The sequence below is a fragment of the Spiroplasma phoeniceum P40 genome (assembly GCF_003339775.1).
Classification (GTDB): Bacteria; Bacillota_I; Bacilli_A; order Mycoplasmatales; family Mycoplasmataceae; genus Spiroplasma; species Spiroplasma phoeniceum.
Window position 1 is genome coordinate 1,095,759 of record NZ_CP031088.1, and the last position, 115,343, is coordinate 1,211,101.

Annotated in this window: 129 protein-coding genes, 2 tRNA genes, 6 pseudogenes and 1 riboswitch; of the genes and pseudogenes, 44 read left to right on the top strand and 93 right to left on the bottom strand. The window is 26.1% G+C overall.

Going from position 1 to position 115,343, the window contains the following annotated elements; all coding sequences use genetic code 4:
• Positions 1-186: 186 nt before the first annotated feature.
• A complete protein-coding gene (locus SDAV_RS12070) occupies positions 187-330 on the bottom strand; it encodes a hypothetical protein (RefSeq protein ID WP_186823341.1) in 144 nt (47 codons plus the stop codon).
• A 272-nt stretch (positions 331-602) separates the two neighbouring features.
• Here SDAV_RS12070 and SDAV_RS06830 point away from each other — a divergent pair, with 272 nt between their 5' ends.
• From SDAV_RS06830 to SDAV_RS06840, 3 genes and pseudogenes are all read left to right on the top strand, one after another.
• Positions 603-752 (top strand): hypothetical protein, encoded by a 150-nt coding sequence (locus tag SDAV_RS06830; protein ID WP_083436084.1) that lies wholly within the window; start codon positions 603-605, stop codon positions 750-752.
• Positions 753-873: 121 nt separating this feature from the next.
• Complete coding sequence (locus SDAV_RS14085) at positions 874-1,002, top strand: hypothetical protein (protein WP_281268779.1); 129 nt, start codon at positions 874-876, stop codon at positions 1,000-1,002.
• 312 nt (positions 1,003-1,314) lie between these two features.
• A pseudogene (locus SDAV_RS06840) lies at positions 1,315-1,772 on the top strand (DUF3627 domain-containing protein).
• A 146-nt stretch (positions 1,773-1,918) separates the two neighbouring features.
• On the opposite strand, the gene SDAV_RS06850 reads toward SDAV_RS06840, so the two are convergent.
• Positions 1,919-2,008 (bottom strand): DUF2649 family protein, encoded by a 90-nt coding sequence (locus SDAV_RS06850; RefSeq protein WP_245938318.1) that lies wholly within the window; start codon positions 2,006-2,008, stop codon positions 1,919-1,921.
• 119 nt (positions 2,009-2,127) lie between these two features.
• On the opposite strand from SDAV_RS06850, the pseudogene SDAV_RS06855 reads away from it, so the two are divergent.
• Positions 2,128-2,712 (top strand): annotated as a pseudogene (locus SDAV_RS06855) (hypothetical protein); the annotation flags it as partial.
• Positions 2,713-3,485: 773 nt separating this feature from the next.
• Positions 3,486-4,025 (top strand): hypothetical protein, encoded by a 540-nt coding sequence (locus SDAV_RS06865; RefSeq protein ID WP_245938320.1) that lies wholly within the window; start codon positions 3,486-3,488, stop codon positions 4,023-4,025.
• 113 nt (positions 4,026-4,138) lie between these two features.
• Here the strand turns inward: SDAV_RS06865 and SDAV_RS06870 are convergent, their stop codons facing one another.
• A complete protein-coding gene (locus SDAV_RS06870; protein ID WP_114565012.1) occupies positions 4,139-5,635 on the bottom strand; it encodes a hypothetical protein in 1,497 nt (498 codons plus the stop codon).
• Positions 5,636-5,643: 8 nt separating this feature from the next.
• Entirely contained in the window at positions 5,644-9,306 is a 3,663-nt protein-coding gene (locus SDAV_RS06875; protein WP_114565013.1) for an AAA domain-containing protein, read from the bottom strand.
• A 207-nt stretch (positions 9,307-9,513) separates the two neighbouring features.
• Here SDAV_RS06875 and SDAV_RS06880 point away from each other — a divergent pair, with 207 nt between their 5' ends.
• Positions 9,514-10,038: a hypothetical protein gene (locus SDAV_RS06880; RefSeq protein ID WP_114565014.1), complete on the top strand. Its 525-nt coding sequence runs from the start codon at positions 9,514-9,516 to the stop codon at positions 10,036-10,038.
• A gap of 71 nt (positions 10,039-10,109) precedes the next feature.
• Here the strand turns inward: SDAV_RS06880 and SDAV_RS06885 are convergent, their stop codons facing one another.
• Both SDAV_RS06885 and SDAV_RS06890 read right to left on the bottom strand, forming a co-directional pair.
• On the bottom strand, positions 10,110-10,709 hold the full coding sequence (locus SDAV_RS06885) for a hypothetical protein (protein WP_114565015.1): 600 nt from the start codon (positions 10,707-10,709) through the stop codon (positions 10,110-10,112).
• 222 nt (positions 10,710-10,931) lie between these two features.
• Entirely contained in the window at positions 10,932-11,309 is a 378-nt protein-coding gene (locus SDAV_RS06890) for a hypothetical protein (protein ID WP_151202514.1), read from the bottom strand.
• 311 nt (positions 11,310-11,620) lie between these two features.
• Here SDAV_RS06890 and SDAV_RS06895 point away from each other — a divergent pair, with 311 nt between their 5' ends.
• The 8 genes and pseudogenes from SDAV_RS06895 to SDAV_RS06930 all read left to right on the top strand — a co-directional run bounded on the left by SDAV_RS06895 (position 11,621) and on the right by SDAV_RS06930 (position 17,059).
• Positions 11,621-11,770 carry a hypothetical protein gene (locus SDAV_RS06895; RefSeq protein ID WP_083436084.1) on the top strand — a complete coding sequence of 50 codons (150 nt, stop codon included), beginning with the start codon at positions 11,621-11,623 and terminating at the stop codon, positions 11,768-11,770.
• Complete coding sequence (locus SDAV_RS06900) at positions 11,770-12,021, top strand: hypothetical protein (RefSeq protein WP_071937632.1); 252 nt, start codon at positions 11,770-11,772, stop codon at positions 12,019-12,021. Before SDAV_RS06895 ends, SDAV_RS06900 begins: the two co-directional genes overlap by 1 nt.
• Before the next feature lie 372 nt (positions 12,022-12,393).
• A complete protein-coding gene (locus SDAV_RS06905) occupies positions 12,394-12,843 on the top strand; it encodes a DUF3627 domain-containing protein (protein WP_114565017.1) in 450 nt (149 codons plus the stop codon).
• A 152-nt stretch (positions 12,844-12,995) separates the two neighbouring features.
• On the top strand, positions 12,996-13,199 hold the full coding sequence (locus SDAV_RS06910) for a DUF2649 family protein (protein ID WP_071937782.1): 204 nt from the start codon (positions 12,996-12,998) through the stop codon (positions 13,197-13,199).
• A gap of 194 nt (positions 13,200-13,393) precedes the next feature.
• Positions 13,394-14,407, top strand: a complete 1,014-nt coding sequence (locus SDAV_RS06915) for a hypothetical protein (protein ID WP_114565018.1) — start codon at positions 13,394-13,396, stop codon at positions 14,405-14,407.
• The gene (locus tag SDAV_RS06920; RefSeq protein ID WP_114565019.1) at positions 14,400-14,777 is read left to right on the top strand and encodes a hypothetical protein; all 378 of its coding nucleotides are present in this window, start codon (positions 14,400-14,402) and stop codon (positions 14,775-14,777) included. Before SDAV_RS06915 ends, SDAV_RS06920 begins: the two co-directional genes overlap by 8 nt.
• Positions 14,777-15,013 carry a hypothetical protein gene (locus tag SDAV_RS06925; RefSeq protein ID WP_015967964.1) on the top strand — a complete coding sequence of 79 codons (237 nt, stop codon included), beginning with the start codon at positions 14,777-14,779 and terminating at the stop codon, positions 15,011-15,013. The genes SDAV_RS06920 and SDAV_RS06925 overlap by 1 nt, the downstream gene beginning before the upstream one ends.
• Before the next feature lie 11 nt (positions 15,014-15,024).
• A pseudogene (locus tag SDAV_RS06930) lies at positions 15,025-17,059 on the top strand (spiroplasma phage ORF1-like family protein).
• Between the two features lie 14 nt (positions 17,060-17,073).
• Here SDAV_RS06930 and SDAV_RS06935 read toward each other — a convergent pair.
• A complete protein-coding gene (locus SDAV_RS06935; protein WP_114565020.1) occupies positions 17,074-17,469 on the bottom strand; it encodes a lipoprotein in 396 nt (131 codons plus the stop codon).
• A 116-nt stretch (positions 17,470-17,585) separates the two neighbouring features.
• On the opposite strand from SDAV_RS06935, the gene SDAV_RS06940 reads away from it, so the two are divergent.
• On the top strand, positions 17,586-18,674 hold the full coding sequence (locus SDAV_RS06940) for a DDE-type integrase/transposase/recombinase (protein ID WP_114565021.1): 1,089 nt from the start codon (positions 17,586-17,588) through the stop codon (positions 18,672-18,674).
• A 447-nt stretch (positions 18,675-19,121) separates the two neighbouring features.
• On the opposite strand, the gene SDAV_RS12075 is transcribed toward SDAV_RS06940, so the two are convergent.
• The 11 genes from SDAV_RS12075 to parE form a co-directional block, all read right to left on the bottom strand.
• The gene (locus SDAV_RS12075) at positions 19,122-19,271 is read right to left on the bottom strand and encodes a hypothetical protein (protein WP_186823342.1); all 150 of its coding nucleotides are present in this window, start codon (positions 19,269-19,271) and stop codon (positions 19,122-19,124) included.
• Between the two features lie 176 nt (positions 19,272-19,447).
• The gene (locus SDAV_RS06945; protein WP_114565022.1) at positions 19,448-20,461 is read right to left on the bottom strand and encodes a hypothetical protein; all 1,014 of its coding nucleotides are present in this window, start codon (positions 20,459-20,461) and stop codon (positions 19,448-19,450) included.
• Positions 20,462-20,705: 244 nt separating this feature from the next.
• On the bottom strand, positions 20,706-23,528 hold the full coding sequence (locus SDAV_RS06950; RefSeq protein ID WP_114565023.1) for a cation-translocating P-type ATPase: 2,823 nt from the start codon (positions 23,526-23,528) through the stop codon (positions 20,706-20,708).
• Between the two features lie 404 nt (positions 23,529-23,932).
• Positions 23,933-24,217, bottom strand: coding sequence for a hypothetical protein (locus SDAV_RS13350; RefSeq protein WP_245938321.1), 285 nt, complete (start codon positions 24,215-24,217; stop codon positions 23,933-23,935).
• A gap of 82 nt (positions 24,218-24,299) precedes the next feature.
• Entirely contained in the window at positions 24,300-24,725 is a 426-nt protein-coding gene (locus SDAV_RS06960) for a GNAT family N-acetyltransferase (RefSeq protein ID WP_114565024.1), read from the bottom strand.
• 179 nt (positions 24,726-24,904) lie between these two features.
• Complete coding sequence (gene rpmG, locus SDAV_RS06965) at positions 24,905-25,054, bottom strand: 50S ribosomal protein L33 (protein ID WP_004028258.1); 150 nt, start codon at positions 25,052-25,054, stop codon at positions 24,905-24,907.
• Between the two features lie 113 nt (positions 25,055-25,167).
• Complete coding sequence (locus tag SDAV_RS06970) at positions 25,168-25,950, bottom strand: hypothetical protein (RefSeq protein WP_114565025.1); 783 nt, start codon at positions 25,948-25,950, stop codon at positions 25,168-25,170.
• Entirely contained in the window at positions 25,898-26,698 is an 801-nt protein-coding gene (locus SDAV_RS06975; protein WP_114565026.1) for an ATP-binding cassette domain-containing protein, read from the bottom strand. Before SDAV_RS06975 ends, SDAV_RS06970 begins: the two co-directional genes overlap by 53 nt.
• Positions 26,699-26,779: 81 nt before the next feature.
• Positions 26,780-30,202, bottom strand: a complete 3,423-nt coding sequence (parC, locus tag SDAV_RS06980; RefSeq protein ID WP_114565027.1) for a DNA topoisomerase IV subunit A — start codon at positions 30,200-30,202, stop codon at positions 26,780-26,782.
• A gap of 2 nt (positions 30,203-30,204) precedes the next feature.
• A complete protein-coding gene (locus tag SDAV_RS06985) occupies positions 30,205-31,110 on the bottom strand; it encodes a hypothetical protein (RefSeq protein ID WP_114565028.1) in 906 nt (301 codons plus the stop codon).
• Between the two features lie 11 nt (positions 31,111-31,121).
• Positions 31,122-33,059 (bottom strand): DNA topoisomerase IV subunit B, encoded by a 1,938-nt coding sequence (gene parE, locus SDAV_RS06990; protein ID WP_114565029.1) that lies wholly within the window; start codon positions 33,057-33,059, stop codon positions 31,122-31,124.
• Between the two features lie 135 nt (positions 33,060-33,194).
• On the opposite strand from parE, the gene SDAV_RS06995 reads away from it, so the two are divergent.
• Positions 33,195-33,986: a glycerol-3-phosphate acyltransferase gene (locus SDAV_RS06995; protein WP_114565030.1), complete on the top strand. Its 792-nt coding sequence runs from the start codon at positions 33,195-33,197 to the stop codon at positions 33,984-33,986.
• 667 nt (positions 33,987-34,653) lie between these two features.
• Here SDAV_RS06995 and SDAV_RS07000 read toward each other — a convergent pair.
• The 6 genes from SDAV_RS07000 to SDAV_RS07025 form a co-directional block, all read right to left on the bottom strand.
• Positions 34,654-35,376, bottom strand: a complete 723-nt coding sequence (locus SDAV_RS07000) for a hypothetical protein (RefSeq protein ID WP_114565031.1) — start codon at positions 35,374-35,376, stop codon at positions 34,654-34,656.
• 8 nt (positions 35,377-35,384) lie between these two features.
• Entirely contained in the window at positions 35,385-35,708 is a 324-nt protein-coding gene (locus SDAV_RS07005; RefSeq protein ID WP_151202515.1) for a hypothetical protein, read from the bottom strand.
• Between the two features lie 103 nt (positions 35,709-35,811).
• Positions 35,812-36,636 (bottom strand): Pr6Pr family membrane protein, encoded by an 825-nt coding sequence (locus SDAV_RS07010; protein ID WP_114565033.1) that lies wholly within the window; start codon positions 36,634-36,636, stop codon positions 35,812-35,814.
• 57 nt (positions 36,637-36,693) lie between these two features.
• Entirely contained in the window at positions 36,694-37,374 is a 681-nt protein-coding gene (gene mtnN, locus SDAV_RS07015; RefSeq protein ID WP_114565034.1) for a 5'-methylthioadenosine/S-adenosylhomocysteine nucleosidase, read from the bottom strand.
• A 4-nt stretch (positions 37,375-37,378) separates the two neighbouring features.
• Entirely contained in the window at positions 37,379-38,476 is a 1,098-nt protein-coding gene (locus SDAV_RS07020; protein WP_114565035.1) for a nicotinate-nucleotide adenylyltransferase, read from the bottom strand.
• A 240-nt stretch (positions 38,477-38,716) separates the two neighbouring features.
• Entirely contained in the window at positions 38,717-39,253 is a 537-nt protein-coding gene (locus tag SDAV_RS07025; protein WP_245938322.1) for a hypothetical protein, read from the bottom strand.
• An 86-nt stretch (positions 39,254-39,339) separates the two neighbouring features.
• Positions 39,340-39,438: riboswitch (TPP riboswitch) on the top strand.
• Between the two features lie 79 nt (positions 39,439-39,517).
• Between SDAV_RS07025 and SDAV_RS07030 the strand changes: the two genes are divergently transcribed.
• Positions 39,518-40,543: an energy-coupled thiamine transporter ThiT gene (locus SDAV_RS07030; protein ID WP_114565036.1), complete on the top strand. Its 1,026-nt coding sequence runs from the start codon at positions 39,518-39,520 to the stop codon at positions 40,541-40,543.
• Between the two features lie 40 nt (positions 40,544-40,583).
• Here SDAV_RS07030 and tkt read toward each other — a convergent pair whose 3' ends face one another.
• On the bottom strand, positions 40,584-42,548 hold the full coding sequence (gene tkt, locus SDAV_RS07035) for a transketolase (RefSeq protein ID WP_114565037.1): 1,965 nt from the start codon (positions 42,546-42,548) through the stop codon (positions 40,584-40,586).
• 326 nt (positions 42,549-42,874) lie between these two features.
• Here tkt and SDAV_RS07040 point away from each other — a divergent pair, with 326 nt between their 5' ends.
• Positions 42,875-44,098 carry a hypothetical protein gene (locus SDAV_RS07040; RefSeq protein WP_114565038.1) on the top strand — a complete coding sequence of 408 codons (1,224 nt, stop codon included), beginning with the start codon at positions 42,875-42,877 and terminating at the stop codon, positions 44,096-44,098.
• 503 nt (positions 44,099-44,601) lie between these two features.
• Here SDAV_RS07040 and SDAV_RS07045 read toward each other — a convergent pair.
• The 6 genes from SDAV_RS07045 to SDAV_RS12080 form a co-directional block, all read right to left on the bottom strand.
• Positions 44,602-45,027 carry a DDE-type integrase/transposase/recombinase gene (locus SDAV_RS07045; protein WP_222611538.1) on the bottom strand — a complete coding sequence of 142 codons (426 nt, stop codon included), beginning with the start codon at positions 45,025-45,027 and terminating at the stop codon, positions 44,602-44,604.
• A gap of 31 nt (positions 45,028-45,058) precedes the next feature.
• The gene (locus SDAV_RS12665) at positions 45,059-45,241 is read right to left on the bottom strand and encodes a DUF3688 family protein (protein WP_222611539.1); all 183 of its coding nucleotides are present in this window, start codon (positions 45,239-45,241) and stop codon (positions 45,059-45,061) included.
• Positions 45,242-45,268: 27 nt separating this feature from the next.
• Positions 45,269-45,511 carry a spiroplasma phage ORF1-like family protein gene (locus SDAV_RS12670; protein ID WP_222611540.1) on the bottom strand — a complete coding sequence of 81 codons (243 nt, stop codon included), beginning with the start codon at positions 45,509-45,511 and terminating at the stop codon, positions 45,269-45,271.
• 8 nt (positions 45,512-45,519) lie between these two features.
• Entirely contained in the window at positions 45,520-45,735 is a 216-nt protein-coding gene (locus SDAV_RS07055) for a hypothetical protein (protein WP_114565039.1), read from the bottom strand.
• Between the two features lie 60 nt (positions 45,736-45,795).
• Positions 45,796-46,032 (bottom strand): hypothetical protein, encoded by a 237-nt coding sequence (locus SDAV_RS07060; protein WP_114565040.1) that lies wholly within the window; start codon positions 46,030-46,032, stop codon positions 45,796-45,798.
• A gap of 202 nt (positions 46,033-46,234) precedes the next feature.
• Positions 46,235-46,351 carry a lipoprotein gene (locus SDAV_RS12080; protein ID WP_245938585.1) on the bottom strand — a complete coding sequence of 39 codons (117 nt, stop codon included), beginning with the start codon at positions 46,349-46,351 and terminating at the stop codon, positions 46,235-46,237.
• Positions 46,352-46,737: 386 nt separating this feature from the next.
• Here SDAV_RS12080 and SDAV_RS07065 point away from each other — a divergent pair, with 386 nt between their 5' ends.
• Positions 46,738-47,556: a DDE-type integrase/transposase/recombinase gene (locus SDAV_RS07065; RefSeq protein ID WP_114565041.1), complete on the top strand. Its 819-nt coding sequence runs from the start codon at positions 46,738-46,740 to the stop codon at positions 47,554-47,556.
• 39 nt (positions 47,557-47,595) lie between these two features.
• Here SDAV_RS07065 and SDAV_RS07070 read toward each other — a convergent pair whose 3' ends face one another.
• The 9 genes from SDAV_RS07070 to SDAV_RS07110 form a co-directional block, all read right to left on the bottom strand.
• Complete coding sequence (locus SDAV_RS07070) at positions 47,596-48,717, bottom strand: hypothetical protein (protein WP_151202516.1); 1,122 nt, start codon at positions 48,715-48,717, stop codon at positions 47,596-47,598.
• A gap of 82 nt (positions 48,718-48,799) precedes the next feature.
• Positions 48,800-49,894, bottom strand: coding sequence for an aminopeptidase P family protein (locus SDAV_RS07075; RefSeq protein WP_114565043.1), 1,095 nt, complete (start codon positions 49,892-49,894; stop codon positions 48,800-48,802).
• A gap of 66 nt (positions 49,895-49,960) precedes the next feature.
• On the bottom strand, positions 49,961-51,739 hold the full coding sequence (locus SDAV_RS07080) for a 1-deoxy-D-xylulose-5-phosphate synthase (RefSeq protein WP_114565044.1): 1,779 nt from the start codon (positions 51,737-51,739) through the stop codon (positions 49,961-49,963).
• A 13-nt stretch (positions 51,740-51,752) separates the two neighbouring features.
• Positions 51,753-52,427, bottom strand: a complete 675-nt coding sequence (locus tag SDAV_RS07085) for a hypothetical protein (RefSeq protein ID WP_114565045.1) — start codon at positions 52,425-52,427, stop codon at positions 51,753-51,755.
• 6 nt (positions 52,428-52,433) lie between these two features.
• Complete coding sequence (xseB, locus tag SDAV_RS07090) at positions 52,434-52,655, bottom strand: exodeoxyribonuclease VII small subunit (protein WP_114565046.1); 222 nt, start codon at positions 52,653-52,655, stop codon at positions 52,434-52,436.
• Positions 52,645-53,937 carry an exodeoxyribonuclease VII large subunit gene (gene xseA / locus SDAV_RS07095; RefSeq protein WP_114565590.1) on the bottom strand — a complete coding sequence of 431 codons (1,293 nt, stop codon included), beginning with the start codon at positions 53,935-53,937 and terminating at the stop codon, positions 52,645-52,647. The genes xseB and xseA overlap by 11 nt, the downstream gene beginning before the upstream one ends.
• Positions 53,938-54,045: 108 nt before the next feature.
• Positions 54,046-54,906, bottom strand: coding sequence for a formate/nitrite transporter family protein (locus SDAV_RS07100; protein ID WP_114565047.1), 861 nt, complete (start codon positions 54,904-54,906; stop codon positions 54,046-54,048).
• 236 nt (positions 54,907-55,142) lie between these two features.
• Positions 55,143-55,436 (bottom strand): hypothetical protein, encoded by a 294-nt coding sequence (locus tag SDAV_RS07105; RefSeq protein ID WP_114565048.1) that lies wholly within the window; start codon positions 55,434-55,436, stop codon positions 55,143-55,145.
• A 93-nt stretch (positions 55,437-55,529) separates the two neighbouring features.
• The gene (locus SDAV_RS07110; RefSeq protein WP_114565049.1) at positions 55,530-55,913 is read right to left on the bottom strand and encodes a hypothetical protein; all 384 of its coding nucleotides are present in this window, start codon (positions 55,911-55,913) and stop codon (positions 55,530-55,532) included.
• Between the two features lie 226 nt (positions 55,914-56,139).
• On the opposite strand from SDAV_RS07110, the gene SDAV_RS07115 reads away from it, so the two are divergent.
• From SDAV_RS07115 to SDAV_RS07165, 15 genes are all read left to right on the top strand, one after another.
• Entirely contained in the window at positions 56,140-56,364 is a 225-nt protein-coding gene (locus SDAV_RS07115; protein WP_114564757.1) for a hypothetical protein, read from the top strand.
• 142 nt (positions 56,365-56,506) lie between these two features.
• Positions 56,507-56,597, top strand: a tRNA-Ser gene (locus SDAV_RS07120).
• Between the two features lie 530 nt (positions 56,598-57,127).
• Positions 57,128-57,361 carry a hypothetical protein gene (locus tag SDAV_RS07125; protein ID WP_114565050.1) on the top strand — a complete coding sequence of 78 codons (234 nt, stop codon included), beginning with the start codon at positions 57,128-57,130 and terminating at the stop codon, positions 57,359-57,361.
• 419 nt (positions 57,362-57,780) lie between these two features.
• Positions 57,781-57,909 (top strand): hypothetical protein, encoded by a 129-nt coding sequence (locus SDAV_RS14090; RefSeq protein WP_281268781.1) that lies wholly within the window; start codon positions 57,781-57,783, stop codon positions 57,907-57,909.
• A 13-nt stretch (positions 57,910-57,922) separates the two neighbouring features.
• Positions 57,923-58,147 carry a hypothetical protein gene (locus tag SDAV_RS07130; RefSeq protein ID WP_114565051.1) on the top strand — a complete coding sequence of 75 codons (225 nt, stop codon included), beginning with the start codon at positions 57,923-57,925 and terminating at the stop codon, positions 58,145-58,147.
• Complete coding sequence (locus SDAV_RS12085) at positions 58,116-58,283, top strand: hypothetical protein (protein ID WP_186823344.1); 168 nt, start codon at positions 58,116-58,118, stop codon at positions 58,281-58,283. Before SDAV_RS07130 ends, SDAV_RS12085 begins: the two co-directional genes overlap by 32 nt.
• A gap of 1 nt (position 58,284) precedes the next feature.
• Positions 58,285-58,620, top strand: a complete 336-nt coding sequence (locus tag SDAV_RS07135; RefSeq protein ID WP_114564119.1) for a hypothetical protein — start codon at positions 58,285-58,287, stop codon at positions 58,618-58,620.
• 1 nt (position 58,621) lies between these two features.
• Positions 58,622-58,759, top strand: coding sequence for a hypothetical protein (locus SDAV_RS12090; RefSeq protein WP_157092848.1), 138 nt, complete (start codon positions 58,622-58,624; stop codon positions 58,757-58,759).
• A 1-nt stretch (position 58,760) separates the two neighbouring features.
• Entirely contained in the window at positions 58,761-59,039 is a 279-nt protein-coding gene (locus SDAV_RS07140) for a pentapeptide repeat-containing protein (protein ID WP_114565052.1), read from the top strand.
• A complete protein-coding gene (locus tag SDAV_RS07145; protein WP_114565053.1) occupies positions 59,039-59,437 on the top strand; it encodes a hypothetical protein in 399 nt (132 codons plus the stop codon). The genes SDAV_RS07140 and SDAV_RS07145 overlap by 1 nt, the downstream gene beginning before the upstream one ends.
• Positions 59,437-60,219: a hypothetical protein gene (locus SDAV_RS07150; protein WP_114565054.1), complete on the top strand. Its 783-nt coding sequence runs from the start codon at positions 59,437-59,439 to the stop codon at positions 60,217-60,219. The genes SDAV_RS07145 and SDAV_RS07150 overlap by 1 nt, the downstream gene beginning before the upstream one ends.
• Position 60,220: 1 nt before the next feature.
• Positions 60,221-61,075, top strand: a complete 855-nt coding sequence (locus SDAV_RS07155) for a recombinase RecT (RefSeq protein ID WP_114565055.1) — start codon at positions 60,221-60,223, stop codon at positions 61,073-61,075.
• Positions 61,060-61,566, top strand: a complete 507-nt coding sequence (locus tag SDAV_RS07160) for a hypothetical protein (RefSeq protein WP_186823345.1) — start codon at positions 61,060-61,062, stop codon at positions 61,564-61,566. Before SDAV_RS07155 ends, SDAV_RS07160 begins: the two co-directional genes overlap by 16 nt.
• Before the next feature lie 4 nt (positions 61,567-61,570).
• Complete coding sequence (locus tag SDAV_RS12095; RefSeq protein WP_162475803.1) at positions 61,571-61,741, top strand: hypothetical protein; 171 nt, start codon at positions 61,571-61,573, stop codon at positions 61,739-61,741.
• The gene (locus SDAV_RS07165) at positions 61,734-61,919 is read left to right on the top strand and encodes a hypothetical protein (protein WP_114565057.1); all 186 of its coding nucleotides are present in this window, start codon (positions 61,734-61,736) and stop codon (positions 61,917-61,919) included. The genes SDAV_RS12095 and SDAV_RS07165 overlap by 8 nt, the downstream gene beginning before the upstream one ends.
• Before the next feature lie 18 nt (positions 61,920-61,937).
• On the opposite strand, the gene SDAV_RS07170 is transcribed toward SDAV_RS07165, so the two are convergent.
• The 8 genes from SDAV_RS07170 to SDAV_RS07205 form a co-directional block, all read right to left on the bottom strand.
• On the bottom strand, positions 61,938-62,234 hold the full coding sequence (locus tag SDAV_RS07170; RefSeq protein ID WP_114564600.1) for a hypothetical protein: 297 nt from the start codon (positions 62,232-62,234) through the stop codon (positions 61,938-61,940).
• 115 nt (positions 62,235-62,349) lie between these two features.
• Complete coding sequence (locus SDAV_RS07175) at positions 62,350-62,949, bottom strand: hypothetical protein (RefSeq protein ID WP_114565058.1); 600 nt, start codon at positions 62,947-62,949, stop codon at positions 62,350-62,352.
• 2 nt (positions 62,950-62,951) lie between these two features.
• Positions 62,952-64,280 (bottom strand): hypothetical protein, encoded by a 1,329-nt coding sequence (locus tag SDAV_RS07180; protein WP_114565059.1) that lies wholly within the window; start codon positions 64,278-64,280, stop codon positions 62,952-62,954.
• Positions 64,270-65,208 (bottom strand): hypothetical protein, encoded by a 939-nt coding sequence (locus SDAV_RS07185; protein ID WP_114565060.1) that lies wholly within the window; start codon positions 65,206-65,208, stop codon positions 64,270-64,272. Before SDAV_RS07185 ends, SDAV_RS07180 begins: the two co-directional genes overlap by 11 nt.
• Before the next feature lie 2 nt (positions 65,209-65,210).
• Positions 65,211-65,438, bottom strand: coding sequence for a hypothetical protein (locus SDAV_RS07190; protein ID WP_114565061.1), 228 nt, complete (start codon positions 65,436-65,438; stop codon positions 65,211-65,213).
• Positions 65,439-65,866: 428 nt separating this feature from the next.
• Positions 65,867-66,289, bottom strand: coding sequence for a hypothetical protein (locus SDAV_RS07195; RefSeq protein WP_114565062.1), 423 nt, complete (start codon positions 66,287-66,289; stop codon positions 65,867-65,869).
• 1 nt (position 66,290) lies between these two features.
• On the bottom strand, positions 66,291-67,163 hold the full coding sequence (locus SDAV_RS07200; RefSeq protein WP_114565063.1) for a hypothetical protein: 873 nt from the start codon (positions 67,161-67,163) through the stop codon (positions 66,291-66,293).
• A gap of 15 nt (positions 67,164-67,178) precedes the next feature.
• A complete protein-coding gene (locus SDAV_RS07205; protein WP_114565064.1) occupies positions 67,179-67,640 on the bottom strand; it encodes a hypothetical protein in 462 nt (153 codons plus the stop codon).
• Positions 67,641-67,883: 243 nt separating this feature from the next.
• Between SDAV_RS07205 and SDAV_RS07210 the strand changes: the two genes are divergently transcribed.
• The 4 genes from SDAV_RS07210 to SDAV_RS07220 all read left to right on the top strand — a co-directional run bounded on the left by SDAV_RS07210 (position 67,884) and on the right by SDAV_RS07220 (position 69,189).
• Positions 67,884-67,974 (top strand) — tRNA-Ser (locus tag SDAV_RS07210).
• 174 nt (positions 67,975-68,148) lie between these two features.
• Complete coding sequence (locus SDAV_RS12100; RefSeq protein WP_186823346.1) at positions 68,149-68,268, top strand: lipoprotein; 120 nt, start codon at positions 68,149-68,151, stop codon at positions 68,266-68,268.
• 313 nt (positions 68,269-68,581) lie between these two features.
• Complete coding sequence (locus SDAV_RS07215) at positions 68,582-68,827, top strand: hypothetical protein (protein WP_114565065.1); 246 nt, start codon at positions 68,582-68,584, stop codon at positions 68,825-68,827.
• A 2-nt stretch (positions 68,828-68,829) separates the two neighbouring features.
• Positions 68,830-69,189 carry a lipoprotein gene (locus SDAV_RS07220; protein ID WP_114565066.1) on the top strand — a complete coding sequence of 120 codons (360 nt, stop codon included), beginning with the start codon at positions 68,830-68,832 and terminating at the stop codon, positions 69,187-69,189.
• 45 nt (positions 69,190-69,234) lie between these two features.
• Here SDAV_RS07220 and SDAV_RS07225 read toward each other — a convergent pair whose 3' ends face one another.
• Positions 69,235-69,477: a hypothetical protein gene (locus tag SDAV_RS07225; RefSeq protein WP_114565067.1), complete on the bottom strand. Its 243-nt coding sequence runs from the start codon at positions 69,475-69,477 to the stop codon at positions 69,235-69,237.
• A gap of 20 nt (positions 69,478-69,497) precedes the next feature.
• Here SDAV_RS07225 and SDAV_RS12105 point away from each other — a divergent pair.
• Positions 69,498-69,665: pseudogene (locus SDAV_RS12105) on the top strand (IS30 family transposase); the annotation flags it as partial.
• 444 nt (positions 69,666-70,109) lie between these two features.
• Positions 70,110-70,370 carry a hypothetical protein gene (locus SDAV_RS07235; RefSeq protein WP_114565069.1) on the top strand — a complete coding sequence of 87 codons (261 nt, stop codon included), beginning with the start codon at positions 70,110-70,112 and terminating at the stop codon, positions 70,368-70,370.
• Positions 70,371-70,439: 69 nt separating this feature from the next.
• Here the strand turns inward: SDAV_RS07235 and groL are convergent, their stop codons facing one another.
• The 6 genes from groL to SDAV_RS07265 form a co-directional block, all read right to left on the bottom strand.
• The gene (gene groL / locus SDAV_RS07240) at positions 70,440-72,053 is read right to left on the bottom strand and encodes a chaperonin GroEL (RefSeq protein ID WP_114565070.1); all 1,614 of its coding nucleotides are present in this window, start codon (positions 72,051-72,053) and stop codon (positions 70,440-70,442) included.
• Positions 72,054-72,077: 24 nt separating this feature from the next.
• Positions 72,078-72,350 carry a co-chaperone GroES gene (locus SDAV_RS07245; protein ID WP_186823348.1) on the bottom strand — a complete coding sequence of 91 codons (273 nt, stop codon included), beginning with the start codon at positions 72,348-72,350 and terminating at the stop codon, positions 72,078-72,080.
• A 180-nt stretch (positions 72,351-72,530) separates the two neighbouring features.
• Complete coding sequence (locus SDAV_RS11540; RefSeq protein WP_151202517.1) at positions 72,531-72,824, bottom strand: hypothetical protein; 294 nt, start codon at positions 72,822-72,824, stop codon at positions 72,531-72,533.
• Positions 72,825-72,944: 120 nt separating this feature from the next.
• Entirely contained in the window at positions 72,945-73,220 is a 276-nt protein-coding gene (locus SDAV_RS07255; RefSeq protein WP_114565073.1) for a lipoprotein, read from the bottom strand.
• Between the two features lie 245 nt (positions 73,221-73,465).
• On the bottom strand, positions 73,466-74,038 hold the full coding sequence (locus SDAV_RS07260) for a PBSX family phage terminase large subunit (protein WP_186823349.1): 573 nt from the start codon (positions 74,036-74,038) through the stop codon (positions 73,466-73,468).
• Positions 74,031-74,369, bottom strand: a complete 339-nt coding sequence (locus SDAV_RS07265; protein ID WP_114565075.1) for a hypothetical protein — start codon at positions 74,367-74,369, stop codon at positions 74,031-74,033. Before SDAV_RS07265 ends, SDAV_RS07260 begins: the two co-directional genes overlap by 8 nt.
• 347 nt (positions 74,370-74,716) lie before the next feature.
• Between SDAV_RS07265 and SDAV_RS07270 the strand changes: the two are divergent.
• Positions 74,717-75,701, top strand: a pseudogene (locus SDAV_RS07270) (IS30 family transposase).
• A 233-nt stretch (positions 75,702-75,934) separates the two neighbouring features.
• Here SDAV_RS07270 and SDAV_RS07275 read toward each other — a convergent pair.
• The 29 genes and pseudogenes from SDAV_RS07275 to SDAV_RS12125 form a co-directional block, all read right to left on the bottom strand.
• Complete coding sequence (locus tag SDAV_RS07275; protein ID WP_114565076.1) at positions 75,935-76,315, bottom strand: transcription antitermination factor NusB; 381 nt, start codon at positions 76,313-76,315, stop codon at positions 75,935-75,937.
• 13 nt (positions 76,316-76,328) lie between these two features.
• Positions 76,329-76,994: a hypothetical protein gene (locus tag SDAV_RS07280; protein WP_114565077.1), complete on the bottom strand. Its 666-nt coding sequence runs from the start codon at positions 76,992-76,994 to the stop codon at positions 76,329-76,331.
• A gap of 107 nt (positions 76,995-77,101) precedes the next feature.
• A complete protein-coding gene (locus SDAV_RS12110) occupies positions 77,102-77,332 on the bottom strand; it encodes a hypothetical protein (protein ID WP_114565078.1) in 231 nt (76 codons plus the stop codon).
• Positions 77,283-77,483, bottom strand: a complete 201-nt coding sequence (locus SDAV_RS07290; protein WP_114565079.1) for a hypothetical protein — start codon at positions 77,481-77,483, stop codon at positions 77,283-77,285. Before SDAV_RS07290 ends, SDAV_RS12110 begins: the two co-directional genes overlap by 50 nt.
• Positions 77,484-77,562: 79 nt before the next feature.
• On the bottom strand, positions 77,563-79,209 hold the full coding sequence (locus SDAV_RS07295; RefSeq protein ID WP_114565080.1) for a hypothetical protein: 1,647 nt from the start codon (positions 79,207-79,209) through the stop codon (positions 77,563-77,565).
• A 122-nt stretch (positions 79,210-79,331) separates the two neighbouring features.
• On the bottom strand, positions 79,332-79,928 hold the full coding sequence (locus SDAV_RS07300) for a hypothetical protein (protein ID WP_114565081.1): 597 nt from the start codon (positions 79,926-79,928) through the stop codon (positions 79,332-79,334).
• A gap of 2 nt (positions 79,929-79,930) precedes the next feature.
• On the bottom strand, positions 79,931-81,952 hold the full coding sequence (locus SDAV_RS07305; protein ID WP_114565082.1) for a hypothetical protein: 2,022 nt from the start codon (positions 81,950-81,952) through the stop codon (positions 79,931-79,933).
• 130 nt (positions 81,953-82,082) lie between these two features.
• Positions 82,083-82,502, bottom strand: a complete 420-nt coding sequence (gene ruvX, locus SDAV_RS07310; protein WP_114565083.1) for a Holliday junction resolvase RuvX — start codon at positions 82,500-82,502, stop codon at positions 82,083-82,085.
• Positions 82,495-85,251, bottom strand: a complete 2,757-nt coding sequence (gene alaS, locus SDAV_RS07315; RefSeq protein ID WP_114565084.1) for an alanine--tRNA ligase — start codon at positions 85,249-85,251, stop codon at positions 82,495-82,497. The genes ruvX and alaS overlap by 8 nt, the downstream gene beginning before the upstream one ends.
• A gap of 95 nt (positions 85,252-85,346) precedes the next feature.
• Entirely contained in the window at positions 85,347-86,576 is a 1,230-nt protein-coding gene (scm1, locus tag SDAV_RS07320; protein ID WP_114565085.1) for a motility-associated protein Scm1, read from the bottom strand.
• A gap of 93 nt (positions 86,577-86,669) precedes the next feature.
• Complete coding sequence (locus tag SDAV_RS07325) at positions 86,670-88,919, bottom strand: RelA/SpoT family protein (protein WP_114565086.1); 2,250 nt, start codon at positions 88,917-88,919, stop codon at positions 86,670-86,672.
• A gap of 51 nt (positions 88,920-88,970) precedes the next feature.
• The gene (locus SDAV_RS07330) at positions 88,971-89,483 is read right to left on the bottom strand and encodes an adenine phosphoribosyltransferase (protein WP_114565087.1); all 513 of its coding nucleotides are present in this window, start codon (positions 89,481-89,483) and stop codon (positions 88,971-88,973) included.
• 25 nt (positions 89,484-89,508) lie between these two features.
• Positions 89,509-92,685: a protein translocase SecDF, variant type gene (locus tag SDAV_RS07335; RefSeq protein ID WP_245938323.1), complete on the bottom strand. Its 3,177-nt coding sequence runs from the start codon at positions 92,683-92,685 to the stop codon at positions 89,509-89,511.
• A gap of 65 nt (positions 92,686-92,750) precedes the next feature.
• The gene (locus SDAV_RS07340; protein ID WP_114565089.1) at positions 92,751-93,041 is read right to left on the bottom strand and encodes a hypothetical protein; all 291 of its coding nucleotides are present in this window, start codon (positions 93,039-93,041) and stop codon (positions 92,751-92,753) included.
• A gap of 65 nt (positions 93,042-93,106) precedes the next feature.
• On the bottom strand, positions 93,107-93,403 hold the full coding sequence (locus SDAV_RS07345) for a Holliday junction DNA helicase RuvB C-terminal domain-containing protein (protein ID WP_186823350.1): 297 nt from the start codon (positions 93,401-93,403) through the stop codon (positions 93,107-93,109).
• A 126-nt stretch (positions 93,404-93,529) separates the two neighbouring features.
• The gene (locus tag SDAV_RS07350) at positions 93,530-94,051 is read right to left on the bottom strand and encodes an AAA family ATPase (RefSeq protein WP_114565091.1); all 522 of its coding nucleotides are present in this window, start codon (positions 94,049-94,051) and stop codon (positions 93,530-93,532) included.
• Positions 94,038-94,325 carry a hypothetical protein gene (locus SDAV_RS07355; protein ID WP_114565092.1) on the bottom strand — a complete coding sequence of 96 codons (288 nt, stop codon included), beginning with the start codon at positions 94,323-94,325 and terminating at the stop codon, positions 94,038-94,040. Before SDAV_RS07355 ends, SDAV_RS07350 begins: the two co-directional genes overlap by 14 nt.
• A gap of 376 nt (positions 94,326-94,701) precedes the next feature.
• Positions 94,702-95,475, bottom strand: a complete 774-nt coding sequence (locus tag SDAV_RS07360) for a hypothetical protein (protein ID WP_186823351.1) — start codon at positions 95,473-95,475, stop codon at positions 94,702-94,704.
• Positions 95,468-95,620 carry a hypothetical protein gene (locus SDAV_RS12115; RefSeq protein WP_186823352.1) on the bottom strand — a complete coding sequence of 51 codons (153 nt, stop codon included), beginning with the start codon at positions 95,618-95,620 and terminating at the stop codon, positions 95,468-95,470. Before SDAV_RS12115 ends, SDAV_RS07360 begins: the two co-directional genes overlap by 8 nt.
• 56 nt (positions 95,621-95,676) lie before the next feature.
• Positions 95,677-95,904 (bottom strand): hypothetical protein, encoded by a 228-nt coding sequence (locus SDAV_RS07365; RefSeq protein ID WP_114565094.1) that lies wholly within the window; start codon positions 95,902-95,904, stop codon positions 95,677-95,679.
• Between the two features lie 360 nt (positions 95,905-96,264).
• Complete coding sequence (locus SDAV_RS07370; protein ID WP_186823353.1) at positions 96,265-96,852, bottom strand: hypothetical protein; 588 nt, start codon at positions 96,850-96,852, stop codon at positions 96,265-96,267.
• Positions 96,853-97,075: 223 nt separating this feature from the next.
• Complete coding sequence (locus tag SDAV_RS07375) at positions 97,076-97,537, bottom strand: hypothetical protein (RefSeq protein ID WP_114565096.1); 462 nt, start codon at positions 97,535-97,537, stop codon at positions 97,076-97,078.
• A 99-nt stretch (positions 97,538-97,636) separates the two neighbouring features.
• On the bottom strand, positions 97,637-97,801 hold the full coding sequence (locus SDAV_RS12120) for a hypothetical protein (RefSeq protein ID WP_186823488.1): 165 nt from the start codon (positions 97,799-97,801) through the stop codon (positions 97,637-97,639).
• A 77-nt stretch (positions 97,802-97,878) separates the two neighbouring features.
• Positions 97,879-98,058, bottom strand: coding sequence for a hypothetical protein (locus SDAV_RS07380; RefSeq protein ID WP_245938324.1), 180 nt, complete (start codon positions 98,056-98,058; stop codon positions 97,879-97,881).
• Positions 98,059-98,084: 26 nt separating this feature from the next.
• Positions 98,085-98,208: pseudogene (locus SDAV_RS14660) on the bottom strand (hypothetical protein).
• Between the two features lie 103 nt (positions 98,209-98,311).
• Positions 98,312-98,437, bottom strand: a complete 126-nt coding sequence (locus SDAV_RS14095; protein ID WP_281268784.1) for a hypothetical protein — start codon at positions 98,435-98,437, stop codon at positions 98,312-98,314.
• A gap of 110 nt (positions 98,438-98,547) precedes the next feature.
• Positions 98,548-101,844, bottom strand: coding sequence for a DEAD/DEAH box helicase (locus SDAV_RS07390; RefSeq protein WP_114565097.1), 3,297 nt, complete (start codon positions 101,842-101,844; stop codon positions 98,548-98,550).
• 121 nt (positions 101,845-101,965) lie between these two features.
• Positions 101,966-104,701 (bottom strand): DEAD/DEAH box helicase family protein, encoded by a 2,736-nt coding sequence (locus tag SDAV_RS07395; RefSeq protein ID WP_114565098.1) that lies wholly within the window; start codon positions 104,699-104,701, stop codon positions 101,966-101,968.
• A 59-nt stretch (positions 104,702-104,760) separates the two neighbouring features.
• Positions 104,761-104,898 carry a hypothetical protein gene (locus SDAV_RS12125; RefSeq protein WP_186823354.1) on the bottom strand — a complete coding sequence of 46 codons (138 nt, stop codon included), beginning with the start codon at positions 104,896-104,898 and terminating at the stop codon, positions 104,761-104,763.
• Between the two features lie 79 nt (positions 104,899-104,977).
• On the opposite strand from SDAV_RS12125, the gene SDAV_RS14100 reads away from it, so the two are divergent.
• A complete protein-coding gene (locus SDAV_RS14100) occupies positions 104,978-105,112 on the top strand; it encodes a hypothetical protein (RefSeq protein WP_281268785.1) in 135 nt (44 codons plus the stop codon).
• A gap of 1 nt (position 105,113) precedes the next feature.
• On the opposite strand, the gene SDAV_RS07400 is transcribed toward SDAV_RS14100, so the two are convergent.
• The 4 genes from SDAV_RS07400 to SDAV_RS07415 all read right to left on the bottom strand — a co-directional run bounded on the left by SDAV_RS07400 (position 105,114) and on the right by SDAV_RS07415 (position 109,673).
• Positions 105,114-105,782, bottom strand: coding sequence for a hypothetical protein (locus SDAV_RS07400; protein ID WP_114565099.1), 669 nt, complete (start codon positions 105,780-105,782; stop codon positions 105,114-105,116).
• Between the two features lie 56 nt (positions 105,783-105,838).
• Complete coding sequence (locus tag SDAV_RS07405; protein ID WP_114565100.1) at positions 105,839-107,128, bottom strand: spiralin repeat-containing protein; 1,290 nt, start codon at positions 107,126-107,128, stop codon at positions 105,839-105,841.
• 111 nt (positions 107,129-107,239) lie between these two features.
• On the bottom strand, positions 107,240-108,835 hold the full coding sequence (locus tag SDAV_RS07410) for a hypothetical protein (RefSeq protein WP_114565101.1): 1,596 nt from the start codon (positions 108,833-108,835) through the stop codon (positions 107,240-107,242).
• Between the two features lie 286 nt (positions 108,836-109,121).
• On the bottom strand, positions 109,122-109,673 hold the full coding sequence (locus SDAV_RS07415) for a DJ-1 family glyoxalase III (RefSeq protein ID WP_114565102.1): 552 nt from the start codon (positions 109,671-109,673) through the stop codon (positions 109,122-109,124).
• A 71-nt stretch (positions 109,674-109,744) separates the two neighbouring features.
• On the opposite strand from SDAV_RS07415, the gene SDAV_RS07420 reads away from it, so the two are divergent.
• Both SDAV_RS07420 and SDAV_RS07425 read left to right on the top strand, forming a co-directional pair.
• Positions 109,745-110,164 carry a DUF192 domain-containing protein gene (locus SDAV_RS07420; RefSeq protein WP_114565103.1) on the top strand — a complete coding sequence of 140 codons (420 nt, stop codon included), beginning with the start codon at positions 109,745-109,747 and terminating at the stop codon, positions 110,162-110,164.
• Between the two features lie 66 nt (positions 110,165-110,230).
• Positions 110,231-110,671, top strand: a complete 441-nt coding sequence (locus SDAV_RS07425; RefSeq protein ID WP_114565104.1) for a hypothetical protein — start codon at positions 110,231-110,233, stop codon at positions 110,669-110,671.
• A gap of 54 nt (positions 110,672-110,725) precedes the next feature.
• Here SDAV_RS07425 and hpf read toward each other — a convergent pair whose 3' ends face one another.
• The 5 genes from hpf to miaA form a co-directional block, all read right to left on the bottom strand.
• The gene (gene hpf, locus SDAV_RS07430; protein WP_114565105.1) at positions 110,726-111,103 is read right to left on the bottom strand and encodes a ribosome hibernation-promoting factor, HPF/YfiA family; all 378 of its coding nucleotides are present in this window, start codon (positions 111,101-111,103) and stop codon (positions 110,726-110,728) included.
• A 96-nt stretch (positions 111,104-111,199) separates the two neighbouring features.
• A complete protein-coding gene (locus tag SDAV_RS12130; RefSeq protein ID WP_186823355.1) occupies positions 111,200-111,376 on the bottom strand; it encodes a hypothetical protein in 177 nt (58 codons plus the stop codon).
• Between the two features lie 331 nt (positions 111,377-111,707).
• The gene (gene nadE / locus SDAV_RS07435) at positions 111,708-112,460 is read right to left on the bottom strand and encodes an NAD(+) synthase (RefSeq protein WP_408641546.1); all 753 of its coding nucleotides are present in this window, start codon (positions 112,458-112,460) and stop codon (positions 111,708-111,710) included.
• Entirely contained in the window at positions 112,460-113,764 is a 1,305-nt protein-coding gene (obgE, locus tag SDAV_RS07440) for a GTPase ObgE (RefSeq protein ID WP_114565107.1), read from the bottom strand. The genes nadE and obgE overlap by 1 nt, the downstream gene beginning before the upstream one ends.
• 452 nt (positions 113,765-114,216) lie before the next feature.
• The gene (gene miaA, locus SDAV_RS07445) at positions 114,217-115,152 is read right to left on the bottom strand and encodes a tRNA (adenosine(37)-N6)-dimethylallyltransferase MiaA (protein ID WP_114565108.1); all 936 of its coding nucleotides are present in this window, start codon (positions 115,150-115,152) and stop codon (positions 114,217-114,219) included.
• Positions 115,153-115,343: the final 191 nt, after the last annotated feature.

Genomic DNA, 115,343 nt, shown 5'->3' on the forward strand with positions numbered 1-115,343 from the left:
TTGCAAGTGTTTTTAGCAAAAATATTAATTTTTTTTATAAAAAAATAATTACTTAAAAAGACCTTATTTTAACCTCTTTTTCTTGAAATTATTGTTTTCCTTGCTATTAAATTTTAATTTATTTATATAAAAAGCCACTTCAAAAGAAATGGCTAATTGGTATTAAGTTAATAATATTAAGTAATGTTAGTTAAAACTGCTTAAATATGTAACACGGTCAGCAATTATATCGTTATAATAATTTTCCTCGTCAAAATTATTGGAACGAAATGATTGAATTCGCTCTTTAAAAGCAATAATTGCTTTATCACGTAAACTAATATTTTGCATTTTGTAATCGAAGTGCAACAAATCAACTTTGAAAGGAGTTGATTTTTTAATGGAAAGAAAACATTATTTTATTTTGCGGTCCTTAGTAATTAAGTATGGAAAAGATATTGTTATTAATACTGTAAATAAAATAGTAATTAATAATGTAAAAGAAAATGAATAAATTATCCGCGTAATTTATTAGCGGTAATTTATTCAATATAGTTTATTTTGAGCGTAGCGAACACGCAGAGCGTGACGCGATATTTAAAAATTTTGAAAGGAGATATATTATGCCAACTTGATTAACGACAATATTTAGTGTTGTTATTATATTAGGGATTTTTGCTTGAATTGGTTTATCAATTTATCAAAAAATTAAACAAATTCGAGGAAAGAAAAAAGAAAAAAAAGAAATTGAAAGAAAGGAGAGTAATAAATAATGTTAGGTATGTATTTAACAACAGCGTTTAATTTTTTAACAGCACCTACACCTAAAACTATGACTGAGGGTATGACTGGTATTTGAACTGGTTTATCTAGTGCATAATGAAAAGTTAAAGAATGTATAACAAATATTTTACCTGAGATAATGGTTTTTTAGGTGATGCGTGAATTATTTTAATTCCGTTTGCAGTTTTTTTGATTATTAAAGTATTAAACTTTTTCCGTGTTATGGTTAAAGGATTTTAATATTTATTATTTATCATGTATTTTAACTGTGGCACACTAGTTTTTATATGTAATTTGATTAAATAATATCAACTTAAAACTTATGATTTTATATTTTAATAACTATTGTTAAAAATTAAATAGTATTTTTCAGTGTACCAATTTTTATTATTTTATTTAACAATGTTTATTAACAGTGTTTATTAAGCATTAAATAAACAATATATTAGCATTATCTATAACATTGTTAATAATCATTTTTTATTACAATTAAAAAAAATTATATAAACATTAAATATAACAATGTTTATTAAACAAATATTTAGTTAGGAGATGATAAAATTGAGTAATTTTGTTAAGAAAAATCAGAATGTAGAAAATTATTTTATTAGTAAGGAATTTATCCCTTTTACAACAGATAAAGCAAGTTTTATTAATTTACCCAATCATAATCGTCATATTGGGTTTTGATTGAGTAATAAGTTTATTTATCCGAGTGAAAAACATTCGGATCAAGTAGGAATTGGTTTGATTTATGATAATTCTTATCCTATTATATAAAGTATGATGAAAATTTAAAGGGAAATATTTGAAAATATTTAACTGGAACAGCCTTAATCAATTTATATAATCAATATAAACAAAATTATTTTACTAAAATGAAAAAAGCTTTATTTTTAAGTGAACCTCAAAAAGTAAAAATAAATAATAATAATAATAATAATAATTTAATAAATTTAAGTTTTGAAAAAGAACAAGAATTAATTAATGATTTAGAAAGTTTAAATTAAATGATTTTATATGATTATTGAGTTCAATTTGTTATTTATATTATTGGTGCAAATGCCCCTGATTTTTTATATGTTATATCGTTTGTGTTATTTATCGTTTTGTTTTTTGGAATGTTTTTTAAACTTATTCAAAAAATGTGGAGTTTTTAAAAATGCAAAATGATTGAATTTAAATATTCATTTTGAGTTAAATTTCAAGTTGTAATAGTTTCAACATTTGTTTTATCTATAAACAAAAAGACATGAATAAAAAACTCTTTTAATTAACTTTAATGGTTGGTATTTGAATTGTTATTTTGTTCTTAACTTGATTTTTCTTGTGAATGGTTTTTAAGATAGTTGAGTATTTTAAATAATGAAAAAGTTTATTTTTTTTTTTTTTTTTAATAACTATTGTTATATTAGTGGTTCAATGCTTTTGTTTTGTTTGGTTAATTTATTATTTTGGATAATTTCTTTGTATTGTGTTGGTTTAGTATTTTGAATATTATTTGCTTTGCAATGTGTATATTTTGTGTGATGATTGTGAAAAAATATTTTTTATCAGTTAAACGCTTTTCTGTTAGTAAATTTTGTTTGAGATATGAAATTATTGACAGATAAAATTTATAGTAATTATCCGTTAGAAGATGATAAAGTTAAAGTTTTAACATTTAAAAATTTAGATTTTACCTATCGAACAAAACCAGCCCCACCCGATGATAGTGTTATTTTATTTGATGAAAGTTATTTGTATATTGATGGAACTAGTCCTCACGATGAGAAAAAAGTTCATAGTGGTAAAATACCGTGAATTGTTTTAGCGAGACATTTTGGACATCGTGCGTTGTTTACTGTTCAGCGTGAGGGTATGATTTGAAACAATATTCGCCAGTTAGCAAGTGGAATTATTATTCCAATTTCATTGAAAAAACCTGTTGCTAAGAAAGGATTTCATTTTTTAATTGCTCTAAAAACATTAGTTTCTTTATCATTTGGTAATATTCCTAAATTTTGTTTTATAATTACCTTTTCTAGTGGAATTTGTGGTTCAAGATGTGAACAATTACTAGGTCCTGGTTCAGATGAACTATCAGTTTGTTTTTGTAAAATTGAATTTAGTTCTTGTGGCTCATTAATTCCTGCTTTTTTATTAACAATAGATTCTATTTAATTACTTTCATCAAGTCTTTGTTCATTCTCATCTGATGTATTTGTTGTAACTGAATTAGCTGCCAAATTATTACAAAATTCAGAAAACTGTGTTGGAGAAAACTGCTCAGATGAAATTAATGATATTTCATCATCAGAAACATCATTATTGTTTTCATCTTGGTCCTCTTGTAATACATCATAATTGATAGTTGTTTATCTTTTTATAATGTTTTTCTCTAACAAATTCTTTGTTTGCAAAAAAGTCATATTATTATTTCTAAAATTCATAAATCTAATCATCCACAAAGTTTTTTCATCTTTTATGTTCAATTCCTTTCTTGATGTTGCCATTTTAAATTAAAATAGATATTTTAATAAACATAATAATTTCATATTTCCTCAATATTTTGTTTAAAAATTAATTTCATATCTATAATTGTACTAGATTTTTTAATCTAAATTTAAAAATATATTATTATTAAATTAATAGGTTTATTTCACTTGCATTTACAACTTACAATCATAAAAAACATTTTGAGCTTAAAATATTTATTAAAAAAATAAAATTTAACTATTTTATTGAACAAAAAAAATAATAAAAAAAATATTCTGGGAACATTATTAGGTATTTTAGGTTCGTTAGGATTTATAAGCAGCGGAGCAACTAGTGCAGCTGCAACAGTTATTCCAACTGGAAAATATATTATTCAAGCTAATGCATCATCGATGATTGATCTTGATACGAGAGAAGTATCAGGAATTCTTAATGATAATTCAACATGAATTGTAACAATTGATAAAGCAATTTATGCTGGTGAAAAATTAACTAGTGATGTAATTGCTGATGCAATAATTACTTTAGAAGAAGCAGCAAGTTCAACAGCTGAAATTTTATTAAGTAATGAAGCAATGACAGTAGCAGCTGAAGCGTTATCAGTACCAACCGCGATAGAGGGTGGAATTCTTGCTGGGTCATTAGGAACAGCTGCTGAAACTTTAGAAATCTCATTATCAATTGGAGCAGCTATTTATGGTGGTTATTATGCTTACTCACACTGAAATGATATTAAACATTTTACTAGTGAATCATTAAAAACAGTAGAAAGCTATATGACATAGGCCAATAATTACTTTAAAAAAGTATGACAATTTGTAGATAAAATGTTATAAAATAAGGTTTTTCTAAATATTTAATTAAAAAAGTGCTATTAAGATTAACTTAATAGCACTTTTTAACTAATTGTCTCTTCGAAAATAGTTTGAATATTATTTAATAAGTTTCCTTTAATATATGTTAATTCATTATCTAATAAATGACAACTAGTTTTAACATCATATCATAGGACATGGTCATTAATTGTTGTTTTTTTAAAGTTAATTTTATTAATATTTTCTTTTAATAATTCTAATAGTTTATCACTTTCCAAATGATCAATAATTAAATTAATTGCTTGTTGATTTGAAGTAAATTTATATCCTTCAAAAAAGTTAATAAAATTCATTGCATATTCTTCTTTTCATTTTGGGTTTGTTGAAAAAATATAATCTTTAAATTCAAATAAATGCATTTTTTGATTAAATGATCAATAAAAAGCTTTAATTTGACTAATAACTTCTGGAATAATTTGTAATTTTTTTTCATTAACATTAAAAATTGAACTTAAAAATTGCATAAATAAATTAAGAATAATTTTTTCAGCAGCTGTTTTAACTTCTTTATGATATTTATCAAGGTTCTTTTGAATTAAAGGAACATCATAAAATAAATTATAATCAATTAAAAAGGCATACTTAATCCGGTTTCGTAAATAATTATCATACAAAGCTTGATAAATTTTTTTATTCACAATTACATTACTATAATAATTTGTAATTAATTTATCATTAATTGGTAAAGCTAATAAATAATCAATAAAAAACTTATTCAACCCTTGGTACTGAAACGGCATAATTTGATGATATGATAAAAAATATTTTCGATATTGACTAATACTCATTTTTCGTCAAATTGCTTCAGAACTAGTTGGATTAGAAAAATCAAATGTTAACTTTTCTGATTTAACAGTTGTTCATTCCGAAGGTTCTTCGTCAATTGGTTCAGGGTCATCTTTTAAAATAATATTTCGTTTTGTTGGGTCAATATAATTATCGTCATCATTTGTCATAATATGTTGTTTGTTAAATTTAAAATATTTTTCTTCATTAGAAGAATTATTAACTATTAAATCAGGAATATCATGTAAAGCAATTACAGGTTTTTTCTTTTCATTTTTAATTGGATATAATAACTGAATAAAATTGAGATACCGGTCTGGGAAAGATAGACTACTAAAATCAATTGTTTTGCGTTGTGATGTTGCTTTTGCTGTTGGTTCAAATTTTTCTTTTTGTTCAAAATTAGAACTTAACTTCGCAATTGACTTTGTTGAAGGCGACACAGATGGTTCAACTATGTCTTCTTTTTCTTGTTCTTGTCGACTAAATGATTCTAATGTTTCATTACCAACATAATGATATCCGCGGAGAAAAATAACCCGGTTATCTTTTAATAATGTAATAAATTGATTTGCCTGGTCAGAAGTTACGGTTGGAAAATAAGTATGAATTAAATTTAATAATTCTGCTTTAATAATCCTATTACCATTTTTTGGTAAATATGTTTTAAATAAATATATTTCTAAATCCTTAAGATTTTTCATTTTTTTAATTTTAGTTAAATCAAATTTCATAAGGCCTCCTATTTACCAATAATTTTTTGGACAATCCTATTAATAATATCTGCTTGGTAATTTTTAAATAACCAATTACTATGTAAAATTGCTTCAATTTTTCATCCGCGGTCAACCAAATACTTTTGACGATAAAAATCATATTCTTTTTGTTCAACCCCAATTGGATATGTTAAATCATCACAAATAATGCCTAATACATAATGGTCCTTTTTCTGATCATATACTGTAACATCAATTTGATAAGTTCCTTGCACTGTATATGTTGCAATTTGATAACGTTCATAACCACTTAAGGCTGCTGTTAAAGCAGTGGCAACTTCTGTTGTAAATTGTCGGTTAATTTTAGAAATTTGCTGTTCTTGGTCATAGCTTTTTGCTGTTGTTAACTTTGCTAATACTTTGTCTTCTTGATCTTTACCACGGTTTAATTGTTCAACATATTCCAAATAATATTTAAAGTACCGCGGACCAGGATGTTTTGAATCTTCTGAAATTAATGCTGATGGAAATGACTTAACAATATAAATTTTTTCTTTAGCCCGCGTAATTGCTACATTTAAGCGATTCTCACCACCTGTTTGCGATAAAGGACCAAAAAATTGTGCAAATTTATTATTTTCATCTCGGGCAAAACCAATTGAAAAAATAATAATATCACGTTCATCACCTTGAATATTTTCAAGATTTTTAACAAATAATCCTTCATTACGGCCATTATGCATTCGATGTAATTCTTGTTCTAATGCTGGTGTTTTTTCAAATTCCTCAGTTAAATATTCTCAAATTAAGTTTTTTTGCACTTCATTAAAAGTAACAACCCCTATTGTTTCTTGTTGTTTTCGAGTTGTAATAATTTCTTTTAGTAACATAACAATTCGTTTTGCTTCAGGAATATTCCCGCGGTTTTTTCATACCCCATCGGGAACATCAATTAATTTTAATGGAAAATCTTTTTTTGTCTTATTTGAAATCATAATTAAATTATTATCATAGAAAGCAGCATTTGAAAAATTAATTAATTCACTATACTTTGACCGGTAATGGAATCGTAAAATACTAGAATTATATTGCTTACTAGCAAAATCAAGTAAACTCTTATCAGTTAAGGTTGTTTCAAGGGCTAATAATTCTTCGTTTTGTTCTAATCCATCATAATCAAACCGGGATGAAAAGAAATTTGTTGGTCCTAATTGTTTTTTATCCCCAGCAACTAAAATTCGTTCTGCCCGATAAATAATTGGAATTGCGCGCTCAACAAAAATTTGTGATGCTTCATCAAAAATTAATTGGTCAAATTCTTGATGATTTAATGGTAATAATTGCGAGGCAATATCTGGAGTTACCATAATAACAGGAAATAAAATTTTAATTAATTCATAATTATTTTTAAAAAAATAAGTAATTGACCGTTTTGTTTTCTTTCGACATTCGTCAATAATTTTAGGCAATGTTTCAATATAATTTGCTTTAATAACATCCCGAATTTGTTGATGGTATAAATAAGTTAAATATTCCGTTGTATTAACCATTGATTGATTGCTTAATTTAGTTAGTTCTTCTCGTCAATTTAAAGTTCCAACTTTTAATAACTCAGCATGTTCTGATTGAAAACAATGAACAAAATAATGTTGATAAATTAATGGCATATCTGCTTCAGTTTTAACAACAGTTCCTAAGTAAGCATATAAGTCATAATTTTTGTCTTCCCGACGAAGACGATCATTTTGGTCAATCAATTCTAAACGATTAACAAAATAATCAATATTTTTAAATTCCTTTGTTAATGCATCAATTAAAGCTGCTTCCTCAATTTTAAATAAATTAAATTTATTTTCATCAACACTATTAATCGTATAACTAACAATATTATTTTTTAATACATTAAATATTAAAGCTAAAAATTTATGTGGTTTTAAACCTTCTGCTTTTTTTAACATTTTTTTAAATTCTTTTGCTCGAAAACGATGATAAATTTCTGCAAAATGCGGAAAATCATTAAACAATGCTAAAAATTTTTGAACTATCATTATATTTTGATACATTCGATAACAATGACGATAATAATCTTCATATTCTAATTCAAAATAATAAAATTGACTTAATAATTCAAAATCTAATGATAATGGATGGTCCTTAACATTATTTAAAAATTGTAAATAATCTTGATAAGTATTTTGGAGCGCAAAAATTTTATATTTCTTAATATTATCAAATAACTGATCCATTTTAGTTAGATACATTGCACTTTCTACTTCTGGATATAATTGATTAATATTATTAATACTATCTAAAATTTTTTGATAAAAACTCTCTTTTTCTTCTAAGTTAGTAATCATTAAACAATAATTTTGAATTTTTTTCATATTATTATAAACAACTTTAATTGCATCTTGTTTTTCCGCACAAAATAGAACACGTTCCCCACGACATAAATTATTAACAATTAAATTACTAATTGTTTGAGATTTTCCTGTTCCAGGTGGTCCTTGAATAATTGTATTTTTTTCTAATGCTTTCTTAATGGCCACTTTTTGGGAAATATCATAATTGTTAATTGCCATTACTGTTCTTTCATTTAATTCTTCTTGATATCGCAGTTGGTTTTCTGCTCAATCCTCCTCAATATTATATTCATTTTGAAACATTTGACTAACAAAATGATCAGAAACTTTCTCTAAATCACAATAATCACGATATAACGTTGTTGATGAAATATTATACATTCCAAGATAACAATCAAAAACTAATCCTAAATTATTAACTTGATAATTATTAATTAAATATTTATCAAAGTTATCAACAATATTAGAAGATAATTGCTCATTTTGTTTGTAGTAATTTAAATTGTATAAATAATTTATTTTATCTTCATTTTTAATCTTAAATCCTAATGTTTTTAAATCAGTAATTGCTTTTTGAAAAATATCATCTGTTAAAGTTAGGGAATCAAAACTAAATTCTGCAACATTATAATTACTATCTTTAATTTGACTTAAGCGAATTGCTGAATTTAATAAAATTTCATCATGTTTTGTTGCTAAAACAATTTTAGTTTTTGTGCGACTAAGTTCATTAAGTGGTCACAATAATAATGGCGCACGAAAAACTTTTTGTGATTGTGTTAGTCCTTCAATGTATGGTCAACCAATATATAATGGATTAATGTTTCGTTCAAAGTAATATAATTTAGCATCTTGTAAAATTCGTGTAAATTTATTAAAAATTTTTGTTGTTTCTTCACTAATAATTTTTTCTAATTTTAATAAGCTTTCCTCACTAACTTTTTTTCCATCTTTCTTAACAAACAATGTAAAAATAAATTCAAGAATTTTTGAATAATGCAAAATGGGGTACTTATTAAATGCATGTTGCTTTAAGTGTGAAACAAATTCTGCATCATTTTTACTTTTATTAATAATTCCTCCAACGTAACCACAAATTTCCCTAATTGTTTCTCCAGATAATTTAGTAATAATAAGATTTTCTTTCTTATTAATATTTTTTCAAACTTTTTCTGGGTCTTGGTTTGATAAAAATAATAAGTCTAAGAAATTAATAATATTTTTACTTTTTGTGTTAATTTTGGTTAAAAAAATGTCTCCCACTGATTTATCATTTAATAGTCGTTTTTTATACTCACTTAAAATCGTTAGAATATTTTTTTTCATAGTCTTTCTCTTCCTATTAATATTAATTAATATTAGCACATTTGTTAAAAGTTGTAAATTATTGTAGAAAGGCAAATGTATTAAAAATAAAATTTTATGAAATAAATTTAGTTAAAAACTACAATAATTTTCAAAAATAGTATATGATTGAAGTAGTGTATGACTAATTTATTTAGTAGATAACATTACATTGATGAGGATAATAGTATGAACGCTATTAATCAATTATTAAATACATTAGAAAATTATGGCAGTATTACGGGAACTAATATTGTTAAAATTCAAACATTACAAAAAAATTACACCATTAAAGATAATTGTTATTTAGTTCAAAAGAAACAAAATTCAAATGAATATGTCTTTTTTGCTAACGCGAAAATATTACCTTGATGAAATTATGAATATGATAATGATCAAAACTTAAAAATTATGAAAAATAACAAGGAAATTATTGAAACAATTCCTAAAGAAAGATATTTATCATTCAAAAATGATAAAGATGCAATAACTAGTAGTCAAATAGTAATTCCGTTGCCGTTAGCAAAACCATTATCAGTACATGAACTAATTGATGATTATGCTTCAGAACGTATTATTCGAACTTTTATTACTGCTTCAGTTCCATTAGAAATTGCTGAAAAAATTACAATAAAAAATACTGAAGCAATTAAAACTAACAGTGAAAATGAACAAATTTGAAGTTTTTCACAAAATATTAATGAAGCAAAATAAAATGATATTAGAATTAATGCTAATATCATTTTATTGTCATTGTTTTTAAACAATCTATTTGTTATTGAACTTTATTTATCTAATTCAGATTCTTGTTCGTGTTGATTTGTTTGTTGTTGATCCAAATTGTTTAATTGCTCATTAATTGATTTTAATTGTGCTTTATTTAAATCTGTTAAATTTGGTTTTCGAGCAATTGGTGGTTTTCCTTGCCCATTAATGCCATTTACTTGTGGTTCTTTTGAATCTACTTTTCGTAAATTATTTTTCATTTTCATAATCTCTTGTTGAAAAAGACTTGGTGGCGCTGGTGGCGCTTCTTTTGGTCTTTGCATTTTATTTTGCATTCCATCAACTTTTGCTCGTGGTTCCACACGATAACTTTCTGTGCTCCCTGGGATTGGTGGCGCTGGACGATGTGGTTTTAATGGTTGCAAATTTTCATAAATTGGTTCAATATCTTTTGTGATAATTTCTTTTAAAACTTCCCGATATTGGTTATCTTTAATATGATTTCCAATTGTTTCACTCATTGCATTAGCAAATTCTGATGAAACTTGGGCTGCTTCTTTACTACTAAAACCAAGTTTTTTTAAAAATGAATTAAATGACTTTTTAACTGATTTATAAGCTGATTTTAATTTATTTTTTGCTTTTGAAGTAATTCCCATTTTATTTACTTCCTTTTTTTAGTTTTTAATTGGTTATGTTTTATAAACAATTAAAGTAATTTATTTTAAAAATATTATTAATATTTTTAAAACCATATACGATATTAAAAATAACATATTTAATTAAATTTAGCAAGGATTATTTTTAAATAAGCAAATAATAATTTAATAAAAATAAAATGATATAAGATTTAATTCTCATATCATTTTTAATATTGACAATTAATCATAAGATAAAATTATTTGATTTCCAACTGGTAACCACATTGCGCCACCAATTCAAGTTCCAAAACTACGACCATATTGATATAACAATAATTGTAAATATCATGTTCAGTCTTCCCCTATATAATATGTGAAACCAACTTTTTGCTTAATTTCAATCCCAGTGATACTACTTACTTTCTCATATTTATTAAAAAGATAGAAATTAGCATATTCTTTGACATCCTTTAACGTTGTCGCATGCTTATATTGAAAATTATAACGGGGGTTAACCTTATTATGCATTAAAAAGTTGTCAAAATTTTTACCATAATATCTTGTATTGCCTCAACTAGCTGAAGTGGGTTTTGTATATGGTGTAGAAACCACACACATTTTGTATTTTTGGTTTTTACAGTTTTGGAAAGTAAATTTTTTTATTTTTTTTAATTGAGGAGTTGAAATTATGTAAACAAAGCAATATTTTATTTTGCGGTCCCTAGTGAAAAAGTATGGTAAAGATAATGTTATTAATACTATTAATAAGATTGCAAAAGATATTGAAATTAAAAAGTAAAAGAATAAATTATTCCGCGTAATTTATTAGCGGATAATTTATTCAGTAGTGTTTTTAATGGAGCGAAGCGACAACGAGCGGAGCGAGTTTGCAAATTTCAATTTTTTAGTTTTTAGAAAGGAGATGTATTATGCCAACTTGATTAACGACAATATTTAGTGTTGTTATTATATTAGGGATTTTTGCTTGAATTGGTTTATCAATTTATCAAAAAATTAAACAAATTCGAGGAAAGAAAAAAGAAAAAAAAGAAATTGAAAGAAAGGAGAGTAATAAATAATGTTAGGTATGTATTTAACAACAGCGTTTAATTTTTTAACAGCACCTACACCTAAAACTATGACTGAGGGTATGACTGGGATTTGAACGGGTTTGACTAGTGCATTATGAAAAGTTAAAGAAGGTATAACAAATATTTTACCTGAGATAATGGTTTTCTTAGGTGAAGCGTGAATTATATTAATTCCATTTGCTATATTTTGTATTATTAAAATCTTAAACTTTTTCCGTGTTATGGTTAAAGGATTTTAATATTTATTATAATCGATTATATCTTAGTTAAGGCACACTAGGAAGTTTTAGTGAAATAATTGTTTTAATTGGTGATACCATTCATGATAATCAAAAAATAGATGGTATCACATTTGTAAAAAATGAATTTATTAAATAGAAAAATGAACTTATTATATTTACTATTAAAGTTCTTAATAGTTATTTTCAGTGTGCCAATTTTTATTATTTTTATATTTAACAATGTTTATTAACATTGTTTATTAAACATTAAATAAACAATATATTAGCATTATGTATAACATTGTTAATAATCAGTGTTTATTGCAATAAATAAACATTATATAAACATTATTTATAACATTGTTTATTAAACAAATATTTAGTTAGGAGATGATAAAATTGAGTAATTTTGTTAAGAAAAATCAGAATGTAGAAAATTATTTTATTAGTAAGGAATTTATCCCTTTTACAACAGATAAAGCAAGTTTTATTAATTTACCTAATCATAATCGTCATATTGGTTTTTGGTTGAGTAATAAGTTTATTTATTCGAGTGAAAAATATTCGGAACAAGTAGCAATCGGTTTGATTTATGATAATTCTTACCCTATTGTAAAATATGATGAAAATTTAAAGCGAAATATTTGAAAATATTTAACTGGAACAGAATTAATCAATTTATATAATCAATATAAACAAAATTATTTTACTAAAATGAAAAAAGCTTTATTTTTAAGTGAACCTAAAAAAGTAAAAGCAAATAATAACAATAATAATTTAACAAATTGAAGTATTGAAAAAGAACAAGAATTAATTAATGATTTGAAAGACTTAAATTAAATGAGTTTATATGATTATTGAGTTCAATTTGTTAGTTATATTATTGGTGCAAATGCCCCTGAGTTTTTATATGTTATATCCTTTGTGTTATTTGTTGTTTTATTTTTTGGAATGTTTTTTAAACTTATTCAAAAAATATGGAGTTTTTAAAAATGCAAAATGATTGAATTAAATTAAAAGAGTTTTTTATTCATATATTTTTGTTTATAGATAAAACGAATGTTGAAAGTATTACAATGTGGAATTTAACGCAAAATGAATATTTAACTTTGATGGTTGGTGTTTGAGTTGTGATTTTGTTTTTAACTTGGTTTTTCTTGTGAATGGTTTTTAAAATAGTTAGTTATTTTAAATAATTAAATTTTGTTATTATTATGGTTTTCTCTCCCCACAAAATTTTAAAATTTTTTTTGAATATAATATATATTTTCATTACGAATGCAGTAATTATTAATATAAATAATGTTGTAAAAAAATATTTCTTTTTGATTTGTGTGGAGAGAAAACCATAATAATACTAGTTTAATTATAAATAACTATTGGAGGTAAAATGAAAAAATTTATATTTTTCTTTAAAAACTATTGTTATATTAGTGGTTCAATGCTTTTGTTTAGTTTAATTGATTTATTACTTTGGATAATTTCTTTGTATTGTGTTGGTTTAGTATTTTGAATATTATTTGCTTTGCAGTGTGTTTATTTTGTGTGATGATTGTGAAAAAATATTTTTTATCAGTTAAATGCTTTTCGGTTAGTGAATTTTGTTTGAGATAATCCGTTATCGGTAATTATTGGTAAGTTAGGAACTGGTAAAACATTACTTTTAACTTATTTGTCGCAAACTATGAAATTATTGACAGATGAAATTTATAGTAATTATCCGTTAGAAGATGATAAAGTTAAAGTTTTAACATTTAAAAATTTAGATTTTACCGATCGAACAAAACCAGTCCCACCCGATGATAGTGTTATTTTATTTGATGAAAGTTATTTGTATATTGATGGAACTAGTCCTCACGATGAGAAAAAAGTTCATAGTGGTAAAATACCGTGAATTGTTTTAGCGAGACATTTTGGACATCGTGCGTTGTTTACTGCTCAGCGTGAGGGTATGATTTGAAATAATATTCGCCAGTTAGCAAGTGGGATTATTATTCCAATTTCATTGAGAAAACCCGTTGCTAAAAAAGGATTTAATTTTTTTAATCGTTTCTTTATTATGCGAATTGGGATTTTTCAAGATATAACGGATTATGAAATTTGAAAAACAAAATCAGTAGAGCGAACAGTAGAAGGTAAAAGAGCAAAACATAAGTCGGATGTTGGGTTAGGAATTCGGTTTTTTAAAATAATGATTCCCCTTGAATTCGCTAATAAGTATGATAGTGAATGGTTAAAGTTTGTGCGTGATTTAAAGAATGATGAAATTGTTAATGAAAAATTTTATTATTGATCGGAAACTACAAAATTAAGTGTTAAAGAACGATTGGAGTTATTTGATATTGATATTTTGAAAAAGAATTTAAAACCTAAAAAAGAGAAAGGAAATAGTAAAGATGATTAATTTATTAGTTGAAAATAATAATAGTAATTGAGACAAGATTTTTAGTTTTGTTTTTGATATATTTTTGTTTATTTTTGATGTAATTTGAAATACAAAATTACCGATGACAAATACGTCAATTGCTTATTTTTTAATCTTTTTTATGGTTATTAAGTTATCTATTTATGCAATTCACGGGACATCAGCACAATATAATAATTTAGGTTCGACAGTTAATAATGGTGTTTCGCAAGTATATTCGTCAACTGTACGAAAAGGTATTAATGTTGGTAAAAATGTTTATCAAAATAGTAATAAGCAGCAAGTTAAACGAGAAATTAAGCGTCAAAATGTTAGACAACAAGCAAAATTTAAAAGAGGTGTTAAGTAATGATTAAATTAGTTTTATTGGTAGCGGCAATCGCGATATTTGGTACTGGTTTTATTACAGTTATTATTAATCAATTTACATCAGCAAAAAATATTATTATGGATTTATATAATTCTGATACTTGGTTGATTTGATTATTTGGTAGAATGGCAGTTTTGTTTAGTCATCCGTTAATGTTAACAATATCGAGTTTATATATTGTTGGGTTTATTGTTTCAAAAACATTGTATAGTTAGGAGTTAAGTTTATGAAAAAATCGTTATCTTTATTTGCCATATTTATTTTAACTTTTTGTAAAGGTATTAATGAAACTGATTTTATTAATACAATGTTTTTACGCAGTAGTTTTTTTGAAAATTGGTCGGAAACAAATTATTTTATTAATCCAACTTTAAAAACATCAAAAAATTTATTGTTTAATGATAAATGGTATTTAGATTTTTTACAAGATAGTTATTCCACGGGAGTTGTTTATGATAAACCTAATGAAATATTTTTGAATTATTATCGACAATGACATAGTTTAAAAAATCAGTTTATGGTTGAAAAATTTTATGATGTTAAAAAAGAGAATTTTTTGAATGATTTAACTGATTTTATTTATGCCTTTGCTGTAAAATATAAGATGTTTGATGTATCGAAAAAAATTATGGAGAATGTTGATCGTTATAAAGAAAATCATTATCCAAGAGTTAAGTTAAACCAAGATAATTGAAAATTAGTCGATAATAAAGATGAAGAAAAAAATCGTAATAAAATTTATATTGGAATTTGAGAAAATGGATCAAATTATAAAATTATTAATTGAAAAGCAAATCCAGCACAACCTAAATGACCCTTATATCATTTTGAAATTGTTTATCGTTGAGATGGTGTGGGTGAACCGCAAATTCCAACTATTAATCCTAATACTGGTGAAATTATTGACTGAAATAGTTATCAACAAACTCGCGTAAAAGAATTTATTAGTTTATCTTTATATTCTGTTTTGCAAGAAAATATTAGAGTTCAGCAAGGTGGTAGTGCGGATTATAAAAATCCGAATAAGGTTGAAACAAAGCGGATAATTTTTGATTTTGAGACGGTTGATGAGTTTGATGTTAAAAATATTAAAAAAGCAATTTATCGGATGATTTTGACTGTTGATGAAGCAAATTTAATTATTTCTGGTAGTTTAGAGTTAAATAATATTAATAATGATGATTTAAGTTTTAATTTTAGTTTTATCCGAACGGGAATGGGTGAAGTTTTTAATTTTAATGGTTCAATTTATTCATCATTAAATAGTAAAGATTTAAAGTATTATCAACAGTTTAGCGGTCAGTTTTATTTATCTAAGTTTTTACAGTCTTTTTTTGCAAGTGCTTTGGTGCCAGTGTTTCAAAATCGTAGTTCGTTTATTGAAAATGGATATATTGATAATTTACAATATGATACTGTTTTAGTTAACTTTTTTGCGTTGAAATTACAAAATTTTAATAATATTTTGTTGAGTGAAAATATTAACGATAAATTACAATTTGATAAATTATTAAATAGTATGTTTAAGATTTCACAAAAATTTTATACTAATTATTTACGTACGATTTTTGATTTAGAGAATAACACTTATGTTCAAGGTTATAATAAAAAATATGGTTTGTTAGTAAATAATGGTTTTAAAATTTACCCACGATATTTTTATTTTTCGGATAAATATAAGCAATTAGATATTAAATTATATTCAGCATTTAAAAATCGGTTTTATACGATTAATAATTATGGTAGTGTTTTTAATTATGATTTTTCGGTTGCTAATAATTATGATATTAAGTTAAATTCGGGTTATGTTTTTGGCGGTAATTTACAAAATAAATATGGTTTGCAATATAAAAAAATTGAAGAACAAAAAATCGGTTATAATGTTTTTGAATTGCAAGCACAAAAAGAGAATGATATGTACCGATATTATGATTTTAATTTTGGGATTTATAATTGACAAGAAATTAATAATGGTGGGTTTGTTCCCCGATAAACAATGATTTCAAGTGCAATATATAACTCCTAAAGGTTGATGAGATTTTGGTGCTCATATTAAAAATGCGGTGATTTGAATTGTCAACACTATTCCTGGTGTTAAACAAGTTAATGAATTAGCGAGTGGTGTTGGTAAGGTTTTTGAAACAGTATATAGTTTTTTTAGTCAAATATTTGAGGTATGAAAATTTAATCCAGCATTGTATAGTACAATAACAAATATCTTTTTATTAATTATCTTTATGAAATTTGTGCGATTAATATAAAAAAGGAACTGTTATTAAGTTCCTTTTTGTTCTTTTCAATCAGTAATTTCACCAGTATTAGGATTAATAGTTGGAATTTGCGGTTCACCCACACCATCTCAACGATAAACAATTTCAAAATGATATAAGGGTCATTTAGGTTGTGCTGGATTTGCTTTTCAATTAATAATTTTATAATTTGATCCATTTTCTCAAATTCCAATATAAATTTTATTACGATTTTTTTCTTCATCTTTATTATCGACTAATTTTCAATTACTATCTTTTGGTGGTTGTTGTACTGGCGTTGGTGTTGTCGGTTTATTTTCTTCATTATTATTTGGTTTTTCAGATTTTTCACAACCGATTAATGTTGTTGTGCTTGTTGCGGTTAATCCGATTGCTCCTATTATGCTAAGTATTCTTTTCATATAGATTACTCCTTTTTATTTTTTTATATATAATTGATTTTATCTTATATCAATTATATATCAATTATTCGTATTAAATATTAATTTTATATATTTTTGATGGTAGGTGTAAATTAATGAAATATATTATTAATAATTTTAATTTGTTTGATTTACAAGCAAAATTAAAAAATTTTTTAAGTAAAAATTATAAAAATAAATATTATAAAAGAATAAAACAAAAAATATTTTCATATATTAATTTGTGTAATGATTATTATAATGGTAATTTTTTGTTGAAAGATTTAATTAAAAAATATTTTAAAAATAAGTTTTCAACTTTTTATTATTGAGCGAATAAAATTTTAATTGCATATAAAAATAATGATTTTGCTGAATTATTATTAAAGTCAACAATTCCTAATAATATTAATTATCAATATAGTGATGATATTCGCAAAATTATTTGTGATTTATATTTTGAATATTGTAATAAACATGCTGGTGGTGTTTTATCTTTGTTTTATAATTTAAAAAAAGGAATTCATGGAGAAGAATTAAAAAATAAAGCACCAAAAAATTTAAAAACATTTTTTCGTTGACTTAAAAAAGATGAAAGATGATTAAAAATAAAAAATAAAATTAAAGAAATTAAAAAACAACATCTAAGATATGAAGTTAAAGAAATAGGTTTGTTACAGATGGACGCTAAATATTTTGTACCAAGTAAATTTCCAGTTGATAAAAAGTATTATGTTTATGATTTTATTGATGAAAAAACAAGATTAGCATTAGGATATGTTTATGATAAATTAAGTATTGATAATGCTATTGCTGCTGTTAAAAAAGTAATTAGTGATTTTAAAAATATATTTGGTATTAAAATAACACTAATTAGAACTGATAACGGTTCTGAATTTATTAATAATTATCGGAATAATCAAAAAATTAGTGTTAAAAAGACTAATTTTACTCAATTTTTAACAGATAAAAATATTTTGCATCAAACAACACCAGTTCGCTCTCCACAGTCAAACGGTAAGATTGAAAGATTTCATCAAAATTATACTAAATTATTTGTATTTGAAGAAAAAATATTAAATGCAGTTAGGTTACAGAATAAATTAAATGATTATTATTATTTTTATAATTTTGAAAGAGTACATAAGTCTTTAAATTTTCAGACACCATTTAATTTTTTGAATAGTTTAAGTTTAATTAAATAATTTTAAATTATTAAGTTTTTGTGTTTAAACTAAATAAGTTTATCATATTTTAATTAATTAATAATATGTAAATTAACTCATAAAATATGTTATTAAAATAATAAAATATGTATTTATTAATTAAAATTTAATAAATTATTTTTTAGTGTGTTTAATTTTATATTTTTTATTTATTTATTTTATGATATTTTTTTATTATAAATAAATATTTTTATTATTTTTGTTATTTTCTTGTAATCTTTAAAATTTGTGTGGTATACTACAATTAATTTTAAAATATAATTAATTTTTTTAAATGATGATTAATAGTACAAAAAAATAATTTAATTAACTTATAATTCCGAAAAGAAACATAATAATTTTGACTTTTAACATTTTCTCCTTCATCATTTAAAATAAAAATTATTTTCGCACGAATATAACTTTTAAAAAAAATACTATCACTTTTTATTCCTGTGTTAAATTTTTTTGATAATTTTTCATTTGAACTCGAAAAGATATCATTCCTAAAGTAATAATTGCAATAAGCGATGAAATTGCAATAAAAGCTTCTCAATAATTTGCTAAAAATTTTCAAATATTTTCAAAAATAACCATTAATTTTCCTCACTTCTTAAATAATTAAGATAATAAGTTAATACTATTTTTATCTTATCATACTTCCTAAAAAAATAATGGTACTCTAATTTTATTTTTTAAGATTATTTTTTAATTCTTTAAGTTTTAAATACTTTTTCATGTTAATTAAAAAAATAAGTAGTAAACTATAAATACTACTTATTTCATCGTTTTGATTTATTAATTCATTTTGTGATTTTAAAAAAATCTAAAACTTTACTGCAAAAAGAAGAAAAACCTTTTTTAGTTGAATAATTTGTTTGATAATAATTTGGTAAATTAATATTTTCTTTTTTTTGATTTACTTCTAAGTCATGTAAAAATTTTTTTTTACTAAACTTTCGTTCGGATTTTTCTTTTTGTGAATTTTTACTTAAAGGCTTATTAACTTCTAATTTCTGCTTAAAAATTTCAGTTTCATCCGTTTGTTCTTGTATTTGACTTAAAAAATTTGGTTTTTTACTTGGATCAATACTATTTGTATCAGAAGAACCGCGTCTACGATTAGCGATTATCGTATGATCTTTTGTTATATCATTAGAAATATTTTCTTCAATTGCTTTCTTTTTACTAATATTTCCACTCTTACGAGAAATAGTTTGCTGTTTTAGTTTTCCAGCAAGACTTGTTTCAGAACTTGATGTTTCTTTTCGCTCTAATTTTGGTTCTTGCATCACATATATCTCTTTTACTGGATCATAAAGAATAATTGCTGGTTGTTTTTCATTATTATTTTCATCAAACAAATCAATTACCGGACGATTATCGTTTTCTTTTTTAATACCTATATTATTTTGCTTTGCTAAATATTGCGGTGAAAAACGATCAATTGGTAACACTTTTTCACTTTTAAGATTAGCAGTATGTAAATTATATTGTTTTGTTAATTCTTTATTTGTTGTATTAACTGTTTTAAAAATATTATCATATTTTGCCATACTAAAGTTATAAATTCCACCACGTTTAGCTTGTTCACGGCGAACTTTTGCTGCTTGCATTTCTTTATCACGACGAACATAATATTCAGCAATCATTTTATTTGCTGGTTCAACCTTACCTGTATTACTATGACAAATTAACTTTTCTAATGTGTAAGAATTTATTTTTTTATTTAATAATTGATTTTCTTTTTGATTTAAGTTTTTATCTTTTGTTTTTTCAATAGCCATATTTTCTCCTTATAGTCCTGTTTATTATATCAAATTTTATAAGTATTAACTTATAATAATTTCAAAAATCCATTATTTAATTTAGCAAACATTAGTAAATATTGTTCATTAACTTCATCTTTTGAAATATAAGATACCTATTATTATATTGAATAATAATAACAAAAAAGCACCCTAGTGCCTTTAACAACTTAATTGCTAAATATAATATTTCCTAAAAATTATTTGTAATACAATTATTCCTTTATAACTTTCTTATTTTAATTTTACCAAGTTTTCGTAAGTGTTGTTTTAACCCATGATGTCATCAAAAATGACAAGCGTCAGTTATCACAATAATTGTGACAGGAATCATTGCCATTGATAAACAAGAAGGAATAAAATATCAATTATTTAAATTATAAACTTCTAAATCATTTAAGTTTAGTACTTTATTATTAATTCAAGGAATAAACAAAATAACAATATTTAATAAAAGTGCTCCTATTGCGGCATAAATTAATGGTCGATTAATAATTGGAGTAAAACGTTGCTTTATTTTTCAATTTGTTAAAGTAATAGTATTAACAAACATACTTGGCGCACAAGTTAAAGCAATAAAAATTCCTGTTCGACCAAAATCAGAAATTTGCAATTTCATTTCAATTGTAATATTAGGATCACTACTTCGTAAAAAATCAAAAACTGTTTGATAACCATAAGCTTCGTATGCTTGATTTGGAACAAAACTCATTCCAAAATAATAAGCGCCAACACAAACACTTGTTGTTAAAATTGTAATGCGAATCATTGGTCCTCAAATATTTCGAAATAAGGGATTCTTCCCTTGCACCGGTTTAATTGTCATTAATGTATCATCATTATCAGCCATTCCAATACAAATTGCTAAAATTGATTCAATAACTAAATTCATTCATAAAATATCAGTTGCTTCAACTGGTGAAACATGGTTAATTAAGGATAAAATAAAAATTGATAAAACATTTGCTAAATTAACTCCAATCACAAACGTAATTGCTCGGCGAATTTTTTGATAAACATTACGGCCTTCATTAACCCCTTTAATAATTGTTTCAAAATTATCATCCGTTAAAATAACATCAGCTGCTTGTTTTGCAACATCTGTTCCAGTAATTCCCATTGCTACCCCAATATCAGCTTTTACTAAACTTGGAGCATCATTAACCCCATCTCCTGTCATTGACACAAGATAATCTTTCTGCTGTAAAATATTAACAATCCGAACTTTATGTTCAGGATTAACTCGTGCAAATACTTTAATATTATCAACAATTTGAATTAATTGCTTATCTGTCATTGCATTTAACTTCTCTGAAGAAATTACTTCATATTCTGAATAAGCTAAGTCTAATTCTTTGGCAATTGCTAGAGCAGTTGTTGCATGATCACCAGTAATCATAACAACTTTAATTCCAGCAGCATGTGCTTTTTTTAATGCTTCAATAGCAGATTGACGAACAGGGTCAATCATACCAACAGCTCCTAAAAAAATTAATTTTTTTTCTAACGCCTCGGGGTCTTGTTCATCATCAAAATTAGTATTATAAGCAAAAGCTAATACCCGTAATGCTTGCCCTGATAAATCATCTGCTAACTTTAACAACAATTCTTTATCTTTTTTTGTTAATGTTAAAATTTCATTCTGAATCATAATGCGATCACAACGTTCTAATAAACTATCCAATGCACCTTTTGTAAAAGTTGTACTAACCCCTTCAATCACATTTAAAGTTGACATTAATTTCCGTTCAGAATCAAAAGGAACTTCATCAATTCGTTCTCATTTATCACGTGAATCTTGCTCATCATAAGCAAATAATTCAGCATAATCAACTAATGCTAATTCTGTTGGATCACCAATCCGTTCTTTATCTTCAGTAACACTATCATTACATAAAACTAATGCTTTTAAAAATAAATCTTGGTGCTGATCCAGACTACTATTAACGTATTCGTCAGAATTAATTACAGCATTATTCATCATTACTTTTTTAACTGTCATTTTATTTTGTGTTAAAGTTCCTGTTTTATCAGTACAAATAACATTGACACTTCCTAATGTTTCCATACTAGCAAGTTTTTTGACAATCACATTTTGTTTTGCCATTCGTTTGGTTGAAAATGATAAAGTAATCGAAACAACTGCTGCTAATGATTCTGGAATCACCCCAATTGTTAAAGTAATTGCTACCATTAAATAATTAGTTCATCCACTTTTATTACCATTAAAATATAATGCTAAAAAAATAACAATAGCAATAATAAAACTTAAGCCTGCAATTCAATACGAAAACTTTGTTAGTTTTTTTTCTAAATTTGTAGCAGTTTCTTCTGTTTCATTAATTGTTGTTGCAATTTTTCCAATTTCTGTTTGTTGACCAACCTTAATAACTACACCAACTGCTCGCCCAGCTGTAATAAAAGTTGACATGAAAGCAATATTTTTCATTTCTGCCAAAATTGTTGTTGGCTCAATTGGGTAAGCTGTTTTATGAACAGGAACACTTTCCCCCGTTAAAATTGCTTCATCAATAAATACATCAGATTGTTCAATAATGCGTAGTTCCGCTGGAACATATTTTCCTGCTTCTAAAATAACAATATCACCAACTGTTAATTCATTGGCTGGAATTTCTTGCTGAGAATCATTTCGAATTACGACCGCTTTTGGTTTTGAAAAAGATTTTAAAGCGGCCATTGATTTCAGAGCTTTTACTGTTTGGATTGTTTCTAAAATTGCATCAAGGATAACAATTGCTGCAATTACTGAAAAATCAATAAAATATTCGCCCTGAATTTGTCAATTATTTCCAATCATTGGCGCAATTACTGAAATTACAGCTGCTGCAATTAAAATTAATTGGATTGGTTCAATTAAGGCTTTGCCAAAAATAACATATCATGGGGTTACTTTACTTTTTGGTAATTCATTTTTTCCATATTTTTTTTTCCGAGCAATTACTTCTTCTGAAGTTAAACCCGTTTCAAAATTAGTTTTTAAATTAGTTTCTAAGTTGCTATTATTCTGGGATATGTATTCTTCCATCACTAATGACCTTTCTATTTTACTGTTTTATTAATTATTATACCTTAAAAATTTTATTTTAAAAAAGTTATTTTTACTTCTTAATCATGAATTTTTTTGTAAATAAAATTATTTATTTTTATTTAAGATGTAAATAAAAAATTAAAATCAGAAATAATATTTCTGATTTTAATTTTACTTAAATTATAAATTTTTATGGCGCTTAACAAGATTCGTTTGGTTAACGCCAAACATTGAATAATAAGCATTTCGTCATTTTACAACACCTTGCCCCATTCGATTGTAATTGTTTGAAGCATTACGTAATAAATTAATCCTTTGCTTCGTTAATTCTAATAAATTACCTTGACTAAAAGAAGGTCGCTTTTGATAAATATTTGTTATCTCTTGTTGTTTTTTATTTTTTAATGTCCTTTGCTGAGAATGTTTTTTTGTATCTTTTTTAATTTTTTTAAACTAAGTGCTTGTTTTCGTTGATGGGTTTGACCTATTGGGCGTGCATTATAATTTGCTTTAATCTTAATATTAAATTGTTGGCGCATTAAATTTAAAATTGTTTCTTTTTGAGCAAAAGTTAATTCTGTTTTTGCTTTTAAAATTCGCTCAATTGAAAGAAAATTCAATTTTAGTGAATTTAAAAATTTAAAAGTTTTTAACGCTTTTGGACCTAAATTTAATTTGTTCAACATTACCCGTCATTCCTTTTATTGGATATATTATACATTTTTTTCTATTGAATTAAAAATATTTTTTCATAAAATAGGTTAAAACTTATTGTTGTGAATAAATATGAACATTTTTCTTCATTGCAATATAATGATGCTTTTGAAAAAAAGCAACAGCTGGTAAAAATCATCCACAGTAATGTCTAAAAAAACCGTTTGTTTGTGCTTCTAATTCTAACTGTTTCAGCAATTTTTTGCCAAAATATCACCCTTGATATTCAGGGTCAACATATAAATCAGTGATTTGATTTTGTTGGGAATGATAAGCACCATAACCTAAAATTTTATTTTCAAAACTAATTACATATCCTATTTCGGTTTCTAATTTTTTATAAAAATTATTATTTTGAAAATACTGTAAAATAGCTTCTTGTTCTAAAAGATTATAATCATCAAGACTAATTTTATTAATGATTTTTTGTTTTAACTGATTAATTTGGTCTTGATCAATAATTGTAGCTTTTCGAATCATTCGTGCTTCCTTCCTTTCACATTTTTCCTTTGCTATTTTAAAATAATCAAAAAAACACCGATATGAAAGTATTATTATCTACTTTACCTTAATCATAACATAAAACCTGTTAATCCAAACAGATGTTAACTCTAATCTTTGATAAAAATAATTTTAAAAAAATAACTCATTAAAATGAGTTATTTTTTTTCTTTATGTAAAGTATGTTGGTTACATTTTGAACAATATTTTTTCACTTCTAATTTGTCCTGTTGTTTCTTTTTGTCACGTTTTGCAATGTAGTTTTCTTCCTTACATTGTTCACAACGTAAAATTATTCCTTCACGCATTTGTTTACTCCTTTTTTCTGCTTAAATCTTATTCTTCCCGAATTTTACAACAAGAATATCATAGCAAAATAATTTAAATTTGCCAATTACTTTTGTTGCTTTCCTCATTTTTTTTAATTATCTCAACGAAAAATTCGAACAATTAACCATATTAAGAGACCAGTTAAAACAACTGAACACAACATAACAACACAGCCAATACTTAAGCCCTTGATTGATAAAATTGCTTCTTTATAGTGCGCACCAAATAAAGCCGGAATAAAAGCTACAAATAAGAATGAACCTCCGACAAATAAAATTGTTAAAATGGTAGTTAATATTGATTGCATTGTTCGTGAATTAATTAAGATAACAGCAATAATCATTAAAGCAATTGCAAAAGCAGTAATAAAAATTGAAATAATAAAAAACAAAAGAACAATTAAATTATACGCAACAGCAAAATTAATCTTTAACACCGCATTAATAATGAAACTAGTAATTAAAACTAGGACATCAGCAATTAGTACTAAGGTAAAACAATAAGCGTAAACAATTAAAACAAAACCTAATGGTTTAATTTCTAATAATCCAATGCGTTTATAGACAACTGACATTTTTAAATCAATTAAAAAACCCATTAACATATATACAGCAACACTTGCCCCCGTTGCAATAAAAGTAACTCCAATTGATAGTGCCATAACATTCGGTCCTTGGCGGTAGTTAACAAAAATTGCTTGGCAAAGAATTGCAATTGGAATTAGTACAACGGAAAGAATTAAAACCATTTTTTGGCGTCGCAAATAACTTAGAAAAAAACGATATAGGGCTGATAAATTAACTTTTTCATTAACTAATCAACTATTTTTTATTTTTATCGATGTATTTTGTTCAGTTTTTGGCTCATTTGTCATGTTCGATTGCTCCTGTTCTATAGCCCTTTTTATAAGCGCCAATTTGATATTCTTTAAATTGATCTTTGACAAAAGCTTCAACACTGCCATATTCGGCAACAACATCAACTACTTTTGTTACTTTTGTAATTTCTCCTGCAACCATAAAAATTAAAGTATCACAAAACTTCTCAATTTCTTCCATATTATGCGAAATTAATAATAATGCTTTATTTTCATTTGCTAAAAAAATACTTAAAATCTCATATATTTTATCTTTAATTTCTAAATCTAAGCCTGTTGCTAATTCATCAAGAATAATCAAATCTGGGCCAACAATTAATGCTAATAAAATATTAATCTTTTGTTGTTGTCCGCCAGATAATTTTGAAATATCCTTGTTCATAATTTTTTCAATTTGTAAATTTAATAAAAGTTGATAAATGTTTTCTGGTGGAATTAATAAATTATAAGCTTTTAAATACAAATTTAAAATATCATAACCAGTAATGCCACGAGGATATTTAGATTCTTGCAATTGCATCCCAATCCGAATTCCAACTTGTTTTTCACTGCTGCCATTGGAAACACGACGTAATTGGGCTAAAATCTCACATAGAGTTGTTTTCCCTGTTCCATTTGGTCCAACAACTCCAATTCGATCTCCTTTTTGTACAGTTAAACTGACATTTTTTAAGACATGTTGTTTTCGATAAAATTTATTAATATTAGTACATTTAACTAAAAAGTCTGTTCCCAAATTAGTCATTTTTTATTTACTCCTCGTGTTTTTATCTTTCATTACTAAGATTATATATTAAAAATCAGCCAATTTTGACTGATTTTTAATTTATTTTTTACTTTTATCTAAAATATCATGAATAGTTAATTGTAATTCTTTTGTTTCATCATTTGCTAAATCTTTTTTAAAGTTAGCTTTCGTTACTCTTTTATTTTTTATTTGTTTAAAATCAGCTTTTTGCATTGTTTGCTCATGATTATTTGAAGAAACATTTCTTAAGCCAACCTTAATTGTTCCAGCTGGAGCTTGTTCAATTGCTTTTAATCATTCTGTTCGTGATTTTGCTTTAATAATAGGTTTATCTTTTTCGCTATTATTAAACTCAAAATTAATTTGTTGTTGTCTATTTTTAAGCAGAGTTCCCACTGTTGTGACCACTTTTCCAAAAGATGGTTTTTCTTCGCCAAAAGACCGAACTGTCGGTTTTATATTTTTTTGTTGATTATTTTGTTGTGCCTGTGCTTTTACTAAAGCTACTTTAGCTTGCTCACGTGGTTTCTTTTCAATTAACATATCTGCTGTTGTTTTCACTTTTCCAAAAGTTTTGCGAACAAATAATGGCGATGGTTCTTGTTCAGGTGCAGATACGATTGTGCTAGTTTCCACATTTGTTGAGGTTTGTTCTAATTGTCGTTTACTTTGTTGTTCTTTTCGAACTTTCTTTTTTGTCTCTTTTATATTTTTATTTTTCTGGCGCATTTTTTCTCCGCGTGGTTTACCCAAAATGTTTTTGTTAATTTTTTTCTTACTATTTGCATGGTGGTCAAACGTTGTTATTGGTTCTGCTGTCGCAATAACTTGCTCAACTTGATAAATTTCTTCTGGTGGAATCATTAATGCTAATTTAACATTGGGATCACTTTCTTCATCGTTAGTATTTTCTGAGGTGATTGTTTCCTGATTATAACTTTTTTCATTTGGTTCTGTCTTATTAACAGCAGCATTATTCGTTGGTTTTGCTACTTCAATTAGGGGTTTGAGATTGTTTACATTATAATGTTTATTATGATGAAGCGGATGCTTTTTTGCAGCTGCACTACTACTTTCTAATCCTTTTTTTGATGGGATTAGTTTTAAATCATAATAATGGGGAATAACAATATCAACAATATTTTCAAAGCCTAATTTATGATTAGCAGTAACTAATTTATGAATAGGCATTTTATCAGTATTAAATATCTCAATTTCATCATTTTGATTTAACATATGTAAAATATCTTTCCCTTTTGTTAAAAACGTTCAGCGGACAAGTTCATTAATATCTTTATTTAACTTATATAATCGTGTTCCTTTTACTGGCCGTGTTGATGTAGGAATTTCTGTTAAATCAATTTTTTTCCCAGTATGAAGATTAGTAATTAATACTAAATTATCATATTCACAATAACCCGCATTAATAACTACATCATCACGTAGATTAATTGATTTTACCCCTGCTGTTCGTAACCCTAATGTGGGAATTTGCTTTTTAGGATATTTAACAATAAAACCGTTTGCTGTTGTTATGACAACATATGGATGATGATTAACTAATTGGCTAGCAACAACTTCATCATCATTTTTTAAATTAATAGCTTTAAGAGCCTTGCTAATTCGTGTTGCTTCAAAATCTTTAACAGCTGTCTTTTTAATCATTCCATTTTTAGTTGCCAACATAATGTATTGTTCTTTTTTATTAAAATCATTTAATAAGAAAGCACTAATAATTTTTTCTTCTCCTGGTAACTCAGAAATAGTATTAACATGTTCACCAATATCACGTAACCGAACAGTTTTAATTTTATAAACTGGAATAATAACATAATTTCCTTTTGAAGTAATTAATAAAATTTTATCAGAAGTATTAGCTTGAAAATTAGCAATTCATAAATCCCCTGGTTTTCGTTTAAATTCTTCAGTTGCTAACCGTGCTAATTGATTATTTTCTAACGCTTTTAAATACCCATCTCGTGAAATTCAAATGTTCAAATCTTTTTCAATAATTGTTTCTGTTTTTTGAATTTCAATTGCTTCAATTTCATTCTCAATCACACTACGACGACGTGAAACAAACTTTTTCTTAATTAATTCTAATTGGTGAATAATAACACTATTTAATTTATTAATATCACGTAAAATTGCTTTTAATTCAGCAATTGTTGCAATTAATTCTTTTTGTTCTGCTTTTAATTGTAAAATATCTGTTGAAGTTAACCGGTATAATCTTAACTGGACAATTGCTTCGGCTTGAATTTGAGTAAAACCGAATTTTTTCCCTAAATTATGAATTGCATCACTGCGATCTTTTGAATGGCGAATAACTGCAATTACTTCATCTAAAATACTAATTGTTTTGATTAACCCAGCAACAATTTCTGAGCGTTTTTGTGCACGTGCTAATTCAAAACGAGAACGATGTGTAACAACTGCTTGTTGATGTTCAACATAGTGGGTTAAGATTTCCTTTAATCCTAATTGTCGTGGTTGTTTATTTGCAATAGCAACCATATTAAAATTATATGAAATTTGTAAATTAGTATTTTTTAATAAAAATTTCCGTACGGTTTCAACATTAGCTTGTTTACCTAATTCAATCACAATTCGTAACCCTTCGCGGTCTGTTTCATCACGAACTTCCTTAATATTTAATCCTGGTTCATTATATTTAATATCATCAATCTTTTTAACTAAGTCTTGTTTAATAACTTCATATGGAATTTCAGTAATTACTAAAGCATTGTTTTCAAATTCAATTTTGCTACGAACAATAATTTTGCCTTTTCCTGTTTGATATGCCTCTAAAATTCCACTTTTTCCCTGAATAATTCCCCCCGTTGGGAAATCAGGTCCTTTAACATATTTTACTAAATCCTTAACCGTACTGTCTGGTTTTTCAATAAAATGAATTGTTGCATTAATAATTTCATGTAAATTATGTGGTGGAATATTTGTTGCATATCCAGCAGCAATTCCAGTTGAACCATTAACTAATAAATTTGGAAATAAAGCTGGTAATACAACAGGTTCTTGTTCTGAATCATCAAAATTAGGAGCAAAAGCAACTGTTTTTTTATCAAGATCTTGTAATAAAAATGAGGAAATTTCACTTAAACGAGTTTCAGTATAACGCATTGCAGCCGCTGGGTCCCCATCAATTGAACCATTGTTTCCATGCATATCAATTAATGGATAACGGACCTTTCAATCTTGCGATAACCTTACCATTGCATCATAAACTGATGTATCACCATGCGGATGATATTTACCAATTACTTCTCCGACAATCCGTGCCGATTTTTTATAACTCGTATTAAAAGTTAATCGTAATTCATTCATTGCAAATAAAATACGGCGTTGCACTGGTTTTAAACCATCACGAACATCAGGCAAGGCTCGATCTTGAATAATATATTTGGCATAACGACCAAAGCGTTCTGACATAATATCATTTAAACTATAAACTAATTCATTTTCTTTTTCGTTATTACTCATTTTTAAATTCCTCTCTGTAAATCAACTTTCATCATTTCATTCTTGATTATAAACTTTTTATAATCAATTTGATAAAATAACTTTTGCCCTAATTTTGTTAATATTCAATAATCCTTATTTTTATCATAAGTAAAGAGTTGCTGTTGATGAGTTAATAATAAGAATGTCCGGAAATATGCTAAGATTCGGTCATTAAGATTATTACAAATTTCCATTAACTGTAACAACTCTGCTAAAATATTTGTTTTGATTATAAATTCTTGTTGATAATAAATTGTTGTTGCTGATTTAATCATATATTTACCCATTTTAGATAACCAATCAATTTCACATTGATAAAATAAGGTTCCTTCAATTAATAATAATTTATAAATTGTTAAATTTAATGTATTTAATTGTTGATTAATTTTTAGTTGTAAATTGTTAGGTTTAATTAATGTTCTTTTTTTAATATTAATTCCCATATTAATTTTTTGCCAAGCAAATAAAATTATTAATATATTATAATTATAATAGTCTAATTCAAATGCAACAATTTTATCGTTAAAAAAATGAATGCCTTCTTTTGTTAACAAGTACAAGTTACTACTTGGTTCTAATTGATAAAGCGGTGTTACTTGTTGCATAATTTTTTTTCAAAAAACTTCTTTTTCCTTAGTTTGTTGCGCTGCTAATAGTAAACTTTCATAACATCAATTTAATGCTATTTCATCTGCTATCGCAAGTTCAATCGTTGTTGCAATTGTATTTTCACTATCTTCACTGCCATTACTTGTTCAAACTTCTAATGTCAATCTTGTTTTTGTTTTTTTTATTTTAATAAGTCATAACTGAAAATTTTGATATTGACTAATAGTTAGATTGGTTTGATTTAGGGTATTAATTAATTTTTTGATTGCTTGTAACATTGTTGTCCTACTTAATTAATGATTGCTTGAAAATCATCTTCTAAAGTAAATTTAACATTTTCATCAATTCAATCTTTTCGTTTTTTAGAATCATCTCCCATTAAGGTGACAATCCGTCTTTCAGCCATAACAGCATCATCAATTGTTACTAAAATTAGCTGACGAGTTTGGGGATCCATTGTTGTTTCTCATAATTGTTCTGCGTTCATTTCCCCTAGCCCTTTATAACGCTGTAATTCAAATTTACCATGAAATTGACTTAATTTATTTTTTAATTCTGTTTCATCTCATGCGTATTCAATATGTTTATTTTTGGTGCTAGTAATTTTAAATAAAGGTGGTAAAGCAAGATAAACCCGATGATTTTCAATTAATGGTCGCATATAACGATAAAAAAATGTTAGCAATAAAGTTTGAATATGCGCACCATCCGTATCCGCATCAGTCATAATAATTACTTTGCCATAATTGGCATCATTAATATCAAAGCCATTTCCGACTCCAGTCCCAATGGCATTAATCATTACATTAATTTCTTCATTATTCATTAAATCTTGAATTTTTGCTTTTTCAGCATTAATCACTTTCCCGCGTAACGGTAAAATTGCTTGAAAACGACGATCACGCCCTAACTTGGCACTTCCCCCCGCCGAATCTCCTTCAACTAAAAAAATCTCATTATTAAATTTATTTCGATTTTGAGCTGGGGTTAATTTTCCGGTTAATAAGCGATCACTATTACCACGTTTTTTGCTATTACGAGCTGCTTCGCGTGCTTTCCGAGCCTCTTCACGAACATTACGAGCTAATAATGCTTTTTCAATAATAGTATAAGCATTTGCCTTATTTTCTGTTAATCAAAATCCAAATTGCTTTGCTACAATTGTTTCAACAACAAGTCGTGCTTCATAAGTTCCTAATTTTCCTTTCGTTTGACCTTCATACTGAATTAAATTTTCAGGAATTTTTACTGAAACGATGGCTGTTAATCCTTCCCGTGTATCAACCGAATCAAGATTCTTATCTTTTTCTTTTAATAAACCTTCTTTGCGAGCATAATCATTAATTACTTTTGTTAATCCTGTTCGGAATCCAGCAACATGACTGCCACCTTCACTTGTTTTAACATTATTGGCAAAACTAAGTAAATTTTCATTAAATTCAGTTGAATATTGTAACGCTATTTCAACTTCAATTTGTTTTTCTATCCCTTTTAACATAATAATTGGAGTAATACTTTTTTTACCTTCATTCATATAAGTGATGAATTCTTCCAAACCATTATTAAATAAATATGATACTTTTTTATCAGTGCGTTGGTCAGTCAATGTCAACTTAACCCCACTATTTAAAAATGCTGATTCACGAATTCGTTCTGAAATTGTGGAAAAAGAAAAATCAATTACTTTAAAAATCTTATGATCAGGTAAAAAAGTAACTGTTGTTCCTGTTTTTGTTGTTGTACCAATTTTTGTTAACGGTTCTTTAACTTGCCCACCATTCGCAAATTTAATACTTCAAACTTTGTGGTCACGATAAATTGTGACATCAAAAGTTGACGATAAAGCATTAACAACAGAAGAACCAACACCATGTAATCCTCCTGATGTTTTATAACCATCACCACCAAATTTTCCCCCAGCATGTAAAACTGAAAAAATTACTTCTGGCGTTGATTTACCAGATGAATGAATTCCGGTTGGAACACCACGACCATTATCTGCCACCATAATCGCATTATTTTTATAAATAATAATATCAATTTCATTACAATAACCAGCTAATGCCTCATCAATTGAATTATCAATAATTTCTCAAACTAAATGATGTAATCCACGAACATCAGTTGAACCAATATACATTCCTGGACGTTTTCGAACCGCATCTAGTCCTTCTAAAATCTGAATTGATGATTCATCATACTTTAATGTTTTATCTTCAATACTCATATTTTCTATCATTCCTTTTAAATATAATTTTCACTATTAATATCTTATATTATAATGCTTTTATTTACAATTATTTACTAAATTATTTCTAATTGCTATATAATTGCTATATAATAGTAAAAGAGAGGTGAAGCAATGACATTATATGGATATTTAGGGGCAGCTATTACGGCAATAATTGGTTACTTAATTGGTTCTTTTAGTTGATCAATCTTTATTAGTAAAAAAATTTATAAAATTGATGTGCGAGATTATCATTCTAAAAATGCCGGAGCCACAAACACTAGTCGTGTTTTAGGAAAAAAATGAGGTTTTGCCATTATGTTTTTAGATATGCTAAAAGTTACTATTACAATGTTTATTGCCTTTGGTATTAGTTGTATTAATATTAATGGGGTTAATTTTGGTTCAACTAGTTATTATATTCCAACTTTTTTTGTTTTAATTGGTCATTCTTATCCAATTTATTATAAATTTAAAGGAGGTAAAACAGTTTCATCTTTTTTAGGGTTATTATGAATGACTAACCCATATTATTTTTTAATTGCTACAGTTGTTTGATGAAGCACAATTTTTATTTGAAAACGAGTTTCTGTTTCTTCAATTTTAGCAGCATTTTTTACAGGAGCATTATGTTGAATCCCACAATTAAGTGGAATTGATGTTATTAACTTTAATGGTGATTTACTTCAATATTCTCATCTTGTTTGAGTGAATTACTTACATTATGTTAATTATGACAATTACTATGATAGTTTAGCTTTAATTAATATTATTATTACTTTAAGTGCTATTTTCTTAATCTTAAAGCATCATCAAAATATTGTTTTTTTATTAAAAGGAACAGAAAAACCTTATGATTTTAAAGGGAAATCTGATTTAGAAAATGGTAATCTTCCAAAATATAATCAAATCAAAAAACATTAATGAATTATCCATAGTTTTAATTACTTAATAATTCTAATTGAAAAATGCTTTCATTATAAAAAAAATGAAAGCATTTTTCAATTTTAAAATTTTTATTTATTAACAAAAAAATAACTAACCTTAAACTCTATTACTTAAACTCTATTATTTGTAAAAATGAAAATTCATCATTAACACTGTTACATTCACTCTCATTTAGTAAAGGAAAGAAACTATATCCAAAATTATTAAATCCAAAAATTAATTTATAAATTAGGTTAGTTTTATTACCAAATTTTGGTCAAAACAATTCTATAACAAAAGATTTCTCCTTTTTAATTAAATTAATTTTATATCGTATCTTGCCATAGTTGTAGATGTAATATTGAAAATTATTTTTTCTTGAACCTAATGTATTTTGAAAAAATATAAAAATATGTTCAAAAAATATAGACAAATCTGTTATTTCTGATTTTTGGTCTCAATTAAAACCACTAATATTTTTAAGTAGAGAATCAAATTCCGCTTGTTGAATATTAAAAACAAGTCTCCTATTCTCCTTATAAGTTTCTAATTCATAATATTTTAAAAAATCTATTATCCCTTCTACAAACTCTTGTAACTGTTGAACAAACTCATCTTTTGCGATTATAACTTTAGATTATAACTTTAATTGGTGTTTTTAATGTTACTGCTTTTCAATCATAAAATTTCTGTCAATGAACAACCTATATATGTTTGCTTTCAGATAATAATCATTATTGTGATTCTCAAGATTAGTTCTTTTTTTATAAAATTTTAAAAATTTTTCTGGTGTTAATTTCATTGGGTTATATCCCTCGCCAGCTCATGCTCATATTGCCGTTGACCTATCAAATGCAGTACGCTTGCGTAATGAAACAAATCTATCGTAATTAAACAAAACGAAAGAAGAAAATAGAATTCCTTCTTCTCTTAGCTTTTGTCTAATACATTTTGAAACTAACTGACTTCCTAAGTCGTCCCTCTGCAACATAATAATATTTTGTTCCAGATTAACAATAATTTTATACTCTTGTTTTTTAAACAATTCATCAATAAAAATAAGAAAATAATCTAAAAGGCTTTCTTGAATATTACTTAAGACATCTAAATTATTAGAAATAACTACTTCATTATCAATTATACCATTATTATATAATTTTTTAAACTTTACTTCATAGGGAATCGTAACCTTAAGCATGATTCCTAATATTGCTTGTGGAGTACGTTTTATTAACTTTGTTATCTTATCAAAATTAATATCATATAACCTAAACAAAATATTATTATCATCTAACAACAACAATGGCATTGTATCACCATAATAATTGGAATATTTATTGCGTAACATCTGATTTAAATTAGCAAACTCTACTTGAAAACCAGTCAATAACTGCTCTACAAAAAGATAGTTCTTAATTTTTCTTCTCGTGTTAAACTTAAACTATTTTCCGTTTTTTCTACTGCTGTCACTAAATCTGTAAAAAATGGTATTTGATCCGGATAATCATTAATATCAACTGTTGCATTTGTATCCCACCACGCTTTGAAAGTTTGCTTTGCTTCGTCTTTAATCTGATTTCAAATTTCAAGATCTTTATTAGTATTTACTTCTTCATCATAAATGATATGCTTTGGTCTTGTTTTACAAATAGTCACCCCAAACGCACTACCACTGCCTAACACAAAAGCACTAAAAATGGTTAATAACCGTTTCATCAATATGCCACCTTCTTCCAATAATATACTTATTACTTATTATTATATTGAATAAAAAAAAGCACAGAAGTACTTTTAACAACTTAATTGATGAGTAAAATATTTATTAAAAATTTTTTGCTTGTTGATAACGTTTTGTAACTTTTACCATACTAAAATGATATAAGCCTCCAAAAGCAGCAATAATCCCTGAAATTAAAATAATAGCAATTATAAATCAAACAATACCAGGTAGACCTTGTACTTTTGGATTTGTAATTTGTAAAAAGAAATATTGATATGCAATCTTTAGATGCATTCCACTATATTCACATAATATTCCTTTAATAACTCCATAAACACCATATAAAATTGGATAAATAAAATATCACCCTAATTTTTGTCGATAAAATTGTTTTGTTGAAACTAATGGTGACTGCTTAGCAAAGATAACAATATAAATAATTGTTAATACTGGTACAATAGCATGCAGAATAATTTGCTCTGTTCACTGTAGAGGCCCTCACATTAAATCTTTATTTTTTAAGATTGCTGGTAATAATACGAAATTGTAAATTAAACAAGTAACGGTAATATACACAACAACTGATAATGAGAAATATGTTTTTAATGGTTTAATAATTCCTTCTTGCCGATGGCAAATAATTGCAATTACAAATCAAATTAATACTAAAAAATTTGATTGTGTTGTAAAAAATGAAATTCATCATATTGTGTAACCAGCATAATTTCAATGACTAATTGCGCCTGTTTGATCATAAACAGCTCATAAATATGTTACTTGGTTATTACTGTCCGTCACAATCATTTTGTCTAAATGCAGTAAATTAGTTAAATAATTAGTTAGTAATCCAAATAAAGCAACTAATGCAATAATTATTTTGAATCAAAACCGTCAGTCACGACAATAATATTTGATAAAGTTTTGCATTTAATCCCTCTTTCTATTTGATAACATTGTTTAAATCATATCTTAATTTTTAATTTTTTATTCTTGATTATTAAATAATTCTGCTGAAATTAATTCACAAATTAAAATTCCTGCCTGTGATAAATTTTGTTTAAATTGTATTGTTGAACTTTTCTTATTTGCTTGTAAATAATCTGTAACAATTTTAATACTAACAATTGGAATCTGATAATTTAAAGCAACTTGAAAAAAAGTACAACCTTCCATATCAACCACATCAATCTTATTTTTAAATTTAGTTTTAATATGCTCAAAATATTCTATTTTATCAATAAAAATATCACTACTGCCTAAAACTGCTGTTTGAATGTGTGGCATTTTTGTTGTAATTGTAGCTATTAATTTTTTATCACTATAATAACTAGGTAATTCGCCAGGGATTTGCCCCATTGCATAACCAAACTCTTGGGCATCAGCAAAAGTATAGTAAGCTTCCGTAATTGCTAAAACTGATAATGGTTTAAAATTTGGTTTTAAAGTCCCAACTGTTCCAAGATTATAAACTGTTTTAATTGCATAATCTTTAAGTAAGGTTGTTAAAGTCATAGCAGCATTAACTAAACCAATTTTGCTAATTGCGAATAATCAATTATCTTTTTGATATACTTCAATCTGGGTATATTTATCAACTATTTTTGGTTTTAAAACATTTAAAGTTGCTGCAAATTCCTCTTTCATTGCACTAATAATTAAATTCATAACGTTATTTATCCTCTTTTCACTGCTGATAAGTCAATTGTATATTTTTTCCTAAATGCTCAAGGTCTTGCTTCGCGACTGCTCGTTCAAATTGAACTATTAATAATTCTTGAAATGCCTTTACTAAATCTTTTTGGGCTAATATTCGATAATAATCAACTTTTAAATAATTTCGTTCATTACTAATTTTATCGGCAACAAAAATTAGCATTTCAAATAAAGTCATTTCTGGTCGACCAACAGTATGCCATTTAATTGCTGATAAAATATCTTCATCATTAAATAATAAATCATATTTTAAATGGCAATAACCAGTATAAGAATGCCAAGTAGCAATTGGCTCTGATAAAAACGTTGGTAAATATTTTGTTAGATATGCTTTTTGTTTTTGTTCTAATCATTGTTTTGTAATATCATGATAAGTCCCAGCAATTAAAGCTTTTTGCGGATTTAACTTATGAACTAATGCTAATTCCCGCGCTTTTTGGCCAACATTTAAACAATGTTGATAGCGTTCCTTATCCATATTTTGGCCTAGTCGTTCTGGCAAATATAATAAATTATTATTAATATAATTCGTAATATTTGGCAATTGTAATGCAATGTTTTTTCCTTCTCGTAACATTGTTGATGATAAATGTAAATTATTATGAAATGGAAGTAACATTGCTTGATATTGTTTTAAAATTGTTTGATCAATTGGTTCATTTCGTTGGAAAACAATAAAAGTTTGCATTCTTGCTAATTCATTAATATTGTTTCATTTATTTAATGATGCTAGTTGATCAGAACCAATCATAAAATAAAACTGATGATGAGGAAATTGTTGTTGCAATTTTAAAACAGTTTCATATGTTGTACTAGGCTTTGCATTTTCTAATTCAATTAAATTAATTTTAACATCCACTAAATCAGCGATTGCTAAATTAATAATTGCGACACGATCCGTAGGGGGAGATAATTTTCGTGTTTTAAAAGGATTCTGATTTGTTGGAATAATTCAAATTTCATCAATATCTGTTTTTGTTTTAACAAGATTAATCATTGCTAAATGGTCAGTATGAAATGGGTCAAAACTACCACCAAATAATGCTATCTTCATTTATTCTTCCTCCCAATCCAAAAATAACAGCAAATTCAAACAAAATAAAAATTATTCATCTTTATTTTTAATTCCTAATTCAACTAAAACATCTTCGACAGTATCACGCACAACTTCTTGAAATTGTTTAATAGATAATGTAATGGTAAAATTTTCTTTTTCACTTAAATAATTAGCAATTTTTTTGGTAAGTTTTGTTTAAAAGTATTAATTTCATTTTTATTACCAGTAATTGTAACTTTATTTTTTTTTTACCCCTTTTGGGAGATTCTCTTCTAATGGTTCACCATTATGGTCTAACTCTAACTTATCATCATCACGATGAGAAATTTTAATGCGATCCATAATATATGCCATTCGATCATTAAAATTCCGTTCTTTAATTTGATTTAGCATTTGTTGAAATTCATTTGGTTGAACTTTTGAACTATCACGTAATTTTTTTAATTGTTCTAAACGTTCTAAAAAATTTTCATGTTCATTAACATTATATTCTTCTTTGTATTTATTAATTTGATGACGTGCATTTTGAACAAGGCTATGAATATTATTAACATTCTCTTGGTTCGATGGTTTGATGTGTTGTTCAGTATTTCTAATTTCAGAATTTTCTGATTTATTTAACATCACTTGTGTTGATTGTGGGACTTTAAAGTCAATTGTTTCATCACTAAAATTAACCCCACTAAATGCTTCAATTTCATCATCAAAAGCACTAGCTGTTTCTAAATTTACTATTTTTTGTTCAGTTTTTTTTCGTCTTCATCATTTAAACATATCTTTGCCTCTAATTCCATATACATTATTATATAATAAATTATTAAAATTTCTTGAAGTTTTTTCCAACAATGTTAAGATAATATTGTAATTGACAGAGGTAACTTATAAAACATAAGTTTGAGAAATACTCTTGGAACCTGATCTAGTTAACACTAGCGTAGGGAGTTCAAATTCGTTATTTATTTAATTTAATAAATTTAATTTGATGCTCACTTTCACAGAAGTTAATTACAAAATTATTTGTGTAAGGAGATTTTTTATATGGTTACACCCCCATCTTTTAAGGTTAAGTTAAACCAACAAAACATTATTTTATGATACAATAAAGCAACAATTTTTATTGTCATAAGTTTATACCTTGGTATTTTAATAACGGTTAGTATTTTACCACTATCAAGATTAAGTAAACTATTTCATTTAAATAATGACCAATATTTTAAAAATATATGAGTTTTTTGTTTAATGACTTGTGGACTTGGTTTAATATTTAGTATCATATCTGCAATAAGTGTTTGATTAACAAATTATGAAGAATATATTAATTATAAGTTTCAGTTTATTATTTTAAATATTATTAGTTTGAATATTCTTAATTTAATTAGTAATATTATAATTTATAGTTATGAAATAAAGGTTAGTGATTTATTATTTACTAATACTATGAAACGAAAACGATTTTTAATTAATTTAGGAATTTGAAAATGAAAAACATTTGATATTGTTATTATTGCGATGTTTGTAGCAGTAACCTTAGCTTTAGCATATTTAGAAACATTATTGCCTAACTTACCATATGGTGGTGGAATTGGTTTAAAATATCTTCCACTTATCGTTATTGCTTTTTTACACTCAGCAATCGCTGGTCTTATAACTGGGAGTATTAGTGCCCTGATGTCATTGCTATTTATTGCTTCAAATTTTATTGTTTCACCATGATCATATTTATTAGATTATTTTGTTCCAATTATTATTCCAACAATTGCAGGTTTTATGCGTTTTAAAGTTAATAATGACAAAAAATATATTACTTATGTTAATTATATTATTATTTGTTTTAGTATTATTACTCTTATTTACTTGTCACAAGTATTAGTTGGTGTTTTAATTTGAACAACTTTATTCCCTGATTCAGTTTGACCAGGTTATAGTAATTGATTATATGCCATTGTTTATAACTTTATTCATAGTTTTCTTTTTACATATCCAATTATTCAAATTGTTGTTCCTTTTATTTTACGTAGTTTAGCTCCCATTTTTTGACAACGTTATTTAAAATATGATAGTTAAATAAACAAGAGAACAATAAAAAAAAATGCAATTATCATTTTTATGATGATTGCATTTTTTTATTAATAGCATTAAAAATGTTTTCTACATTAAAACCAAAATATTCTAATACATCTTTAAATGGTCCTGATTGTCCAAAAGTGTTAATTCCAAAATTTAAACCATTAGAAGTATAACGTTCTCAACCAAAGGTTGCTCCTAATTCAATTGACGCAATTAAAGCTGTTGGTTCTAACAATTTTTGTTTATAAGCAGCAGCATCTTGCTGCTCAAATAATTCTCAACAAGGCATTGATACTACTTTTACTTTAATTTTTTTATCATGTTCTAATTTGTTTGCAACAGCAATCGCCATGCTAACTTCACTACCAGTTGCTAACAATACAACATCATTATTATCTTCTTGTCCATAAACTTGATAAGCTCCTTTTTTCACTGCCTCAACATTTGAATGTTCTAATTCTGGTAAATCTTGTCGTGTAATTAAAATAACACTTGGAGTATGTTTTGACTGTAAAGCGATATGATAAGCTCCTAATGTTTCATTAAAATCAGCTGGACGAAAAACATTTAAGTTTGGCTGACTACGTAACATTGCTAATTGTTCAATTGCTTGGTGCGTTGGACCATCTTCACCAACAGCAATTGAATCATGCGATAAAATATAAATAGCTGGAATTTCCATTAATGAACTTAAACGAATAGCTGGCTTCATATAATCAGCAAAAACAAAAAAACCACTTGCAAAAGGAATTAATCCACGGTGTAAACAAATTCCATTATTAATGGCTGCCATTGCAAATTCACGCACTCCATAAGCTAAATTACGGCCTAATCGATTTTCATGACTATAAACACCATCAGTTCCCTTTGCTTTTGTACTACCACTTAAATCAGCACTACCACCAATTAAAGCTGGAATAATATTAGAAAGACGGTCAAGGATTGCCCCACTACTAATTCGTGTTGCTTGTGGCTTAATTGGTTTTAAATCACGAAAATCTTGTGGATTAAAATTAAAATTACCATAAAGGGCATCATCAAGTTCTTTAGCTAAAGTAGAATTTTCTTTGCAAAGACCTTGATACATTTCTAATCATTCCTGATATTTTTTAATTCCTCGTTGTTTAACATTGATTTCAAAATCCTTATAAACTTCACTAGAAACTTCAAATGGTTTATAATCTCATTTTAACATTTTACGAACTGTTTCAATATCACTTCCTAACGGCGCCCCATGTACTGCTGGTGTACCTTGTTTTGTTGCCCCATCACCAATTATTGTTTTTACTTCGATTAATGTTGGTTTATCACTTTTTTTTGCTTTTATAATAGCTTGATCAATTGCTTCAATATCATTACCATCTTTGACAAAAAGATAATTTCAATTTGCTGCTTTAAAACGATCAGCAATGTTTTCACTTTGTGCAACATTAACCATATTATCTAATTGAACATCATTAGAATCAAATAATACAATTAATTTATTTAGTTTTCAATGTCCTGCTAAAGATATTGCTTCTTGTGTAACTCCTTCTTGTAAATCACCATCACCACATAAAACATAAGTATAATGATCATAAAGATTATATTTATTGTTATTGTATCTTGCTGCTAAATGCGTTTCTGCTAACGCTAAACCAACTGCTTCTGCAAGTCCTTGGCCAAGAGGACCCGTTGTCACATCCACTCCGGGCGTTAAATGTGATTCCGGATGACCAGGCGTAATTGAATTAACTTGACGAAAATTTCGTAAATCATCAATATTAAGATCAAATCCTGATAAATGCAATAACGAATATAATAAAGCACTACCATGTCCTGCTGCTAAAACAAAACGATCACGATTTGTTCATTTATCCACTTGTGGGTTAACAACTAAGTGTCTTGTGAATAAAGTATATGCCATTGGAGCAGCACCAAGAACAATTCCTGGATGGCCTGAATTTGCTTTATTAATTGCTTCAATTCCCAACATTTTGATTGTATCAATTGATTTTTTCATTTTATTTATCTCCTTTTTATACACTAATAAATTAATACTCATAATATCATTGTACAACGAATTAAAAGAAAGAACTTAATAATTTGAAAAATATTCCATTAATTCTTACTTTTTTTGGATTATTCATTTATAATTAATGAAGTTGAAATGAAAAAATTAATAGAAAAAGAGTGGTACCTTGAATGGTTAAATATTTATTTAAAAGTCGTGATAACGTCCTCTAATTTTTTAAAAAAGTAAGTTAAAAAAAGAAAAGTTTTTTTAAACCCTACACTAAAAAGCAATAATATTATAAATACCATAAAGCAAAGGATGTGATAATAAAAATGACAAATAAATTACGAAATTGAAAAATAATAATAATTATTCAGGGAATCTTGATGGGAGCACTATTTTCATTTATTCCATTTGCAATTTTTGATAAATTTGGTTTAACAAAAATTTGATTCTTCTTATTAGTTCCCACTTCAATGTTCTTTTTTACCCCATTATGGGCTAAAGTTAAAAAGAAAAAGAGTAATACCTTTATCCTTCAAATTAATAGTTTTTTTGTTTTTATTTTTCTCTCGTTATTAATGACTGTTAATTTTTTTGATAATAATTTAATTATTTATTTTTATCCCTTACTGCTTTTTTGTACAGGAATGTTTGTTGCTGGAATGGTTCCCTTTTCAATCGAAATTATCCGTAGTTATACCCGTGAACATCAGTTAAAAACAAACCCTAGTCTTTATTTTATTTTAGGAAGTGTTGTTACAATTATAATTCCTTTTTTAATACAATACTTTTTAACAGAATTAACAGCTAAAATTTCCTTACAAGGATATTTTAGTCTATTGGCATTAATTAACTTTAGTTTAATTTTTTTCAACCATGATATTCAAACAGAAGAAATTACTTTTAAAATTAATCCTAATAGTTGAAAAGTACTTCAAAAAAACAAACAATTTTGAAGTTATTTATATTCATCAAGTTTTTTATACAGTATTAATGAAGTATTTGGTTACATTCTTCCTATTTTAATTTTTAATAACACCGCAATTATGATTATATTGATAGGTAGTTTATATGTTATTCGAAAAATAAGTTATTTATTTGGATATTTACTAAAAATAAACAATAATAATATTAAACACCAAATTATTTGTAATACAATTATTGCTATAATTGCGATTGCATTATTATTAGGATTAACAATTGCATTCTTCCCCTTTCAAACCCAATTATCGCATATTTTATATTTAACAATTGGTTTAGGTGGAAGTCAAATCTTAATAGGATGTTGTCTTGGGCATTTAAGTCGTATTCAAAAAAATAATATAATTAATTTAGTTGGAACTGAGCATTTTACCTTAGGTCTAATGATTGAACATGTCTTCGGGCATGCTATCTTTAGTTTATTGTTAGGCATTATTATTATTCCAGTAATAATTACTTTTTCTACAAATATATTAACTTATATAATTATTTATAGTATTATCATTGGAATGTTATTTTTAAGTTTTATTTTTATTTTTAATAAACTACCAGTAAAAAGAATAGGGTCTTAGGTTTTAATATATAAATTATAAGAAATAAGAAAAGATATCTTATATAAGATATCTTTTTAATGTTAAGGAAAAAGAAATTTATTAAAAAATACTCTTGTTTTTTTCTTAAAAAAAGTTATAAATGAAATAAGCAGTTGCATTATGTAAAAATTCAAAAAAGAAATGAAAAATAAGTATTAAAATATGAAAAAAATTGTAGTATACCACACACATTTTAAAGATTACAAGAAAATAAAAAAAATATTTATTTATAATTATAAAAATATCATAAAATAAATAAATAAAAAATATAAAATTAAACAAACTAAAAATTAGTTTAAATACAAAAACTTAATAATTTAAAATTATTTAATTAAACTATTCAAAAAGTTAAATGGTGTCTGAAAATTTAAAGACTTATGCACTCTTTCAAAATTATAAAAATAATAATAATCATTTAATTTGTTCTGTAAACTAAATGCATTTAATATTTTTGCTTCAAATACAAATAATTTAGTATAATTTTAATGATATCTTTCAATCTTACCGTTTGACTGTGGAGAGCGAACCGGTGTTGTTTGATGCAAAATATTTTTATCTGTTAAAAATTGAGTAAAATTAGTTTTTTTAACACTAATTTTTTGATTATTCCGATAACTATTAATAAATTCAGAACCGTTATCAGTTCTAATCCGTATTATTCTAATACCAAATATATTTTTAATATCACTAATTGCTTTTTTAACAGCATCAATAGCATTATCAGTACTTAATTTATCATAAATATATCCTAATACTAATCTTGTTTTTTCATCAATAAAATCATAAACATAATACTTTTTATCAACTGGAAATTTACTTGGTACAAAATATTTAGCATCCATCTGTAATAAACCTATTTCTTCAACTTTATATCTTGATTGAAAATTAATAACTAATAAATATATCACCCAGTACCTCGTGGAATGTATTTATTAGTTATTAATTTTCAATTATCTTGTTTCAACTTAACTCTTGGATAACGATTATCTTTATAACGGTCAACATTCTCCACATTTTTTTAGATACATAATACATCTTATATTTTACTGCAAAAGCATAAATAAAATCAGTTAAATCATCCAAAAAATTCTCCTTTTTAACATTATAAAATTTATCAACCATATATCGACTTTTTAAACTATGTCATCGTTAATAATAATGCAAAAATACTTCATTAGGTTTATCATAAACAACTCCCGTAGAATAACTATCTTGTAAAAAATCCAAATACCATTTATCATTAAACGATAATTTTTTTGATGTTTTTAAAGTTGGATTAATAAAATAATTTGTTTCCGATCAATTTTCAAAAAAACTACTACGTAAAAACATTGTATTAATAAAATCAGTTTCATTAAGACCTTTATCAGTACTATTTATAATGCTCTCCATTTAACGGTCTAAAATAAAGACGGTAAATTACAATATGGAACAACTTTAGAAAATAATTTAATATTAAGGCGATTTAATTCTGTACGAATAATATTTCAAACAGCATCAGGCACATTTGCTACATCATTAAAATCACTATTGTGTCTATCAACCATACTATAATTTTGTTTAGCAAAAAAGAATATCAATAAAGTAACAAAATAATCTTTAAGATCTGCTTGCATATGTTTTACAGCTACTAAGTCATTACTTACAACAATTAAACCACTAATTGAATCACGAACTTACAACTCTTTAAATTTAACTTTATACATAATATTAAATTTAACTGTTAGTGCTAATACATTTTTAGAAGAAAGTGGTATAAATTTTGCTAAGTTATCAAAATTAATATTTGTTAAGTTAAAAGAACTATCATTTTCAGATAATACCAATGGTTTTGAGGTATGATAATAATTTGAATATTTGATTGCTAATGAATGATTAAAATTATTAAATTCATTAATAAACTCAGTAAACAATCGCGCCAGAAAACGCCACTCTTGAACTTCTTCGCCAAGTAAAGTTAATTCTTTTTTTTCTTTTAATATTGAAACTAATGCATTAAATGATGTTTCTTGTCCACGAACAGCATTAATATCAATCGTTGTATGTTCTTCTCATCAACTATTAAAATGTTGTTTTGCTTACCTTTTTATATCATTGATATGGTCAAGGTCTCTATTAATATCCTAGTTTATTTTTATTATCTTCTTTTATCCGTGGCCTACAACTAACCACCCCAAACACACTACCACTGCCTAACACAAAAGCACTAAAAATGGTTAATAACCGTTTCATCAATATGCCACCTTCTTCTAATAAGATACTTATTACTTATTATTATATTGAATAAAAAAAGCACATTCATACCCTTAACAAATTATTTGCAAGATAAATTCTATCTTGCAAATAAAAGAGATTAAGAAATCATATTATTAAAATGTAATGCTATTTTCATATAAAAAATGTTTCTCCTAACATTATAATTTAGTAATAAACAATAACAATTATTATTTATCTTTTGGTTAAGAAAAACATTATCAATTATTTTTAAAACAATATTTAATTTCGGTTAAACCAACGACCAAGTAATGCATCACCGTTTCGTTTACGACGACGAGCAATTAATCATGGAATTGAAATTACTAGTGTTAAAATAATTAATAAAATAATAAAAATTACTAATGAACAAACAAAATACTTTTCAATTACTCTATTTATGTGAGACTATTGGAATTACACGGTCAAATTATTATCGTTATTTACAAGCAAAAACTTCATTAATAAAAGCCGATGAAGGAATTATTACCCTTATTCAAAATGAAAAACTCAATAACAAATTTCTTAATTCCCATGGAATAAGAAGATGAAAAATTTATCTATTTAAGAAATTCAATCTCGTTATTAACAAAAAACGTCTTCAACGAATCTTTAAGGAACATAGAATTATCCCTTTCTACTGAAAAAATCGTTCCCGTCATATTAAAAAATCATTAAGTCAAACAAACAAAAATAATTTACTAAAATGTAAATTTAACCAATTGAAACCAAATCAAGTATTAAGGACTGATGTAGCTGTCATTAAAAATAATCATACTGAAAAATCCAATTTAATTTCATTCATTGATTTAGCAACAAGAAAAGTAATTGCTTATACAATGTCAGATTCAATGACAACTTCAGTATTAATAAAAACTTTATTAAAATCAATAGCAACAGTTTCAAATAAAAAAGATCTGAAGAAATTAATAATTCATTCAGATCAAGACTCAATTTATACTGCTACAGAATACATTGAATTCTGTAGAAAATATAAATTTAAAATAAGTTACTCAGCAATAAATACTCCAGCTGATAATGCTGTGCAAGAAAGTTTCCAAGCTAGATTAAAGTGTGAAACCTTCTATAACAATTATAATACGCAAAATAAAATAAAATACATAATTATTATTAAAAAATATATTGAATTTTATAATACAACTACGGTATCATTAAATAAATAAAATTTTGTCCTATTTAATGGGCACACTCCCTAATAAAAATTATTTTCTCATAAGAGATTTAATTGTTCCATCTACTGTTGATTTTAAAGTTAATTCATAAATTATAGTATCATTTTGCTGATGAGGAAAAACTAATATAATTTCATATTCAATTCTATTATCTATAATTCGATCACCAACTTGATAAATAGATTTTATTTCAAGGGAATTATTTTGTTCATTATCGGTATAATCATAATTATTTAGATTAAAACCAACCTTCTCACGAAATGTTTGATTTTCTATTATTGTTGGGTCATCAAATTTTAGCGAAAAAGTATTAATTTCTTCATTATTTTGTTCTTTATCTTCAATTTTATCTTGTTCTAATTCAGTTTGAATTTTTTTTCGATCAAAAATTGCACTTAATGAAAGTTTCTTTTCATTTTTTGATTCAGATAACATTTCTGTTGACAAAAATTGTTGCGTTGGAAAATTATTAACAAAATTTTCATCACGTTTTGGCATAATATACTCTGTAGGATTAACTAAACTCTTTGGGCGTTCAATACCACTAGTTATTTGTTCTAATTCATCTTGATTAATAATGTTTGAATTTTGATGCCGTGATGTTTGCTTTGCTTGAATAAGTTTTAAATCTTGGCTTTGATAATCAACTGGATTATCGTTCATTTTAGTCAAAGTTGGAGCAACTGGTTTTGGCGTAATTATTCCAGTAATTTTTTTTAATGTCTTAACATCTTTATGCAATTTAATTAAATATTCTTGAATTTGATTCATATTTGTTTTTAAATCACCTAAGAGTTGCCCATCATTATTACCTGATGAACTTTCTGATTTTAATGTTGGTATTTTTTGTTTTAATAAAAACACTAAAATACTAATAAAAAAACCTAAAACACAAACTGGAATCATTACTACTAAGAAAAAATAACCAATTTGATATAAAAGAATAACATTTGCGGCAAAAACTTCGCCAGCAGCATTTTTAATTTGCATTGTAAAAATAAAATTAAAACCATATTGTATGATAAAAAACACGTATGGAAAATTTTGAACACCTTTTTCAACACCAAAACCACTAGTACCAACTAATCCTAATTGATGATTATTCGAAAGAATATAATAAATTTCTTTACCGGCAATAATAATTAGTAACAATGATAAGAATAGAAACAAAAGCATGAAAATAAAAAATATAAGAATAAAAATTTGTGTTTTTGTTAATTTTGTTTTCATTAGCTTAAATTAAAATTAATTCACGTTTTGCTTCTGTTAAAAGATGAAATCCATTTTCGGTGACTAAAATATCATCTTCAATTCGAACACCACCTAAATCAGGAATATAAATTCCTGGCTCAACAGTAATAACCATTCCTGGTTCTAATAAGACATCGCAAAATGGTGATACGCGAGGAAATTCATGGATTTCAATCCCAACCCCATGCCCTGTTGAATGTGTAAAATATTCGCCATAACCTTTACTTATGATATAATCACGACAAATTTTATCAATCATTGCTGTTGTAACGCCCGGTTTAATTGCATGAATTCCTAAACTTTGTGCTTCATAAACAACATCATAAATTTCTAACATTTTATATGATGGTGTTCCTAACCCAATTGTTCGTGTTGTATCAGAACAATAACCATCATAAATACAACCAAAATCAATTGTAATTAATTCATTATTCGCAATTTTTTTAGCAGTTGCACGTCCATGTGGCAATGCTCCTCGTCATCCAGAAGCGACAATTGTATCAAAACTAGGTTTATCAGCACCAGCTTCAACAAAACTATTAATAATAATTTGTTCAACTTGGCGTTCTGTCATTCCAACTTTAATTTTGTTAATAACATTATTAATTGCAATATCACCAATTGCACATGCTTGCTTTAAAGCTTCAATCTCAGAATTTGTTTTAATTGCTCGTAATTTTGAGAAATCAACTGGTTTTAAAGTAACGGATGATAAATTTGGTGTTAAATTTTGATAAGTCAAATATGTTAAGTAATCACTTTCAAAAGCTAAAGTTTTGACCTTGTTTTTAACCAAATCACTTTGCAACATTCCAAAAAAGCCACCAGGATGATTGGTTGTCATTTCAATAACATTTGTAACATTTTTTGCTTCCTTCTTACCAGCAGTAATATATCGCCCATCTAAATACAAGATTGATTCAGTTTTTGTGAATAACAAATAACCTTCGGAAGAAGCAAATTCAGATAATCAAAAACGGTTAACGGTTGAATGAAATAAAATCCCATCAACTTGATATTTTTCTAAATAGTGCTCTAATTTTGCTTTTTTATCTAATTTTACTTTAACATATTCCATTAACATTATTCTCCTTTTCTTCTCTATAAATTTAACTCTTATTTTTTCATAATACAAGGATATTTCTTAATTAATTAAGTTTCTTAAAATTTCTTCAAGATTATTTATCTCTTTTTTAATTAAACCATTTTCATAACCATAATGTGAAATTGTTGCATTATGATTAATTAATAAATCAATAATCTTCGCATATAAACCAGTTTCTTTGATAACTTCTTCAAAAATAATAATTTGTTGATATTTTTCCATGTTAATTTGTTTTATCATTTCTCTATCAACTGGATTAATAAAGCGAGCATTAATAACATTAATTTTTTTTGTTTCTAATTTTGTGATAACTGTTTTTGCTTTAATTACATTATTCCCATATGTGATTAATAAAATTCGCGCTTTAGGATTTTTAATAACATATTCTCACTGTCCAACTGAGAATGCTACTGACAAAACTTGCTGCGTAATTCCCCCTTTTGGATAACGAATAAAAAAAGGATCTTTTTTATTAATTAAAGCTAACTTTAATAACTGATCAAACTCACCACTAGTTGCTGGTTGACTAATAATTGGTAAATCACCCATACTATTTAAAAACCCAATATCATAAATTCCATGGTGACTATCCCCATCTGCAAGTGCTAAACTAGCTCGGTCAATTAAAAAAACAACTGGCAAATGATTACGAACAACATCATGTAAAACTTGATCATAAGTTCGTTGTAAAAAACTAGCATACATATTCACAATTACTTTTTGATGATCTAAAGCAAAACCAGCAGCTAAGGTCACAGCGTGTTCCTCTGCTAAACCAACATCCAAACAATATTGCGGATTTTGAAGCATAAATTCTTCTAAATGAACTGAAGCTTGCATTGCAGCAGAAATAAAATAAAATTTTTCTGATGCTGTTTGAAATACTTTTTCCAACGTTTTTGCAACATAATAACTTCATTCATTATGTTTATTATCAGTTAAACTATAAGAATGATATTTCTCTTCTTCTGCTTGGGTTAACCCATAACCATAACCTTTTTTTGTTTTAAGGTGCAGAACAACACTTGCATTTCGTTTTTTTGCTTGACGAAGACTTTTTGCTAATTTACGAAAATTATGGCCATCCACTGTCCCAATATAATCTAAATTAAAACCAGCAAATAACCATGGAATTGCAAAACTACGAATAATTTTTTCAACTAATAGGTGGCCTAATCATAATAATGTTAATGGGGGAATATAACGTAAAACTTTTGCAACTTTACTAGCACTACGATATAGTCATCCAGTTCGAACTTTACTAACTGTTGTATGTAAAATATTAACATTTTTAGAAATACTCATTCCATTATCATTTAAAATAACAATAATTTTATTGGAAATTGTTCCTAAATAAGTTAAAGCTTCTAAAGTTAAACCATTAGTAAATGCTGCATCCCCGATCACACAAATAATATTATTATATTTTTGATTATAACTATAAGCAATTGCTGTAGATAAACCAGTTCCCGCATGGCCATTAGAAAGATGATCATATTTACTTTCGTTAATATGTTGAAAAGCCGCTAAGCCATCAGGTAAGCGAATCGTTGAAAAATGTGCTTTACGATCAGTTAAAATTTTATAAGCATAAGTTTGATGACCAGTATCAAAAATAATCAAATCATTATTGTCAATGTCAAAAGTTTTTAATAAACTAATTGTTAATTCAACTGCCCCTAAATTACTAGCTAAATGTCCCCCATTTTTGGTAACTGTTTCAATAATAATACGACGAACATCCGCTGCTAATTCAATTAAAGCTTTTGTTTTTAAATTTTTTAAATCAGTATGATGCTGATAATCTTGTAATTTCATCTTTTAACCCCACTTAATACTTTTGTAAAAAATAATTAATTTGTTGAACAAAATTATTGAAATATAATGGTGTAATTTTTCCAATCAAATAATGACAGTAAGCTGTTACATCTAATTTTATTTTATAAATTTCAACATTACTACTATCCTTTAATAACTTTCTCATTACTGTTAAATTAATTAAAAAAACAAGATAATAACCATAATTAAAATATAATTCATGATTTGGAAGGTTAACAAAAGGTTGATAAAAAACATTAGCAATAAAATTATAAAGTAAATTAAAATTATAATACATCTTAATTTTTGAATTTATAATGTCATTATTTGCAAAAATTATTTCCTCATAATTATCATCTAGGTAATTAACAAAAATTTTGCTTTTTAATTCCTTAATTACTTTTAAAATTTGTTCTTGTTCACGTTTTACACCGGTATGACGAATATATTGCATATGATAATAAATTAAAACTAATTTAATTAAAATAATACTATCAAAATATTCTTGCTCATCTAAATTATTTAATCGTAATAAATAAACAAAATTTTTAATTAAAATATCTTTTTCATCAAAAGTTTTAAAATCTTTTAAAATCACCCGACTTAATTTTAACTCATGCAATTTTTTTCAAATTTTAATATTATTTTTTTTAACTCAGCCACTACGTTCAAAAATTTGCCCTGCCATAATAAATTATTCTTCATCAACTTTAAAATCAGTTGGGTTATTATCCTTAACAATTTTAGTGACTTTATCTTTAATATCTTGTAATTTAGTTTCCGCTAATTTTGTTAATTTAATGCCCGTTTCAAAAGCATCAATTGCTTGATCTAATGGCAATTGATTATTTTCTAAATAATTAACAATTTGCTTTAATTGTTCTAAAATTTGTTCAAATGATTTATTATTTGTCATTTTTTTCACCATCCTTATTAATTGCTTGTACAATTGATTGAATAATTCCATCTTGCACACGTGTCATTATTATATCATTATTCTGAACATCATTGGTTGCTGATATCACATTTTTATTTTCATTGTAAGTAATACTATAACCACGAGTTAATGTTTTTAAAGGACTTAATAAGTCTAATTTACTTATTAAATTATTTTTATTATGTTCAATTGTTAAAATTTGTTGTTGAATTGTTCATACTAATTTTTGATAATAATTTTGAATCATATTTTTATTTGCTATAAAGAATGTTTCTTGTAAAACATTAAACTGCTTTAATAATAATTGATAAGAATGCTCAGATTGTGTATATAATGCTTGGGGGTTTGTTAAAACATAACTATTTTTTAATTCGCTTAGTTTATCTTGCATCTTATCAACTTTGCCTTTAATAAGATTAATTAAATGACGGCTTTGTTGTTGCAAATAATTAACTAATTCTTTCTTATCAGGTGTTGCTAATTCAGCCGCCGCCGTTGGTGTCGGTGCTTGTAAATCACTAACAAAATCAGCTAAAGTAAAATCAATTTCATGACCAACAGCTGAAATAACTGGGATAGTTGCTTGATAAATTGCTTCAACAACTTCAAGTTCATTAAAAGCTCATAAATCTTCAATGCTGCCCCCACCACGACCAACAATTAATGTATCAAGCTGCGGAGTAAATGCCTGTGCTGCCTTAATTTTTGCTCGAATATCATGTTTTGCGTCACTTCCTTGCACTAAACTTGGAAATAAATAAATGTTTGCTTGGGGAAAACGGCGATGAATTGTAGTAATAATATCACGAATCGCAGCACCAGTTGGAGCTGTTATTACACCAATATTATTTGGAAAACGTGGAATTGGTTTTTTTAAAGATTGATCAAACCAACCTTTTTTACTTAATTCTTGTTTTAAGGCTTCATATTTTAAAAACAAAGTACCAACACCTTGTAAAGATAAAGTAACTACTTGTAAACTATATGTTCCTTGCGGCTCATATACTTTAATAGAACCTGTTGCAATAATTTTTAAACCTTCTTTTAATTTAAATTGTAAGTTTTTTGCATTAAACGAAAACATAATTGCCCGAATTTGGGCTTTTTCATCTTTGATTGTAAAATAAACATGTCCTGAAGAGTGATTTGTAATATTAGAAATTTCTCCTTGTAGAGAAATATTAATTAAATTTGGTTCTTGTTCAATTATTGTTTTTAAAAAATAATTAATTTCACTAACTGTATAAATATTTTTACTCATTTTCCCCTCCATTATTAATATCTTCCAATTAATAATATCATTGAAACAATAAAATAATTAAAAAAGAAATGTTATTAAAGTAACAACATTTCTTTTTTTCAAAAGCAATTAAAGTGTTAATTTTTCTTTTACATCTTTTTGATAAATAAAATAATATAAAAATGGTAAGAAAATTCCTCCACTTAAGAAATTCCCAATTAAAGTTGGTAATTGAACATTATAAGCAAATTTTCCAAAATCTGCTCAACCACCACTTGTTCAAAATTTTAAAAATGGTTGTAAAAATCATAAATATGAATTAGCAACTACATGCGAAAATCCAGAAATTGCAAAAGCCATAATAATTAAATTTACAACAAAGAATTTAGCAACGGCTGTTTTAGTTGTATGTGCAGCATAAATCGAACCAGCAACTAAAAAGTTACATAAAATGGCACTCCCAAAGTTTTCTCATCATTTGTGTTCTAATTTTCCATTAATTAAGATTACCGCATTATTATAAAAATCAGTTTCAGAACCAGGCATATGATTTAAAAAACCAGCTCAAGTTGTTAAACAAGCCATCACTAAACAACCTAGGAAATTACCACTTAAAACAATAAATAAATTACTAACAAATCTTCCAACATTTAATTGTTTTTTAAAAACAACAATTAATGCTAAAGAATTTGATGTAAACATTTCTCCCCCAAGAAAAACAATCATTGTAATTGCAACAGTAAAGACAAGACCAAATACTAAACTTTTTAAACCAATTGGGATATTATATCAATTTCCCTTTATTGCCGTAATTGCAGCAATATAACCAAATCCAATAAATAAACCAGCGGCTAAACCCATTAAAAAGGTTTTATAAAATGGACTATTTCCTTTTTTTAACGCATACTTATAAATATTTACAAAACTATCCTCATTGCTATAACTATCGGAATTATCTACTTTTTCTTCTTTTTTAATTTCGTCCCTCATTTTTTCTCCTCTTTTTCACATTTTATTTCTCTATAAATAATACTTTATTATTCTATCATAAAAAATAAAAACCTAAATATAATCTAAACTTAAAATAATTAATAACCAGTATTTTTAAATAGGCATCCTGTACGATGAACCCGTAAAAAAGAAACTCTTGTTAGAGTTGTTTTTTATTTGAAAAACAACTTTTGAAAAACAACTTAATAGCAGAGTGGGACAGTTATTTAAAATAACTAAGTGTTTTTTCCACATAGGCGGTCTAGCCCAGCGGTAATCAGCCCAGAAATAATAGACGCTTTAACAAGCGATAGTCGTACAAAACGATGAGTTAAATTATATAATGCTTGTCCAGCATTAGGTAAATAAGCAACTTGTTCAGCAGTTGCTGTTGCATATTGCATAATACTTGCATATTCATTATATAAAGGTCCACACAATAAAGCATTAACCATATCAACATACGCTTTTTGATCTGTTGTATTACCTTCTAATGTAAAAGGTACTTGTGGCACATTAATTGTTGCCATAATTTTCACTCCTTATTATCTAAGGTTTTTAAGTGTGAAATCAGTTAATTTTTTAATTTCATCAGTTGTATATGCACCTTTTTCTTTAATAGTTTAAATTTCATCATTTTTATTTTCAATAGATTTTTCAATCATATCTTTAATAAAATTAGTTGGTGAAAATGATTGTTGTTCTTGCACAAACAAATCAGTTTTTAATTCTTTTAAAGTTTGCATTCTTTCAGTTAAAGAATTACCACTAACTTTATCTAAATTAGTTTTAATATCTTCAATTTTAGTAGATGGAATATCTTTAAATGCTTTTAATTCATCTAATTCATTAGCAGCTTTTAAATATTCTTCTTTTGAAATAGTATCTGTTCTTTTTTGCAAACTTTCTCTAATTTGTTTCGCTTCATTATTAAATTCATTTAATATATTATCTGCTATTTCAGCACTTAAACCTTGTTCTATTAATTGTTCTTTTGTAATTGCCATTTTTATAAACCTCTTTTTTTTTTTTTTTTTATTCTTGTCCGATTAACAAGTCAGCATAAACTCTTTTTAAGGCGGAAAGCTTAAACCGGAAATACGCTTTTTAAACAAAAGATTAAACCATTAACTTTATTTTACACTATTATTTTAAAAATACAATACTTTTTATATACAAATACTAAACAAATAACATAAAAGTGTTATAATAAAGTTGAAAAGAGGTAATAAAATGACATTTTTAGATTTTTTAAATGAAATTAATATGAAAAGTAATTTAGTTATTTGTTTTAATAATAAACAGTATAAATTTAGTAAAAAAGAATATTTTAAAAGAGATAAATTTAATAATATTAATTTTTTATTATATATACCGGATTTAGATAAATGTAAAATTGCTGATATTGAATTTCTAACCAAAGAATGAAATAACAATTTAAAAATTACATTAGTATAAAAAATCTAGCATTTTTGCTAGACTTTTTTTACTTAATTTCATAATTCTCATAAATTTTTATACATTCTTCTTTTGAAATAATTTTGTTTTCCATTAAAATTGAAATGAGGTAAAATAAATGACATTTTTAGTATTTCTATATGGAACAGTACTCAAATTGGACAAGAGGACATCCTGCTAAGATGTTAGGTCGGGTAACCGATGTGAGAGTTCGAGTCTCTCCTGTTCCGCCATTTAACTAGACTTTTTTTACTTAATTTCATAATTATCCAAATAAATAATAAATATACTAAACTTAATATATTTAATTGCTAATATGCCCCTTAAAACACGCAATAAAGGTATTTAAAAACAAATATATTTATGTATAATATAAATTAATCCTCAGCTTAGACTGTTGGAGGCTCGCTTGCTGAAATGCAGGCGTACATATTGGGGCTGTATAGCCCTTTTACTTTATTAATTAATAGAGTTAGTCCGTATTTTAAAAGTAATAGGCTCAGTGGATTAGTCCAGCTTACTTTATATGGATATCCAAATAAATGTCGGAGAGTGTAGTTCAGAGGCTATCAGGTCTGACATAGATGAGCCGTATGGACTTGTCCGCTATCGGTAAGAGCGTAATTTCGTCTCCTCATCTAAAAAAGAGATTTAATATCTCTTTTTTTATTTAATTGGCATCGTGTACGATGAAGCGGCAAAAAAGCAACTCTTGTTAGAGTTGTTTTTTTATTTGAAATAAAACAACTCCTAAAAGGAGGTAATGATAATTAAACAACAAAAAATATGTGATGTTAATGATTGTTATAAATTATCATCATTCATCACCGAAGAATTTGTATCAAATAAAGTTTTATGAACTTGTGAAAAACATAGAAATTTATTGAATAAAGTAAAAGATAAAACACAAAAGCAATTTTATCAAAAACTAGAAAATTCAAAAATTATCTTTGATTGAGAAACTGGTTTTTTAAAACTTTGATTTTATAAAACTTAATGCAGAGTGGGACTGTTATTTTATAAATAACTAAGTGCTTCCATAAGAACATGAGTATTAACTCATTCCCACAAGCCGTCCGAGGCAAGTACTGAAATAGTGTATGAGGAAAGAGGTAAATCGGCGTTGGTTATTATTTTTAATAACTTGCGATAGTGGTGATGTGTCCAAGGCTAACATCAAACCACAATAAAAATAGAGATGGTGACACAAACAATTAAATTTGCGATTAGCATTAGGTCCTTCAAATTGATGCGAGTAAATTTAATTTCAAAAACTGAGCGTTGCCTCCTTGAAAAAGGAACGGAGAAGGAAGACATATATATGTCTGGCGTCTTAACTATACAAACAACTACAAATTGTAGAACATTGTAGTTAATATACCAACAATTACCAAAATTAATAATAAGGAGGTAAAGATGAAAAAGAATAGTTGTCTTAAAAAAAGATATTGAGGTTATTGCTTTAAATGTGATAAACAAAATAAATATATTCTTACACACAATGAAATTACTGATGAACATTGAGCATTAAATAAAAAGAATTAGGAGAGATTACTATATGAAATGTCAAAGAATTAATTGTAATAATAAAAATGCTTATTGTGGAAATAGTTATATTGAAAAAATTGGTGATAAATTAGAGTGAAATTTAGGTTATAAAAAAGAAATTATATTATGTGAAGAACATTGATTACAAAATTATCAATTAGAAAATTTAATTATAAATAAAAAGAATTTGGAGGGATTAAATTATGGAAAAAAGATATTTATTAATAACAAATAGTTCATTTACTGGAATAGATACTGAATTATTTTATACATTAGAAGAAGCACAATATACTGCTAAAAATAAAAGTTGTTCTCAAACAACCATTATTGATTTAGAAGATAAAAATATTAAATGACAAGGAGATAAATAATATGAAAGAAATTAGAAATTTACAATTATCAGAATTTCAAAAAGAAATTATTAATAAATTAGATGATGAGTACTGCTATAAAATTTCATCACAAGAACAAAATAAAGATACCGCTATTAATATTATTGATAATGATGGTAATTTCTTGTTAGAAATATCAAGTAGCGACGACTATGTATCAATAAATGAATTAATAAAAAATAGGGAAAAAAGCATTGAAAATCTTAATGGATATCTTAAAAAAAGTTTAAATATGTGTAAACCATATACTGAAAGCATTGAAAATCATAAAAAAACTATTAAATTATTAGAACTTATATTAAAGGAGAATAAATAATATGTGAAAAGATGAAGATGGCAAAGTTTACACAAAAGAAGATTTATTTAATGAAGCATTAGAAGAATGTCATTCAGAAGAAAGTGCTTATGACTATATTGATACTTTAATTGCAGAAAAGAATTTGGAGGAATTATAAAATGAAAACATTACAAGATTTAATTAAAGATTTAACAGGAATTGATGTTGAAAAAAATAAAATCAGTAAATATTTAGAAAGTGAAAAATTAGATTTACGATGTGTTAATTTACGTTGGGCTGATTTACAAGGTGCTAATTTAGAGGGTGCTGATTTAATAGAGGCTGATTTAACAGGTGCTGATTTATATCGTGCTGATTTACATTGGGCTGATTTAAAAGGTGTTAAAATCACCAAGCAACAATTAGAACAATTAACTGTTATTGAGGAGGAAGAATAATGGCAAAATATTGTAAAAAATGTCAATGCCCTGTTAATCAAATTAACTCTGATTATTGTTTATTTTGTGATAATGATGTACTTAAAGAAGAACTTACAGAATTAAATAAAGATTTAAATTGAAGTTTAAAAACTGAAGAAGTACTTAATAAAATGTTTGAAGACAAAATCGAAGAAAATGAAGCACTTGAAGCAGAAAATGATGAATTAAAACAACAAATATTATATAAAGAAGATTTTTATTTACTTTGTGAAGAAGATAAACTTACATATGATTGAGAAAGTTTACAAACTGATGAAATAACAATTGAAATGCACTTAAAATATTGTGAAAGTAATAATCATAGATATTGCCTAATTAAAGATATTAATAATTTACCAAGTAAGGAGGGTGAATAATGAATGATATTGTAAAAAATAGAGTAAATAGTATTACATTTCAATTTCCTTTAAAAGGAGATGATTTTAAAAATGAAAGTATTTTAGCATATAATGTTCAAAAATTTAAAGAAGAAAATAAACAAGAATTAACTGAGTATATTTTTAGACATATTAATCATTATGCATTAAATGGTTATCAAGATCTACATTTAAAAGATATTCCAAGTGCTATTACTAAAAATAATTTTGTTTTTAAAGAATGATTAGAACCTATTCAAAAATTATTAGATGAACATAATAGAATTGGTAAAATAATTACTAATTATAGGAATTATATTGAAAGATACAGAGTTGAAATTAATAATAATTTAACACAAGCTCGTAAACAAAAACAACAAGAGTTTTTAAAAGAACAAGAATTAAAAAAACAAGAATTACTTGAAAAAGCAAATAGTTTAACACCAGATATGGGTCTTGATATAGACCAAATTCAAGATGAACAAGTTCGTGTTATGGAAAAAGTAGTTGAAATTGATAAATCATTAGAACCAAAAGAATTAAAAAAAGTTGGTATTAATTTAATAAAAGAAAAATTATTAATTAAAGATATTGAAGTAATTGGAATTGATAATAATTTTTTAGAAAATGCTAATCAATATGAATTAAAACAATTAATTAAATATTTAATTATTGATGAAAAGTTAGTTAAAAATACAATTAAAGCACAATGAGATACAAATACTGATAATAAAGTAGTTGGTATTAAAGGAATAAATATAAAAATTAAAGGAGTGAAATAAAATGACAAATGAATTACAACAATATATTAAAGGTGCAATTATTAAATATGAATTAAAAGTTAATGATAAATATGTAAAAGAAAATATATTAGCACTTGAAGAATTAAAAATGAAAAATGGTAATAGTTATTTACAATTAGTTAATACTGCTGATAATGCTAAAATAACAGCATTAGGAATTATTAAATTAAGTAATAAAGGATTAATTTTTGGTAAAGATTTTAATATTATTCCATTTAAAAATAAATTAACTACTGTTATTGATAGTAAAGTTTATTGTAAAAGAATTGAAGAAGCAGGGTATAGTCCAAGAAAAGCAATTATATTTAAAGGTGAAAAATTTGAATGAGATAGTTTAAATTCATGTCCTAAAATACATGAAATTAATTTTAATGCAAATACTAGTGATTATAATGAAATTATTGGTGCTTATGCTTTTGCAAAAGATAAAAATGGAAATTATCAAGGTATTTTATTAAGAAAAGCAGATATTGATCGTTTAAGAAATAGTAGTCCTAGTGGTAATAGTGAATATTCACCTTGAAATAAATGACCAAAAGAAATGGTTGAAGCAAAATTATATCGTAAATTAGCATTAGAAATTGGGATTGATATATCTGATATTGATTTAGATGAAAAAGAAATTAAAGAAGATGGTAATTTTGAATATATTTCATTTAAAGATATTGATGTCGCCAAAAATAAAGGGCAAATTAGCGATGAACCCTTATCAAATAATATAAATAACCCATCTTATCCAGAAATAGCAGACACTAACGATAATGTCGTTAAAGAAGAAGATATCTCAAATGTAGTACCAGCAGTTAATAATGATGAGGAGTGAGCAACTTGATAAAAATAGGTATTGACCCATCAGGTACTGGTACTACTGGTATTGTTATTTATGAAGATAATAAATTAGTTAAACAGCATGAATTTAAAAATAAAGATTGAAAAGAACATTTTGAGTTTATAGATGGATTTATACTTGAATATTTATATTCAGATTATTATGTAAAAAATAAAGGTAAAATTTTATCAGACATACGAAATATTGAAGATTGCTTATATACAAATGCTAATGGTTCAAAAGACCGTGATGATTTATTAAGATTACTGGGTGCGATTGAAAATACTTTATTTACTTTTAATTTTATATCACCAAAATATACTAAATCAGTTGTTAAAAATATGGAAAATTTAAGTAAATATAATAATAGTTGTTTATGAAAATATGATAAAGATCCTAATTTAACTTATCAATATGGTAAAGGTTGATTTTATAATAATGAAAAAATAAGTAATCATCTCCGAGATGCAATTATTATTGCTAATTATGAGAGGTAATATTATGAAAACAAAAAATCATCAAATTGTAATTAGAAATATTAATGTTTACTTAAATAAAGAACAAGAAAAAATATGAAATGAATTACCTGAATTATATACACATAGCCAACGAGTACAGCATTTTATCAATTACTATATTGTAAATAATAAAGGAAATAATAAAAATGAATAATTATATTTTATGTTATCGTTCTGAAAAAGGTAATCGCCCTTGTAAAAATCCTCTTGGTGAATATATAACTGGTATTGATGTTGAAGATATAAATATTAAATCTACTGAATACTGAGAATATTATAAAAGTACTTATGGTGAAAAGAATTTAATTATCTTAAAAACAAATAAAAAATAACCTTAATTGGTTATTTTTTTAAATGCTATTTGTAAGTTTTTCAATCGCTTCTTTTTTAGCATATTCTTTATCATTAATTTTAACTTGTTTTTTGACATTTTTAATTTGTCCAGTTTTAATTGCTAATTCTGTTGCACTTTCAGCACCGCGTAAATGCTTTTCGTGAGCAATTACAGCAGTTCGTAATTCTCTAATTTCTGCTTTATATTTTTTAATTTTTTTAGCAGATAAACCAAGAACGCCAAGACTACCAGTTCCAACTGAACCCGCTAATACAAGCAAAACAATCATTAATGTATCTGTTGAAATATTCATTTTTTTATTTCCTTTCTATCCTTACTAAAACAGTGGCCATCTATTCTTTCAGAACAAAATAATTTATAAAATAGACTATATAACCACCCAAAAATATCTACCACCCCTATATAGTCTATTTATTTCATCTTTTTTTAAGACAATATTGATTTCAACTTTCAACTTGTTCTATTGTTTGTTTACAATTATGACAAATATTAACATTATGTTTTTTAAGATATTTACGAAATATTAATCAACCAAATAATATTAAATATAAGATATAACTTGGTATTTTATAAACTTGCTCTAAACATTTACCAATCGGTAATTTAATTGCTGGTATTTTAGGTATTTTTGTTGTTAATCAAGCAGTACCATGTAATATTGGGTATGATATAACAATCCCAGCATATCCAAAAAAACCACCATCAGTTATATTGTGCTGACCAAACATAAACTCTTTAACTTGTTCTAATGTGGGTATTCAATTAAAGTGTAAGCTAGTAAAAAATAAACCATATAAACTTAAAAATGGAGTATGATATAAAATTGACAGTGCATTATATCGCATAATATATGCTTTTTTAATATGAAATGGATATTTATCATATTTTAAAAACTTACGATTTTTTCATGCTTTAAAACTTTGACTTGGATTTCTTTGTTCAAAACCTAATCTTTGTCAATAAGTACCATTTTCATTTTTAATAATAATATTTTCTTTATCTATCATATTTACACCTCTTGTCGAAAAATACGAACACTATTAATTGGTATATTAGAACCCTCTGAACCATTAGTTAAATAAACCCGACCACTAGCACTATATAAAGCAATACTATAAGGAGTTTTATCGAAATCATCAATAAAACAAGTTGCTTGATGTTTAGATAAAGTTTTATTTTCTTTTGTTTCTGTAAAATAAGGTGGTTCAAGTCATAACATACCTTCAGCACCTTTACGATTAGTTGGTGATAATCAAACTTGATAACGATATTCTTCTGAAAATTCAGGAATATCAATATACTTAGCACTATCAGGTGTATAAGATATACTTACTTTTTCTCATTTTATTTTTTTACCTATATCAAATATTCATTTTATTACTTGTTCAAAAGTATCTTTAAAACTTTGATTTAAAGATAATTTATTATTTTTAACACCAAATTCATCTGATAATAATAATTCTAAACTACTATCATCTTTTTGATGTAATGGGGCATTAACTGTTATTGAACTACCACTTTGTGCTTTTTTAACAATATATTTTCCATCTTCTTTATCAATATAATCTTTATTTAAATCACTATCTTTAATAACATCAGATGGTATATCACCGCCTTGTTTTGCTTTTCATACATTATTTTCATAATAAATCGTATCATTATCAAAAGGCACTATTAATTTAATATACTCATTATAATCAATCTTACTAAAATCATTAATAGTAGGATAAGTTATATTAATTGAATTATCTGTTTGAAATCGTTCTTTTAATCAAAATAATAATGTTTCATAAAATGTTTTTTTAGTAATATATTTATATTCTTCTTCTCATGGATGAGCATAATTTCCTAAATTATAATTATATGGTCTTATATTTGTTTTACTAGATATAATATCAATTATTTCACCTGCTAATTTTAAAGCATTTTTAACATCACGAGTAATATTTTCATTTGCTTCAGGGTCATTAGTTTGTGAATAAGCAACACCACCTTGTGAAAATGATGCACTACCAGTTAAATCATTTACTCCTTTTGGTAAATATCAATTTATAACTGCTAATAAACAACCAGATTGAATATAACTTAATCATTTATCATATTCAATTACACCTGTATTATCTTTTTTTACTCATGGAAATAAATCTTTTTTATTAATCTTATCGGAAATTGTTCCACCTGATAATCTATCCATTCATAAACTAGTTTTTAAAATAGCATTATAAATTAAATTATCATTATAAGCAGATTGTTTTCTATCATTAATTGGTTGTCAAAGTTTACTTTCTTTAACATCTTCAACTGTTATAAATAACAAATTATTTAAATTATTTTCCATATAAAACACCCCTTAATTGATTACGATATTTATCTTTTAAATTAGATGGTTTATAACTATTAACTTTTCTTTTATTTTTATTAATTGTTTTAATAGATTTATTAACCTGATAAAATTTACTATTAACTGGTGTTTTATATAAATTCTTAATATTTTTAATATCATTTCGGCGTTCACGATATCATTTTTTATTATTAATTTCGCCAGCAAAATTAAAATTAAAATGCCCAATCTTTAAATTATTAATAAACTTTTTAATTTGCTGTAATTTTTGAACTGTTGGTAATGTTAATTTAATATTTCCTTTTGGATATTTTTCTTTTAATGCTTGTGGTAATCGTTTTTTAATATAATTTCTTAAATGACTAGGTAATCATTTTCTTAATCAATAACGCCAAAATAAAGTCCCAGCATTAGATACAGCATTACTTAATAATTTTCAAATTTCCACTGGAACACTAGGATAAACATATGGACCATAAAACTTAGGGTTTTTTGCTGTTTTTGTATATATTAAAATAGTTAAATTACCCGTTAAAGTTAATTTATTTGTAATATTAAACATACCACTATCAAGTCAACTACTATTTAAAGGTTGTCAATTAGTATTTAGATAATTTTCATTTTTAAATTGTTCTCTATTTTTAATATTATTTTCTTTTTCTAATTGATTTAATATTTGTTGAATTTCTTTTTTATAACCTTTTTTAATTAAATTTAAGTAAGTAAATGGGTCTAACCACTGATAAATATCTTCAACTTTATTAGTAATTTTTTTATATTTACCAGTAGTATAATTAATTGGTTTTAATACTGTTTGTTTAATTTGATTAACTTTATTAATTAAATTAACAAATTTATTTATTAATGTTTTATTTTCTAAATTAGAAACTAATAAGGTTAATATTCTTAAAATTAATAAATTCATAATTAAGTTTTTTTAGTAGCAGCAGGAACTGTAATTTCCATTCCTGTTGTTTCACCAGTTAATCAATTTGTACCAATTAAAATATATGGTACCGAAACATTATTGCTAAAATTACCCTCATCTCTATCATTAAATATTGAATCATCATAATCTAAAATATTAACAATATAATCTGAAGTTGTTAAACCAGCATTAAGTTTTTGAATTGCTTTAATAAGACCAGTATTCATTTCAGTAATTACATCTGCTTTTTTAGTTAAATCAGGAACATCACTATATCAAGGTGTTTTTAAAGTTCCAATATTATCTTTATTAAATTGTTTAATACTTATTTGATTTACTTTTTGTACTTTATAATACTGAACTTGTGAAACACCAGTTGCTTTATTTTTACCAGCAATATAAATATCAACATAAATATCTGTTGTAGTAATATCATAACTTGATGGTGAATCTTGATAATATAACGGTCTTCAATCATAATCATCTGCTGTTAAACTTGCATCAACCGCTTTAACTGCTTTTAAAACTTTATCATTTAAAAGTGGTCTTAAATCTTCACTTGCTACTTTTTGCGGTACAATAATTCCTTTAATTATTTCATCATCTGTTAAACTATCAACATTTTTAATTTTATCGTGGATATCTACGGCACTACTTACTTTGAATAAATTAAAGAAACTGTTCCACTATATTTATTTGGATTTCCAGTTGCTAATGTGCCAGTAGATGTAATATTAGAGAATGTTGCATCTCCATTTTGATAATTAGTATTTTTTGCTTTAATAGCAGTTTCTAATTCTGCTGTTGTTGGGGTATTACCCGCCATTGTAATTTGACCTAAATTAGGTGTTGTAATAACTGTTGATAAAGCAGGTTTACCAATAGTATAGTCAGTCGGAACTCGGTAAGTTATATTTAAATTATTAATTGCTTGTGTAATTTCTGTTTGGGTTGGTTGTCTTTCTAAAATAATTTTACATGTTTTTGGATATAAAATTGTTGGTGTTGCATATTGAACTTTACCAATTCATTTAGGGTTAGCAGTATCATTATCTAAAACTTGTTGAATAGTATCCATATTAAGTATCCATATTAATTGGATATGCTCAAACTTGTTTATTAATAATTAAACCATTTACATTAGTAAAATCATAAACTTTATCACGATTAACTTGTCCTTTTGTATATATTTTTTCTAAATGAAAACTTTTTGATACTGGAATACCCATAGCTGTATTTTCATATAATTCACCATTAACCATTGCTTTTAATTGTGCTTGTGAACCAATTACTTTTAAATAAGCAGGTGTTAATCCTAAATAAGCTCTTCGTCCTAAAACCATAAACATTTTATCTGTTGGTAAACCAAAATATAAATTACTAATTTGATTTGTTAATTCAATTAAAGTTTCATTTAATGTAAAAAATGCACGATTAGCATCAGCAGCATTATCTGCTGTATAACTACGAAATGGAATTACTTCATATTTTCCATCTGCTAAACAATAATCATAAATACCTTGTATTAATTCACATTCTAAATTAACAAATTTATTTTGAACAACACTAGAAATAGCATCAGCAATAATTCCACTTTTAATATTTGCTTCTATCATATTTAAATCAAATGCTTCATTCATTAATTTTAAATTAAATCTTTTATCAATAGGAACTGGAATTCTTGTTAATCCCATTGTTTGAGTTGTTCCACCATTTGGTAATGAATAATCATTTTGTCATACCACACGATGAGTTAAATTATATAATGCTTGTCCAGCATTAGGTAAATAAGCAACTTGTTCAGCAGTTGCTGTTGCATATTGCATAATACTTGCATATTCATTATATAAAGGTCCACGCAATAAAGCATTAACCATATCAACATAGGCTTTTTGATCTGTTGTATTACCTTGTAATGTAAAAGGTACTTGTGGCACATTAATTGTTGCCATAATTTTCACTCCTTATTATCTAAGGTTTTTAAGTGTGAAATCAGTTAATTTTTTAATTTCATCAGGTGTATATGCACCCTTTTCTTTAATAGTTTCAATTTCATCATTTTTATTTTCAGTTGATTTTTCAATCATATCTTTAATAAAATTAGTTGGTGAAACTGATGGTTGTTCTTGCACAAACAAATCAGGTTTTAATTCTTTTAAAGTTTGCATTCTTTCAGTTAAAGAATTACCACTAACTTTATCTAAATTAGTTTTAATATCTTCAATTTTAGTAGATGGAACATCTTTAAAAGCTTTTAATTCATCTAATTCATTAGCAACTTTTAAATACTCTTCTTTTGAAATAGTATCTGTTCTTTTTTGCAAACTTTCTCTAATTTGTTTCGCTTCATTATTAAATTCATTTAATATATTATCTGCTATTTCAGCACTTAAACCTTGTTCGATTAATTGTTCTTTTGTAATTGCCATTTTTATAAACCTCTCTTTTTTTATTCTTGTCCGATTAACAAGTCAGCATAAACTCTTTTTAAGGCGGAAAGATTAAACCGGAAATACGCTTTTTTTAACAAAAGATTAAACCATTAACTTTATTTTACACTATTATTTTACCAATACAATACTTTTTATATACAAATACTAAATAAATAACATAAAAGTGTTATAATAAAGTTGAAAATAGGTAATAAAATGACATTTTTAGTATTTCTATATGTAACAGTACTCAAATTGGACAAGAGGACATCCTGCTAAGATGTTAGGTCGGGTAACCGATGTGAGAGTTCGAGTCTCTCCTGTTCCGCCATTTAACTAGACTTTTTTTACTTAATTTCATAATTCTTCAAATAAATTAAACTTAATATATTTCATTGCTAATATACCCCTTAAAACAAGTAATAACAATAAAAAAGAGATATTAAATCTCTTTTTTTATTTTTTATTATATAATTTAACTATTAAATAAAAAAGGAGACATACAATGAAAAGATTATTAAGTATAATAGGTGCAATTACATTAATTGGAACAAGTACAACAAGTTTAGTTGCTTGCGATAAAATAAACAATAAACAAATATCCGATGAATTAAAAAAAACTTAAAGAAAAAAATAAAATAGATACAAAAAACCAAGAAATTAAAGACAACTTAGAATGAATAGCACCACAAGAAAAACCATTTAAACATAAAGAAGAAAATAAATACGATTTAAAATGATTTTTTATTATTTGAAGAAAAAATGAAAAAGAAAAATGAAATTTATCTAAATTTAAATTTAAAAATAATCAATTTCAAAATGAAATTTATCATTTAAACGATCGGCAAGATTATTGACTTAAAGTTGATTACAATAGTAATTATGACTATACTTTTGAGATCAAACAACAAGGAAAAAAACAAGATTTTATAGTTGATATGTCTGACGAGACTTTATATCTTGTTCATTATTCACGAGATGCGGAATGAGGAACAAAAAAAGAATGGGAAATAAAGTGAGAGGATGATAATGGAATAAATCTTAATGGAAAATATTATCCTAGATATTTTAAATCAGTTTATTGTTGAAATTTGAATTCTGATAATTCTTATTTAGTTATTAATAAAGAATATCCTGATTTAATTATTGATGATTATGGTAATATAAAAGTAAAAGGAGAATAGAAATGAAAAGATTAATAAGTATAATAGGTGCAATTACATTAATCGGAACAAGTACAACAAGTTTAGTTGCTTGTAATACAAAATACACAGAAAAAAATAGTGATTTTAAAGAATGAAAATCAATAACTGTAAGACAAGATTTTTTTATTAAAGATTATGATAAAAAAACATATTTATTAATTTTTAATAATGTTTTAAGCCCAAATAATAGTTGAAAGGGTTGTATTATTGATAAAAATACAAGTGATTTAAATAAATTAATGTTAGAACCTGAGTGAAAAGTTTACTTATGACAAGATGAAACAAAAACTCCATATATTCCCAATATAAATAGTACAAACGGTGAAATAATTGATAAATAAAAAGTGCAAAAATAGCACTTTTTTTAATTTGGTTTAATTGTAATTTTATTTAATTGTAATTTTAACTGGATTATTACTTTTATTAGTAAAATTTAGTTTATTAACACTATTTGAAAAAGTTAAATTAGTATTATGTCCTCAATTAGGATAACCAACAATTCCCATAAACCTTGGTCATATAACTTTTGTTAATCTAATCTTTAATTTCATATCATTTGTATAATATGCTTGTAAGTATACATTTTGAACTTTATTAATGGGTTTTAAATTTGTATCTGATATTTGCATTAAAAATAATATTATTTGGTCTTGAATATATGAATAGTGAATTAAGACACTGATTTCCTAAGGGAAATGATTTTAATAATGTTAGTCAACAAAAAATAAATTGAGTAGTTAATGTTATAAATGAAAAATTAAGGCCTATTTTGAATTGAAGAACAGCAAAAGATTTATTTTTAGAGAATTTTATATAAATTTATTTGTGTAAAATTTAATAAATGCTTTTTTAGTGTAATTAAATATGGTTAAATTAAGCTATATTTATAAAATATTTTATTTTTTTAAAAAAGAGTTGCGTTTCCAAAGAATGGTGTTATTAAATGATGTTATTATTAAAAATAATAAGAGGAAAAAATTACTGCTTGCATTTACAGGATTAAATAAGAAACTTTTTAATGTCATTTATCTGACAATAATTTTTTTATAATACACCATATCAAAAAAGACTCGAAATTTTTAATATATAAAAATTCGGTAAGACAAAAAAGTAAATCACATAAATCCTTCTTATTTTCTTACAAATATTTTTTTATTACCATAAGGCAAATGTTTTACAATTTCATTATAAAAAAATTGATATAATTTACCTGTTAAGGGAATGAATGATAAATTTTAAAACTTAGAAAGGGTAAAAAACTATGTTATTTTTAACAAATATAACAAAATCACAAGAAATTTGAAACAAAATTATTTCAATTGGAATGCCATCAACAATTGCTGTTATCGTAATTATTTTATTATGTTTAATTATTAAATATCTTAAAATTAAACGAATTATTTATACAATTATTTTATTAGTAATTATTGCTTTAATTTGTATTGCAATTTGATATTTTAAAGATGATATCTTAGGAATTGTTTCAGAATATATTAAAATTGAAAACATAAAAACATTATAAAGTTAATAAAATAAAAATAAATTTATAAAAAGACTGATTGAAATCAGTCTTTTTATAATGTTTCTTTAATTAAATTCCTAAGTCAGGATAACTTGGTGCTTTTGGTTGTTTGTCTTCATCATTATTTACTACAACAGCTTCCGTTGTTAACAACAAAGCACTAACACTACCAGCATGTTGTAAAGCATAACGTGTTACTTTAACTGGATCAACAATTCCTGCCTCAATCATATTTTCTCATGTATTTGTTGCAGCATTATAACCAAAATTGTCATTTTGTTCTTTTAATTTATTAACAATAATTGAACCATCAACACCAGCGTTAGCAGCAATTTGACGAACTGGTTCTTCAATTGCTCGTAACACAATATTTAATCCTAATTTTTCTTCATCATTTAATTTTAAATTTCCTAATTTTTTTCCAACTTGTACTAATGCCGTTCCACCACCAGCAACAATACCTTCTTCAACAGCAGCTTTAGTTGAATTTAAGGCATCTTCAATTCGTAATTTTTTCTCTTTCATTTCTGTTTCAGTTGGTGCACCAACTTTAATGATTCCAACACCATTCGCAAGTTTAGCTAATCTTTTTTTCAATTTATCTTGCTCAAATGTTGATTTTTCATTTTTAATTTGATTACGAATAAATTCTTTACGATCTTCAATTTCTGCACTTGTTGCTTTTCCTTCAATAATTGTTGTAGTATCTTTTGAAACAATTACTTTTTTTGCCGTTCCTAAATCATCTAAAGTTAAAGTTTTGAAATCCATTCTTAAATCACCATTAACAAATTTACCTTTTACTAGCATAGCAATATCTTCCAATAAATCTTTACGGTTATTCCCAAATTCTGGCGCTTTAACAACACAAATATTGAAAGCACCACGCATTTTGTTTAGTAATAATGTCGGTAAAACATCACCATCAACATCATCAGCAATAATTAATAGTGGACGTCCTTCTTCAACAATTTTTTCTAAAATTGGTAGAATTTCTTTTATATTACTAATTTTTTTATCAGTAATTAAAATATATGGATTTTCAAATTCTGTTAACATTTTTTCACTATCAGTTACCATGTATTGTGATAAATATCCCTTATCAAATTGTAATCCTTTAGTAACACTTGTTTCAGTATTGATTGTTTTTGATTCTTCAATCGTAATAACCCCATCATTACCAACTTTAGTCATAATTTCAGCAATTAAGGCACCAATTTCAGGATCTTTTGAACTAACACTCGCAACTTGAGCAATTTCTTCTTTTGACTTAATTTCTTTTGCTGATTGTTTTAATAAATCCACAATTGCTTTAACTGTTTTTTCAATTCCATTACGAATAGCTACAGCATTTGCACCAGCAGTAATATTTTTTAATCCTTCTTTAACAATTGCTTGAGTTAAAACAATTGCCGTTGTTGTTCCATCACCAGCAACATCATTTGTTTTATTAGCAACTTCAGCAACTAACTTAGCTCCCATATTTTCAAAATGATTGCTTAATTCAATTTCCTTTGAAATTGTAACACCATCATTCGTAATTAATGGTGAACCATAAGTTTTTTCTAATAAAACATATTTTCCTTTTGGTCCTAAAGTCACTTTTACTGCATCAGTTAATTTATTAATTCCATTAAGTAATTTCATTCTTGCTTCTTCAGCAAATTTAATTGATTTTGACATATTTCTATTCCCCCTTTAATTTTATTATTCAATTACGCCTAAAATATCTTCATTAGAAATTAAGACTAATTTTTTATTATTAAATTCAATTTCAGTTCCGGCATATTCGCGATAAAGAACTTTATTATTTATTTTTCCTTCAAAGGTCCCATCTTTACTAACTTCAGTACTAATTGCAATTATTTTTCCAATATGGCTTTTGCTTTTTTCATCTTCTGGTAAATAAATTCCATTAATAAATGTTTCTTTTTTTTCTTCTTTTTCTAAGACAATATTTTTTCCTAGTGGTTTAATCATATAACATTCCTCCTTATTAACATGACTATTAGCAAATGGCATATGTAACTGCCAATAATATATTTAACAAATTTTATTAAAAAATGCAAGTATTTTTATAGTAATATAAATCAACTTTTTACTAATTTTATTTTAATAAACCATTTCATCTTCATCATATCTAATATTAGTTGAAAGATACTAAGATAAGATTCTTTTTTCATGTTTTCCATGATAAGTTTCTCAAACAATAATGTTTGGTAATATTTTTGCAACAATTCGTATACAATGTTTTTTGTCACTATCATTTCAAATCGCATTAATTTTATTTCAATTATTTCAGATTAAATTAGCGAATGATGACATATATTCTAATCTTCTAATTCTTCCATCAATGGAAACATTTCTTACTTCAGAAAATATCTCTGCAATAAAAAAAATAATAAACTCTTTTTTGTTTGTACAATAGTACGATAAATAATGATTTGAGTTCATAATATTGGTCGAAATGAAGCATATAAAATTTTAGTATCTGTAAAAATACTTTCTAATGACGCTTCAATTTCATCTTGATTATCATTGAAACTTCTTTTAACCCTAGTTTCTTGTTTAACATTATTTGCTACATTTCCTTGGTTGTCTTGACTCATAAAATGGACATTTATTAATAACGAACCGATATTTATCAACCGTATTAAATGATTTTTCTTGTGGTGCTATTCATTCTAAATTGTTTTTAATATTTTCATCAGCTGTATCTATTTTATTCTTTTCTTTTAGTTCTTTAAGTTCTTCAGGTGTGTATTCTTGTGCTGTATTACAAGCAACTAAACTTGTTGTACTTGTTCCTAGTAAAGTGATCGTACCTAAAAGACTTAATATCTTTTTCATAATAAATAATTCCTTTCATTAAATCCTTTTACAACCACAATTATATATATGGAATCATGTAAATACAAGTAGCAAAACCTAACTTTTGGGAATAAATGTAATACTAATAGGATTAATACTTTTATTTCTAATACCTAATACATTTGGATTAGATACATTTAATATTATATTTTTATCATTACCAAAATAAATCCATCCAAATCCTGAAGATAATTCTGCAAATACTTTTTTTGAAAATCTAATTTTTAATTTTTCATCATTAGAATATATCTTCCTAATGACTCAGGATTAGATGAATTAATAATAAATTTTCTTTTAGCACCACGAACAGCAAATGATAACTCAGTAATATCATCTTGTGTTAATTGGTCTGCTTCTTCTCTTCATTCAATAGCAAATTCATAATTATTTAAATCAGCAAAAGCCTTTAATTTTTCTCTTTTAGTTTGTGAATGCAAACCTTTACAAATAATATAAGTACCATTATCTAATGTAAAAGAATTTTCAGATAAATTAACTTTATAATTAATATTCATATCATTAAGAGTATTTTGAATATTTTTAAATACTCCATTTCTAATATCTTTATTCATTTTCATAACAGCAATAATAAATATTGGCTTACCCACCAATAATGATATAGCACAGCATTTGCCAACTACATTATCTTTTATCATAAAAGTTTTAGCACTATAACGACTTCCTATTTCATTATATTCATCAGCAGGATTATATATTTCTTTTCACGGTGCATTAGGGACATGTTGTTGATAAAATCATCTTGGAATTTCATCTAAATGTAAAAAATGTTTAAGCATCTTTAATCACCTCATTTATTTTATGTAAATCAACATTATCAAAATTAATAACAATATTAGCATTATTTATATTTGTATCTTTAACATATTTCTCAACATATATTTTCTTCCCCCCGCCATATTTGTCATTTAATAAAACCAATTCCAATTCTATTTCTAATTGATTTATTGTATTTTTAATAAAATAAGCGGTTTTTGTATCAACTTCATCTTGTCAATTATCAAATGGTAGTTTTAAGTAGTATAAATATGCTCTTTTATTGCTTAATTTGGTGCCTTTTTGTTCCAAAAATGTTGTAGTTTTGTTACTAATTGTTCTAAAAGTTACCATTTTTTACTCCTTTTTGCATATTAAAATTGCCATTATTTAAACAATATGGTTAAATAAAAGAGTATAAAAACCTATAAAACTGTATCAATATATCAAAGAACTTAATATAATATTTTGTTCTTTTTTTATTATCTATATTTTACATCAAAATAAAAAAAAGTAAATTACTTTACTTTTTATTTTAGTATACAAGCATATATAGATAAATTGGAGCTTGTTACAAAGTAGTTATATAATTAATAATATATTTGTCAATAATTTTAATTGAAAAAAATATGAAAATTTATCTTTTTTATAAATTTAATGTATAACTATTTTTATAAAATAATTGGAGGAAATATAGAGTAATGAAAGATTATACACATGTAAAATATGATGAACGAAAATTTTTTAAGGATTTATTTTTATCTGATAGTTGCAAAAAATAAAAATGGCACACTTAATTTATCTGAAATAGCAAGAGAAACAGGAAGAGATATTAATACTGTTAAAAGAGAAATTAATAGATTTACAAATATAGAAGAATATAATGCCCGTGAGGCACATGATGATTATTATAAAAAAAGACAGAAGCATATTAAAAAAATACCTACATTTACAGAAGAACAACAAGAATTTTTAAATTTAAGATTTAATATTTTCGGTGATTCACCAGCAGAAATTATTCAACGATTTTTAATAAAGTTTGGAATCAAATTTCCTGCTTGTCTTAAAACTTTTTATAAATAAATTTTTTTAGGTATTTTGGGTTTGTTAAATAAAAATTTATTAAATGGTGGTAGAAAAAATAGAACAAAGAAAAGACCTGATAATCGTGGAAAATTAGATGAAAGATTTAAATCAATATGAGATATTGAAAATAAAGAATCTGATGTTGGTTGATTTGAAATGGATACTGTTGTTGGAAAAGAACATTTATCTAGTTGTTTAGTTTTAGTAGAACAATCAAGTAAAAAATACTTTGCTATGAAATTAGAAAATCATACTGCTAATGAAGTTTTAGAAAAACTTGAAGAATTAGTTAGAATTAATGGGTTAGTTGGAAAAATTAAAGGAATAATAACAGATCGCGGAAAAGAATTTAGTAAATTTGAAAAGATGGAAAAGATTACTGGTTCTAATATTTATTATTGTGACCCAGGTTCACCTAAACAAAAACCATTAATTGAAAGAATTAACCGTGAATTTAGAAAACGCTTTCCTAAGGGAACTGATTTTAATAATGTTAGTCAGAAAAGAATTGATTGAGTAGTTAATGTTATAAATGATAAACTCCGACCGTGTTTAAATTGAATAAGTGCAAAAGAAATGTTTTTACAAAATATTAAATAAATTTATTAATTAAAATTTAATAAATGCTTTTTTAGTGTGTTTAAATATGGTTAAATTAAGTTATATTTATAAAATATTTTATTTTTTTAAAAAAAGAGTTGCATTTTTTAAAAATGATGTTATCATCAAAATAACAAGAGATAAATTTGGAACTTAGATTTACATAATACATTTTAAAAAAGGATATAAATATCCATTTTTATTTGTATGAACTAATTCTTATATTTTAGAAATTAAACTTGATCTAAGACTGAATTAATGTAACTAAAATCAGTATCTTCGCCATATAATTTTAAAATTTCTAAACTTTCATTAATGACAATTGCCTTTGCTAATTGTTGATAACAAATTTCATAAACTCCATATACTAAAACAGCCTTATGATAATTACTTAAGCGATCAAAATTTCATCCTGGTTTTAAATGTTGATTAATTTTCGCAATAATATCTGATAGATTTGCTAATATTTCCTCAACTTGAATTGTTTCCGTAGAAGTTGTTACCATTTGTGAGAAATCATATGCTTCTTGTTTTGTTGTTAAAACATCATGTTGTAAAACAAAGTGACGATATAACAAATTAATAATATTAATGCGTTCTTGGCGTTTTGACACGTGACATACTCCTTTAAATATAATGATATAAACAAAATAAACTACTTTTTTGTAACCTATAATTATGGCGATGACTATGCTCGCTTAACAAATGATGTAACATTAAAATTGTTTCATCGGCAAAAAGATCAATCGTTAAATCATCGTTTTTTTCAATATGTTTTATTATATCACTTCAATGCATTTCTTGCTGATTAATTATTTGAATATTATTATAATGCACCAAGTCAGTAACAATAAATGGTTCTTTACTATTAATCACAACCAAATTAATTATAGCAGTGCGTAAAAATTGTTTTGCATCAAGTAATTTAACCATCCGATTAATCATAAATTGTTGTGTTACAATTGGCGAAGTAATTAAACCTTTCCTTTGTTCTCACATTGGGGTTGTTAATGTTGTTGTTACTGGTTCATATAATGTTTTGATTTTTAAAAAATAAAGATTTTTTCGCGTTAAAATTAAGCGTGGAAAATAATATGTAATACGGCTAAAATCATCATAAAAAGCAACATTTTTAAAATATCACATATAATTAACAGTCCGAACATATCGTTCAATAATCTTATCAAAGCCATGATATTGTTCAGAATATAACTCTTGTTTTCAATTCAACGGTGGTAAACCAAGCTCCTGTCGAATTTTAACTAAATAACGTAGTTTTTTAAATGTTAACATCTTATTTTCCCCTTCTTTAAATTAAGTAAAAAAGAAACCTATGGTTTCTTACGATGCCAAAAATGATTAGTTCGTTTTTGATGCGCATATCGATATTGAATTTCATCTTATTCTGTTAATTTTTCAACTAATTTTTCATTATATCGCCGTGCTAAAGATTCTTGATAATCAAAGATTTTTTCTTGTACCCGAACATGAATCCCATCTACTAGTAATGGGGCTTTAATTTCTGCCAACTTTAAAAATCTAATTTCTTTTGCATGTAAATACAGTAATTTCCCATGTAATTTAGCATTTCTTAATAAAATATATTTTTTTATTACATGCTTCTGTAACATTATCTTCATTATAAACATTATAACTAAGAAAATGATTTTTATCTTGTGCATTACATGCAAAAAACATTTCATTGGGGTCCATCCGATCAATGCAAATTATTTTTCCATTACGTAAAAAGTAAATATGCCCTGTTTTTATATCTCTTATCATTTCTCGTTACCTCCCATCTCCTTAAGGTTTATAAATATTTGGTTAATACTTAACGAGGTGATAATTAATAATTAATACACTATTTTCTACTACGTGCGTCTTGCATTAGTTTTGCTTGCACTCGTAATGATTCAATTAAAAGTTGCAGATTTTCTTTAACTTCATTGCGAATTCTTAATAACCATCGGAATTCCTTTTGACGTTTAATAAAATCTTCAAGGTTTCCTTTTGTATCTTTATATTTAAGCACTTGTTTATTTAGCAATTTAATTTCAGCATATTGCTTTTGGTTTAATAGCATAACATGCTTACGTAATAGGGAAATTGATTTACTACGGTTTTTTAAAATTGCATCGTTTAATTCTTCATCATTAGTTTTAATTGATCGTGATAAGTTAATAGCTCGATTAAAATCAGCTAATTCTTGAGAAATTTGACGATTATATCCTTGTTCATATTGACGTCGAACTTCAAATAAATATTCCGTCATTTTTTGATCATAAACTAATCGTTCTTCAATATTTGGCCGTTTTGTTTCATCATAACGATGATTATAATTTGTTTTTTTGTAAAGATCTTCATCAAACAATAATTCTTGTTCATCAGTTATTACTTCGTTTGTTTGATTATTAATCGCTTTCTTTGTTCTTGCAGTTTCTCGATCTTTTTTTCTTTGTTTATAATTTAGTTTTGCAGCAAAAGTTGTTTTTAATTGTTCTAATTGCGTTTGCTCTGCATCAGTCAATTTTTGAAAACGACTTTTATTTTCTAATCGTAAAATTAATCGTTCTTCAATTGATAATGGATCTTCTGCTGTCCGAATTATTTTAACTGGCTTTGGTTTTGGCGGAGTAATATCTTTTTCAGCAAATTCATTTAAACTAATTTCAACTGGTGATTGTTTAATTAAACGAACAAGAATTTCTTCATCTCCTTTTTCAATTTCAATTTTATCATTTGGATCAACAACAAAATCAACAATTGATAAACCATTCCGTTTAATTTGAGAAATTTGTTGTGCCAAGATTGGTCGGAAATCACGACGAATTGTTGTTACTTCTTCTGTTTCTTTTCGACGAATAATTGTTTTAGGTTCGTCTTCAAACGAGTTTGATAATTCTAATTTATTTTTAACCTGATTAGCATCAAAATGATTTCAGGTTGAGAAAGTAGAAAACTGGTCATTAATGTGCTCACTATCTTTTGATGGTGGTTTCATTAAATTTTCTGTTTTAGAATTGGCATTTTTAACAGACATTTTCTTCGGCATACTCGTTTGCTCGGTAGTAATTGTTATTTCTTCTGATAATGACATTACTGGTGAAAATTGTGGTAAGAAAGGCTTTGATTTTGACCCTGCTTTCTTACTAACTGCTTTTTTTGCTTTATGATTCTTTAATCTTTGCAAAACAGGAATTTCTTTTTCAACCCGATAACTATAATCAATAAATTTACTTTTAGTTCTTTGCTCTTCTCAAGTATTTCTTTTTTTATCTTTTAAACGAATAACACCTGTTTTTTTAGTTCCAACAACTTCGTTAATATATTTTTGTTTTAACGCTTGGTATTCGGCACTATTTTCATATAATTGTCCCAATAAAACCTTGATTGTTGCTGGCGTTAATTTTTTATCCATTAGTTCTGTTGTATCTCGATCAGAATCAATAATGTTTCCATAATTGACACGAGAAGTTACGACAGATTCTGAGTCTTTTTCTTTTGCCATTTTCTATTCCTCTTTTATCTATTTTCTCGTTTTTTGATACTTACATATATTATATAAAATTTTAAACCTTGCTTTTTTTAATAAATTATTCACAATGTTTTATATTTTTTTTAACTTAAAGATTATCAGCGTGATTTTGGGCCTTTTTTGTGAAAATAACGCTGTCTCTTACTTTTTATTGATTTTTCAGTTGATAGCAGCGAAGATTCTTGTTCTTGTGGTTGATGATACATATTATATTCATCTAACAATGCACGACCAATTTCTCGCATAAAAATAGTGCCATAATTATCTTCTGCTGTTGAAATTTTATTAATGTCATTTCTATTTTTAAATACTGGCTTTGCTTGTGATTCTAATTTAGTAACTTCACTATTTAATATTTTTTTATTTATCTTTGGTAATTTAACTGGTTTTGATAATGTAACCAAATATTCTTCTCGTTTTTTTAATTCATTTAATCTAATTTGTTGTAAATCACGAAGCGATAACTCTTGTTGACGTTGTACTTGTTGTATTTGAATTTTATTATTATTTGCTAATGCTTGTAATAATTGTTTTTGAACAATAGCATCTGCCTCTTGCGCTCATAATTCTTTCTCTCGCGCTCATTGTAAAGCCACATGAGGTCTTTTCTGAGGATCAATGCCACTTGATGTCACAACTTCATCAAAATATTTACGAATTAATTCGGCTGTTGTGATTTTTTTATTTTCCATTGTTAATTCTTCACCACTTTATTGTTACTACTTATTTTTTCACTCTTTTCATTATTAGAGTTTTCAACTAAAAAGCCATCAATAACCTTTTTTCCTTCAGCACGATATTTTTCAATTAAAATCTGTGGTAATGGTTTAGGTTTTACTTTTTTATTATTAAGTTTTTTTTGATAACGCCGTTCTTTACGCATATTTTTTTGAATTAATTTTTCTTTTAATAAGCGTTGATGAAGTTGTTCTAACTGACGCCGATGAATTTCACGAATTTCACGAGGATGATATCCTGCATAAGTGTATTGATTTTCCGTTAAATCAACTGTTAAATCAGGTTTTTTTGTAGAATCAGCATAATCAATTTGATAATCTTTTAATTCTTTCCTTGTATATAAAGTCAAATCTGTGTCTTTTCTTTTAGTAGGAATAAATGTTTGATTATTTACTTCTGCTATTAAATTAGATTGTTTTTTTGTTATTTTTAAATTAGAAATTTTATCATTATTTTTTTCATAATCATTACCATATTTTAACTTTTTTAAATTAGGACGTTTTTTAGGATCAATAATTGAAATATAATCATTTTTATTTTTTTGTGTTTGTTCAATTAATATTTGATTATTGCTAGCCCCTATTGTTTTAGTAGGTACACTATTTTGACTAGTTCCATTCAAGAATGGTTGCTTTTGCTTACTACTAATTGCATTTGTGAAAGTTAAATTTGGCACAATTGCTTCATTTTTTTCTACTGATAATTTTGACTTAATTTTCTTTGATGGTTTTATCATTAATGGATTAATTTGTCTAGTAATATCAGGTTCTAAATAAAGATCAGTTTTAAAAATTGGTTTTCGTTTTGGTTCTTCTTTTATAAAATTACGAATATATTTACCACCAATTTGTTTCTTAGTTTTTCCTAAACTACGGGATAATGATTCTTTGACCATTTGATCACGTTTTTTAATAACATGTTCCGGATTAATCACAATTGGTGTCTCATTTTTATCTTTTTTATGTGTGATTTGCTGCATATGTTGTTTTCACTCTGAAGGATGTGAATTCCGACGTGACAACAATTCTAATTGATTTTTACTTAAATTCATTTGATCTTTAATTTCATCTAATGACCGTGGTTTAAGATCCCGATTTGATAAAGAATAATCTTCTTCTGGATGATAACCTTCTCGCGTTCGATTTGAATATGGATTAAAATCATGTTTAGTATTATCTCGTCGTGATAACAATTGTAATTGATTTTGATTTAATCCTCAATTATTTGCATGTTCTTTCAATTGTTCATTAAATCCTTTTAATGATTCAATTGTTTCCTCGTTTTGACTGTCATTTTTTGAACCTTGTGTTTGACTTTGAAATCGTCCATAATGTTCATTGCGTTGTCGGATTAATCTTTGCTGATTTGGATTTAACTTACTAATAATATTTTCAGTTTCTTCTGATGAAGGAAATACTTTATCAGAATTTATATTCTCATCTAAGGTTAGTTCATTCTTAACAACTTGTTCGGTTGGCAAACTTGCTAAAACAGATTCATTATTATTTAAAAAAGCTTGACGTGGTTGTTTTATCTCTGATTCAATTGCTTCTTGTGATGCTTGATAACGACGAACAACTCGCGATGGAAATAAGTCTTCAACTCGCGATAATTTTCGTTTTGACAATAATCTTAACTGACTAGGATTTAGTCCCATTGTTTTCTTGCTACTCGTTGCATTTTTTGCCAATTCTTTTTTAAATAATGATGATTTTTTACTTGAGGTTTTTTTAAATTGTGCATTTTCTCCTAATAATAATTTAACAAATTTTTCATATTCTTTTTCATAACGTTGATTTCAATCAATTGCACTATTTGAATTCAAATTTTGATATTCTTCCATTAACTTTAAATATGGTTCTGACTTTTTCCAAGACTTAGTTAACATTTTAATAAGCATTGTTTCATTAACATTTATTTTTAAATTATTATTAACTTCTTGTAATTGTTTTGTTTCATTCAATTTCTTACTAGCCATCATTTTACCTCAAATTTTTAAATTATAACCGTCAATAAATTCTTTCTCTAAAATTATATCATTTTTTTCTTACTTTTGATATCAATACTTTTATAATTAAACATTTAAAAAATAAAAGAGAATGACTCTTTTATTTCTGTTGTAAATATGCTTCTAAAATTAATTGCGCTGCTAAACTATCTTTTTTTTGTTTTCGTTTTTGGCGCGAAAGATTTGCTTCTAACATTATTTGATGAGCTTGACGTGTTGTTAACCGTTCATCAACTAAGTGAATTGTTATCGTTGCTTCTAATAATGGTTTTAAAATATCAACAAAATCATTAACCATTAAAGCACGAGGTCCAATTGTATTATTCATATTTTTTGGATAACCAATAATAATATCACTAAATTGGTTTGTTGTAATTAACTCCTCTAAATATTGCGCTGCTTGTGCAAAATCATTTTCTGGAAAGCGATAAACACCATACCCAGTCGCAATCAGTCCCCGACTTGTTGCTAAGCCTAGTGTTTTACTACCAACATCAACTCCCAAATAATACTTAGCCATGATGTTTTAAAAATTCTAGCGGGTCAGCAAATAATTTAACAAGTAAAGTTTTGTCTTTATTGTTAAAACCACTTTGAGCAACACTATTATTGCCGCCACCTTTACCACCTAATAATGGATTTAATTGTTGAATAATTTTTCCAGCTTGATAACGATCGTGTAAATCATCACTAACACCAACAATTAATGTGGCTTGTTTTTCATCACTAACATCAACGAAAAAAATTAGTAAGTTTTGATATCGAACTTTATAATCATCAATTAACACTTTTAAAGCATTAATATCAACTTTTGCTGTAAATTGATGAGTTAAAACATTAATTCCATTTTTAGTTTGTGGTAACAAGGTATTATATTGTTTGACAAATTGTTGAATTAAAATATTATCATATTGTTTTTGTCAATGTTTAAAATCTTCTTTAAATTGTGCTACTAACTCTTTTAACTGTTTTCAGTTTGTTTTTGAAACAGTTAAATTACTAATTTGTTCTCAAGTTTGCTCTAAACGTTGGTCAAGTAATGCTTTCTTACCTTGATTATACTTATCAAAATAATTAATTGCTTCAGTTTTTTCTTTTAAAAATTGTTCATTTAGATAACTAGTAATTGTTTTATTTGAGGTAATAGCATGAATTCGAAATGTTCCAACTCCTTTTGATTCCAAACCAGTTAATAGTAAATCTTCAACATCTTGTGAATTAGTCACATGGGTTCCTCCACAAAGTTCACAAGAATAAGTACCAAATTTAACAATTCGAACCTCAGCATCATATTTTTCTGTAAAAAAAGCTAAAGCATGATGCACATCTAATGCTGTTTGCATATCAGTATAAATAACTTCACAAGGAATTGCAGCCTTAATTGCTTTTGTAACAGAAGCTTCTACATCTGTAATTTCCGCTGGTGTAATTGCTTGATTATGTGTAATGTCAATTCGTAAACGTTCATCATCGTTATAAGAACCAGTTTGCATAACATGGTTTCCTAACACTTCTCGTAAAGCAGCATGAATTAAATGTGTTCCTGAATGATTTTTCCGCGTATAAAAACGACGATCACTGTCAATTGACGCATTGACCAAATCTCCAATCTTAAGTGTACCTTCAACTTTAACAAAATGTAAATGCTGTTTATTTGGCCCTTGTTGTACATCAAGAACATAAGCTGTCGTATTGTCTTTTAAAATTAATCCGTGATCAGCAGCTTGTCCCCCTTTTTCAGCATAAAATGGTGTCTCTTTTAAAATGATATATCCTGTTGTATTAGTTAATTTTGTGACTGGTTTATCATCAGCAAACATAAAGACAATTTCTGTATTATTAACTTGTTCATGTTCATAACCAACAAATTGACTAGCAACATCTAACTTGGTAAAAAGTTCGCTTTGTAAATGAATTGCTTTAATATCTTTTCGATTAGTACGTGAAATTGTTTTCGCATTTTCTAATAATTCATCAAAACCAACACGATCAACACTAATCCCTGCTTCGTGTGCTTCTTCTTCAATTAATTCAATTGGAAAACCATAACTTTCAAATAAACGAAAGGCATATTCTTTTGAAATCGTACCATATTTTGTTTTAACTTCATTAAAAAGTTTGTTTCCTTGTTCTAATGTTCTTAAAAATTTATTTTCTTCATCTAACACAGCTTGTTCAACAATTGGTTGTTTTTCAACTAGATAAGAATAATATTCTTGCATAATGTTAACTACTGTTCCCACTATTTTAAATAAAAATGGTTCTGTTAAATCAATTTTTTTCCCATATAAACTAGCACGACGAATTAAACGCCGAATAACATAACCGCGATCTTTATTCCCCGGAAAAGCACCATCAGCAATTGCAAAAGTAACTGACCGAATATGATCAGCAATTACTTTAAATGCAGTATTAATTTTTAATTGTTCTGAATCATTGTTAAACAATGCTGTTTCATCATAATGATATTTTCCATTTACTAATTTTTCAACCGCTTTAATAATTGGCATAAACAAATCATTTTCAAAATTAGTTGGTGTTTCTTGAATAATTGAAGTAATTCGTTCTAATCCAGCACCAGTATCAATATTTTTTCGTGGTAAGTCAGTATATGTCCCATCACCATTATTATTATATTGTGAAAAAACAATATTTCAAACTTCCAAATAACGATCATTTTCTAAATCATCTTGCAATAACTTTAATCCTAATTGCTCAGGGTCATATTTTTCCCCACGGTCATAAAAAATTTCGGTATTAGGTCCGCATGGTCCCGTCCCAATTTCTCAAAAATTAGTATCCTTATCACCTTTAATAATTCGTTCATCACTTAAACCAATTACATTGCGTCAAATTTCATAAGTTTCTTGATCATCTTTATAAATTGTGACATATAATTTGGCAGGATCAAACCCAATTCATTTTTTATCAGTTAAAAATTCTCAAGCATACATAATTGCTTCTTTTTTAAAGTAATCACCAATTGAAAAATTACCAAGCATTTCAAACAAAGTATGATGACGTGCTGTATAACCAACATTTTCAATATCATTAGTTCGAATTGATTTTTGTGAATTTGTCAAGCGTGGTGATGGTGGTGTTTTTCGCCCATCAAAATATGGCTTTAACGTCGCCACACCAGAGTTAATTCATAATAATGACGGATCATCAACAGGAATCAATGATACTGAAGGTAATTCATAATGATCCTTACTGCAAAAAAAATCTAACCACATTCTTCGAATTGCATTTGCTGTAAATTTTGTCATTTTAATATTCCCTTCTCTTTCATAATTAATTAATAGGATTATAGCATACCAAACGAAAAAAACTTTTTTATTTCAAAGAAGTTCTTACTAAAAGCCTATTTTCGATATCCTCGAACCAATAAATAAAACGAAACTAATAAAATATTAACAAAGAAGAAAGTTGTAATTACTATCACAACGGCTGGATATTGAAAATATTGGCGAAATATTGTTCACATTAAGGTTTGTCAAAGTAAACCAATTACTAATCATGTTAGCATTTGAACAAACATTAATAAATTATATGAAAATTCTTGTAAACGTGCTAAACAAAACAACATAAAATAAAGGGGAATAAAACTAATGATCATTAACCCTATTGCAACTACTAAAAGAATTCAGTTAGCTCTAACATACCCCGTTGTTGACGTGAAGGAAGGGAAAATCATAATTACAATAAAACCAATCATTAATAAAATCATTCCAATGTTGCTTCCTAAGCGTTGACGAAGTTCCCGACGAGAAGAAATATTAATGTATCCTAATCATTGCATAAAATGAGTTACAAATCCACCACGGTGTCCTGCTGATGATGGTAATAATAATTCAATTGCAATGCGAATTGATAATCCAATCACAACATTAGCAACAGCAAGGGGCATCACAAAAATAATTAATACTGCTCCTGCTTGCATAATTGTTGGTGCTTGCGCAAAAAGCGTTCCTAAGCCATATTGATTAATTATTAAACCTAATATTGAAAACACATTTGGTTGATATTGTACATTGTTTATTCAAGTTGCCAATCCTTGACCATTAGTTAAATTATATCAATAAATTTTTTCACGCAGTACAAAAGAAAAACCATCAGCAATGGCGATGAAAAATAATCCTAAAAATAAGGATAGATATAAAGTAAAGCCACCAATTCTTGTAATTCATTTACCAACTAATAAACGAACATTTCATTTTCAATGTGTTGCTGTTATATTTGTTAGTAAGACAATAACAAAAATTGCTGTTCCAACTGCAATTAATGTAAAAATAGGAACAAAAATATATAAATCAATTACTCAAAATTTAAAAAGAGCAAATCCATTTAAACTAAAAACTGCTTGAAAAGAACCATATGATAATAAAAAATTTAAAATATTATAAGCACTATCTCCCTGTAAAGTTTCTAATGGATTAGGGTTTAATCCTTTAACGCTTAATGAATTAATAATTTCTTGTTTTAAGGCTGTTACTTGTTGATTTAATGTTGGAACAACTGCTCCAGCTATAATAATTACAATTCCTGCTAAAAATCATATAGTACTAAATTTTAGTCAAGACTTTAATGCCATAGTCTCCTCCATGTTTCTAAATAATTATAGGTATATTATACCAAGAAAACAAGGAAGATGATATTTTTTATTTATTCTGAAGTGATTAACAAATTACATCATAACTCGTTCTAATACTTTAATATCTGGAATGGCTAATAATGATGACCGAATTTGTTGCAAGCGGTCAGCATTACTAACCTTAATAATTGTTTTAATTGTTAAATTCATTAAATCACCAGAAACATTAGCACTCATCATTTGAACCGATGCATTTAAATGACTTAATACTTTTGTCACATCAACTAGTAAGGCAGGTCGATCAATTGCTTCAATTCGAATTGCACAATCATATTGTTTATTTTTACAAACTGCTTCATTTCAACTAACTTTAACTTGGCGGTCTTGCTTATCACCGCTTTGAATATTACGACAAGTTTTTAAATGAACTTTAATCCCTTCAGCTTTAGAAACATAACCAGTGATGTCTTCATATGGAATTGGCAAACAACATTGTGAAATAACAACTTTAATACTTGAAATACCTTGGACAATGATATCATCTTTTAATTGCGCTTTTTTATATTGTTTATCTTGTAATTTTTTTAAAATTTTTTCATTTTGACTTGTTTCGTGATCTAAATAAACTAAATTAATTGCTTCTTCTAAAGTATATTCATCATTAGCAACATCTAACAAAAAATCTTCAATATTATTAAAATTAATTGCATGTAATCGTTCTAATTGTGTTTCTGAATCAACTAATTTTCATTTTAAATCTTTTTTTGCAATATATTCTTCAATTTGTGCCTTTGTTTGTTTAATTTTCTCTAAATTAACTGATTTTGCATCACTAGTTACTTCAACTAATTCTTTTTTCAAATACTTCTTAATTTTTTGTAGCGCCGATGATGTTTTTGCGACAACTAATCATGAATGATTTGGTTTTTGGGTTGCTGCTGTTTTAATATCAACCACATCTCCTGATTTTAAAACAGTTGAAATTGGTGAAAATAAACCATTAATTTTTGCTCCAATTGTTTTTTCTCCAATTTCAGAATGAATTTTATAAGCAAAGTCCAGAACAGTTGAACCAAATGGTAATGTTACAACCTTCCCATTTGGTGTTAAAACATAAATTAACGAAGAAAAAATATCATTTTGAATAATTTGTTCCATTAAATGATCTGGTTTATAAACTTCTTGTTGAATTTCATCTCGTTCTTGTACTGAAATATTTTCTAAATCTAAAATCCGTTTAAAAATATCTAATCGTTCATCAATATCTTTTTGTTTTTTTGCAATATCATAATTTTCCCCTTCTTTATAACGTCAATGCGCTGCTACCCCTTGTTCTGCTAATTCATCCATTTCTTCAGTTCGAATTTGAATTTCAAAAATAAGACCATCATCAGCCGCAATTGTAGTATGCAAAGATTGATATAAATTATGTTTTGGCGTAGCAATATAATCTTTAAAGCGATTATTTAATGGCGTATAATGCTGATGGACAAAACCTAACACCTTATAACAATCATCAACACTATTTGTAATAATACGAACAGCTAAAATATCATGAATATCATCAAAATTTTTACCAAACTGATTCATTTTACGATAAATTGAATAAATTGATTTACTACGTCCATATACTTTTACAGGCATCTTTTTCTCAGTAATTAAAATTTGTTTTAATTCTTCAATTTTTTGATTAATAGTATTTTCTCGCTCTTTATTACTTGATTCTAATAATGAAACAATTTTATTGTATTGCACAGGGTTAACAATTTTAAAACTAATATCTTCAATTTCTTGTTTAACAGCTTTCATTCCTAAGCGATGAGCAATTGCTGAATAAATTTCTAAACTTTCTCGTGCAATAATTTGTTGACGTTCTGGTTTTAAATAACCAATTGTTTTTAAATTATGTAAACGATCAGCTAACTTGACAATAATTACGCGAATATCTTTCGCCATTGATAAATATAACTTTCGTAAATATTGTGCCTTAATTTGTGTACGATTTTCTTTTGCAAAATAACTAACTTTGGTTACCCCTTCAACTAAATTAGCGATTTCAATCCCAAATAATTCTTGTAATTCTTCAAAGGTAGCAGGAGTATCCTCTAAAACATCATGTAATAACCCAGCAATTAAAGTTTTTGGCCCCATTCGCCATTGTGCCAAAAAAAAGGTTGTTCATAATGGATGGATAATATACGCTGCTCCGCTATTGCGAACTTGCCCATGGTGTTTTTCTTCAGCATACTGATATGCTTTCTGAATTTCCTTTAATGTTGCTTCATCTTTAATATACAACTTAATTTGGGCTAAGACTTCTTCGTATTTAATATCTCAATCCATTATAAACAACCCCTTTTTCTTATAATAATTATAATTATATCGCGTTTAGCATTAATATTCAATCAGGGTTTTAATTGGATATGAATCTAAATCTTTTTTACCATTCAAATATGTTAAATCAATCACAAAAGCTAAACCAGCAATTTTTGCTTGTTCTTGCTTAACTAATTGACACATTGCACGTGCTGTTCCTCCCGATGCTAAAACATCATCAACAATCAACACACGATCATTTGGTTGTAAATCTCCGGCATGAATCTCTAATTGATTTGCCGCATATTCGTAGCTATATTTTACATCAATAACTGCGCGGGATAATTTTCCCGCTTTTCGTACAGGAATAAACCTTAAATTGGTAGCAAAACTAACAGCTGGGCCAAACAAAAAACCACGTGCTTCAGGAGCAATAATTACTGTTGCTTTTTGAGCAACAGCATACGCTGCTAATTGCTTAATTACTGTTTTAAAAGCCAAAGCGTTATTTAATAAAGGAGTAATATCACGAAAAATAACCCCCGGTTCTGGAAAATTAGGAATATCAACAATAAACTTTTTTAGATCCATTTTTAAAAATTCCTTTCTTGGTTAATTAATCATTAATTCCAACAACAATTTGTTCATCAACTTCAACACGTTGTGAATCTAAGTAATTTTTAACACGGATTTTATTTAACGCACGATATTTTTCTAATGCTACTCAAATTGGGATTGCAACAAATAATGTCGCAAACATCCCAATAATTAAACCAATTAAAATAACAACATTAAAACCAAATCATGTTCCTGAAAAAGCCACTAAAGTAATTAATAAAATTGCAAACATAATTACTAATGTTAAACAGTGCTGTAGCATTTGTTTAATTATAATATTAGCAACTTTTTGTAAAAAGTTATGTTCATAATTATAGATACGAAACTCTTTTTGAATTTCTCGGATGATTTTATGGTTTTTACTTTTAATATCTTTTGCCACCAATTCTACCCGGTGCAATTGGTCACGATATTGTTTTTTCAATTCTTTTAATTTTAAATCTGGATTTTTAACTGCTAATTTTTTTAATTCCTCTTGATAATAAACTTTATGAGCACGACGTAAACGTTTAATTTGAGCACGATGTTCTGACATATAGGCAAAGAATGTTTCATACTCACGAATATTAATTGCTTTTTTATTTTGTTTTGCACGCACCATTACCATTGTTCCAAAAGCAATTCCAAACCCAAAAATCGTTAAGAACGCAATTGACATTTCAAAGGTAATTAACAACTGCGTAATAATTGCAATTGCAATATTAACAATTAACGTAAAGATTGTGGCTAACACCATTCCAACAAATTGTGCTCAATCTAAACGGAATAATGTATAAACAAAAATACATGCTAAACCAATTGCCAGGCTAATTGCCGCAATTTTTAAGATATAACCTTCCATAACTGGATCAGTTTGTTGTAAGGCTAATGATGTATCACTAGGGCTAGCACCATAAAATGAAGCAATGCTTGATAACAATTCACGTTCAAAAGTACCCTTAGTAATATTTGTACTAACAACTAAAATACGGTTACTATTACCAGTATATTGTCGTTTAATCACATAAATATTAAAAATAAAATTATGACGTGTTATTTGCCGATACTCTTCAATTTGCGTATTTAACTTGGCAATTGCAACTTCATCTGGAACTTGTTTAGACACATCTGTTCCTCACAAGTCTTCATTAACTGTAATATTAATTCCTGGTTTAATTGTATTAGCAACATTTGCTTTTCCAGCAAAACCAATTGCTAAGGCAATTATTAATAAAATGATTCCAACAATTGGGGTTCATTTTGTAATATTATAAAAGGTTCATTTGCCATGTTTTAATTGTTTACGCTTTTTATTTTCTACAGGGGTTGAAGCAGATAATTCTGTTTCAGCATTAGCAGGCATGTTTGCTTCAACATCAGATGGAAACTCAGTTGTTGAAGAATCCACTATTTTAACATCAGTAGCTAGTTTTCTTGATTGTTTCTTAAACAATCAAGCTCATAATGAAAATCGTGAAACATCTAACCAACGATATTTTTCTTGTCAATGTAACTTAATGACAATTCAATACATTAACCGCGCTACGGCAAAAACCATAATAATTGCAATAATTAAACCAACTAATAAAATTGTGGCAAATGATTTAATATTATTAGTTCCTATTCAAAATAGAGACAGTCCCAATATTACTAAAACAACTAAAGCATCGATAAAAACAGCAATTGTTTGTTTATTAGCAATTTTCATTGCTGGTTCAAATGGGATGTTATTTTCATACCGCTCACGTTTATACCGTGAAAAGAACAACAAGTTTCCTTCTAATGATAATCCAAAAGCAATAATTAAGGCGGCAATACTTTCTGGTGAAATTTCAACCTTTAATAAAGATGAGAAATATAAGGTTGAAATAATTGTAAAAAATAAAGTTAAGACGGCAATTAATCCAAATAAACGATAATAAACTAATAATACAATAAAAATAACCAAAAATAGAACACATAAAATAATCATTGAAATTTTAAACACATTTGTTGAAACAACCGGTAGGATTTCGCGATAACCGCGAATAGTAAATTCTAGTCCACTTAGTCCCCCATTAACCAAGTTACTAATTTGACGAGCTTCTGTCTCGGTTGATGTTGTAATTTGATTTGAATTTTCGGCTGCACCAGTTCCAATTTTAATTGAATTTCAATTAATAATATATTTTTTATATGCTTCGGTCAAAACACTATTATATTCAATAATTGTTTGTAAATATGGTCGCAATGGATCAATATATGCATTTGTTGTAGCACTTTTATCATTTGGATCAATTAATAAACGATTTGTCGGTACTGTTGTAAAACGAAAACGACTATCTTCCATTCATGTTCTAATTTGTGAAATTGGATAACGTAATGCTAAATCTAACAAATTTCCATGCTGAATTCGAGCAGTCCCTGTATCATAATATTCTACATCAAAAATATGATAAATATTTGTTCAATCTGTTGAATAAACCTTACTACGAATATCAACACTAAACAAAGTTGCAATTGCTTGTATATTATCAATATCATGGCGTAAATCATCAATCATTTGACCAATATCAGTTCAAATATATAATGGCTGTGCTTGTCCGCCTCCTTCTGCTGGTTTTAAACTATTAATAATGCTATCTCATTTTTGTTGATTTTTAATTTTTAAGGTAATAATTGGTCGACGTGCTTGGTCAACTCCCGTTGTTGAATCAGAGATAACATCACTTAATGGTGTTCGTTCTTTTGTTACATTATTATCACTAATTAATAAATCTTTTCCCTTATTATCAGTTAAGTAAATTGCTCCTAATCGTTGAATTATTTTACTTAAGTCATTATAAGATTTAAACCTATCTTTTCCAACAATAACTTCAACCGAATTACGTCCTAATGTTTGTAAATATAAATTTTGGTTTGATAAAGGATCTAATTTATTTCTTAATAATTCTAAACCTTTTTTGCTATCTCCATTTGGAGTATCCGGTGAATAATTAGGGTCTCTTTTGTCAAAAACATCAATTTGAACTTGATATCCTCCTGAATAAGCAATTCCTGTTTGAAATGAATAACGAAAACTATCCGCTGAAAAAAGCGCACCAACAATCATAGCAATAACTAAAACAATTAACGTTCCGATTCGGATAATTAATCGACTTATTGCTCTTTTATCTTTTGGCTCTTTAATTATTTTAACTTGTTCTTTCTTTCCCACGCTTGACACCACTATTCTACTTTTCAACTTTTCTTTATATATTGTACACTATTTCTTATCTAATCCTATGATTTAATAAACATATCTTTAAAATCATCTAACGATAAATCTGGATCAGTAATTTTTTGATTATTCATAAATTCAATTATCCGGTTAAGTTTAATATTAAAAATATAATAAGCAGCATCACTAACATCAATAATTTTTTTATCAACTAAAATTATTTTTAATAAATAATTAATAACATCCTGTTCAGTAATATTTCGATTTAATAACTTTAAATCTACTGTTTTTAAACTAATCATTTTTAAAACATAATTAGCAATTTGTTGTTGTTCTTTTTGATGATTTTGCATTATATTTACACCTTACCTTAGTTCCAATTATTATTATAACTAAGTTATTTAAAAAATTAAGCAATTTATGTTAATTTTTTTAAAAATTCAATTGCTTTTGATGTTAATACCCGTCCCCGTGGGGTTTTTAACAAATAGCCCTTTTTTAATAAAAATGGTTCTAAATTATTGGTAATTGTTAAAAGCGGTTCATTTAAAATTTGGCCTAATGTTCCTAAACCAACTGGTTTTTGTTGGAAAAGATGATAAATATGTTTTAAATAATTAACTTCATTTCATTCTAACCCATCTTGAAATACTTTTAAATTAGTTAAAATTTCTTTTAAAAAGTCAAGATCAATTGAACAAGAATTAACAACCAAATAGTCATATACTAGATAAAATAACCGCAAAGTGGTGCGGGGATTATTACGACTATAACTTGTTATTAATTGTAATTCATTAGCTGGTAAAACTAATCCAAATTGTAAAAATAAATTATTTAAAATTTATTGAATTTCAAAATTACTATATTCTTCAAAATAAAAAACAGTTGTAAAACGATTCAATAATGGTTGTGGAATTTGATATAACAAAGTTGTTGCTGCTAAAAATATAAAAGGTGGCAATGATAATGTTACATTTTTAGTATTATAATCTTTTCCTAAAATTAAGTTTAAGCAATTGTCTTCTAGAACCGGATATAATGTTTCGCTTACTTCTTGACTAATAGCATGAATTTCATCAATAAAAACTAAATAAAAAGATTTAATTTGCATTAAACAAGTAATAAGGTCACTTGATTTTTGTAAATTTGGTCCATGTAAAAGATGTAATTTTTGTTTTAATAAATTGGCAATTAAATATTCTAAACTTGTTTTTCCCATACAACTACCGCCAATAAAAAGCATATGTTTTAAAAGCAACTGTTGTTTTTGACTAGCTGATATCATAATTTTTAAATTTGTTTTAATACTTTCTTGACCAATATATGTTTCAAAATTATCAGGACGAAAATTAAGTAACTGCATTTTTGCTGATTGCTGTTAAAACTATTTTTAAATATTGGTCAAGTTGCTTTGGTGGTTGTTTAATTGCATTAATTGTTTGATAAATAGTTTTTAAAGAATAACCTAATGTTTTTAAACAATTAATAACTTTATTTTGTAAATTATTATATTTTTTCGTGAAATAAATTTTTTGTAATGCATTAAATAAAATTCGACCACTATGAACTTTTAATCCTCGTAATTGCTCAATTTGATGTAAATTATTTTGTTGAACTAAAGTTAATAAATCTTCCACACTAATTTGTTGTAATAATTTAACAGCAGTTTTAACTCCAATTGTTGGAATTGTTAATAAATCACAAAAATTTTTTTGTTGCTAAATCTAAAAAACAAAATCATTGAAAATAATCTTTTACTACTAAAAAAGTATATAATTTAATCTGCATTGTTTTCTTAAACTCAAATAATTTATTTGTAACTAAATTAATTTAATAACCATAATTATTATGTTCTAAATAAATTAAATTTGCATTAATTTCCTGAACTGTTCCATAAATTGAAGCATACATCTCTCCTATCTTCCTCCTATCTTAGATTAACTTGTAAATTACAAGAAATCCTTTTTAAAAATAAAAAAAATCATAGATAATAATGAGTTTAAAAATTAATTTTTATAATTTTCATTTTACTTTCAAAGAAAATGAAGCTGTTCCTTTATAAAGATTTGATTTATCCGCTAAAATAACTAATTGCACATCAGATGTTGCACCAGGTGTTTTATTAACACTACCATCAATTCTTAGAAATAAATTTTCATCTTTTTGCGCCGTTTGTAACAACGCTAATGATTTTGTTGATAACTTATTTGAAATTTCTGAATTTGCTATCATAGCTGATAAAATATCTTTAGGTATATCACTTGAAATATCAATAGAAGTATTTGCTAAATTTGTACCCAAATTAATAATATTAATTCGTTTTGACTTAGCTTGGATTGCAATATTAGTAATACCATAAAAATTAGTTGCCTTATCTGCATTAATAATAATTGTAACTGCATAGGCTGTTTTATCTTCGTGAAAACGTTCACTACTAAAAGTTAAAGTAGTAGCTGGATCTTTAATTGCTTCTAACAGTTGTGGCTCTAATTTCCCATCATTTTTGGAACCAATTTCTAAGGTTAATAAAGCACCGTATAAATCCATCCAATTATTTGAATCTTCAATTTCAATAACTTGTTTACTTAAATCACCACCTAATAAAGTAATATTAGTTCGTTCACTGACACCTCCACCACTATTTTCATTATTTGCAGTGTTTGCAAAGTGTTGTCATAATTGTCATCCACCAATGCCAAAACCAACAAGTGATATTACTAAAATAAAAATTAAACTTCAAATTTTTAATTGCATTTTTTGATTAATAGTATGTAAAATTTTACGCATTGATGTCATGGAATCGGGTTCCATTTTTTGCCAAAGCAATAGCTTTACCTTCAATTGATGGTGATGTTATCACTAATTCAGTTGGCAAATCAATAGGTTTTTCTTTAATATCATTATCATCTTTATTTTTATCATTATTTGTCATTTCAATTTTACTTGCCGCCTCTAATTCTAATTTAGTTGTTGCTTCAGGAATTGGTTTTAATGTTTCAACTTTTTTTCTTGAACTACAAGAACTTTTTCAATCGGTGGCTTAGGTTTAATTGGCAACGAACGAGGATGAGTTGGAATTTTATCAATTGTTTCTTTTGATAATTGAATTGTTTGGTTAACAACAGGAACTTTTGGATTGCCTGAGACATCTAAAAAATTATTTTTTCAAAAAAAGGTATACTTATTATCCTTACAATTAATTAATGAAATTGGCATTATTCCTGCATCATTTTTAAGAGTAAATGTTGGATTAATTTTACAAACAAAAAGAAGTAAATTATTAACATATTTTGTTCGGTCACTACGAATTGCTAAAATAATTTTTTTAAAGGTTTTTTACAAGTATCACACATTTCATCATATATAGCGCGCATATCATTTTGCATTGTTTATACTTCCTTTAGTCCAATCATATTCTATTATGTTGTAAATCACTTATTATTATATCACTCACATTTTCAAATATTCTTTATTTGTTATCTTAGAAAAAGCAAAGAATAGGATAACATCCTTTTTGTAAATTGCCATTATTTTAAAACCTATAAAAAGGTAATGATTAGACTATAAATAATTAGTTTAAATATTTAAATAACTTGAAACTCTATTAATTATTTGTAAAAAAGAATATTTATTATTATCAACGTTAATATCTTTTCACATTACATTAATAAAAAAACTATAGTAAAAGTTAAATTCATTATTCATAAAGGTGAAGTAACTTAAACTAATATCATTATATGAATAGACTCAACCTTTATGTAATAATTTTATAGTCAAAGATTTTTCATTCTTTGTATAATTAACTTTATACTTTAGATTGTTGCTCACAACATCGGCACCTTTAAGCGTACCTTGTAAATCTGATGTTCTCTTATTAAAAAAATTAAAAATGGGAGTAAAAATTGCACCAATGTATCCTATTTCTAAGTTTTTCTTTAAAACACTAGCACTGTTAAGTACCTTATCAAAAACCGCTTGGTTCACCTTAAAAACAAGACGATAATTCTCATAATATGTTTCTAACTTAAAACAATGTCAAAACTCCATTACCACTTTTGCAAACTCCTCAAGCTGATAATCAAAGACATCTTTTACAACTACAATCTTCAATTGTTCTTCTAATTTTATATACATAGACTTTTTAAATGGTAAATTCTCAATCACAGCATTTTTAAAAGTCAAGGTATCAAAAGTAAATAAAATATAATAATTTTCATCCTATTTTATGTTATTTGAAATATATGTTTTTTTATAAAAGTTTAAAAATTTTTCTGGCGCCAATTTATCAGCGTCATATACCTCACCCGCTCACGCCAACACAGAATGTTCTTTTAAAAACGCATCTCTTGGAAAAGGTAACACTTTTAAAGGAACCGTTACCATGTCACTAAAAAAACAAAATATTTTTATTCTTTAAAACTTTTTGAATAATGGGCAAAATAACCTGCTTCTCCGTTATGTTATTATGATATCTATTTCATACAATTTTATAATTTTCTTTTTGAAAGGTATTATGAACAAAATTAGTAAAATACTTTTCAATGTTATCTTGTATATTGTCTAAAGCAACCAAATCATTAGTTATAACTACTAGAGCTTCAATATTAGCCCTCGCTTGCAATCCTTTAAATTTTACTTCATAAGCAATATTAACTCGCACTGTAATTCCCAATATTGCTTGCGAAATAGCTTCTAATAAGTCTACTATATTATCAAAATTAATATGATACAAAGTAAATGAAATATCATTATCCGCTAACAACGGCATCGTATCCACATAATAATTTGAATAGCGATCTCGTAAACTTTGATTTAAATTAACAAACTCTGCTTTAAAACCAGTAAGCAACTGTGTTAAAAAACGATATTTACTAATTGTTTCACCTGTTAAAGTTAAGTGATCATCCCTTGTTTTTAACTCTCCTACTAACTCTGTAAAAAATGGTATTTAATCCGAGTAATCATTAATATCAATTGTTGTCTTTGTATCCCACCATGCTGTCAACGTTTGGCGTACTTTGACTTTGATCTGATTTAAAATTTCAAGATCTTTATTATCATTTACTTCTTTATCATCAATATTGTGTTTTGGCCGTGTTCTACAACTAGCCACCGCAAACACACTACCACTACACGGAAAAAGTTTAAGATTTTAATAATACAAAATATAGCAAATGGAATTAATATAATTTACGCTTCACCTAAGAAAACCATTATCTCAGGTAAAATATTTGTTATACCTTTTTTAACTTTTCATAATGCACTAGTCAAACCAGTTCAAATCCCAGTCATACCCTCAGTCATAGTTTTAGGTGTAGGTGTAGTTGATGTTAAAAAATTAAACGCTGTTGTTAAATACATACCTAACATTATTTATTACTCTCCTTTCTTTCAATTTATTTTTTTTCTTTTTTCTTTCCTCGAATTTGTTTAATTTTTTGATAAATTGATAAAGCAATTCAAGCAAAAATCCCTAATATATATAACAACACTAAATATTGTCGTTAATCAAGTAGGCATATTACATCTCCTCTCTAAAAATATTGCGGCACGCTTCGCGTGTTCGCTACGCTCAAAATAAACTATATTGAATAAATTACCGCTAATAAATTACGCGGATAATTTATTCATTTTCTTTTACATTATCTTTTACATTATTAATTACTATTTTATTTACAGTATTAATAACAATATCTTTTCCATATTTAGTTACTAGGGACCGCAAAATAAAATAATGTTTTCTTTCCATTAAAAAATCAACTCCTTTCAAAGTTGATTTGTTGAACTTCGATTACACGATGCCCTATGTAAAAATATTTTTAAAAATTATTATACTTTTTTTTGTTATTTCCTTTATTTTTATAACTCAAGAATATTTCGTAATTCTGCTTCTGAGAATTTTGTAAAATTAGCATTTTCTGAATTATTATTTAAAACAGCATCAATTACAGCTTGTTTATTATCTTGAATTGTTAAAATTTTTTCTTCAATAGTTCCTTTTGCAATTAACTTAATTACTTGAACAGTATTCTGCTGTCCAAAACGATGAGCACGATCTGTTGCTTGATTTTCTACGGAAGGATTTCATCATGGATCAAAATGGATAACAAAATCCGCTGCTGTTAAATTTAAACCAATCCCACCAGCTTTTAAAGAAATTAAAAAAACATTAACTGTTGTATCCTCATTAAACTTTTGTGTCATTAGCACACGACTTTCCGAACGAGTTTTCCCATCTAAATAAAAGTATTGTAAACCGATTTCTTCAACAATTGCTTTAATTCGTTTTAAAACAGTAGTAAATTGTGAAAAAATTAATATTTTATGACCACTACCAGCAAGATCACCAAAAATATCACGTAATGCATCTAATTTAGCACTTTCATTTTGATATTTTTTATCCAAAATACTTGGGTCACAACAAATTTGCCGTAACTTAGTTAAGGTAGAAAAAATTTTTAAACGATTTTGATTATATTGTCCAGCTGTTAAAATTTTATTAATTTCTTCTCGAGCAGCATTAGCGTATGCAGCATAAATTTTCTTTTGTCGTGCTGTCATTTCCACTAAAATTTTATTTTCAATTTTTGGTGGTAATTCACTCATTACCCCTTGTTTTAAACGTCGCAAAATAAATGGTGCAATTTTTTGTAATAATTCTTTTTTAACTGCTTCGTTTTGTTCACAAACAATTGGAATTTCATATCGCTTTTGAAATTGTTGCTGTTGTAATAAAAAGCCAGGTAAAATAAAATTAAAAATTGACCATAATTCAGTTAAATTATTTTCAATTGGCGTTCCTGTTAAGGCAAACCGAATCCCTGTCTTTAAAGTATTCACCACTTTTGCATTAATTGATTGTGGGTTTTTAATATGTTGTGCTTCATCTAAAAAACAATATTGAAAGAAAATTTGTTGATAATAATGAATATCACGGCGTAATAATGGATAAGAGGTAATAACCACTTGCCCTTGGTTAATTTTGGTAAATAACATTTCCCGTGTTTTTCGTTCCCCAGCAATAACTAATGTTTGTAACATTGGTGCAAACCGATCAATTTCCTTTTTTCAATTATAGATTAATGCTGCTGGAACAATAATTAAAACCGGTTCCATTTCTCGATTTAATTCATATTCATTTAAAATAAAGCTAATTGTTTGTAATGTTTTTCCTAATCCCATTTCATCTGCTAAAATACCACCAAACCCTAACGAAGCTAAGGTTTTTAATCAAAAATAACCTTTTTTTTGAAAATCACACATCATAGATGCTAATGATGCTGGAACACTAAATTCATTTTCTTCTAAATGCTTAATTTTTGTAATTAAATTCTCAAAATCAACATTAAAACAGCAATTAAACTCAGCTCATAAAGTTAAATTATTATACACTGTTAAAGCATGATATTTTGGAACTTGTAATTTTCCTTGCATAAATTGTTCTTGTTTAAAATTAAATTGATTAATTAAAGTTGCAAATTTTTGTAATGTTTGTTCTTGCAAATCAATAATGCTACCATTTGTTATTTGATAATATTTCTGGTTACGATTAATTGCATTTAAAATTTCTCCTAAATCTGAATAATCAAGTTTTGAAAGTTTAAAATCAAATTCTAACCAGTCATTTTTTTGATTAACATTAATTGTAGTACTTGTTACTTTAAAATCAATTAAACGTACATTTTTAAAATTATCAGTATAAAAAATTTGTGAAAGCGTTTCTAATGTTAAAATATCTTTTGATAATAATTTTAAAACATGTTCCAATTCATTTAAGACAAAATAATTCCCTTTTTGAACAAAACCAATTTGTTTACAAAATGTTAAATATTCTTGTTCATGATAAACATTTCGTAAAACAATTTTATTGTCATTATTGGATTTATTTAGTAAATCAAATGTTATTTTTCCATAGCGAAAAAGAGGTCGTAACATAATTTCTTTGTTCTTAAAATCAAAATAGCTTTCAATAACTAATGGTGTTTTTTCTAATGAATTTAAAATTATAGGGTCAATTTGAACTGCATTATCTGGATAATCTAATAAGGAAACAATTTCTTTAATAACATCATTAGTTTGCTGTGGATTAAAGATAATTTTGTTGTGTTTTGTTAATGCCATTGTTTGATAAATTGGTCCTAATAAAAAAGTATCTTTATCATTTAATAAAAAAATTTGTTTAGTATCAAAGAGACTTTGTTGCGTTGCTGTTAAAATAATTGGATTTTCTTTTTTATTAATAATTTGAATAACATTATCTTCTTGTTGAATAGATAAGGCTGGTTGATATTGATCAACACTAATTTTAACATCAGAATATTCTTCCCCATCAATTATTAGTTTAATTGTTTTCCCTTTAATGTGTTTTAAAAATCGTTCTGTTTGAAATGCTGAAAACCCAAAACTTTTTGTAATTGATACCCCATAAAAATCCATTTTTTGTGTTTGTAAAAAACTACTAACATTAATAAATTCTTGTTGTAAAAACATAATTACTTTTTCAGCAAATGGTGCAAAAGTACTTTTATTAGGATAAAAAGTAAATTTTTGTGAAATTTCATAACCTTTTAAATAATCTGGATCAAGGGCAGGTTTGGTTAAAAAACTCAAAAAATGATAAATATTTTTAATATCAAACAACTGCTTACCTTCATATCCTAACTTTAGTTGTACTGCTGGTGGTTGTTGCAAAGTAGAATCAATAATTAAACTACATTGGCAAGTAATAATTCGTTCTTTTAAACTATCATTTTGTTTATTTTTATTAATAAATGTTGTTAATAGTTTATTACTCGCTGTAAAAAATAACCGTCAAGTAACCAAATTATTGTTTGATTCATAAAATACAAAAAGTAAAACCGCAATAATATGCTGACAAATTTGATGTTGAAAATTATAGTCAATACAACTACAATTTTGCCGTGTTAAAAAAGTTAAATTATTGATTAAAGTAAAAACAACATTAACATCATAATAATCCCCACTATGTTTTGACGCTACTTGGCAATAAAGCATTAATTCTTTTTCATCGCTTGAACTTTTCTGTTCATCAATTTTTAATAATGTTATTTTTTTTGTTTCGTATAACTGTTCGGCATTATTAAATATTGCTAATCTCGCTAAACTCCGAATGTATTCAAGATTAAAACTTTCCATTTTACTATAGGCTCCTTTAATAAAATAATACTTATTATTTAATTATAATACATTTTTGTTTAACTGGTGAAATGGATTAATCTTTTTTACTTACAATTATAAAAATACATTTTAATATCATCTATTCTTCTTCAAGTTGAACAAAAAATTTTGCAGTAAGATAATTGTCTGTTAACATTGTGTCATACTTGCCAAAGCCAACAAAAGAATATAATTTTAATCCTAAATTCGGTAATTTTAAATTAATTTTATTTTGTAAAAATAAGTATTTGGTTATTGCACTATTTTGCATATCTAGCACTAATTTATTAGCCATTGTCATCACTTCTGGAATTGACCAATAAAATATCTTTTGATCAGGTAAATATTTGGTTAATTTTCCATAACCAGTACCATCTTCATCCGCCAAAATAACTTGTTTTGTTTGATCAAATGTTAGATATCCTGCTTGAAAAGCAATAATTCGTAATTCACCTCGTGATAATAAAAAATTAGTTCGACCAATTACGGATAATACTTGTTTTACAGTATAAGTTGTCCCGGGTAATAATGGTGTTGCTGCACTAGAATACATTTTTAATGTTTCATTTTCTAATTTATATTGTAAAAGTAACAATAATTCAGCGACAATTACTTGATGCTGGTCAATAAAATAAGTTACTAAATCAGGAATCGTTAAATAATTTGGAAATAATTGCGTAAAAACATTCATACTTGTTACTTCATATAATAATGATGTTATTAATAAATTATCATATTCAAGGTTAATTGCATTAGCAGTAATAGTTTGACTTAAACGTAAAATAAAATAATTAATAATTGGATAACTATCTAAAAATAAAAATTGTTTTAAAATATTTTTATTACGATTAGTATTATTTTCATTTTGATGATAATGCCTAATATTTCGGCCAATTTTAACATAAAAATCGTTAACATAATTATAAAATTGGTATAAGGATAAATCATAATCAGTTAGTAAATGTTTTAATCCTGCCTCTTGATATTTTTGATAATATTCACGAATATGGTTTTTAATTCGAGCCCGATTATCATATCATTTTCGTAAGTTATTTAAAATAATTTTTTGTGAGCGTTGTTCTAAGGTAATTGTACAATTATAAGGCAGTCCTTCATTAGCTAACAGTCCCTTTATTGATGTTAATTTCGGATCATATAAGTTTTTAATCCCAACAGCAATATCATATTTGCTATCAATATTACTAATTAAATCATAAACTTCTAAGCGACTTTTTAATTCTGTTTTACGAAGCCCTCGCCCAAGCTGTTGTAAATAAACTGTTTTTGAATTTGTTGGTCGTAATAAAATAATAATATTAATTTCTGATACATCAATTCCTTCATTAAACATATTAACAACACATAAATAATTAATTCGCCCTGTTTTAAATTCATGTAAAATCCGCGCGCGGTAGTCACGATTTTCAGATGTTAAGTAATCTGCTCGTAAATGGTTTGTTCGTAAAAATGTTGCTACCAATTTAGCATGTTCAATTGTAACACAAAAAATTAAGGCAACTGGTTTTGCATATAAGCCAATATATTTATCAATCATTTTTAATAATAACTCATTTCGAGCATTTGTATTTAACTTTTTAAAAAGTTCATTATCAGCGTTTAAATCAACGCCAGTTAAATCAACCGTATTATCATCAATACAATAATAATCAAATGGACATAATAAACGTTGATTAACTGCATCTCATAGTCGTAATTCTTCGGCATATTCATCAAGAAAATATTTTTTAATGGACTTACCATCTTCTCGTTCTGGTGTTGCTGTTAATCCAAGTACTTGTTGTGGTTTAAAATAATTAAAAACTTGGTCAAAGGTTGTAGCAGCAATATGGTGTGCTTCATCAAAAATAACCACATCAAAATAATTTGCCGCAAACTGTGGTAACCGACTTGCCATGGTTTGAATAGTTGCAAAGATATGCGTTTGATTCTGTATTACTTTACCCTCATACATTACTTCTCCAAAAGTTTGATCCATCAAAACATTGCGAAAAGTTTGTAAGGCTTGGTCTAAAATTTCTTTCTGATGAGCCAAAAACAACAACTTCAAGGGTTGATGATTATTTTCTTGTAATTGGTGTAAATAATCAAACGCAGCAACAACAGTTTTCCCCGTTCCCGTTGCCATAATTACTAAATGTGATTGTTTACCACAACGACGACGATACTGTAATTTTGCCACAATTGCTTTTTGAAAATCATATAAGTATTTTCGAATGGTTAAAATTTCAGTTGCAGTATGATTAAACATTGTTGCAATTCGCATTGATTTATTTTGACTAATACGTTCTAATAAATGATTACGTGCTATTTCATCATTAAAATCAACTAAAACTTCATTTCATAAATGCTCAAATTCATCAATTATTTCCGTAACTAAATTAGGATTATTTTTTGTTGTTAACTTAATATTTCATTCTCGCCCAGTAACCATTCCTTTATAAGTTAAATTTGAAGAACCAAGAATTACGGTTGAAATACCATGGAATCGTTTAAAAAGGGAAGCTTTAATATGAATTCGTTCACTTCGTTTTTCTAAATTATCTTCAACTTTAACTTGGATATTATCATAAGTTGTTATTAAACGGGTCAATTCTAATAAATTATTGTATTCTGATAAATCATCAAAAGTTGTTGTAATAATTCGAATTGGAATTTTTTGCATTCAGCAATGTTTAATTGATGCTTCAATTTTATTAATAATTGCCTTTGAAATAAAAGGAAAAACAAAGCATACTTCATCAGCAGTACACATTTCATTATTTAATTCAACTAATAATTTTTGCTGATTTTGATTTGTAAAAAACTTTTCTCCCATTTATTATCATCTCTCTTCTGGTAATTATTAAATAAAATAAGTAATTATAAAATTATTTACTAGACAATCATAATGTCAAATTGATTTAACCATGTAAAACATTCTTTTAATCAAATAATATCAGTTTTAATTTTTGCAAGAATATCTTGAATAATATTATCAAATTTTCCGGAAAATTCTACTGTTGTTAATGCCATTGTTTTATCATTTTAACTTTTAACTAAATAAGATTGAAATAAGAACGTTAAAACCCCCTCAGCAACATCAACTGCTGGAATGGTTGGCACTTTTCCTGCTAAAATAAATAAATTCTTTCGAACTTGTGGTGTTAAAATTGTTTTAATTGATCGTTCAGATGTACCACCAACTAAAAATTTTTCTTCAAATAAATTATATTGTAAATTAATATAATTTAATGGATTAAAAATTTAGTTGTTATCCCGCGTGGTTTCATTGTAAATTGTCCTGTTAATTTATGATACGGTTGAATTGTGAAAATTGGGATACGATAAAATTCTTCTTTATAAACCTTATTGTTAATTTTAGTAGTAAGGTTATGTGTAATTGTTCCAAAGGAAATATTTCCACTAGCATGAGTTAAATTAAACACAAAATCAATTTTAGTGTTATTATTAAAATTAATTAAACGTGTTGGTAATGGTTCAAATATTTTAGTAATTCCTAATAATTTTAATTCAGAAGTAAAATATTCTCCTAATGCTAAATTATAAATTGTCACTAAATCAATTTTATCCATAATCTGATCTGATAATTTTAATAATCGTGTCCATTTAACAATATAGTAGCAAACTGTAATAATCAGCGCAAGGCCAATTAAAAACATTAAAATAGGAATTCATATTAAAGTTATTTTAATATTTTTTACTAAAAATAAAATAATAATAAAAATTCCCATAATACTAAAAAAGGGTCCTAAAAACATCATTCAACGAATAATTAATTGGAATCGTTTCTTTGGTGGTTGAAAGGAAATATTATTATGGTAATATTCTTGCAATTGATCATTAATAATTTTTCGACTTACTATTTTTCAATCATTATTTCTTAACTTTTCAATCATTTTAGTTTCCCATTTTAGTTTCCTCTTCTATTGCAATAATTTTTAGTATGAAATCTCTAGTATGAAATCTCTTTTGATAGTAAAGTTATTTTAAAAGTAAACCTGTTAGTAATTAATTGACTATTTTCATTAGCCATTACCGTAAATTCAATCATTTCTCCTGGCGTTTGGTGATCAGAACTTTTATCATGATCATTAGTAATTTTAAAATCAGCAACTGTTACATTAATTGAAAATTTTGTATCAATTGCTTTTCTTACTTCCTTGATTAAATTAGCATCTCGATTTAATTCCTGATAATCAGCATCCGGATTGGCAATCAAAGCAATTTTTACTATCGTAACTGAACTTATATTTAATTTTTGCAGCTCAACAGTAAAAGTAACTCTTCCCTTAATTAAATTACTACTTTCTGCTGCTTTAACAATAAAACTTACTTTTTGACTTGGCTCTTGTTTTTTATCACCCTCTTGATTATTTGTAACAATAAAATCATTTGTTGTAATTGTAATTTGTAATTTATTATTAATGGTGCCAATAATAGCATCTAATATTTCTGGATTTTGGTTCAACGCTTGATATGTTAACTTTGGATTTGGCACAATTAACATTTTGTTAATTTCCACACTAGAAATATCTTTGCGGGCTAATAAAATACTACTAAAAGTAAATGAACCTTGAATTAAACTACTACTTGTTGTCGCAGTGACTGTAAAAGTAATAATCGTATTAGGAACTTGTTTATTTTGTGGAACTTGGTCATTTGTTAAAACAAAGTCATTATTCGAAGCAGTAATTGACAAGCGTTGATTAATAGCATCTCGAACTGCATCTAAAATTTCTATCTCATTGTTTAAAGTTGCATATGTTTCCTCTTCATGTGCTGCTAATTTTAAATCATTAACAATTACTGTTTTAATATCCTGCTTATTGACATCAGTTACTTTAATATTAACTTTATAAGTACCACCTAAAATAAAACCTTCTTGAACTAAATTTTGTTGGTCAAATTGAATTGTTTTATCAGGAGGTGCTAGTTTAATAATAATATTAATAATTTTATCACGAGTAACAGTTGTTGTCTTGTCGTTATTAATATTTTTATTATTATATCAAATTTCATATTTAGCAATTTTAACTGCTGTTGGGTCTTCCTTTAGATTATATCGTGTTTGCATAAAAGTATGAAGATTATTAAGAATGTCAGGTCCTGTCTGGTTAGTATTAATTTGAAATGTTTGTAAAATATTTTTTTCATATTGTTGTGGCGGATTACAAGAAATTAAATTAAAACTAGGTGATATTATAGTTCCTAAACTAGTTAATATCAATAATATTTTTTTCATTAAAAATCTAACTCCTTTTATTTTTTGTACATTATTCTAAATTAATTATAAACAAAAAAAAGAATTAAAAAAGTTTTCAATTAAAAATTGAAAACTTTTTCATTATATATATTATTCATAATTATCTGATAACCACAAATCAAAACGAGATTCATCACTAGTTTTATAAGCAATTTTGTCATTAGTTTTTGTTTTAACTTTAAATTTAACATTTGTAAAACTTAATTTAAAGTCAACAGCATTTAAAATTTGTGTTAAGTTAGGAGTATTATTTTCATCAATAATTGGCCTAAAATTTTCTCAATTACCATCTTGCCCAGGAGTTTTAAATTGTAATTTAACTGTTCCGGCACTCATTGTAACATCATTACTTTTTAACTCAGTATTACTTATTCCAAAATCACGTAAAATATTAGAACCAGCATAATTCATTAATTGTGGACCTAAGAAAAACTCAATTTTAGGAAGAAAAAAAGTGACAATTGTACTAATCCCTTGTCATGTATTTGGCTGAACAAGATTTGTGTTAACAGCATCAATTCCTTTTTCACCTTTTGCAGCAAAAATATCTAAAATACTTCCAATTAATAAAGTTGGTTTTAAACTAAGTAAACTTTTTACTTTACTTTGGTTAATTTCACCTCCAAAAAGTGGTACATCTAATGATAATCGATATTTACTATCCGTTTCTTTGTAATCACTTCGATAACCAGTTAAAGTATGAAATATTAAACTGTCTAAATTTGTATTAGTATTTTGATAAAAATACCCTGTTTCACCAAAAGCAACTTTAATATTTTCTTTTAAATTGGTATTAACTGGTGAGAATAAATATTGGATTAATGGCAGAACTGTATTATGTGTTGATTCAATTTTTTCTTTTCCTTCTTTAACAAATCATTGTAATAAAGCAATTAAATCAGGTGCCATATTATGTAAAAGGTCTTTAACTGTTCCTTTTCCAACAAGAGTTTGATTAAAAGAAATATCTTTATTAAGATAACCACTAATATCAAATTGTAAAGTCTTAAGATTTTCAGCAATAATATTTAATAGTGTGTCAAATTTTTCAAGAAAATCTGGTTCATTAATTTTAGTTAAATCAATCTCCATAATTTCTTTCTCTGGTAAAGGCAATAATCCAATAAAAGTATATAAATCAGCAAAAGTTATATTTACTCCTTTTACTAATGGCGGCAATGGTAAATTAATATTTTGTAATTTACTACTCATATTGTCAATTTTATTGACAGTATTTTTTAAAAGAATTAACTCATTTGTAACTCATTGAATTTTAACATTGAATTCTTCTTTATCTTTTTTTAAAATACTAACACCAGCAGTTCCATTAACAACATCTAAACCTTTTTTAGACTCTTGTTGTTGTAAAATAGTTGACATATTAGCTTGTGCTATTTTTTCATCTGAATGATTATTATCAATAATCTTTGGTTGCACAAATGTTTCATCATTTTTAACAGCTAATTTATAACTGCCTAAATTAAGATGACTACTTAACATTGTTGCAAACTCCTCACTTGTTGCATTTGATGATGAAGCAAAAAATGGTGTTTCAACATATTGTGACAATTCGCGCTTAAGATTTTCAAGATTTGCATCTTCTTTTTTACTAGTACATGCTGTCATTAAAGCAGCATTTGACCCTACTAATGAAATAGCTCCTAAAAAGACTAGTAACTTTTTCATTTTCTTTCCTCCTTATTGTAGTTCAGTTTTAAATAAAACAAAATATAAACTAATATTTATTTAAATTATAGTTAAAAAACCGTATTGTTATTTAAATATAACAAAATAACATATCTACCTCAAGTAAAATTTTAAACTCTTTTTTATTTGAACAAAGGATTAAGAAAATTTATCAGAATGACTTTTAAGAGTTGCTAAAAAATTTATACAAAATTAATGTGCTCATTTGAGGTATATTAATTTTACTCTTTTACAATTTATTATGCAAACATTTAATATAAGTAAATTAATCACGAATTACTAATTCATTTTGAAGTTTCATTACTTTTTCTGCTCCTAAAACTCGATCAGCAATTGCTAAAGCAAAATTCATTGTTGAACCAACTGAAGCCCCAGTAATAATATGACCATCAGTAATAGCAGCCATTTCATCATTATAAATTGCCTTTTCCATCCCTTCGATACATCCCGGATAACTAGTGGCTTCTTTATTGTCTAAAATTCCTAAATGTCCTAAAATTTGGGGTGCTGCACAAACTGCAGAAATTGTTTTTTGATCATTATTGGCTTTTAATAATCAATCTTTTAACATCTCATTTTTTGCAAGATTATCAACACCAATGCGACCACCTGGTAAAATGAAACCATCATAATCTTCATATTTAATATCTTCAATTAATTTATCAGCCTTAATCGTAACATCATGGGATGAAACAACTTCTAATTCTTTAGTAATACTAATTAATTCTAGCTTAATGCCTCCTCGTCGTAAAACATCAGTTGTAATAATTGCTTCGCCTTCTTCAAAACCTGTTGCTAAAAACAATGCAAATTTCATAAATAACACCTCTTTTCTCTTGGCAATTATAATATAATTTTATATAATTGTTAAGGGGAAAGGTGTTATAAATGGGATTTTTCTCAAAAGTAGTTTATAAATTTCATCGGACAAAACATAAACTAAATAAAAAATATTATTTATTAAAAAATTGTAAAGCATTAACTGTTAATAGTATTCCACAAGACATTAATATTCATGTGATTAAAACTTTTCGGGAAAAATTCACGAGTTTAATTCAACCAAATGATATCACAATGAAAGATGGATATTTATTACGGAAAGTAAGTGGTTTTAATAGTTTTGGAATTTTTTATCAACTTGATGTTATTTTTTGCAATAAAAATTTTGAAGTTATTCAAACAATTCAAAATTTTGGACCACAAAAAATGAGTCATTATTTTCCACAATGTTATTTTGTCTATTGTCTTGCTCCTGGAATGATTAATTTTTTAAATATTAAACCAAACGATATTTTACGAATTATTTAATTTATCATTAATATTTTTAAAACTAAGTTATAATATAAATAATGTTATGGTTAAGGAGGAAAAACAATGGCAAAAATGAAATATGCAACAATTAAAATTAATGTGACATTCCAAAAAGTAATGATTTGAATTTCTGGGTTATGATTATTTATCTTAGCAATCTTAAATTCTTTTCCAAACGTTAATGTTAACACAAAACTTTTTGTTCACAATAATACTGGTGATAATGGTGCAATTATTTTGATTACAGCTTTCTTATTTATCTGTGTTGCAACCTTTATTCGTCATAAAATTGCTAAATTAGTTGCCGGAATTATTTTTATTACTATTGCAATTATTGGAATGATTGGTGCAATTATTACTTCAACAAAAGAAGTTTCAACATGAGTAATTGTTGTTGGTGAATTAATTGCTCTAATTGGTGCTTTGATATGATTATTAGAAGGAATTGGAGCAATTCGTGTTAATAAAACAAACACAGCAAGTACACCAAGTAATAACAAGTAATTATTATAAAAAATGTTTAACTAAATTTAGTTAAACATTTTTCATTTATGAACATTATTCAAGATCAAGTTCTTCCTCTTCTGCAACAATCACTTCACTATAAAATTTTCCTAATGATTGATTTTTATTGTGACGGTCTTCTTGTTTGCCTTTAATTTTTCGTAATTGTTCTTCAACTTTATATAAACTTTGATCAACTGCCTTATAAAAATCACTATTGCGAACTTCTGATTTTAAAAAATTATTTCGCCCTCTAATATCAATTGCAGTATGAATTACAATATTGTTTTCTTTCGTAAATTCAATGTCAACATGAACAAGATTATTTTCATTAACTTGTTGATATTTTAATAACTTATTAAAAGTATCAACTAAATGTTGGTTCATTGCATCGGTAATAATAATATTTTTACTACGAATTTTGTATTCCATAAATATTCGCCTCACTTCTATATCATCATTATAACAAAACAAAAGATAATTTTATGTTAAAACAAAAAAGAACAAAAGGTAAAATTAATAAAATTTTTAACCTTTATCATCTAATAAGAAAAAATCAATATACTCATTTGTTACTTCTTCTAATATTATTTTTTTAATTAAAACTTTGCTAGCATTAATTTTACTAATTTTTTCATTATATTGTTTAACTAATTCAACTAATGGTGCATTAACTTCTTTTAACAATTCTTGTAATTCTAGCATTTCTTTAGTTGAATAATTTTTTTGTTCTTTAATTGTTAAATATACACTTTGTGCATTTATTTCAACTGGATTAATAATTTTATTTAGTAGTAATATTTAAATTTAAAAAAACTAAATTATCTACATTAGTTAATTCCAATTTATCATTTAAATATAAGTTTACTTAAAATAAATATTATAATTGTTCAAAGACATAATGTAATAATTGAATATATAACTTTGCAAATTGTAAAACTTAACTTCAAAAAAATGTTTTTTCTTTGAAATTACTAAAATATAAAGACATTAATTCTAATTAAAAAAGTTTTACAATACTAATTGCAAAACAATTTTAATTTTTACTAACAGAAATTAACGAACTAAAAATATTGGGTGGTTTTTTAGGTAATCGTCGTTTATGTTCAGAACTTTGATGTAATTGTTTAATTCGTTGTGCAATAGATGCTGGAACCGATTTTCCTTGTAAATAATAATCTAATTGTTGATAGGTAAATCCTAATTCTTTTTCGTCAGTTTGATTAGTCCATAATCCCGCTGTTGGTGGACGTGAAATAATTTGTGATGGCACACCTAATAGTTGTGCTGCTTGCTGAACTTCAGATTTTAGTAAGTGAATAATAGGAACTAAATCAGCAGCACCATCACCATATTTAGTAAAATATCCAACATGTCATTCATCAGCATTATCTGTACCCAAAACCATATAATTATGGCTTTGTGCTAAAGCATATAGGGTCGTCATTCGTAACCGTGGTTTAATATTAGCGAATGCTAATTGATGTGATGGTAAAGCTAATGTTGCAATTAAATTATTATATGTTGCTGTTAAATCAACAAGATGATAATTTAATTGATGATTATTAATTAATAATTGTGCACATTCTTGATCAAAATAATCAGAATGACAGGGAATGATAACTGCTAAATGATGATTAGGAAAAGCTTGTTTTGCTAATAAACTAACAACAGCTGAATCAATTCCACCAGATAAACCAACAATAACCCCTTCGCATTTGGATTTTGTTACTTCTGCTTTAATTCATTTTACTAAATAACTCAAATACTGTTTTAATTCTTTCATCATTATCCATCCCATTCTAATTCGTAATCAAAAATGCGAACAATATCTCCTGCTTTTGCTCCTTTTGCTAGTAATATTTCAAAAAGTTTTAAATCTTGTAATTTTTTATTAAATAATAATAGATTATCATAAGTTGTAATTGGTGTTTTATGATAAGCTTGATAAACTGCTGCCCCCGCTACTTTTCAAACACCATTGCCAAGATTAACAACTTCCACCTCTTGTTCAATTGGTGTGGTATACTTATATACTTTATATTCTTCTTCCGTTGATGTTATTTCATCTAATTGCCATAATGCTTTATTATCCTTAATTTTTGTCAAAGCTGCCCCAATTTGATTTATTAACAATGATAAATTTTGATTCATTAAACCACTAACTTCAATAATTTCTGCAGTTGGAATTTGCGTCTTAAATTTAATTAAATTTTTTGCTGCAATCTCAAGATCCATTTTATTTGCTACAATAATTTCTGGTCGTAATTCTAATTTATAATTATATTTTTTTAATTCTGTTTTAACATTTAAATAATTTTGGTAAACATCTTCTGTTCCATAATTCCCTGACATATCTAAGACATGGACAATCAATTTACAACGTTCAATATGGCGTAAAAAATCATGTCCTAGTCCCTTACCTGCTGCTGCGCCAGCAATTAACCCCGGTAAATCTGCAACAACAAAACTATGGTGTTTTTGATCTTGAACCACTCCTAATTGCGGGGTTAAGGTAGTAAATGGATAATCAGCTATTTGTGGTTTAGCTTTTGAAATTTTTGCTAATAAAGTTGATTTACCAGCATTCGGTAAACCAACTAGACCAACATCAGCTAAAACTTTTAATTCACAACGAATCTCTAATGTCTCCCCTAAATCACCAGCTTCAAAGATAGTCGGTGCTTTATTTTTAGAATTTGCAAAGCGAGCATTACCACGGCCACCCTGACCACCTTTTGCTAAGACAACTTCTTGCTGATGAGTAGTAATATCACCAATAATTTCATTTGTTTGATTATTATAAATTAATGTACCTAACGGAACTTTAATATACTTATTAATAGCATTTTTACCATGCATATTTTTAATGCTTCCATTTTGACCATCGGTTGCTTTAATTTCTCTCTGATATTTTAAATCAAGTAATGTATTCATCCCTTCATCGCCAACAAAAATAATGCTACCACCATTACCACCATCGCCACCCGAAGGACCACCTTTTGGCACATATAATTCACGATGAAAAGCAACGGCACCATCACCGCCTTTTCCTGAAAATAATTTAATTGTTGCAACATCAATAAATTTCATTACGTATCCTTTTCTCGTTATGTTAATTTTGTGCCATTAAAAATAATCACCATTGTCATTACATTATAAATAATTTTTATCTACTAACAATGTTATCTTTGTTTTTCCTAGCTTAATACTTATAATTGTTTTAAAACTACTTTGTGAATTAAAAGTAACCCTTTTTATTTTTTGTTTCAATAACTTATTATAAAATTAGAAGATACTTTTAGTATATTAAAATATTTCTTGCAATAATTCTCCTTATATTAAAAAATTTATTAATTAAGTTATATAAATTTATCTTGATAAGTAAAGAAGCCTACTTTAATTTTTTTCTTTAATTATTAAATCGTTTTTATATTTGGGCATACTATATTATAACAAAATTTAAATATTTTAGTAGTTATTTAATCTTTAAAAAAGAAAAAAACAATTTTAATTGTTTTTTAGAAAATGTTATTAAAAATAAATTATGATTTTAAATAATTACTATTTTTAAATTCAACCATAATTTGTTGACAAAGATCATCAAACTGTGAATAAGAAAATGAATATCAATGAACATTTGTTAATTGATTTTTAAATCATGTTATTTGTTTTTTAGCATAAATTTTATTAGCTTGAACCATTGTTGCTAATGTTGCATCATATGAAAGCTCGCCTTTTAAATAACGAATAATCTCTGGACAGCCAATAATTTTCATACTTTGTTTTGCTGAATCATAATTGCAATATTTATATGCTGCTTCAACTTCAGCAAATAAACCCCGCTCTGTTAATCATAATACCCGTTCAGATAAATATTGATGCAGTTCTGTTTTATCTGGTAATAACCCAATAATATATGGTTCAATATATCATTCATTACGGTGATGATCATTAACTGATTTTAATGTTCCGGTTTGGAAATAGTATTCTAATGCTCGCCAAACACGTTTTCGATTATTAGGATGAACTTTATTACTCTCTTGCGGATCAATTGCTGCTAATTTTTCTCACAAAGCATAATTAGAAATATGTTCATATTCTTTTGTCTTTAATAAATCACGACCCTGGTCAGAAAATTGATAATTTTTTAATAGTGCATTAATATACAACCCACTACCACCAACTACAATTGGAAGCTTATTTTTAGTTCATAATTGAGCTAATATTTTTCGCCCTTCTTGTTGATACATCTTAATGGAATAATTCTCCTTTAAATCAATTGTTGATAATAAATGGTGTGGAATACCAACTTGTTCAGATGGTGTTATTTTATTTGTTGCAAGATTTAACCCATTAAAAATTTGAGTAGAATCAGCATTAATACATTCCCCATTAAAACGCTGAGCCATCTTAATTGATAAATCAGTTTTACCACTTCCTGTTGGACCAACAATTAAAATAACTTTTTTCTGCACCATCAAAACCTCACTAATCTCTTTATAAATTTTATCGGATAATTCATTTTTTTCAAATTAAAAAACTAACATTCAACTGTTAGCCTTTACTTTATTTTAAAAATAACTCTGAACCGCTTTAAGTGATTGGGTGTAGAGTTACTGATTTATATAGCGGTTAATAACCCCAAACACACCTTAACGTTATAATAAAC